The sequence below is a fragment of the Pseudomonas sp. c313 genome, assembly GCF_055407145.1.
Map to the genome: position 1 here is coordinate 445185 of NZ_JBUZRD010000004.1, position 115343 is coordinate 560527.

At 60.2% G+C, this 115343-nt stretch carries 100 protein-coding genes and 1 pseudogene (2 of these 101 cut by a window edge); 53 read left to right on the forward strand and 48 right to left on the reverse strand.

What is annotated here, in order from left to right:
- From ligB to ACZRKZ_RS15740, 4 genes are all read right to left on the reverse strand, one after another.
- Positions 1 to 1536, reverse strand: the 5' portion of a protein-coding gene (ligB, locus tag ACZRKZ_RS15725; RefSeq protein WP_463982091.1) for an NAD-dependent DNA ligase LigB. Its footprint begins 141 nt before the window's first position; 1536 of the gene's 1677 nt are visible here — the first part of the coding sequence; the start codon lies at positions 1534 to 1536; the stop codon falls past the left edge of the window.
- Positions 1537 to 1637: 101 nt separating this feature from the next.
- Positions 1638 to 1985: a hypothetical protein gene (locus tag ACZRKZ_RS15730; RefSeq protein ID WP_463967800.1), complete on the reverse strand. Its 348-nt coding sequence runs from the start codon at positions 1983 to 1985 to the stop codon at positions 1638 to 1640.
- Between the two features lie 223 nt (positions 1986 to 2208).
- The gene (gene metK, locus ACZRKZ_RS15735; RefSeq protein ID WP_133102391.1) at positions 2209 to 3399 is read right to left on the reverse strand and encodes a methionine adenosyltransferase; all 1191 of its coding nucleotides are present in this window, start codon (positions 3397 to 3399) and stop codon (positions 2209 to 2211) included.
- A gap of 19 nt (positions 3400 to 3418) precedes the next feature.
- Positions 3419 to 4414, reverse strand: coding sequence for an ArsR/SmtB family transcription factor (locus ACZRKZ_RS15740; RefSeq protein ID WP_149414441.1), 996 nt, complete (start codon positions 4412 to 4414; stop codon positions 3419 to 3421).
- Between the two features lie 263 nt (positions 4415 to 4677).
- On the opposite strand from ACZRKZ_RS15740, the gene tkt reads away from it, so the two are divergent.
- From tkt to ACZRKZ_RS15775, 7 genes are all read left to right on the forward strand, one after another.
- The gene (tkt, locus tag ACZRKZ_RS15745; protein WP_463967802.1) at positions 4678 to 6675 is read left to right on the forward strand and encodes a transketolase; all 1998 of its coding nucleotides are present in this window, start codon (positions 4678 to 4680) and stop codon (positions 6673 to 6675) included.
- A gap of 183 nt (positions 6676 to 6858) precedes the next feature.
- Positions 6859 to 7920, forward strand: coding sequence for an erythrose-4-phosphate dehydrogenase (gene epd, locus ACZRKZ_RS15750; protein ID WP_463982025.1), 1062 nt, complete (start codon positions 6859 to 6861; stop codon positions 7918 to 7920).
- A 25-nt stretch (positions 7921 to 7945) separates the two neighbouring features.
- Positions 7946 to 9109 carry a phosphoglycerate kinase gene (locus ACZRKZ_RS15755; RefSeq protein WP_463967804.1) on the forward strand — a complete coding sequence of 388 codons (1164 nt, stop codon included), beginning with the start codon at positions 7946 to 7948 and terminating at the stop codon, positions 9107 to 9109.
- A gap of 31 nt (positions 9110 to 9140) precedes the next feature.
- The gene (locus ACZRKZ_RS15760) at positions 9141 to 9362 is read left to right on the forward strand and encodes a hypothetical protein (RefSeq protein WP_463967805.1); all 222 of its coding nucleotides are present in this window, start codon (positions 9141 to 9143) and stop codon (positions 9360 to 9362) included.
- Positions 9363 to 9422: 60 nt separating this feature from the next.
- The gene (locus tag ACZRKZ_RS15765; protein WP_463982026.1) at positions 9423 to 9758 is read left to right on the forward strand and encodes an MliC family protein; all 336 of its coding nucleotides are present in this window, start codon (positions 9423 to 9425) and stop codon (positions 9756 to 9758) included.
- 125 nt (positions 9759 to 9883) lie between these two features.
- Positions 9884 to 10948 carry a class II fructose-bisphosphate aldolase gene (gene fba / locus ACZRKZ_RS15770; protein ID WP_029297347.1) on the forward strand — a complete coding sequence of 355 codons (1065 nt, stop codon included), beginning with the start codon at positions 9884 to 9886 and terminating at the stop codon, positions 10946 to 10948.
- A 236-nt stretch (positions 10949 to 11184) separates the two neighbouring features.
- Entirely contained in the window at positions 11185 to 11283 is a 99-nt protein-coding gene (locus ACZRKZ_RS15775) for a pentapeptide repeat-containing protein (RefSeq protein ID WP_463982092.1), read from the forward strand.
- A gap of 106 nt (positions 11284 to 11389) precedes the next feature.
- On the opposite strand, the gene alr is transcribed toward ACZRKZ_RS15775, so the two are convergent.
- Entirely contained in the window at positions 11390 to 12619 is a 1230-nt protein-coding gene (alr, locus tag ACZRKZ_RS15780; protein WP_463982027.1) for an alanine racemase, read from the reverse strand.
- 130 nt (positions 12620 to 12749) lie between these two features.
- A complete protein-coding gene (locus ACZRKZ_RS15785) occupies positions 12750 to 13415 on the reverse strand; it encodes a polysaccharide lyase family 7 protein (protein ID WP_463982028.1) in 666 nt (221 codons plus the stop codon).
- Between the two features lie 308 nt (positions 13416 to 13723).
- Between ACZRKZ_RS15785 and ACZRKZ_RS15790 the strand changes: the two genes are divergently transcribed.
- From ACZRKZ_RS15790 to ACZRKZ_RS15800, 3 genes are all read left to right on the forward strand, one after another.
- Positions 13724 to 15817: a putative bifunctional diguanylate cyclase/phosphodiesterase gene (locus tag ACZRKZ_RS15790; protein ID WP_463982029.1), complete on the forward strand. Its 2094-nt coding sequence runs from the start codon at positions 13724 to 13726 to the stop codon at positions 15815 to 15817.
- A gap of 73 nt (positions 15818 to 15890) precedes the next feature.
- Positions 15891 to 16391 (forward strand): M48 metallopeptidase family protein, encoded by a 501-nt coding sequence (locus ACZRKZ_RS15795; RefSeq protein ID WP_463967811.1) that lies wholly within the window; start codon positions 15891 to 15893, stop codon positions 16389 to 16391.
- Between the two features lie 20 nt (positions 16392 to 16411).
- On the forward strand, positions 16412 to 16708 hold the full coding sequence (locus ACZRKZ_RS15800; RefSeq protein ID WP_463982030.1) for a winged helix-turn-helix domain-containing protein: 297 nt from the start codon (positions 16412 to 16414) through the stop codon (positions 16706 to 16708).
- Here ACZRKZ_RS15800 and ACZRKZ_RS15805 read toward each other — a convergent pair.
- Positions 16705 to 17157 (reverse strand): GNAT family N-acetyltransferase, encoded by a 453-nt coding sequence (locus tag ACZRKZ_RS15805; protein WP_133102379.1) that lies wholly within the window; start codon positions 17155 to 17157, stop codon positions 16705 to 16707. The two genes, ACZRKZ_RS15800 and ACZRKZ_RS15805, sit on opposite strands and share 4 nt — an antisense overlap.
- A gap of 267 nt (positions 17158 to 17424) precedes the next feature.
- On the opposite strand from ACZRKZ_RS15805, the gene ACZRKZ_RS15810 reads away from it, so the two are divergent.
- Positions 17425 to 18162: a substrate-binding periplasmic protein gene (locus ACZRKZ_RS15810; RefSeq protein WP_463982031.1), complete on the forward strand. Its 738-nt coding sequence runs from the start codon at positions 17425 to 17427 to the stop codon at positions 18160 to 18162.
- A 4-nt stretch (positions 18163 to 18166) separates the two neighbouring features.
- On the opposite strand, the gene yccS is transcribed toward ACZRKZ_RS15810, so the two are convergent.
- The 11 genes from yccS to betI form a co-directional block, all read right to left on the reverse strand.
- The gene (gene yccS / locus ACZRKZ_RS15815) at positions 18167 to 20350 is read right to left on the reverse strand and encodes a YccS family putative transporter (protein ID WP_463967814.1); all 2184 of its coding nucleotides are present in this window, start codon (positions 20348 to 20350) and stop codon (positions 18167 to 18169) included.
- A gap of 151 nt (positions 20351 to 20501) precedes the next feature.
- Positions 20502 to 21680, reverse strand: a complete 1179-nt coding sequence (locus ACZRKZ_RS15820) for a BaiN/RdsA family NAD(P)/FAD-dependent oxidoreductase (RefSeq protein WP_463982093.1) — start codon at positions 21678 to 21680, stop codon at positions 20502 to 20504.
- A gap of 182 nt (positions 21681 to 21862) precedes the next feature.
- Complete coding sequence (gene dbpA, locus ACZRKZ_RS15825) at positions 21863 to 23200, reverse strand: ATP-dependent RNA helicase DbpA (RefSeq protein ID WP_256666344.1); 1338 nt, start codon at positions 23198 to 23200, stop codon at positions 21863 to 21865.
- A 155-nt stretch (positions 23201 to 23355) separates the two neighbouring features.
- Complete coding sequence (mdtD, locus tag ACZRKZ_RS15830; RefSeq protein WP_463967815.1) at positions 23356 to 24783, reverse strand: multidrug transporter subunit MdtD; 1428 nt, start codon at positions 24781 to 24783, stop codon at positions 23356 to 23358.
- Between the two features lie 35 nt (positions 24784 to 24818).
- Entirely contained in the window at positions 24819 to 25709 is an 891-nt protein-coding gene (locus tag ACZRKZ_RS15835) for an alpha/beta fold hydrolase (protein ID WP_463982032.1), read from the reverse strand.
- A gap of 345 nt (positions 25710 to 26054) precedes the next feature.
- Positions 26055 to 27371: a TldD/PmbA family protein gene (locus tag ACZRKZ_RS15840; RefSeq protein WP_463982033.1), complete on the reverse strand. Its 1317-nt coding sequence runs from the start codon at positions 27369 to 27371 to the stop codon at positions 26055 to 26057.
- Positions 27371 to 28813 (reverse strand): TldD/PmbA family protein, encoded by a 1443-nt coding sequence (locus tag ACZRKZ_RS15845; protein ID WP_463967818.1) that lies wholly within the window; start codon positions 28811 to 28813, stop codon positions 27371 to 27373. The genes ACZRKZ_RS15840 and ACZRKZ_RS15845 overlap by 1 nt, the downstream gene beginning before the upstream one ends.
- Before the next feature lie 69 nt (positions 28814 to 28882).
- On the reverse strand, positions 28883 to 29578 hold the full coding sequence (locus ACZRKZ_RS15850; protein ID WP_149414459.1) for an RraA family protein: 696 nt from the start codon (positions 29576 to 29578) through the stop codon (positions 28883 to 28885).
- Between the two features lie 200 nt (positions 29579 to 29778).
- A complete protein-coding gene (betA, locus tag ACZRKZ_RS15855) occupies positions 29779 to 31479 on the reverse strand; it encodes a choline dehydrogenase (RefSeq protein WP_463982034.1) in 1701 nt (566 codons plus the stop codon).
- Between the two features lie 128 nt (positions 31480 to 31607).
- Positions 31608 to 33080 (reverse strand): betaine-aldehyde dehydrogenase, encoded by a 1473-nt coding sequence (betB, locus tag ACZRKZ_RS15860; protein WP_463967820.1) that lies wholly within the window; start codon positions 33078 to 33080, stop codon positions 31608 to 31610.
- A gap of 111 nt (positions 33081 to 33191) precedes the next feature.
- Complete coding sequence (gene betI / locus ACZRKZ_RS15865) at positions 33192 to 33785, reverse strand: transcriptional regulator BetI (protein WP_463967821.1); 594 nt, start codon at positions 33783 to 33785, stop codon at positions 33192 to 33194.
- Between the two features lie 438 nt (positions 33786 to 34223).
- Here betI and ACZRKZ_RS15870 point away from each other — a divergent pair, with 438 nt between their 5' ends.
- Positions 34224 to 36221, forward strand: coding sequence for a BCCT family transporter (locus tag ACZRKZ_RS15870; protein ID WP_463982035.1), 1998 nt, complete (start codon positions 34224 to 34226; stop codon positions 36219 to 36221).
- Between the two features lie 85 nt (positions 36222 to 36306).
- On the opposite strand, the gene choV is transcribed toward ACZRKZ_RS15870, so the two are convergent.
- The 3 genes from choV to ACZRKZ_RS15885 form a co-directional block, all read right to left on the reverse strand.
- A complete protein-coding gene (gene choV / locus ACZRKZ_RS15875) occupies positions 36307 to 37485 on the reverse strand; it encodes a choline ABC transporter ATP-binding protein (RefSeq protein WP_463967823.1) in 1179 nt (392 codons plus the stop codon).
- The gene (gene choW, locus ACZRKZ_RS15880; RefSeq protein ID WP_463982036.1) at positions 37482 to 38327 is read right to left on the reverse strand and encodes a choline ABC transporter permease subunit; all 846 of its coding nucleotides are present in this window, start codon (positions 38325 to 38327) and stop codon (positions 37482 to 37484) included. Before choW ends, choV begins: the two co-directional genes overlap by 4 nt.
- 67 nt (positions 38328 to 38394) lie before the next feature.
- Entirely contained in the window at positions 38395 to 39342 is a 948-nt protein-coding gene (locus ACZRKZ_RS15885; protein WP_149413404.1) for a choline ABC transporter substrate-binding protein, read from the reverse strand.
- Positions 39343 to 39780: 438 nt separating this feature from the next.
- Between ACZRKZ_RS15885 and ACZRKZ_RS15890 the strand changes: the two genes are divergently transcribed.
- The 3 genes and pseudogenes from ACZRKZ_RS15890 (at position 39781) to gbdR (ending at position 42779) form a co-directional block, all read left to right on the forward strand.
- Positions 39781 to 41157 (forward strand): L-serine ammonia-lyase, encoded by a 1377-nt coding sequence (locus tag ACZRKZ_RS15890; RefSeq protein ID WP_463982037.1) that lies wholly within the window; start codon positions 39781 to 39783, stop codon positions 41155 to 41157.
- Positions 41151 to 41246, forward strand: a pseudogene (locus ACZRKZ_RS15895) (outer membrane lipoprotein carrier protein LolA); the annotation flags it as partial. The gene ACZRKZ_RS15890 and the pseudogene ACZRKZ_RS15895, both read left to right, overlap by 7 nt.
- 429 nt (positions 41247 to 41675) lie before the next feature.
- Positions 41676 to 42779 carry a choline metabolism transcriptional regulator GbdR gene (gbdR, locus tag ACZRKZ_RS15900; protein ID WP_133102362.1) on the forward strand — a complete coding sequence of 368 codons (1104 nt, stop codon included), beginning with the start codon at positions 41676 to 41678 and terminating at the stop codon, positions 42777 to 42779.
- Between the two features lie 122 nt (positions 42780 to 42901).
- Here gbdR and ACZRKZ_RS15905 read toward each other — a convergent pair whose 3' ends face one another.
- From ACZRKZ_RS15905 to choX, 6 genes are all read right to left on the reverse strand, one after another.
- Entirely contained in the window at positions 42902 to 43165 is a 264-nt protein-coding gene (locus ACZRKZ_RS15905; protein ID WP_463982038.1) for a hypothetical protein, read from the reverse strand.
- A 252-nt stretch (positions 43166 to 43417) separates the two neighbouring features.
- Positions 43418 to 44578 (reverse strand): gamma-butyrobetaine dioxygenase, encoded by a 1161-nt coding sequence (locus ACZRKZ_RS15910; protein ID WP_463982039.1) that lies wholly within the window; start codon positions 44576 to 44578, stop codon positions 43418 to 43420.
- Positions 44579 to 44587: 9 nt separating this feature from the next.
- Positions 44588 to 45064 (reverse strand): thioesterase family protein, encoded by a 477-nt coding sequence (locus tag ACZRKZ_RS15915; protein ID WP_463982040.1) that lies wholly within the window; start codon positions 45062 to 45064, stop codon positions 44588 to 44590.
- 27 nt (positions 45065 to 45091) lie between these two features.
- Positions 45092 to 46057, reverse strand: coding sequence for an L-carnitine dehydrogenase (locus tag ACZRKZ_RS15920; RefSeq protein WP_463982041.1), 966 nt, complete (start codon positions 46055 to 46057; stop codon positions 45092 to 45094).
- A 73-nt stretch (positions 46058 to 46130) separates the two neighbouring features.
- Positions 46131 to 47018: a 3-dehydrocarnitine:acetyl-CoA trimethylamine transferase CdhC gene (cdhC, locus tag ACZRKZ_RS15925; RefSeq protein WP_149413410.1), complete on the reverse strand. Its 888-nt coding sequence runs from the start codon at positions 47016 to 47018 to the stop codon at positions 46131 to 46133.
- A gap of 100 nt (positions 47019 to 47118) precedes the next feature.
- Entirely contained in the window at positions 47119 to 48063 is a 945-nt protein-coding gene (gene choX, locus ACZRKZ_RS15930) for a choline ABC transporter substrate-binding protein (protein WP_463982042.1), read from the reverse strand.
- Between the two features lie 208 nt (positions 48064 to 48271).
- Between choX and ACZRKZ_RS15935 the strand changes: the two genes are divergently transcribed.
- Positions 48272 to 49216 carry a GlxA family transcriptional regulator gene (locus tag ACZRKZ_RS15935; protein ID WP_463967829.1) on the forward strand — a complete coding sequence of 315 codons (945 nt, stop codon included), beginning with the start codon at positions 48272 to 48274 and terminating at the stop codon, positions 49214 to 49216.
- A gap of 57 nt (positions 49217 to 49273) precedes the next feature.
- Here the strand turns inward: ACZRKZ_RS15935 and ACZRKZ_RS15940 are convergent, their stop codons facing one another.
- The 3 genes from ACZRKZ_RS15940 to ACZRKZ_RS15950 are packed head-to-tail and all read right to left on the reverse strand — an operon-like array spanning position 49274 to position 51083.
- On the reverse strand, positions 49274 to 49690 hold the full coding sequence (locus tag ACZRKZ_RS15940) for a DUF3010 family protein (RefSeq protein ID WP_463982043.1): 417 nt from the start codon (positions 49688 to 49690) through the stop codon (positions 49274 to 49276).
- A gap of 58 nt (positions 49691 to 49748) precedes the next feature.
- Positions 49749 to 50660, reverse strand: a complete 912-nt coding sequence (locus ACZRKZ_RS15945; RefSeq protein ID WP_463982044.1) for an MFS transporter — start codon at positions 50658 to 50660, stop codon at positions 49749 to 49751.
- Between the two features lie 18 nt (positions 50661 to 50678).
- Positions 50679 to 51083 carry a lysozyme inhibitor LprI family protein gene (locus ACZRKZ_RS15950; RefSeq protein WP_463982045.1) on the reverse strand — a complete coding sequence of 135 codons (405 nt, stop codon included), beginning with the start codon at positions 51081 to 51083 and terminating at the stop codon, positions 50679 to 50681.
- Positions 51084 to 51304: 221 nt separating this feature from the next.
- On the opposite strand from ACZRKZ_RS15950, the gene ACZRKZ_RS15955 reads away from it, so the two are divergent.
- From ACZRKZ_RS15955 to etfB, 6 genes are all read left to right on the forward strand, one after another.
- Entirely contained in the window at positions 51305 to 52282 is a 978-nt protein-coding gene (locus ACZRKZ_RS15955) for a dipeptidase (protein ID WP_133102352.1), read from the forward strand.
- A 64-nt stretch (positions 52283 to 52346) separates the two neighbouring features.
- The gene (locus tag ACZRKZ_RS15960; RefSeq protein WP_095147211.1) at positions 52347 to 52877 is read left to right on the forward strand and encodes a DUF5943 domain-containing protein; all 531 of its coding nucleotides are present in this window, start codon (positions 52347 to 52349) and stop codon (positions 52875 to 52877) included.
- Positions 52878 to 52892: 15 nt separating this feature from the next.
- Positions 52893 to 54953: a dimethylglycine demethylation protein DgcA gene (dgcA, locus tag ACZRKZ_RS15965; protein WP_463967834.1), complete on the forward strand. Its 2061-nt coding sequence runs from the start codon at positions 52893 to 52895 to the stop codon at positions 54951 to 54953.
- 132 nt (positions 54954 to 55085) lie between these two features.
- Positions 55086 to 57029, forward strand: a complete 1944-nt coding sequence (gene dgcB / locus ACZRKZ_RS15970) for a dimethylglycine demethylation protein DgcB (protein ID WP_463982046.1) — start codon at positions 55086 to 55088, stop codon at positions 57027 to 57029.
- The gene (gene etfA / locus ACZRKZ_RS15975) at positions 57029 to 58255 is read left to right on the forward strand and encodes an electron transfer flavoprotein subunit alpha (RefSeq protein WP_463982047.1); all 1227 of its coding nucleotides are present in this window, start codon (positions 57029 to 57031) and stop codon (positions 58253 to 58255) included. Before dgcB ends, etfA begins: the two co-directional genes overlap by 1 nt.
- A gap of 15 nt (positions 58256 to 58270) precedes the next feature.
- Positions 58271 to 59041 carry an electron transfer flavoprotein subunit beta gene (gene etfB, locus ACZRKZ_RS15980; protein ID WP_463982048.1) on the forward strand — a complete coding sequence of 257 codons (771 nt, stop codon included), beginning with the start codon at positions 58271 to 58273 and terminating at the stop codon, positions 59039 to 59041.
- 856 nt (positions 59042 to 59897) lie between these two features.
- Here etfB and gbcA read toward each other — a convergent pair.
- On the reverse strand, positions 59898 to 61193 hold the full coding sequence (gbcA, locus tag ACZRKZ_RS15985; RefSeq protein ID WP_463982049.1) for a glycine-betaine demethylase subunit GbcA: 1296 nt from the start codon (positions 61191 to 61193) through the stop codon (positions 59898 to 59900).
- Between the two features lie 283 nt (positions 61194 to 61476).
- On the opposite strand from gbcA, the gene gbcB reads away from it, so the two are divergent.
- The gene (gbcB, locus tag ACZRKZ_RS15990; RefSeq protein WP_463982050.1) at positions 61477 to 62577 is read left to right on the forward strand and encodes a glycine-betaine demethylase subunit GbcB; all 1101 of its coding nucleotides are present in this window, start codon (positions 61477 to 61479) and stop codon (positions 62575 to 62577) included.
- 83 nt (positions 62578 to 62660) lie between these two features.
- On the opposite strand, the gene ACZRKZ_RS15995 is transcribed toward gbcB, so the two are convergent.
- Positions 62661 to 63701, reverse strand: a complete 1041-nt coding sequence (locus ACZRKZ_RS15995; RefSeq protein ID WP_463982051.1) for a threonine aldolase family protein — start codon at positions 63699 to 63701, stop codon at positions 62661 to 62663.
- A 90-nt stretch (positions 63702 to 63791) separates the two neighbouring features.
- On the opposite strand from ACZRKZ_RS15995, the gene ACZRKZ_RS16000 reads away from it, so the two are divergent.
- The 8 genes from ACZRKZ_RS16000 to fdhA all read left to right on the forward strand — a co-directional run bounded on the left by ACZRKZ_RS16000 (position 63792) and on the right by fdhA (position 73609).
- Positions 63792 to 64520 carry a TraX family protein gene (locus tag ACZRKZ_RS16000; protein WP_463982052.1) on the forward strand — a complete coding sequence of 243 codons (729 nt, stop codon included), beginning with the start codon at positions 63792 to 63794 and terminating at the stop codon, positions 64518 to 64520.
- Between the two features lie 267 nt (positions 64521 to 64787).
- The gene (gene glyA, locus ACZRKZ_RS16005) at positions 64788 to 66041 is read left to right on the forward strand and encodes a serine hydroxymethyltransferase (protein WP_133102345.1); all 1254 of its coding nucleotides are present in this window, start codon (positions 64788 to 64790) and stop codon (positions 66039 to 66041) included.
- Positions 66042 to 66063: 22 nt separating this feature from the next.
- Positions 66064 to 67314 (forward strand): sarcosine oxidase subunit beta, encoded by a 1251-nt coding sequence (locus ACZRKZ_RS16010; protein WP_133102516.1) that lies wholly within the window; start codon positions 66064 to 66066, stop codon positions 67312 to 67314.
- Positions 67315 to 67328: 14 nt separating this feature from the next.
- The gene (locus ACZRKZ_RS16015) at positions 67329 to 67631 is read left to right on the forward strand and encodes a sarcosine oxidase subunit delta (RefSeq protein ID WP_076017832.1); all 303 of its coding nucleotides are present in this window, start codon (positions 67329 to 67331) and stop codon (positions 67629 to 67631) included.
- Positions 67628 to 70645, forward strand: coding sequence for a sarcosine oxidase subunit alpha (locus ACZRKZ_RS16020; RefSeq protein ID WP_463967841.1), 3018 nt, complete (start codon positions 67628 to 67630; stop codon positions 70643 to 70645). The genes ACZRKZ_RS16015 and ACZRKZ_RS16020 overlap by 4 nt, the downstream gene beginning before the upstream one ends.
- Before the next feature lie 27 nt (positions 70646 to 70672).
- Entirely contained in the window at positions 70673 to 71305 is a 633-nt protein-coding gene (locus ACZRKZ_RS16025; protein WP_463982053.1) for a sarcosine oxidase subunit gamma, read from the forward strand.
- Positions 71306 to 71457: 152 nt separating this feature from the next.
- The gene (gene purU / locus ACZRKZ_RS16030) at positions 71458 to 72315 is read left to right on the forward strand and encodes a formyltetrahydrofolate deformylase (protein WP_149413425.1); all 858 of its coding nucleotides are present in this window, start codon (positions 71458 to 71460) and stop codon (positions 72313 to 72315) included.
- A gap of 94 nt (positions 72316 to 72409) precedes the next feature.
- The gene (gene fdhA, locus ACZRKZ_RS16035; protein WP_133102340.1) at positions 72410 to 73609 is read left to right on the forward strand and encodes a formaldehyde dehydrogenase, glutathione-independent; all 1200 of its coding nucleotides are present in this window, start codon (positions 72410 to 72412) and stop codon (positions 73607 to 73609) included.
- A gap of 98 nt (positions 73610 to 73707) precedes the next feature.
- On the opposite strand, the gene ACZRKZ_RS16040 is transcribed toward fdhA, so the two are convergent.
- Positions 73708 to 74166, reverse strand: coding sequence for an anti-sigma factor domain-containing protein (locus ACZRKZ_RS16040; RefSeq protein ID WP_463982054.1), 459 nt, complete (start codon positions 74164 to 74166; stop codon positions 73708 to 73710).
- A gap of 316 nt (positions 74167 to 74482) precedes the next feature.
- Between ACZRKZ_RS16040 and ACZRKZ_RS16045 the strand changes: the two genes are divergently transcribed.
- From ACZRKZ_RS16045 to creC, 4 genes are all read left to right on the forward strand, one after another.
- On the forward strand, positions 74483 to 75052 hold the full coding sequence (locus ACZRKZ_RS16045) for a DUF2780 domain-containing protein (protein WP_149413428.1): 570 nt from the start codon (positions 74483 to 74485) through the stop codon (positions 75050 to 75052).
- Positions 75053 to 75232: 180 nt separating this feature from the next.
- Positions 75233 to 75733, forward strand: coding sequence for a retropepsin-like aspartic peptidase RloA2 (gene rloA2, locus ACZRKZ_RS16050; protein ID WP_463982055.1), 501 nt, complete (start codon positions 75233 to 75235; stop codon positions 75731 to 75733).
- A 58-nt stretch (positions 75734 to 75791) separates the two neighbouring features.
- Positions 75792 to 76469: a two-component system response regulator CreB gene (gene creB, locus ACZRKZ_RS16055; RefSeq protein WP_463982056.1), complete on the forward strand. Its 678-nt coding sequence runs from the start codon at positions 75792 to 75794 to the stop codon at positions 76467 to 76469.
- Positions 76469 to 77896 (forward strand): two-component system sensor histidine kinase CreC, encoded by a 1428-nt coding sequence (gene creC / locus ACZRKZ_RS16060; RefSeq protein ID WP_463982057.1) that lies wholly within the window; start codon positions 76469 to 76471, stop codon positions 77894 to 77896. The genes creB and creC overlap by 1 nt, the downstream gene beginning before the upstream one ends.
- On the opposite strand, the gene ACZRKZ_RS16065 is transcribed toward creC, so the two are convergent.
- On the reverse strand, positions 77891 to 79288 hold the full coding sequence (locus ACZRKZ_RS16065; protein WP_463967846.1) for an aminotransferase-like domain-containing protein: 1398 nt from the start codon (positions 79286 to 79288) through the stop codon (positions 77891 to 77893). The genes creC and ACZRKZ_RS16065 overlap by 6 nt on opposite strands.
- 138 nt (positions 79289 to 79426) lie before the next feature.
- On the opposite strand from ACZRKZ_RS16065, the gene ACZRKZ_RS16070 reads away from it, so the two are divergent.
- The 6 genes from ACZRKZ_RS16070 to creD all read left to right on the forward strand — a co-directional run bounded on the left by ACZRKZ_RS16070 (position 79427) and on the right by creD (position 85167).
- A complete protein-coding gene (locus tag ACZRKZ_RS16070; RefSeq protein ID WP_463982058.1) occupies positions 79427 to 80617 on the forward strand; it encodes a KamA family radical SAM protein in 1191 nt (396 codons plus the stop codon).
- A gap of 5 nt (positions 80618 to 80622) precedes the next feature.
- The gene (locus ACZRKZ_RS16075) at positions 80623 to 81723 is read left to right on the forward strand and encodes a pyridoxal phosphate-dependent aminotransferase (protein WP_463982059.1); all 1101 of its coding nucleotides are present in this window, start codon (positions 80623 to 80625) and stop codon (positions 81721 to 81723) included.
- Positions 81720 to 82430, forward strand: coding sequence for an AzlC family ABC transporter permease (locus ACZRKZ_RS16080; RefSeq protein ID WP_149413434.1), 711 nt, complete (start codon positions 81720 to 81722; stop codon positions 82428 to 82430). The genes ACZRKZ_RS16075 and ACZRKZ_RS16080 overlap by 4 nt, the downstream gene beginning before the upstream one ends.
- Complete coding sequence (locus ACZRKZ_RS16085) at positions 82423 to 82722, forward strand: AzlD domain-containing protein (protein WP_133102330.1); 300 nt, start codon at positions 82423 to 82425, stop codon at positions 82720 to 82722. The genes ACZRKZ_RS16080 and ACZRKZ_RS16085 overlap by 8 nt, the downstream gene beginning before the upstream one ends.
- 9 nt (positions 82723 to 82731) lie before the next feature.
- Positions 82732 to 83691, forward strand: coding sequence for a C-terminal binding protein (locus ACZRKZ_RS16090; RefSeq protein ID WP_463982060.1), 960 nt, complete (start codon positions 82732 to 82734; stop codon positions 83689 to 83691).
- 99 nt (positions 83692 to 83790) lie between these two features.
- Complete coding sequence (gene creD, locus ACZRKZ_RS16095) at positions 83791 to 85167, forward strand: cell envelope integrity protein CreD (RefSeq protein ID WP_463982061.1); 1377 nt, start codon at positions 83791 to 83793, stop codon at positions 85165 to 85167.
- Between the two features lie 89 nt (positions 85168 to 85256).
- On the opposite strand, the gene ACZRKZ_RS16100 is transcribed toward creD, so the two are convergent.
- The 8 genes from ACZRKZ_RS16100 to ACZRKZ_RS16135 form a co-directional block, all read right to left on the reverse strand.
- On the reverse strand, positions 85257 to 85886 hold the full coding sequence (locus ACZRKZ_RS16100) for a glutathione S-transferase family protein (RefSeq protein WP_463967851.1): 630 nt from the start codon (positions 85884 to 85886) through the stop codon (positions 85257 to 85259).
- Positions 85887 to 85922: 36 nt separating this feature from the next.
- The gene (locus tag ACZRKZ_RS16105) at positions 85923 to 86099 is read right to left on the reverse strand and encodes a hypothetical protein (protein ID WP_463982062.1); all 177 of its coding nucleotides are present in this window, start codon (positions 86097 to 86099) and stop codon (positions 85923 to 85925) included.
- A complete protein-coding gene (locus ACZRKZ_RS16110) occupies positions 86096 to 87199 on the reverse strand; it encodes a PepSY-associated TM helix domain-containing protein (RefSeq protein WP_463982063.1) in 1104 nt (367 codons plus the stop codon). Before ACZRKZ_RS16110 ends, ACZRKZ_RS16105 begins: the two co-directional genes overlap by 4 nt.
- A 63-nt stretch (positions 87200 to 87262) precedes the next feature.
- Positions 87263 to 89671: a TonB-dependent siderophore receptor gene (locus ACZRKZ_RS16115; RefSeq protein WP_463982064.1), complete on the reverse strand. Its 2409-nt coding sequence runs from the start codon at positions 89669 to 89671 to the stop codon at positions 87263 to 87265.
- 122 nt (positions 89672 to 89793) lie between these two features.
- Positions 89794 to 90774, reverse strand: a complete 981-nt coding sequence (locus tag ACZRKZ_RS16120; RefSeq protein ID WP_463982065.1) for a FecR domain-containing protein — start codon at positions 90772 to 90774, stop codon at positions 89794 to 89796.
- Positions 90771 to 91289: an RNA polymerase sigma factor gene (locus ACZRKZ_RS16125; protein WP_133102323.1), complete on the reverse strand. Its 519-nt coding sequence runs from the start codon at positions 91287 to 91289 to the stop codon at positions 90771 to 90773. The genes ACZRKZ_RS16120 and ACZRKZ_RS16125 overlap by 4 nt, the downstream gene beginning before the upstream one ends.
- A gap of 148 nt (positions 91290 to 91437) precedes the next feature.
- Positions 91438 to 92145 carry a 3'-5' exonuclease gene (locus tag ACZRKZ_RS16130; protein WP_463982066.1) on the reverse strand — a complete coding sequence of 236 codons (708 nt, stop codon included), beginning with the start codon at positions 92143 to 92145 and terminating at the stop codon, positions 91438 to 91440.
- Positions 92142 to 94076 (reverse strand): putative nucleotidyltransferase substrate binding domain-containing protein, encoded by a 1935-nt coding sequence (locus ACZRKZ_RS16135; RefSeq protein WP_463982094.1) that lies wholly within the window; start codon positions 94074 to 94076, stop codon positions 92142 to 92144. The genes ACZRKZ_RS16130 and ACZRKZ_RS16135 overlap by 4 nt, the downstream gene beginning before the upstream one ends.
- 256 nt (positions 94077 to 94332) lie before the next feature.
- Here ACZRKZ_RS16135 and ACZRKZ_RS16140 point away from each other — a divergent pair, with 256 nt between their 5' ends.
- Positions 94333 to 94779, forward strand: a complete 447-nt coding sequence (locus ACZRKZ_RS16140) for a response regulator (RefSeq protein ID WP_463967857.1) — start codon at positions 94333 to 94335, stop codon at positions 94777 to 94779.
- A 74-nt stretch (positions 94780 to 94853) separates the two neighbouring features.
- Here the strand turns inward: ACZRKZ_RS16140 and ACZRKZ_RS16145 are convergent, their stop codons facing one another.
- A complete protein-coding gene (locus tag ACZRKZ_RS16145) occupies positions 94854 to 97031 on the reverse strand; it encodes a malate synthase G (protein WP_463982067.1) in 2178 nt (725 codons plus the stop codon).
- 440 nt (positions 97032 to 97471) lie between these two features.
- On the opposite strand from ACZRKZ_RS16145, the gene ACZRKZ_RS16150 reads away from it, so the two are divergent.
- A complete protein-coding gene (locus tag ACZRKZ_RS16150) occupies positions 97472 to 97990 on the forward strand; it encodes a glycine cleavage system transcriptional repressor (protein WP_463967859.1) in 519 nt (172 codons plus the stop codon).
- A gap of 222 nt (positions 97991 to 98212) precedes the next feature.
- Here ACZRKZ_RS16150 and rarD read toward each other — a convergent pair whose 3' ends face one another.
- From rarD to ACZRKZ_RS16175, 5 genes are all read right to left on the reverse strand, one after another.
- Positions 98213 to 99097: an EamA family transporter RarD gene (rarD, locus tag ACZRKZ_RS16155; protein WP_463967860.1), complete on the reverse strand. Its 885-nt coding sequence runs from the start codon at positions 99095 to 99097 to the stop codon at positions 98213 to 98215.
- Between the two features lie 202 nt (positions 99098 to 99299).
- Complete coding sequence (locus tag ACZRKZ_RS16160) at positions 99300 to 100274, reverse strand: serine/threonine protein kinase (RefSeq protein ID WP_133102316.1); 975 nt, start codon at positions 100272 to 100274, stop codon at positions 99300 to 99302.
- A gap of 132 nt (positions 100275 to 100406) precedes the next feature.
- Positions 100407 to 102305 carry a PhoX family protein gene (locus ACZRKZ_RS16165; protein WP_463982068.1) on the reverse strand — a complete coding sequence of 633 codons (1899 nt, stop codon included), beginning with the start codon at positions 102303 to 102305 and terminating at the stop codon, positions 100407 to 100409.
- An 80-nt stretch (positions 102306 to 102385) separates the two neighbouring features.
- Positions 102386 to 103150: a TOBE domain-containing protein gene (locus ACZRKZ_RS16170; RefSeq protein ID WP_350614325.1), complete on the reverse strand. Its 765-nt coding sequence runs from the start codon at positions 103148 to 103150 to the stop codon at positions 102386 to 102388.
- A 65-nt stretch (positions 103151 to 103215) separates the two neighbouring features.
- The gene (locus tag ACZRKZ_RS16175; protein WP_463982069.1) at positions 103216 to 103953 is read right to left on the reverse strand and encodes a double zinc ribbon domain-containing protein; all 738 of its coding nucleotides are present in this window, start codon (positions 103951 to 103953) and stop codon (positions 103216 to 103218) included.
- 92 nt (positions 103954 to 104045) lie between these two features.
- On the opposite strand from ACZRKZ_RS16175, the gene bioB reads away from it, so the two are divergent.
- The 10 genes from bioB to ACZRKZ_RS16225 form a co-directional block, all read left to right on the forward strand.
- Entirely contained in the window at positions 104046 to 105101 is a 1056-nt protein-coding gene (bioB, locus tag ACZRKZ_RS16180; protein ID WP_463982070.1) for a biotin synthase BioB, read from the forward strand.
- A gap of 66 nt (positions 105102 to 105167) precedes the next feature.
- Positions 105168 to 106346 (forward strand): 8-amino-7-oxononanoate synthase, encoded by a 1179-nt coding sequence (gene bioF, locus ACZRKZ_RS16185; protein WP_463982071.1) that lies wholly within the window; start codon positions 105168 to 105170, stop codon positions 106344 to 106346.
- A complete protein-coding gene (locus tag ACZRKZ_RS16190; protein ID WP_463982072.1) occupies positions 106339 to 107070 on the forward strand; it encodes an alpha/beta fold hydrolase in 732 nt (243 codons plus the stop codon). The genes bioF and ACZRKZ_RS16190 overlap by 8 nt, the downstream gene beginning before the upstream one ends.
- A complete protein-coding gene (bioC, locus tag ACZRKZ_RS16195) occupies positions 107063 to 107890 on the forward strand; it encodes a malonyl-ACP O-methyltransferase BioC (RefSeq protein ID WP_463982073.1) in 828 nt (275 codons plus the stop codon). The genes ACZRKZ_RS16190 and bioC overlap by 8 nt, the downstream gene beginning before the upstream one ends.
- Entirely contained in the window at positions 107887 to 108567 is a 681-nt protein-coding gene (gene bioD, locus ACZRKZ_RS16200; protein ID WP_463982074.1) for a dethiobiotin synthase, read from the forward strand. Before bioC ends, bioD begins: the two co-directional genes overlap by 4 nt.
- A gap of 106 nt (positions 108568 to 108673) precedes the next feature.
- The gene (locus tag ACZRKZ_RS16205) at positions 108674 to 108946 is read left to right on the forward strand and encodes a pyrroloquinoline quinone biosynthesis protein PqqE (RefSeq protein WP_133102307.1); all 273 of its coding nucleotides are present in this window, start codon (positions 108674 to 108676) and stop codon (positions 108944 to 108946) included.
- Between the two features lie 273 nt (positions 108947 to 109219).
- On the forward strand, positions 109220 to 111025 hold the full coding sequence (locus tag ACZRKZ_RS16210; protein ID WP_463967868.1) for a phenylacyl-CoA dehydrogenase: 1806 nt from the start codon (positions 109220 to 109222) through the stop codon (positions 111023 to 111025).
- A 206-nt stretch (positions 111026 to 111231) separates the two neighbouring features.
- Positions 111232 to 112521 carry a GGDEF domain-containing protein gene (locus ACZRKZ_RS16215; protein WP_463982075.1) on the forward strand — a complete coding sequence of 430 codons (1290 nt, stop codon included), beginning with the start codon at positions 111232 to 111234 and terminating at the stop codon, positions 112519 to 112521.
- 90 nt (positions 112522 to 112611) lie between these two features.
- The gene (locus ACZRKZ_RS16220; RefSeq protein WP_463982076.1) at positions 112612 to 114396 is read left to right on the forward strand and encodes an acyl-CoA dehydrogenase C-terminal domain-containing protein; all 1785 of its coding nucleotides are present in this window, start codon (positions 112612 to 112614) and stop codon (positions 114394 to 114396) included.
- A 127-nt stretch (positions 114397 to 114523) separates the two neighbouring features.
- Positions 114524 to 115343 carry the beginning of an acyl-CoA dehydrogenase C-terminal domain-containing protein gene (locus ACZRKZ_RS16225; protein ID WP_463982077.1) on the forward strand. It continues 959 nt past the right edge of the window, so only the first 820 of its 1779 coding nucleotides appear in the window; the start codon lies at positions 114524 to 114526; the stop codon falls past the right edge of the window.

The following is a 115343-nucleotide window of genomic DNA, read 5'->3' on the forward strand; positions in this document are numbered from 1 at the left end:
CAGGGTTTGCCAGCCACCTTCCAGGTTATTGCGGGCAGTGGGCGGAACACCCAAAGCCATCAGCCATTGTGCGAATGGTCGCTGCCGGGCACTGCGCAAACTGTCGAGCAGGCGCGCACTGCTGCGATCACCGAATCCGTCAATGTTAGCAAGCTCTGCCTCATCCAGCTTCAACCAATCGAGCAGACCGCTGATTAGACCTGCCTGGATTAGCGTATTCCAGGTTTCACGGCCGATATGTGGCAGGGCCAGGCCTTGGTTGCCACTCAGCCAGGTCAGGCGGGCAAGCAGTTGTTCCTCACAACCAGGGACCAATTGCCAGCAGCTCAAATGATGGAAGGCGCTGGCCGCTGGCACCTCGATGTGGGTTCGTGGCTGGCTGCGCAGGATGACCTGGTCGAGCCTGGGAATGACTTGGCCGGCGAGGCTGATGGCGACTTGGTCTCCGGGGCGGATATCCAGTTCTTGCCAGCGCTTCAGCGAGCCGACGCTGACGCGCCTGATCTGCCGATCATCGAGCAACACCGGGTCCAGTTCCAGAATAGGCGTGATACGCCCGGTGCGTCCGATCTTGAAATGCACCTTGCGTACCTGGGCCAGCGCTTTGATCACCGGATATTTCCAGGCCGCCGCCCAGTAGGGTGTTCTGGCCTGCCAACGGTTGGCTGGTGCGCGCTGGCTTTGGTGCAGTACCACGCCATCGCTGGCGAACGGCAGTGGGTTGTTGTACCAGAAGGTACGCCAGTGACGAGCGTCGTCGAGGTCACTGATGGGTTGGCTATAACGCTTGCTGTCGGTAAAGCCCCATCGCTCCAGCGTGTCCAGTTGCTCATTCAAGTTGGCCGGCCCCTGTGGCCACGCCCAGACAAACAGGCCGATACCGGCGGCATCGGTATCGCTCAGCTGTTGGCGGTTCATCAGCCCGGCGACTTTACTGCGGGCATTAATACCGCCCCGTTCTGATTGGAGGTGTTCGCTCAGGCGCCAATAGAGTTCACCCTGCAGCAGCAGGTCAATGGGTTCGGGCAGTTGCTGCACGATGCCAGGGATCTTGCGTGCCGAGACCGACCAGTCTTGCCCGAGAACCCCGTCACCGCGGCTGATGACCTGAATCAGGCGACCTTTTTGATAGATCAGCGTTACGGCGACTCCGTCGACCTTGGGTTGAATCCACAGGTCGTGCCGGGTAGTGATCCAGTCTTCGACGGCCCGGTCACTGATCAGTTTTTCCAGCCCAGTGTGTGGTGTCGGATGGGCCAGAGTGCCCCTGGAACTGGCCAGCGGGTTGTCGGGGAGCGGTGCGTTCTGTGCAAGGCAGGTACGCCATTGGTCAAGGCGCAGACGTGCCTGGTCGTAGAGTTCATCGCTGATCAAGGATTGGCCAAGCCGGTGGTAACTGTCGTCCCAAAGGCTGATTTGTTGTTGCAGTGCGGCCATTTCATCCCTGGCCTTGCCGGAGTGCCAGTCAGGACAGTCTTGGCTCCAGGCCGTTATGGGGAAGAGGATAAACAGCAGGCAGACCAGCAGGCGCGGCATCATCATGAGCATCCTTGCTCCGAAGGGGCGCCCAGCCTAAGGCATCGGAGCACCCACAAAAAAGCCCCGCAGGCGCGAGGCTTTTTACCGGGTGTTTCTGCTTACTTGAACAAACCACCCAAGGCTTTCACGGTGTCGTTGCCATCGGCCTTGGCCTGTTGCTTTTGTTGGGTGGAGTCCAGCTTGTCCTGGGACTCGCTGACTTTTTTGCAACCTTTGTTTACCTGGTCCAGTGCGGCCTGCATGGCCTTCACTTTCAATTCTTCGCCGCTGGCCTTGGCCGCGTCGACCTTGGCTTGCAGGTCTTTGCCTTGTTTTTCGCAGTCGCCGGAAGTGCCACCCAGTTGAGACGTCAGAGCACCGCCCAGTGCGCCGAGGTCGACGGCTTGCACTGGCAGGGCGAACAGGCTGAGCAGAAGGGCGGCAGGAGCGAGCGTGGAAATACGCATGAAAAACCTCAATGTTCGATTGCCTGCGCACAAAAGGATCCCGAGCAGGCGCAGTGCAATATCCAAGTAGGTGAAGGGCTCGGGAGGGCGCGGATTCTAGTGGGCCATTATTTGGCCTGCAAGGCCCCTGTTGAACAAATGTGAACGTCATCGCGCCAATCAGCGCGCAACAAAAAGCCCCGCCGAGTAAACCCGGCGGGGCTTTGGGTACAACGGGCAGCGATTACAGGCCTGCAGCGGTAAGCAGGTCGTTGGCGCGGTCGGTTTTTTCCCAGGTGAACGTGGTGAAGGTGTCGTCGCCGACGGTCTTCTGTTCAGGGGTGCGACCGAAGTGGCCGTAGGCCGCAGTTTCCTGGTACATCGGGTGCAGCAGGTCGAGCATGGTGGTGATCGCGTACGGACGCAGGTCGAACACTTCGCGCACCAGCTTGATGATCTTGTCATCGCTGATCTTGCCGGTGCCGAAGGTGTTCAGCGAGATCGACGTCGGCTGGGCGACACCAATGGCGTAGGACACCTGAATCTCGCAACGCTCGGCCAGGCCGGCGGCAACGATGTTCTTGGCCACGTAACGACCGGCGTAGGCGGCGGAGCGGTCAACCTTCGATGGGTCCTTGCCGGAGAATGCACCGCCACCGTGACGGGCCATGCCGCCGTAGGTGTCGACGATAATCTTGCGACCAGTCAGGCCGCAATCGCCCACCGGGCCACCGATAATGAAGTTGCCGGTGGGGTTGATGTGGAACTGGGTGTCCTTGTGCAGCAGTTCGGCAGGCAGCACATGCTTGACGATCAGCTCCATCACGCCTTCGCGCAGGTCTTTGTAGGAGACTTCCGGATTGTGCTGGGTCGACAGCACCACGGCGTCGATGCCCACCACTTTGCCGCCTTCGTAGCGGCAGGTCACCTGGGACTTGGCATCCGGACGCAGCCACGGCAGTTGGCCGGACTTGCGGGCTTCGGCCTGGCGCTTCACCAACTGGTGGGAGAAGGTGATCGGCGCAGGCATCAGCACATCGGTCTCGTTGCTGGCGTAGCCGAACATCAGGCCCTGGTCGCCGGCGCCCTGGTCTTCCGGCTTGCTGCGGTCAACGCCCTGGGCGATGTCCACCGACTGCTTGCCGATGATGTTCATCACGCCGCAGGTCGCCCCGTCGAAGCCCACGTCGGAACTGTTGTAGCCGATATCAAGGATCACCTTGCGAACGATGTCCTCCAGATCGACCCAGGCCGAGGTGGTGACTTCGCCAGCGATGATCGCCACGCCGGTTTTCACCAGAGTCTCGCACGCCACACGGGCGAACTTGTCTTCAGTAATGATGGCGTCCAGCACCGCATCAGAAATCTGGTCGGCGATTTTGTCCGGATGCCCTTCAGACACGGACTCGGAGGTGAAAAGGGAGTATTCGCTCATCTCGATGTTTTCCTGATATTTACCGATGGTGAGTGTCGCCAGATGGCCGCTGAAAATGGCGGACCTGAATCTGGAAACCATTACGTAAGCCTACATAGAGACTTTCCCCGGGAACGAGTCCCGCAGCGGTGGCCCAACGGGCCAGATCGTCCTGTTCAAAGCCCAGCCAGAGATCACCGCAGGCCTCCCTGGCCCAACTCTGGTTGTGGCTGCATAAATCTGTCACTAGCAGGCTGCCGCCGGGTTGCAGCAAACCGGCCATTTGCTTGAGGGCTTCAGCCGGGGCGGCGAAATGGTGCAAGACCATGTTCAACACCACGCAGTCGGCCCGCAGGCTTACATTATTCAAGGCATCGGCCAGTTGCAGACTGACGTTGCTCAAGTTATCGCGTTCACACACCTGGCGCGCCAGTTCGAGCATCGCCGGGCTGTTGTCCAGCGCCGTGACCTGGTGGAAGCGGCGCGCCAGTTCCGGCAGAAAGCCGCCGTCGCCAGGGCCGACTTCGAGCGCCGTGGCCTCATCACTGAAGCTCAGCTTGTCGAGAAGTGCCAGCACGCTTTCGCGGTATTGCGCCAACCCGGCGATCAAGTCCTGCTGCGCACGAAACTTCTCCGCCACCCGCGAGAAAAAATCCTGGCTGGCCGCAGCGCGTTGTCCGTGGACCTGGCCGATTCGCGACTGTACGTCAGCCGGCAGCGCCAGGTTGTCCACTTCTTCCAGGAGCGCGGCATGCAGCTTGCCACCCAAGTGGTCGGTGTGCGGCAGCGCGCGCCGGTAAAAAATCGCATTGCCTTCGCGGCGCGTGGCCACCAGGTCGGCCTGGGCCAGCACCTTCAGATGGTGGCTCATGCCGGACTGACCGATGGCGAAGATCTGTGCCAGTTCCAGCACGCCGAATGAGTCGTTGGCCAGCGCGCGCAACACATTCAGGCGTAAGGGATCACCGCCGGCCTTGCACAAGGCCGCCAGCTCATCGCAGTCGTCATGACGAAGGGAGGGCGCGCGTAAGTTCATAGGGCCAGCAGTCTAGTGACGGGGATAAATCCTCGCAAGGCCAATATCAAAAAGTTTTGATATTGGTCGATAAGTGGTGGCTATAAGCAGGCTCTGTAACCTTTAGACGAAGGGGTGAAAGGTTTCTCCAGGCCAATCCACAGGAAAAACACCCTCAAGTGACTATCTATCATTGCCCCGAAGGCCGTGGCTGAGGGAAAATGCCGGTCCTTTTTTCCGTTTCTTTTATTCACTCTCGATTCAATATCCGCAGGAGAACAGCGATGCCCAGCCGTCGTGAGCGTGCCAACGCCATTCGTGCCCTCAGCATGGATGCCGTGCAAAAAGCCAACAGCGGCCATCCCGGTGCCCCGATGGGCATGGCGGATATCGCCGAGGTACTTTGGCGTGACTACCTGAAACACAACCCGAGCAACCCGTCGTTCGCCGACCGTGACCGCTTCATCCTGTCCAACGGCCACGGCTCGATGTTGATCTACTCGTTGCTGCACCTGACCGGTTACGACCTGTCCATCGACGACCTGAAAAACTTCCGCCAGATCCACAGCCGCACCCCGGGCCATCCGGAATACGGCTACACCGCTGGCGTTGAAACCACCACCGGGCCCCTGGGCCAAGGCCTGGCTAACGCGGTCGGTTTCGCCCTCGCCGAAAAAGTCCTGGCGGCGCAGTTCAACCGTCCTGGCCACAACGTTGTCGATCACCACACCTATGTGTTCCTGGGTGATGGCTGCATGATGGAAGGCATCTCCCACGAAGTCAGCTCCCTGGCCGGTACCCTGGGCCTGGGCAAACTGATCGCCTTCTACGATGACAACGGCATCTCCATCGACGGCGAAGTCGAAGGCTGGTTCACCGACGACACGCCAAAGCGTTTCGAAGCCTATAACTGGCAGGTGATCCGCAATGTTGACGGCCACGATCCGGAAGAGATCAAGACCGCCATCGACACCGCCCGCAAGAGCGACCAGCCGACGCTGATCTGCTGCAAGACCACCATCGGTTTCGGCTCACCGAACAAACAAGGCAAGGAAGACTGCCACGGCGCCCCACTGGGTGACGCGGAAATCGCGCTGACCCGCGCTGCGCTGAAGTGGAACCACGGCCCGTTCGAAATCCCGGCTGATATCTATGCCGAGTGGGACGCCAAGGAAACCGGCCGTGCTGCCGAAGCTGAGTGGGACCAGCGTTTTGCTGCCTACTCTGCTCAATTCCCTGAGTTGGCCAGCGAACTGGTGCGTCGTCTGGCCGGTGACCTGCCAGCTGATTTCGCTGAAAAAGCGTCGGCCTACATCGCCGAAGTCGCCGCCAAGGGCGAAACCATTGCCAGCCGCAAAGCCAGCCAAAACGCCCTGAATGCCTTTGGCCCGCTGCTGCCTGAGTTCCTCGGCGGTTCGGCTGACCTGGCCGGTTCCAACCTGACCCTGTGGAAAGGTTGCAAAGGTGTCTCGGCCGAAGACGCCAGCGGTAACTACATGTACTACGGCGTTCGCGAGTTCGGCATGAGCGCCATCATGAACGGCGTTGCCCTGCACGGCGGCCTGGTGCCTTACGGCGCGACCTTCCTGATGTTCATGGAATACGCCCGCAACGCGGTACGCATGGCTTCGCTGATGAAGAAACGTGTGATCTTCGTCTACACCCACGACTCCATCGGTCTGGGCGAAGACGGCCCGACGCACCAGCCGGTCGAGCAAATGACCAGCCTGCGCACCACGCCGAACCTGGACACCTGGCGTCCATCGGATGCGGTCGAATCGGCCGTGGCCTGGAAGCACGCCATCGAACGCAAGGACGGCCCTTCGGCGCTGATCTTCTCCCGTCAGAACCTGCAGCATCAGAACCGCGATGCGGCGCAGATCGAAGGCATCAGCCGTGGTGGCTACGTGCTCAAGGACTGCATCGGCGAGCCGGAGCTGATCCTGATCTCCACCGGTTCCGAAGTGGGCCTGACGGTTCAAGCCTACGACAAACTGACCGAGCAGGGCCGCAACGTGCGCGTGGTTTCGATGCCATGCACCAGCGTCTTTGAAGCCCAGGATGCCGACTACAAGCAATCGGTACTGCCGTTGCAGGTCAGCGCCCGTATCGCCATCGAAGCGGCTCACGCTGACTACTGGTACAAGTACGTGGGCCTGGAAGGCCGCGTCATTGGCATGACTACCTACGGTGAGTCGGCGCCAGCGCCAGCGTTGTTCGAAGAGTTCGGCTTCACCCTGGAAAACATCCTGGGTCAGGCTGAAGAGCTGCTGGAAGACTAAAAGCGCGAACGCGGTGGCCGATGGTCACCGCATCCCTTGTAGGAGCGAGCTTGCTCGCGATGGTCGTTAACGATAACGCTGGCTGTCTGGATAAACGCGTTGTCCTCAAGTTCATCGCGAGCAAGCTCGCTCCTACAATGGTTTTGTGTCGCTCATAAGAAGTTGTCCGCCATCGAGAACCCCATGCCCCAACCGCGCCCCTACAAAGTTGCACTCAACGGCTACGGCCGGATTGGTCGTTGCGTCTTGCGTGCTCTGTTCGAGCGAGGGCCGGCTGCCGGGTTTGAAATTGTTGCGATCAACGATCTGGCCGACATGGCCAGCATCGAATACCTGACACGCTTTGACTCCACCCACGGCCGGTTTCCCGGCGAAGTGCGGGTCGACGGCGATTGTCTGCATATTAATGGTAACTGCGTGAAGGTCCTGCGCAGTGCCACCCCCGAGGGCATCGACTGGGCGTCGCTGGGCGTTGACCTGGTGCTGGAATGTTCCGGTGCCTACCACACTCGCGCCGATGGCCAGCGTTTCCTCGACGCCGGAGCACCGCGTGTGCTGTTTTCCCAGCCGATGGCCAGCGAGGCAGATGTCGACGCCACTATCGTCTACGGCGTCAACCAGGATTGCCTGACCGGCGCCGAGCTGCTGGTGTCCAACGCCTCCTGCACCACCAACTGCGGCGTGCCGTTGTTGCGCCTGCTGGATCAGGCCATCGGACTGGAATACGTGTCGATCACCACTATTCACTCGGCGATGAATGATCAGCCGGTGATCGATGCCTACCATCACGAAGACCTGCGCCGCACGCGTTCGGCGTTCCAGTCAGTGATTCCGGTGTCCACCGGTCTGGCAAGAGGTATCGAACGCCTGCTGCCGGAACTTGCCGGGCGAATCCAGGCCAAAGCAGTTCGGGTGCCGACAGTGAACGTGTCCTGCCTGGACATCACCATGCAAACCGTCAGCGACACCGACGCCGAGGAGGTCAACAGGATTCTGCGCGAGGCCTCTACCAGTGGCCCGCTCAAAGGGCTTTTGGCCTACACCGAGTTGCCCCACGCCAGTTGTGATTTCAACCATGATCCGCATTCGGCCATCGTTGATGCCAGCCAGACCCGCGTTTCCGGCCCAAGGCTGGTTAACATCCTGGCCTGGTTCGACAACGAATGGGGTTTTGCCAACCGAATGCTGGACGTTGCAGAGCATTACCTGCAAACAGCTTCTCCATTACCTAAACCTGCTCTCTAATTCAGTAACACAGGAACTGCGACCCATGACCGTGTTGAAGATGACCGACCTCGATCTGCAAGGTAAGCGCGTACTGATCCGCGAAGACCTCAACGTCCCAGTCAAGGACGGTGTTGTCACCAGCGATGCGCGAATCCTGGCTTCGCTGCCGACCATCAAGCTGGCCCTGGAAAAAGGCGCGGCCGTAATGGTCTGCTCCCACCTGGGTCGTCCGACCGAAGGTGAGTTCTCTGCCGAAAACAGCCTCAAACCTGTCGCCGAGTACCTGAGCAAGGCCCTGGGCCGCGACGTGCCGCTGGTGGCTGATTACCTGGGTGGCGTCGACGTCAAGGCCGGCGACATTGTGCTGTTCGAAAACGTGCGCTTTAACAAGGGCGAGAAAAAGAACAGCGACGAACTGGCCCAGCAATACGCCGCCCTGTGCGACGTGTTCGTGATGGACGCCTTTGGTACCGCTCACCGCGCCGAGGGTTCTACCCACGGCGTGGCCAAGTTCGCCAAAGTCGCTGCGGCTGGCCCGTTGCTAGCTGCTGAACTGGAAGCCTTGGGCAAAGCCCTCGGTGCGCCGGCTCAACCAATGGCCGCCATCGTTGCTGGCTCCAAGGTCTCGACCAAGCTCGACGTGCTCAACAGCCTGAGCCAGATCTGCAACCAGTTGATCGTCGGCGGCGGCATCGCCAACACCTTTCTCGCTGCTGCCGGTCACCCGGTCGGCAAATCGCTGTACGAGCCGGACCTGCTGGACACCGCCCGTGCCATCGCCGCCAAGGTCAGCGTACCGCTGCCAGTGGATGTGGTGGTGGCCAAGGAGTTCTCTGAAAGCGCCGAAGCCACCGTCAAACTGATCGCTGACGTCGCTGCTGACGACATGATCCTGGATATTGGCCCACAAACGGCTGCCAACTTCGCCGAATTGCTGAAGTCTTCCCGCACTATTCTGTGGAACGGCCCGGTAGGCGTGTTCGAGTTCGATCAATTCGGTAACGGCACCAAGGTGCTGGCCCAGGCCATCGCTGAAAGCTCGGCGTTTTCCATTGCGGGCGGTGGCGATACCTTGGCGGCCATCGATAAATATGGCGTTACTGACCAGATCTCCTACATTTCTACCGGTGGTGGTGCTTTCCTTGAGTTCGTCGAAGGCAAGGTATTACCAGCCGTCGAAGTGCTGGAAAGCCGAGCCAAGGGCTGAGGCCTGAAGGCCTGAGAAAAGGAGTATTCCCATGGTCAAGTCGATAGCGCTGGTAATTGCCGCAGGCTTGTTGGCCGGCTGTAGCAGCGCGCCGCCTGCGGCGCCCGAAACCGGGAAAGCCGTACCGGACAAAGGCTGCTACCAGGCTGACTGGCAAGCTGAAACCCTGCCGGTGATCAGCAAACGTATCGGGCCGGATGGGCTGGAGAAGTACGATTCCCCGCCCAAAGGTAAGGAACAGGGCTGCCCTTGACGGGTCTGATTCACTAACCGACAGCAGTGGCGGCCTCCGGTCGCCGTTCGAGGATTGGCAATGAAAGGCGTTTTCGCCCTGGCAGCACTGGCCTTATTGGCTGGTTGCGCCAACCTGAACATGTTCAACAAGGCAGAACCGCAACAGGAAAAATGGACCACCTGGACCTGCGACAGCCAGGCACAAGTGGTCTGGCGGTTTACCGATCAGACCCACAGCCAGGTGGATATACGCCTTGGCGGTTCGGACCAAGTCTATCGCCTCAAGCAGGATGTGGCGGCTTCGGGCGTGCTGTACAGCAATGACCAGTTGGCGTTTCACACAAAAGGTGAGGAAGGCCTGGTTTACTGGGTTGCCACCGACGACTTGATCGGCCGCGGCTGCAAAGCGCCGTAAGCCTTAGTGCAATAACGATTCAGCAAATCGGCCTTCAAACCCCCGATCTGCAATAACTTGAATAGCAGCCGCCGCTACGGCAGGCTTGCACGATTAACGACCCTCGACCGGGAGAGAGACTCACAATGGCACTTATCAGCATGCGCCAGATGTTGGACCACGCAGCCGAATTCGGCTATGGCGTTCCAGCCTTCAACGTCAACAACCTTGAGCAGATGCGCGCCATTATGGAAGCCGCTGACAAGACTGACTCCCCAGTGATCGTCCAGGCTTCGGCCGGCGCCCGCAAATATGCCGGTGCCCCGTTCCTGCGTCACCTGATCCTCGCCGCCATCGAAGAATTCCCGCACATCCCGGTGTGCATGCACCAGGACCACGGCACCAGCCCTGACGTGTGCCAGCGCTCCATTCAACTGGGCTTCAGCTCGGTGATGATGGACGGCTCCCTGGGCGAAGACGGCAAGACGCCGACTGACTACGACTACAACGTCCGTGTCACCCAACAAACCGTGGCCCTGGCTCACGCCTGCGGCGTATCGGTTGAAGGTGAGCTGGGCTGCCTGGGTTCGTTGGAAACCGGCATGGCCGGCGAAGAAGACGGCATCGGCGCTGAAGGCGTGTTGGATCACAGCCAAATGCTGACCGACCCGGAAGAAGCCGCCGACTTCGTCAAGCGCACCCAAGTCGACGCCCTGGCTATCGCCATCGGCACCAGCCACGGCGCCTACAAGTTCACCAAGCCACCTACCGGTGACGTGCTGGCCATCGACCGCATCAAGGAAATCCACAAACGCATCCCCAACACCCACCTGGTGATGCACGGTTCTTCCTCGGTACCGCAAGAGTGGCTGGCGATCATCAACCAGTACGGCGGCGACATCAAAGAAACCTACGGCGTACCGGTTGAAGAAATCGTCGAAGGCATCAAGCACGGCGTGCGTAAGGTCAACATCGACACCGACCTGCGTCTGGCGTCCACTGGTGCGATGCGTCGCCTGATGGCAACCAACCCGAGCGAGTTTGATCCGCGTAAATTCTTCGGCGCTACCGTGACCGCAATGCGTGATGTGTGTATCGCGCGTTATGAAGCGTTTGGTACTGCGGGCAATGCTTCGAAGATCAAGCCGGTCTCCCTGGAAGCGATGTACCAGCGGTATTTGAAAGGTGAGTTGAACGCTAAGGTTAACTAAGCTTCAAGCGTTTATAAAAAACCCGCAGTGATGCGGGTTTTTTTTGCCGAGTTCTTCATTGAAAGGGCGATCCATTTAACTGCTAAATAGATCCGTCCCCTTAAATAGATTTGACGTTCACTGAGACGCTGCTCAACAGTGCTTTTTTGTCCGGGCTGTCCTTTGCCCGAACCACCCTCAATACCCTGGATTTCTCCGACAGTGACCTGTCGGACGCAGATTTTCGCAAAGCCGAATTGATCGACTGCAGCCTGGCCCATACTCGTATCAACGGCGCCAATTTCGCCGGTGCCGACCTGCGGGGTGCGGATTTGAGTGGGCTCAGGCATCAGTGATGCCAAACTTTTCAAAGGCGCCGTGATTTCCAAAGCCCAGGCGTCGATGTTGTTATCCGAGTTGGGCTTGTCCGTCGCTTGAGGTAATGGGCGTCCCCTTTAAAGGTTATTTGTCGACCAGGACTTTCGGGTTGGAGTTACCCCAAACCGTATACAAGTCTGCCAACAACGCCCCGTTGATGTCCTCGACTTCCGCTTGGGCAATCTGCGCATTGCCCTGCTTGCCAAACAACACCACCTCATCGCCACTCTTTACGGTCGGCACATCGGTGACATCGACCATCAACGTATTCATCGACACCTTGCCCACCACCGGCACGCGATGGCCATTGATCAGCACGATGCCTTTGTTGGTGAACGCGCGGCGATAGCCATCGGAATAACCCACGGTAATGTTCGCCAGTTTCGAATCCCGTGCCAGGGTGTAGGTGCGGTCATAGCCAACGGTGTTGCCCTTCGGATAGCTGTTGACCGACGCCACATGGGATTTGAACTGCATCACCCGCTTGTATTCGGTAAACGCCGGTACGGTGTCGCCAAACAGCAGGCCGCCTGGGCGAACCATGTCCAGGCGCGACTCGGGCACTTCCAGTGTGGCGAAGGAGTTGGCGGCGTGCAGGGTGATTTTGCTGCGGTCCAGTTGTGCGACGTTGATCAGCCAGTTGGCCTGTTCGTTGAAGGCCTTGAGGCCGGTGCGTACGTCGGCGGCGTCTTCGACGGTGAAGTGGGTCATGATCGCCTTCACTTCAAGGTTCGGCACTTTGGTGATGGCGACGGCATCGCGGCGGCCCTGGGCGGTGGTCATTTCCACGCCGTTGCGGCTCATACCGCTGGAGTTCAGCCCCAGGTGGACCACCAGCGGGCGGCCATGGTGTTCGGCGATCAGGCTGGCGCGCACCGCGAAATCCAGATTGCCCACCAACTCTTCGACGTTATAGGGCAGTGCCGCTTCCAGCTCGCTCAAGGCGGCTGTGCGTACGCGGATCAGTTGGCCCTTGAAGCCGCTTTCGCGCACCACGCGGGCTTCTTCGTTGCTGGCGACACCGACGCAGGACACACCCAGCTTGATCACCGACGGCATCAGCAAACCAATGCCATGGCCGTAGGCATCAGCCTTGAGCACGGCGCAGATTTTCGACTTATCGGCGAGAGTGGCTTGCAGGGTGCGGATGTTGTGTTCGAAGGCGGCTTTGTTGATTTCGACCCAGGCGTTGCTGTCCTGGATATTGACCTGCGCCACCCCGTCGGTCATCGACAGTGGCGGGGCGGCGAAGGTTGGATTTTGCAGCAGAACCATGCCCAGTGAGAGGGCGAGCAATGTGCGAGTGAATGGCATTGGCGAGTCTCCATGACTTTCTTGTAGGGGGTATTGCGCGTGTGCGGCGCCATACTCGGATTGTCCTACAAAAAAGTCGAGACCCTGGGTCGCGGTTCTGTCCTAAAGCGTCGTGAGAATGATCAGAGTGTTAGTCGTGATCGATATCCAACTTGGCAAAGGTCACTTTGCCGCCTTCCTTGCTGTCGCCGCTGTTGTCCTGCACGTAGACCCCGGCCTTGAAGTACAGCGGTTTTTTCCCCCAGGCGGCACCGATGCGTTCGTTCCATTGGCCGTTGGCGGCTTCCACGTTCAACAGGCCTGTGCGGTTCAAGTGGATGACGTAGGTGAAGTTGCGCTCCAGTGGCACATTCTCGGCGACGATGATCACCCGGCCTTCGCTGTCATCCGGGCGCATGCGGACTTTGGCGACGATGTTGCCGGTCTGGGTTTTTTCCTTGTACTGGTATTCGACTTTTATCAGCGGTTTCTGGCTGTCATAGGCGTGGATCTGGCCGATGACGATCTTGCCGGAAGACGGCACCTGATTGACGGCCAGGGTGGCGCGCAGGTAATTGTCGGCGTCCGGATACATCCAGTTGCGCAGGCGACCGTCGGCGTAGGTTTCCCGCAGTTCACTGCGAGGGTAAATGGCGTTTTCGGTGCGCGTTCCGGTGACCGGGGACCAGAACTGCACACTGCTGCCTTCGGCCTGGAAGTATTGGTCCTTGAAACCGCTGAGCAGTTTGGGGGTGTCGATGGTGGTGGGCGGGGAGCCAACGGGAATGCTCAGGTTCCAGGTGGACAGATCAATCATTGAGTACGCCTTTAATAGGAGGAAGAAGGCCGTGGCCCGAGGGTTCGCGGATTCTTTATAAGCGCCTGGTAATAGATTGTTAATGATTTTATGGCGGATTATTGACGTCATTAGAATGTCAAAAAGCCATGTTCCCTATAAACCGGGGGCTGTGGGCTCTTACCGTTAGTCGGTTGTATGGCCGTTGGCGCAATGATGGCACTGTCGTCACTTCTGCTTTATTGGATCCAGAGCTAGAGTGATCCCTCAATATTTGTCCGGCTTTTCTCAAAAGTGACCGGAGTGGCTCCTCAAGGAAGAGATGTAACATGGCATGCGCTTCAATTAAGCCCGGCGACGGCACTTCAGTTCTCTTGGTGGTCGATGACTACCCTGAAAACCTGATTAGCATGCGCGCGCTTTTGCAGCGTGAGGATTGGCAGGTCGTGACTGCCGGGTCGGGTCTTGAAGCCCTTGGGTTGTTGCTGGAGCATGACGTCGACCTGGTACTGCTGGATGTACGGATGCCCGGCATGGACGGCTTTGAAGTCGCCCGACTGATGCGCGGCAGCCAACGCACCCGGATGACACCGATCATTTTCCTAAGCGCCAATGCGCAATCGCCGGCGGCGGTGCTGGAAGGCTATGCCAGCGGCGCGATCGATTACCTGTTCAAACCCTTCGACCCCCATATCCTCAAGCCCAAGGTCCAGGCCCTGCTGGAGCATCAGAGCAGCCGCCGGGCCCTGCAGCGCTTGAGTCATGACCTGGAGTCAGCTCGTGCCTTCAATGCCTCGGTGCTGGACAACGCCGCCGAGGGCATTCTGGTGGTAGGCGAAGACGGTGTGATCAGCTACGCGAACCCGGCGATTTCGCGTCTGCTCAATGCCTCGGTCGATGAATTGCAGGGCAAGGAGTTCCTCAGCTTCCTGCAAAAGCCCCACGTGCTCGGCTGGTCCGACTCCGAGCTGTACGCCGGCTATCGTCGAGGCGAGACCTGGCGCCTGCACGACGCCATCCTGCGCACCGCTCCTGGTCAGCAACTACCGGTGGCGATGTCTTGCGCGCCGTTGCCCGCCGAGCAGAAGGCCATGGTGGTCACGGTGCTGGACATGTCTGAGGTGCGCCATTTGCACCAGCAACTGGAGTTCCAGGCGGTTACTGACCCGCTAACCGGCCTGCTCAATCGGCGCGGGTTCCATCAGGCTGTGGAGAATATGCTGTTGCGCGGTGAGCGCAGCGAGCACTCCCTGGTCTTGCTGTATCTGGACCTGGACGGCTTCAAGCGGGTCAACGATTCCCTGGGGCACGACGCTGGTGACCGGGTGCTGCGCTGGGTCTCGGAGCAATTGAAGGCATGCTTGCGTTCATACGACATTCTCGGACGCATGGGCGGTGATGAGTTCACCGTGCTACTGGAACTGGAATTCCCGGAGCAGGCAGCGAAGATCGCCGAGAAGCTGATTGAGCGGGTGTCGATCTGTCAGCAGGTCGAGGGGCTGGATGTGATGCTCGGCGTCAGTATTGGCATTGCCACGTTTCCTGACTGCGGCTCCGACCTGGACGGCCTGCTGCGCGCGGCGGACATCGCCATGTACGAAGCCAAGCGCGCAGGGCGTCAGCAATACCGCTATTACGATCAGGAAATGAACGGCCGGGCGCGCTCGCGCTTGATGCTCGAAGACAGTGTGCGCACCGCCATCGACAACAAGGAGTTCACCCTGGTGTACCAGCCGCAGGTATCTCTGGGCGATGGTCATTTGCGTGGGGTCGAGGCGCTGTTGCGCTGGCAGCACCCCAGTGTTGGCGACGTGCCGCCTGGATTGTTTCTGCCGTTGCTGGAAGAGGCGCGGCTGATCAGCCAGCTCAGCAACTGGATCTACCAGCAGGTGGCGATCCAGCGAAAGGCCTGGACCGAGGCGTTCAGCGATGAGCTGGTGCTAAGCGTGAGCCTGAGCAGCAGCCAGTTCAATATGCCCAACCTCGCCGTTCAACTGCAGCAGGTGCTGGAGCAACATGGGTTGCAAGGGCGGCAGTTGGAGGTGGAAATCAGTGAAGAAAGCTTGATGCACAACGCCGAGGAGTCGGCCAAGCAACTCAGGCTGTTGAGGATGGTCGGGGTACGTATCGCCCTGGATGATTTTGGTTTGGGCGCCTGTTCCCTGGCGCACTTGCGTGATCTTGAGTTCGATACCTTGAAACTCGATCCGCAATTGATTGCCCGCCTACCGGACTCGCCACGGGATGCCGCCATGGCCCGCAGTATTATCGAGCTGTGCCGGCATTTCGATTTGTTGGTGATTGCCGAGGGAGTCGAGACCCAGGAGCAGTGCCAATGGCTCAAAGCCAATGGCTGCCAGTTTATTCAGGGATCACTGGTGGCTAAACCGCTGATGGCCGAAGAGGTTGCCGACTGGCCGTAACCTTTCGCCTTGCGCGCGGTGCCCCGCTGAATTCGCTACACTGGCTACCTTTCAAATCCCCGTTGTTGACGCCATGACTGCGCTGAAATACCTCCAGGCCTACCCGGCTTCCCTGCAAGACCAAGTACGTCAGTTGATCGCCAAGGATCAGTTGAGCGACTACCTGAGCCAGCGTTACCCCGAGCGCCACGGCGTGCAGAGCGACAAGGCCTTGTACAACTATGCGCTGGCCTTGAAGCAGGACCATCTGCGTAACGCGCCGGCCATCGACAAAGTATTGTTCGACAACCGCCTGGACCTGACCCATCGCGCACTGGGCCTGCACACCACTATTTCCCGGGTGCAGGGCGGCAACCTCAAGTCCAAGAAAGAAATCCGCATCGCTTCGTTGTTCAAGGACGCAGCGCCCGAGTTCTTGCGAATGATCGTCGTCCACGAACTGGCGCACTTCAAGGAGTCGGACCACAACAAGGCATTTTACAAACTCTGCGAACATATGCTGCCCGGCTACCATCAGGTGGAGTTTGACCTGCGGGTGTACCTGACTTGGCGCGATTTGCAGGTCAAGACCTAACTTCCAAAAGGCTACCGAGCATGGATGTCAGCAAGACCAAAAGCAGCTTCTATCGCCGCCTGTATGTGGCGTATCTGATCGACAGCAAGTTGGCCAGCAGCGTCCCGGCGCTGACCGAGGTGACGGGTATGCCCCGGCGCACGGCCCAGGATACGATTGCGGCGTTGGCGGATCTGGATATCGTCTGTGAGTTCGAACAGGAAGACGGCGCCCGCAATCATGCTGGACGCTATCGGATTCGCAGTTGGGGTGCGATTGATCGGCGGTGGATCGAGGCAAATCTGTCGCCGATCAAGCAAGTGTTGGGATACCCCTAGGCCCGGCGCATCCCGATATGGGGAATATCATCTTCAAGATATTCCTCCCCGACCACCACAAACCCGTACCGCCCGTAATACCCCTGCAAATGCGCCTGGGCTGACAGATAGATCGGCACTTCGGGCCAGTTCTTGTGCGCCTGCCTGAGCGCTTCATCCATCATCTGATGACCAAGACCGGTACCCCGTGCACTCGGTGCGACGATCACGCGGCCTATTACCAGGTCACCGCCGTGGAGGTCCGGGTCCAGCAGGCGCAGGTAGGCTACCAATTGATCGTCGTTCCAGGCCATCAGGTGATGGGTATCACCTTCCAGGTCCTGGCCGTCGAGGTCCTGATAAACGCACTGTTGCTCGACAACGAAGACCTCCGCCCGCAGGCGCAAAATGGCGTACAACTGTTCCTTGCCTAGATCATTGTGGTGTTTGCAGACCCAATCGACAGTCATTGTTATATCTCGAATAAGTACCGGTCTGGGATAGTAATCCCGTGGCTGGCAACTGTCTTTATGGGTTGTGCAAACCCCTGAAAAGCTAGCTATATTTCGAGCGGGGTCAAATTGCCATCATTGAGTGCTCCCGCCGCTGACTTCTTTGTGTAATCTGCTGTACAGCGCGAGTGATGAGCTACAGTCAGGGCCTGGGCGTGATGCGGATCACGGCTTGCCAGACGTCATCCCCCGTAAGCATTTGCCCGCTGCGCAAGGACCTCAAGCATGCCGCGATTGTCTCGTGCCGTTGCTTTGCTCGGATTGCTGTTGCTGGCTCAGACGGCCACCGCAGAACGCTTGCGCCTGGTGGCAGATGCTTGGCCGCCGTTTACCGACGCCACGCTGGTCAATGGCGGATTGGCCACCGACATCGTCAGCACCGCGCTGGCCCGTGCGGGCTATCCCAGTGATTTTGAACAGGTGCCCTGGGCTAGGGCGTTGATGGGCGTAGGTGACGGGCGTTATGACGTGCTGGTCAACGCCTGGTACGACGAAGCGCGTACGCAGCTGGGGCAGTTTTCCGGCGAGTATTTGCTTAACAGGGTGCGATTTATCAAGCGCCGAGACGACCCCATCGAGTTCCAGAACCTGCAGCAACTGCACGACTATCCCGTCGCCGTGGTGCGCGGCTATGCCTATTCGGCGGACTTCGACCGCGACCTGCAATTTCAGAAGGTCCCTGTGCACAACTTCGCCATGGCCGTGCGCATGCTGGCGGCACAACGGGTTCGGCTGACGGTTGAAGATGAATTTGTCGCCCGCTACTACCTGGCCCGTGAGTCAGCCAGGGTGCGCAATGCGGTGGAGTTTCTGCCCAAGCCGTTGAGTGAAAACAGCCTGCATATCCTGGTCAGCCTGAAAAACCCGCAGCACAAGCAAATTGTTGCCGGGTTTGATCGGGAGATTGCCAGGATGAAGGTCGATGGCAGTTATGCAAAGTTGTTGAAGCAGCACGGGATGTAGCGGTTCACGCGGCGCTGGTGTCCTTGATCAGATGCGTTGCCAACGTCCGCAACGGCCCCAGCTGTCGACAAATCAACGCCAACTGCGTCTGCACCAAGCGCTGCCCTTCGTCGATCTCATCGGGCATCTGCTCCAGCTCAACCGCCAGCGCTTCCTCGGTATCGCTTTGAATCGCGATCGGCTGTTTGTTGGCCAGCCCCGTGGCGATCTCGTCGATGCTCGCCGCCAGGGTTTTGCCGGCACCTTCGATCAAGTGCTCGCGCACCTCGGCCGGTAACTGGGTTTCGCGGTGTGCACCCAGCCCCGACAGGTAGCTGAGCAAGGTGTGGGACAGCACCAGGAAGCGAAAGCCCACGTCGGCTTCCTTACGGAAATGTCCCGGCTCCATCAGCATATTGGCCAGGGTGGTGGACAGTGCCGCATCGGCGTTGTGGGCATTGCGGCGGGCCAAGCGGTAAGCGAGGTCGTCGCTTTTGCCTGCGCCATATTGCTGCATGATTTGCCGCAGGTAGATGCTGTTGCAGGTCAGGGTGTTGGCCAGCACTTTGTTCAGGCGTCGACCCTGCCAGTCCGGCAGGAACAGGAACACCGCTAACCCGGCAATCAGGCTGCCGAGCAAGGTATCGAACAGTCGCGGCAGGAACAGCCCGTAGCCATCGCCCACCTGGTTGAAGCAGAACAGCACCATCAGGGTGATCGCCGCCGTCGCCAGGGTGTAGCGCGTGGTGCGGTTGATAAAGAACACCAGGCCGGCGGCGATGGCGAACATCGATTGCACCAGTGGGCTTGGGAACAGATCGAACAGCGCCCAGGCCACGGTCAGGCCGATGGCGGTGCCGATGATTCGCTGGCCGAGCTTGCGCCGGGTGGCGCCGTAGTTCGGCTGGCATACGAACAGGGTGGTGAGGATGATCCAGTAGCCTTGGGAAGGGTGGATCAGATGCACCATGAAGTAACCGATGCTCAGCGCCAGGGACAGGCGCAGGGCATGGCGGAACAACAAGGATGTCGGCGTCAGTTGGGTACGCAGGCGCGTCCACATTTCCTTGAGGTTGCGTGGCGAGCGGTCCAGCAGGTTGCTGTCTGTGGCATCCGCCAGGCTGTCGGGGTTGCTGGCGTCGCTGAGCAAGCGGTCGAGGGTCGCCAGGTTGGCTGACAGCGCCCGCAGCGAGCGCAGCAGGCCGCGCCAGGCCGGGTTACTCTGGATGCGCAGGTGTTCCAGGGAGGCGTGCAAGTCGCCCAGGGCTTCGGCGAAGCTTGCGTCATAGACGAAGGGCTGGCGCAATTGGATCGACTCGGCGAGAGCCTGGCAGGCCTTGCCTTGCTGGCGCAGCAGGCGCTGGCAGCGGAACAGCACGTCGCTGTGGAAGAAGGCTTCGGCCAAGGCGTTGTAGGGGTAGTGCGATGAGCTTGCGCGTTCGTGGATGTCCTGTGCCAGGAAGTACAGCTTGAGGTAGCGGCTGACCTTGGCCCCCGGTCGGCCATTACCGACTCGGTGCAGGATGATCTCCTTGGCCGCGTTCAGCGCCGCCACCACCCGGCCATTTTGCTGGGCCAGTTCCAGGCGCCGCGCTTCTACATCCAGTTGGCGGATCGGTTCGAACAGGGTCGACTTGAGCTTGAGGTAGTGCCCCAGTTCGCGGAACAACCGCGCCAGGCTCTGTTGCACCGGCTGGTTGGAAAACAGCGCCTGCCACAGCACCGAGAGCGCCCCGTACCAGGCGGCACCAGCCACCAGCAGCAAGGGTTCGTGCCAGAAATCGGTGACCGCTCCGCCGCGCTGGTCAACAGCGATCATGGTGTAGACCGACAGAATCAAGGTCGCCGAGGCGATAGCGCCGTAACGCTCCCCCAGCGCGCCGAGCATGGTCAGGGCGAAACTGGCCAGGGCCAGGGCCAGGGCGAAAATCCACGGGTAGGGGAAGAGCAATTCCACCGACAGCGCCGCAATACTGAAACACACCAGCGTCACCGCCAGCGCATTGAGGCGGCCTTGCCAACTGTCATCGGTCTCGGCCAGGGCGCTGGCGATAATCCCCAGGAACAGCGGGATCAGCAGCGTCATCTCATCCTGGTACCAGCACAGCGCCATGCTGCCGGTGAGGGCGATGAATACCCGTACGCTGTAGCTGAACTTGTCCAGCGCCCAAAGGCGCCGCATGGAATGGTTGAACGAGGTCGATGACATGAAGTCTGGGGTCTTCCGGGACGATGCCGCTAAATTGAGCCAGTAATGACGCCACGGCAAGGGTGGCAATCACATCTGAGGGCAAAATATGTTCCGGCCTTGAAATACACACCCTCGTTTCACTCGACAGCTCCTACGGTTTTAGAGGATGTCAGATGTATTGCGCAGCAGCGTAGCCGGATGCCCACGCCCACTGGAAATTGAACCCGCCCAGGTGCCCGCTTACATCCAGCACTTCACCGATGAAGTACAACCCAGGGCTTTTCAGGGACTCCATCGTCTTGGACGACACTTCCCGCGTGTCCACGCCACCCAAGGTTACTTCCGCCGTGCGATAGCCTTCGGTGCCCGCCGGGACCAATTGCCAGCTTGCCAGCTTCGCCGCGATATCCGCCAGTTCGGCGTGGGTGTACTGCTTCATCGGCTTGGAAATAAACCACTGCTCGGCCAACAGGTTGGCCATCTTCTTGGTGAAGATCTCACCCAGCAGGGTTTTCAGCTCGCTGTTTGGGCGTTCGGTCTGCTGCTGTTGCAGCCAGGCGTGGGCGTCATGATCAGGCAGCAGGTTGATTTCCACGGCGTCGCCGGATTCCCAGTACGAGGAAATCTGCAAAATCGCTGGCCCGCTCAGGCCGCGATGGGTAAACAGAATGTTCTCGCGAAAACTCTGGTCGTTGCAGCTCACCAGGCAATCCACCGAAGTGCCGGACAACTCGCCGCACAATTCCTTGAGCTGATCGGTGATGGTGAATGGCACCAGCCCGGCGCGGGTTGGAAGCAGTTCATGGCCGAACTGTTTGGCCACCTGATAACCGAAGCCGGTGGCGCCCAAGGTCGGGATCGACAGCCCGCCCGTGGCAATCACCAGGGATTCGCAGCGCAACTCGCCCAGGGTGGTTTGCAACTGATACCCGGCGTCGAGTTTTTCGATCTGCTGGATCGAGGTGTCCAGGTGCAGGCTCACGCCCACTTGCTCGCACTCATCGAGCAGCATGCCGAGGATGTCGCTGGATTTGTTATCGCAGAACAATTGGCCGAGCTTCTTCTCGTGGTATGGCACGCCGTGCTTGGCCACCATGCCAATGAAGTCCCACTGGGTGTAGCGGGCCAGGGCAGACTTGCAGAAGTGCGCGTTGTGGGAGAGGAAGTTGACAGGTTCTGTGTACAGGTTGGTGAAGTTGCAGCGGCCACCACCGGACATCAGGATTTTTTTGCCGGCCTTGTTCGCATGATCGATCAACATCACTTTGCGCCCACGCCCGGCGGCGGTCAGTGCACACATCAAACCCGCGGCGCCGGCGCCAATGATCACGACTTCGGTAGAGCGCAAAATACAGTCCTCATGCAAATTCTGGTTCACTGCAAATCCTGATATGCAATGCAATGCAATGAAATGTGGGAGCTGGCCTGCCTGCGATGGCATCAACTCAGTCTGTTAGACCGAGTCGTCTGCATCGCGGGCAAGCCCGGCTCCCACATTGATCTGGTTCCTACAGTGGTTACGCGGCGCTCTTAGAGAATGCGAACGCGCAACGAGCGGCCTTTGATCTTGCCGTCATTCAAACGCTGCAACGCCTGCTTGGCGACCCCGCGCTCCACGGCCACAAACGCCTGGAAATCAAAGATCGCGATCTTGCCCACCTGGGCGCCTGGAATCCCGGCTTCACCGGTCAGAGCGCCGAGGATGTCGCCCGGACGAACCTTGTCCTTGCGACCGGCACCAATGCACAGGGTGCTCATGACCGGCACGAGCGGCGCGCCACCCTGGGACTTGAGGTTGCTCAGTTGGTCCCAGTTCAGTGGAGCTTTTTGCAGTTGTTCGATGGCCTGGGCGCGGTGGGCTTCAGACGGTGCTACCAGGCTGATAGCAATGCCAGTCTCACCGGCGCGACCTGTACGGCCTACGCGGTGAATGTGAATTTCCGAGTCGCGGGCCAGCTCAACGTTGATCACCATGTCCAGCGCGTCAATGTCCAAGCCACGGGCGGCGACGTCAGTGGCCACCAATACCGAAGTACTGCGGTTGGCGAACATCGCCAGCACTTGGTCACGGTCACGCTGCTCCAGGTCGCCATGCAGGCCGACGGCAGAAATGCCCTTGGACGTCAGGTGGTCGACGGTTTCCTGCACTTGCTGCTTGGTAAAGCAGAAGGCCACGCAAGAGGCCGGACGGAAGTGCGCCAGGACCTTGGTCACTGCTTCCATGCGCTCTTCCGGGGAAATTTCGTAGAAGCGCTGCTCAATCTGCGAATCGGAGTGGAACGCTTCGGCTTTCACTTGCTGCGGCGCGCGCATGAATTTGGACGCCAGCTGCTTGATGCTCACCGGGTAGGTCGCGGAGAACAGCAGGGTTTGGCGACGGGCCGGGGTCTTGCTGATGATGTCTTCGATGGCATCGTAGAAGCCCATGTCGAGCATGCGGTCGGCTTCATCGAGGATCAGCGTGTTCAACCCGTCGAGTACCAGCGAACCCTTGCGCAGGTGCTGCTGAATACGGCCCGGGGTGCCGACGATGATGTGCGCGCCGTGTTCCAGCGAAGCAATCTGTGGTCCCAGGGACACGCCACCGCACAGGGTCAACACCTTGATGTTGTCTTCGGCGCGGGCCAGGCGGCGGATTTCCTTGGCAACCTGGTCGGCCAGCTCGCGAGTTGGGCACATCACCAGAGCCTGGCAGCCAAAATAGCGCGGGTTGATCGGGTTCAAAAGGCCAATGCCGAAAGCCGCGGTCTTGCCGCTGCCGGTCTTGGCTTGGGCGATCAGGTCCAGCCCCTTGAGGATCACCGGCAAGCTTTGCGCCTGGATCGGCGTCATCTCGACATAACCCAGAGAGTCGAGGTTAGCCAGCATGGCGGCGGACAGCGGCAAAGTATTAAAAGCGGTGGCGATGGTGGTCACGGGACTGGCCTGCAAAACAAAATGTCGCGCAGTGTACCAGCCTCGAAGGATTTTCCCTGCACGTTCCAGACGAGAAGTCCTGGGTGGCGCAGGTTTTTCCCACTATTTCAGTGCTCGATATCGTGTTCGCGGCTGACCACTCGTCGGCCATCCTTGGGTGAAAGCTGCAAAAAGATCGCCGCCGCCAGCATCGCCATGATGCCCACGGTGAGAAAGGTCAGTTGGAACGCACCGAGCACGGTATTGACCCCGTCGTTGCCCACTTCGGCAGTAAAGCCACCGAGTAGCGCACCGGCGCAGGCCACCCCCAGGCTCAGGGACAGTTGCGCCACCACCGACAGCAAACTGTTGCCGCTGCTGGCCTGGGCGTCGTCCAGATCAATCAGCGTCACGGTATTCATCGCGGTAAATTGCAGCGAGTTGATCGCTCCCAGTACCGCCAGCATGGCCAGCAGCAGCGGGTACGGCGTCTGTTCGCTGACCAGGCCCATGCTCGCCAGCATCATCCCCAGCAGCAGGGTGTTGCCGGTGAGCACGATGCGATAGCCCAGGCGTTCGATCAGCGGTCGCGCAATGGACTTGGCGACCATCGCCGCCGCCGCCAAAGGCAACATGCTCATCCCGGCCTGGGACGGCGAGTAACCCAGGGCAATCTGCAACAGCAGCGGCACTAGGAACGGCAGGGCACCGCTGCCCAGGCGGGCGAACAGGTTGCCGAGAATGCCCACGGCAAAGGTCCGGGTCTTGAACAACACCGGCGAGAACAACGGGTTATCGATATGCCCGGCCCGCAGCCAGTAGGCCGCCAGGCACGCCAGGCCACCGAACAGCAGCAACATCACCCGCAGGTGCGGCAGGTGCAACTCCCCCAGGCCTTCCATGGCGATGGTGATCAGCACCATCGCCGCGCCAAACAGCAGAAAGCCCACGCCATCAAAACGCGTGCGTTCGCTGCCGCGCAGGTCGGGGATAAATTTCCATACGGCGTAGCAGCCGATCATGCCCACCGGCAAGTTGATCAGGAAGATCCAGTGCCAGGTCAGGTATTGCACCATCCAGCCGCCCATGGTCGGGCCGAGCAAGGGCCCAAGCAGGCCGGGAATGGTGATGAAACCCATGATTCGCACCAGCTCCGAGCGGGGGTAGGCGCGCAGCACTACCAGTCGCCCGACCGGCAGCATCAGTGCGCCGCCCAGGCCCTGGATCACGCGGGCGCCTATCAGCATGGTCAATGTGCTGGACAGGGCGCAGAGCAACGAGCCGATGCTGAACAGCATGATCGCGCCGAAGAAGATTTTTTTGGTGCCGAAGCGGTCGGCGATCCAGCCCGAGGCAGGGATCAGCAGGGCCACGGTGAGCATGTAGGCGATCACTACCCCTTGCATGCGCAGTGGGTTTTCCGCCAGGTCCTGAGCCATGGCGGGTAATGCGGTGTTGAGAATCGTCCCATCCAGCGACTGCATGAAGAAGGCAATCGCTACCACCCAGGGTAGCCAGCGGGCGGTCTTGGCGTCGAGAGGGGCGCGATTCGGCATGAGTTCCCTTTTGTTAGCAGGCTATGTTTTGGCGATTATGCGCCATCGGCTGCCTCTTTTCCCACTGGCGGTTCGTCGATATCTGACAGCGCCATGTCCTTGCCCACCAGGAAATCAATCAGCGCCCGATGCACCGCCAGAGCAGCGTCGTGGGACTCCAGGTCGAGCAAATGGCCGGTGTATTCGGCAGTGACGAAGCTGCTACGACCGACATATTGCTTGAACAGTTGGGCGTCTTCGGCCGGCGTGTATTCGTCCAGCGTGCCATTGAGAAAGTGCACCGGGGTTTCGATCTGGCGCAGTTGCGGCAGGTAATTGCCGTCGCCCATTTGCAGCACCTGGTGGATATGAAAGCGCGCCTGGCGGTATTCGGTGGTGGCCATGTTCGACAGGTGACGGTGGTTGTTGCGCTTGAGCCGTGACGACAGGAACTTGCCGACGGTCTCGTTGAGCAGATGGCCGACGGCGGACTTGTCATCGGCCTCGATCAGCACTCGGACGCGCTCCACGTATTCGAGCATCGCCTGATTGAGGCTGGGCGCCAGGGCCATCACCACCGAGCTTTCGATGGAGGGCGGGTTGTGGGCCAGGGTCAACAGCGTGGAGATACCGCCCCAAGAGGCCGAGACAAGGTGATTGACCTCAAAGCGCTCCACCAGGGCCCGGAGGATTTGCACTTCGTCGTCCTTGGTCACCAGGTCGAGCTCGGTGTTGTGAGGGCGCGAATAACCCGAGAACGGCAAATCGAACATCAGCACATTGAAATGCTCTGCCAGGCATTTGCTGGTGCGGGCAAACGAGCGGGTGGTGGACAGCGCGCCATTGACCAACAGCACGGTTTTCTTCTCTGGGTTGTTACCAAGCTGCTCTACGTGAACGTTGTAGTGCTTGAACAGCTTTTCAATGACAAAACTTCCATGGTTCATGTCAACGCTCCAGCTTGCCCTTTCCCGGGCAAGGTCATGCATCACTTGGGGGCAAGTGGGTTGGGGGTTGCGCAGGGGTTGTTTGAGTTTTTTACCGCGCGGACGTGGCTAGATGCCACTGGCCTTTATAGCGAGGTTTTTCAAAGACGACAACAGGTCGGATGGCCAGTGTCTGAAGCGAAATTTTGCGCATGGCGCAATGCGGTCTAGGGAATAACGCGATTCAATGTGGGAGCTGGCTCGCCTGCGATGGCCTCACCGCGGTGTAATTGATACACCCAGTCGCCTGCATCGCGGGCAAGCCCGGCTCCCACATTGGATAGTTGTCGCATTGGGAATGCGTGTCTACAGGGTCAGAGTCAACCGCTTGACCAGTGCCCCCGGTAACAAGTTGGACGAGGTATTGCGCTGGCTATACGTACTGGCTGACAGCAGCAATTCCCGATCAGCGGTTAGCGCTTCCAGCTGCGAACCCAGCAGGTTGTAGACACTGTCATCAAAACGCATGGTGCTGACCGGCGCCTTGATCTCGCCGTCTTCCACCCAGAACGTGGCGAAGCGAGTCATGCCGGTCAGGCGCGCCGCCGGCTGGTCGGAGTAGTTCAGGTACCACAGGTTGCTGATGTACAGGCCGGTGCCCAACTGCTTGAGGATATCGGCCTGGGCCAGGCTACCTGCGGCCATCTGCAACGCGCTGGGGGATTCGTCGTCGCTGGCGCCGTTGGCGCTCAAGCCGTACTCGGCGGCGCTACGGGAGTGGACCAGCCGGCCTTCGGCCTTGCCCGCGCTGATCAGCTTCACGTCGCTGCGGGGATAGCCGTCACGAGAGAACGCCGAACTCAGTGAGCCGCTGACCTGTTCATCGATGCCCACCAAGGGGCTCAACGCTTGATCGCCGCTATACAGGCGCTGCAACGGGCTGCTTTTGCTGGCGATGGCCTGGGCGGAAAAACCGCCCCAGGTGAGCATGCCGATGATTTCTTCCAGCGCCGCCGGAGCGATATAGGCGCGGTATTGTCCCGGCGCCAAGGTGTGCAGCGGGCGGCCAAGAAACTCCAGTTGCTCGCGCGCCTGCTGGAAACGACGGGCGAAGTCGGCACTGTCCCAGTCGTTTCCGGCGTAGCTGGCTTTCACGGCTTCGCCGTTGGCGTGGAACAGGCTGAAATCGAAGTTGAAGCTATTGGCCTGATGCCAGCCGAAGGCGCCCGAGGAGCTGGCAAAACCGCGGCTAATGGGACCAGCGGCGTAGAAACCGACCATATCCACACCGTGTGCAGCCTGGTTGATTTCTTCCAATACCTGAGCCAGCCCCGGCAGCGGTAGAGCCTGCTGGTCCTTGTTTTGCCAGGCGTTGTGGTTGAGCAATAGATAGGGATCTTGCGGCAGCAGCGCCAAGGTCTCGCGCAGTTGTTGCAGGCCATCGGCCAGGCGCTGGCGATCCAGTTCCGGTTCGCCAGCCAAGGTAATACCCAGGTCAGCATGGCGACCGTCATTGATCAGTTTCAGGTTCAGGCTGGCCTGTTGCACCTGGCCGGCCTGACGCACCTTGGCGTGGTTGAAACGCACGAACTCGGACGATTCCGCCGCGTAACCCAGATGAAACTGTTCCTCTTCGGTGATGGCCTGCTTGAGCCAATTCACCAGGGCCTTGAAGGTCTCCATCAGGCGTCTCCCCCAAACACATCAACATTGCTGAACACACACGCCGGCGATGCATGGCCGACGCGGATTACCTGGTTGGGCTCGCCCTTGCCGCAGTTCGGCGTACCCAGGACCTTGAAGGTACTGGCGTCGCCGACGGCGCTGAGCTTGCGCCAGAACTGCGCGGAAATGGCCCGGTAGTTGGGGTTCTTTACCACACCCTTGAGTTCGCCGTTTTCAATCAACTGGCCCCATTCGCAGCCGAACTGGAACTTGTTGCGAGCGTCATCAATGGACCACGAGCGGTTGGTGGACATGAGAATGCCGTGCTCGATGCCTTCGATCAGTTGCGCCTGGGTCTGGTCGCCAGCCTCGATGTTGAGGTTGGCCATGCGGTCGATAGGCGGGCGGTTCCAGCTGCACGCGCGGCTGTTGGCCACGCCGCCCATTCCCGAGCGGTATTGCGACAGCGCGCCGCCCAACGGTTTGAGCAGCAGGCCTTCGCGGATCAGGAATTGCTTGCTGGCGGCGGTTCCGTCGTCGTCATGGCCGTAGCTGGCGAGCTGTTCGGGAATGTCCGGATCGAAGGTCACATTGAGCAGCCTGGAGCCGTATTGCAGGCTGCCAAAGTCGCTGGCCTTGACGAAGCTGGTGCCAGCGTAATTGCGCTCATCGCCGAGGATGCGGTCCAGTTCCAGCGGGTGGCCGATGGATTCGTGGATCTGCAACATCATCTGGTCAGGCATCAGCAACAGGTCGCGTGGACCTTGCGGCGTGTTAGGTGCCAACAGCAGTTGCAGGGCCTGGTCGGCGATCTGCGCAGCGGCGCCGATCAGGCCGAAGCGGCTGATCACATCGAAGCCGCCTTGCTGGCCGAAGTTGGTGCCACCCAGGGTGCGGGTCTGGCTATCGCTGCCATCGTAGGCGGTGACGCTCAGGCCCGGAAAAATAAACCGCTGGGCCTGGCGCAGTTCGGCACCAACGCTGTTGAGGTAGATCTGTTCGACGTGGGTCAGTCCCAGGTTGACTTCCCAGTTCACCAGACGCTCGTCCTTGGGCACCGCAAAGGATTCGGCGCCGAGCAGTTGGTAGCAATCGCTCAGGGAAGGGAACGCCTGGTTGAGGTCGGGCGACAGGTAGTCGGCAACGTCGCTGGACACCGGCTGGTCGCGCAGGTCGAGCAGGGCGTGGGGCTTGATCAACCGGGCCTGCTGTTCGGCGCGCTCAAGGGCGGCTTGCAGGCCTGGCAGGGAAATATCGTTGGTCGCGGCGTAGGCTTCGACACCGTTGAGGCGCACGGTGAGCATCGCGCCTTCGTCGCGGTTCAGGTGTGGAGGCTCGGCGACGTTCTTGCGCACTGACAGGTATTGGCCGGATTCGCGCACGTAGCGCAGGGAGAAAAAATCGGCGGTAGTGCGCAGGGCGGCGAAGTGCTTTTTGAGGATGGGGTGCTTGTCGAACATGGGGCCTTCCTTGTGGGCAGCGCAGGCCCTGAGGCCCTCATCGCGGGCAAGCCCGCGATGCTTTTGGCTTTAGACCGGGCAACCCTTGGCGCGCAGGATGGCGTCAAAACGATCAGAGTCCAGGGTGCCGGCTTCGATAGCCGCCAGTGTAGCCTTCTCGCGGGCCAGCAGGTCATGGCAGCGCACCAGCAGTTCCGGCAGTTCAGTGCGCGAAGCTGCGACCACGCCGTCGCCGTCGCCGATCATCAGGTCGCCAGGGGCCACCAGCATGCCGGCGCAAGAGATCGGCACGTTGATTTCGCCGCCGCCGTCGGTGCTCGGGCCACGGTGTACGCCGCCGATGGCGTAAGCCGGCAGTTCGCCGGTTTGCCATTCGTCGAGGTCGCGCAGGGCGCCGTTGATCACCACGCCGACGATGCCGGCCTTCAGGGCCATGGCGCGCATGATGCCGCCGAACACGGCGCGGGTCAGGTCGGCGCTGCCGTCGATCACCAGCACATCGCCCGGACGGGCCATCTGCATGGCTTTGAGAATCATCAGGTTGTCACCCGGACGCACGCGCACAGTCAGTGCACTGCCGAGCATCGGCGCATTACCGTGGAAGGACTTGAGTCCCAGGCCACCGACGTTACGACCCAGGCAGTCGCTGACGGCAGCGGCCGGGATCTTGCTGAATTCCTTCAGCCATTTTGGGTCCAGTGGTTCAACGTTTGGATTGATCAGGAAGCCGGTAGGCCATTTGCTCGAAGAAACGACATCAAACATGAGAAAGCCTCGTGGCCAGGCAAGTGCCGGCGTATCGGTAGGGCAGGAAGATGAAACGTTTGCGCGGCAATAGATTAGGCCTGCGCGGGGGGTGGGATCAAGGGCGGTGCGGTGTGGGGCGGGTTTACAGCCTGTGCGGCCAGGGCTGTAATCCATTGTGGCGAGGGAGCTTGCCCCTCGCCACAGGGGCGTATCAGTTATTACGCAGTACGGCTTACTTCACGCAGCGGCTTGCCACGCGCTGGCTTGTCGCCCGCCACGTAGTAATCCGCTGTGCTGCGTGCAAGCGGTTGGCGGCCACGGATCTTGTCGGCGATTTTCTCGGCGATCATGATCGTTGGCGCATTCAGGTTGCCGGTGGTGATCAGCGGCATGATCGAGGCATCGACCACACGCAGGCCCTGCATGCCATGTACGCGACCTTCGCCATCGACCACAGCCATCTCGTCGGTGCCCATCTTGCATGAGCAGGACGGGTGGAACGCGGTTTCGGCGTGCTCACGGACAAACTTGTCCAGTTGCTCGTCGGTCTGCACTTCAATGCCGGGGCTGATTTCGCGGCCACGGAAGGCGTCCAGTGCTGGTTGCTGCATGATTTCTCGGGTCAGGCGGATGCCGTCACGGAATTCCTGCCAGTCCTGTTCGCTGGACATGTAGTTGAAGAGGATGCTCGGGTATTCCCGTGGGTTCTTCGACTTCAGCTGGATGCGACCACGGCTCGGCGAACGCATGGAACCCACGTGGGCCTGGAAACCGTGCTCTTTCACACCGTTGCTGCCGTTGTAGTTAATAGCAACCGGCAGGAAGTGGTACTGGATGTTCGGCCATTCGAATTCTTCGCGCGAACGGATGAAACCGCCAGCTTCGAACTGGTTGCTGGCGCCAATACCGGTGCCGTTGAACAGCCACTCGGCACCGATGGCCGGCTGGTTGTACCAGAGCAGCGACGGGTACAGCGAGACTGGCTGGGTGCATGAATATTGCAGGTACATTTCCAGGTGATCCTGCAGGTTTTCACCGACGCCTGGCAGGTCGTGGACCACCGGGATGTCGAGGCTTTCCAGCAGTTTCGCCGGGCCAACGCCGGAGCGTTGTAGAATCTGCGGCGAAGCAATAGCGCCGCTGCACACCAGCACTTCCTTGCGGGCACGGGCTTCAACGCGCTCTTCAGCGGCGCCGATCAGGTAACGCACGCCCACGGCACGCTTGCCTTCAAACAGCACTTTGTCGGTCAGAGCATGGGTGATGATGGTCAGCGTCGAACGCTTCTTGGCCGTATCCAGGTAACCGCGGGCGGTACTGGCGCGACGGCCGTTCGGCGTCACGGTACGGTCCATCGGGCCGAAGCCTTCCTGCTGGTAACCGTTCAAGTCGTCGGTACGCGGGTAACCGGCCTGCACGCCGGCTTCAACCATGGCGGCGAACAGTGGGTTGTTGCCGGCTTTTGGCGTGGTCACGCTGACCGGGCCTTCGCCACCGTGGTAGTCGTTAGGGCCGATGTCGCGGGTTTCCGCTTTACGGAAATACGGCAGGCAGTCCAGGTAAGACCAGTCTTCCAGCCCTGGGGTTTTCGCCCAGCCGTTGTAGTCCATGGCGTTGCCACGGATGTAGCACATGCCGTTGATCAAGGAAGAGCCACCCAGGCCCTTGCCACGACCGCATTCCATCTTGCGGCCGTCCATGTATGGCTCTGGATCGGTTTCGTAGGCCCAGTTGTAGCGGCGGCCCTGCAGTGGGAAGGCCAGGGCGGCTGGCATTTGGGTGCGGAAATCCAGACGGTAGTCCGGGCCGCCGGCTTCCAGCAGCAGGACGGTGACGCCTTCGTCTTCGGTAAGACGGGTCGCTAAGGTGTTGCCCGCAGAACCTGCGCCAACAATGATGTAATCGTATTCTTGAGTCATGGGGTCTCCTTGAGAGCTACAAGCTCTAAGCTTCAAGCTGCAAGAAAGAGCAGCGAGCGGTGTATCTGGGAGGTGCGGCAAACCAAACTGCTTTTACTTGCAGCTTGAAGCTTGCCGCTTGAGGCTCCTCAGAACACTGATGCGTAGTCGCCCAGCTCAACCTGTACCGATTTGATGCGTGTGAAGTTGTTCAGCGAGGTGATGCCGTTCTCACGGCCAACACCCGACTGCTTGTAGCCACCGACCGGCATCTTGGCGTCGGACTCGCCCCAGGCGTTGATCCAGCAGATACCGGCTTCCAGCTGATGAATCACGCGGTGCGCGCGGTTCAGGTCCTTGGTTACCAGGCCAGCGGCCAGGCCGAAGTCGGTGTCGTTGGCGCGGCGGATCACTTCTTCTTCGGTGTCGTAGGTGAGGATGCTCATCACCGGGCCGAAGATTTCTTCACGGACGATGGTCATTTCGTCGGTGCAGTCAGTGAACACGGTCGGTGCAACGTAGGCACCCTTGGCGAATTCGCCGTCGGTCAGACGGTCGCCGCCGCACAGCAGGCGCGCGCCTTCTTCCTTACCTTTGGCAATGTAGCCGAGCACGCTTTCCATGTGGGCGAAGCTGACCAGCGGGCCGAAGTTGGTGTTTTCGTCTTGCGGGCTGCCAATGCGGATGCGGGCTACGCGCTCGGCAATCTTGGCTTCGAACGCGCCTTTGAGGGCGGTCGGAACGAATACGCGAGTACCGTTGGTGCAGACCTGGCCCGAGCTGTAGAAGTTGGCCATCATCGCAATGTCGGCGGCGCGATCGAGGTCGGCGTCGTCGAAAATGATCAGCGGGGATTTGCCGCCCAGTTCCATGGTCACTTCTTTGAGCGAAGAGCTGGAAGCGCTGGCCATGACCTTCTTGCCGGTGTCGGTGCCGCCAGTGAAGGAGATTTTCTCGATGCGCGGGTGTTCGGTCAGCCAAGTGCCGACTTCACGGCCGCTGCCGGTCAGGACGTTGAACACGCCGTCTGGAACGCCGGCTGCGGTGTAGATCTCGGCCAGTTTCAGGGTGGTCAGCGAAGTGACTTCGCTTGGTTTGAAGATCATCGCGTTGCCGGCGGCCAGGGCTGGCGCGGACTTCCACAGGGCGATCTGGATCGGGTAGTTCCACGCGCCGATACCGGCCACGACGCCCAGGGGCTCGCGACGGGTGTAGACGAACGAAGTGGTACGCAGCGGGATTTGCTCGCCTTCGATGGCGGGCACCAGGCCTGCGTAGTATTCCAGCACGTCGGCGCCGGTGACGATGTCGACGTATTGGGTTTCGGAGTACGGCTTGCCGGTGTCCAGGGTTTCCAGCGCGGCCAACTCATCGTTGCGCTCGCGCAGGATTTCAACGGCGCGACGCAGGATGCGCGAACGCTCCATGGCGGTCATCGCGGCCCAGATTTTCTGGCCCTTTTCGGCGCTGACCACGGCACGTTCAACGTCTTCCTTGGTGGCGCGTTGTACGTTGGCGAGAACTTCACCGTTAGCCGGGTTGATGGCTTCGAAGGTGGCATCGCTGCCAGCGTCGGAGTAGCCGCCGTCAATGTAGAGTTTTTGCAGTTCGAAACGGGCCATAAAGTCCTCGCAAGTGCATAAGTGGTTGGCGTTAACCACTAAAAGGTGGGCCATTAAGGTTCTGGCAACACCGATCAGCAGCAGTTCAGGGGTTGAGCGATTATGTGTGCTCTAACTCACCTGCTTGGCCAATTGGAAATCCATATATTCGTAAGCGATCCGTTGCGCCTGCTCAGTGTCGAAAGCGTCTCCCGACAGTGCGCCGCGCAACCACAAACCGTCGATCAGGGCCGCTAGCCCGCGGGCTGCGCTGCGTGCCTCGGGCAGTGGCATCGCACGGCGGAACTGGCAGCACAGGTTGGAATACAGGCGGTGATCGTTGATCCGCTGCAACCTGTGCAAAGACGGGTGGTGCATGCTGCTGGCCCAGAAGGCCAGCCAGGTTTTCATTGCTGGGCCGTTGACCTGGCTGGCGTCGAAGTTGCCTTCGATGATCACCTGCAGGTGCGCCCGTGGGCTGTCATCCTTCAACGCGTGCCGACGAACGTGGACATTCTCGATCAAGACGTTCATCAGGTACCGCATCGTGGCGGCGATCAGGCCATTCTTGTCCTGAAAGTAGTGACTGATGATGCCATTCGAGACGCCGGCCAGGCGGGCGATCAGCGCAATGCTGGCATCTCCCATTCCGACCTGATCGATGGCCGTCAACGTGGCCTCGATCAACTGCTGGCGGCGTATGGGTTGCATACCGACCTTGGGCATCGTGCACCTCTCCTTAGGCCTGCCGACGAGCGATAAACGTCCGTCGGCTTGTGGGCCAGTCTATTTTGTTTTGATTGAACGTTCAATCAACAAAGAATAAGATCTGCGACAAATCGTCACGCCCTGTCGGTTTTTTACCGACAAGGCGCGACACCAGACATCTGAAAAAAACCTCTGAAACGACCACGTGGCATAGCGCGAGCTGGCGAAGACGGAACGTTTGAATGGGCAAGACGCTTAAGGTCATGACGCGACGCTTTTTTTACTGAAAAGAGCTCGCCCAAGGCTTTCGCCGCCAGCCAACAATGTTGCTTTTGTGGGGTTCAGGGTTTTTCGGGGTGTCTTTATATCACCCGCCAGTCGACTGCCAAAAAATCGATGGATCGGGTAAAGCGCTGCCTTGTGTTTCTCTCTCGCACTGCCTGGAGCATCTGTGCCATGAGTTCTGCCTCTCTTATAAAGACCCCGCCAGAAAAGGTACGGGTCAACGGTTGGGTGTTCTACACCTCTACCGCGCTGATTCTGTTGTTGACGGCCATTTTGATCATCGCCCCGCAAGAGGCCGGCCGGGTGCTTGGTGTAGCCCAGGCCTGGCTGTCCAAAAGCTTTGGCTGGTACTACATGGTGGTCATCGCCGCCTACCTGGTATTTGTGGTGGGCCTGGCGTTTTCGTCCTACGGCAAGTTGAAACTGGGCAGCAAGGACGACACCCCAGACTTCAGCTATGGCGCCTGGGCCGGCATGCTGTTCTCTTCGGGGATCGGCATCTCGCTGTTGTACTTCGGTGCTTCGGAGCCGTTGGACCACTACTTCAATCCGCCTGAAGGCGCCGCTGCCACTGGCACGGCCGCACGGCAGGCGTTGCAGTTGACCTTCCTGCACTGGGGCCTGCACGGCTGGGCGATCTATGCCTTGGTCGGCCTGGCCGTGGCGTACTTTGCCTATCGTCATAACCAGCCGCTGGCCTTGCGTTCGGCGCTGTACCCGCTGGTGGGCGAGCGTTGGGTCAAAGGCGCTGCCGGTCACGCGGTGGACGGCTTTGGCATGTTCGTGACCTTGCTGGGCCTGGTGACCAACCTCGGCATTGGCTCGCTGCAAGTATCGTCGGGGCTGGAAAACCTGTTCGGCATGGAGCACAACAACACCAACCTGCTGATCGTGATCATCGTGATGAGCACCGTGGCGACCATCGCCGCCGTGTCGGGTGTGGAAAACGGTATTCGCCGCCTGTCCAACCTCAATATTGTGCTGTTCAGCGGCCTGCTGATTTTCGTGCTGTTGTTCGGGCCGACCCTGCATTTGCTTAATGGCCTGGTGCAGAACACCGGCGATTACCTGAACGGCATCGTGCTGAAAACCTTCGACTTGTATGTATACGAAGGCGATGGCGAGAAGTCCGAGCGCTGGATGGGCCTGTGGACCCTGTTCTACTGGGCCTGGTGGATTTCCTGGGCACCATTCGTGGGCATGTTTATCGCGCGTATTTCCCGTGGTCGTACCGTGCGTGAACTGGTGGCCGGCGTGTTGCTGATCCCGCTGGGCTTCACCCTGGCGTGGTTGTCGATCTTCGGCAACTCGGCGCTGGACCTGGTGCTTAACCATGGCGCGGTGGAGTTGGGCAAAACTGCCCTGGAGCAACCGTCCATGGCGATCTACCAACTGCTTGAGCATTACCCCGCGTCGAAAATTGTCATTGGTGTGTCGATTTTTGTGGGCTTCGTGCTGTTCCTGACCCCGGCGGATTCCGGCGCGGTGATGATGGCGAACCTGTCTTGCAAGGGCGGCAACGTTGACGAAGATGCGCCGCACTGGCTGCGGATTTTCTGGTCGTCGGTGATCACCCTGGTGACCATCGGTTTGCTGTTCGCCGGTAACTTTGAAGCCATGCAAACCATGGTGGTGCTGGCCGGCCTGCCGTTCTCTGTGGTGCTGATTCTGTTTATGTTCGGTCTGCACAAGGCCATGCGCCAGGACGTGGCGATCGAGCTGGAGCAAGCGCAACTGGCTGAGCGTGGTCGTCATGGTTTCAGCGAGCGCTTGACTGCCCTCGACCTGCACCCAACCCAAGCCGTGGTGCAGCGCTTTATGGATAAAAAGGTGACGCCAGCGCTGGAAGAAGCGGCGGCGGCCTTGCGTGCTCAAGGGCTGGATGTGCAGACTTTGCTCGGTAAGTCCAAGTGCTGCATGGGCGTGCGGATCGAGATGGAAGAGGGCAACCCGTTTGTCTACGAGGTCAGCCTGGATGGCTACCTGGCGGCGCCGAGTGAGTCGCTTCAGGGCGAGGAAGAGCGCACGCGCTACTACCGCGCCGAGGTGTATTTGCACAACGGCAGCCAGGAATACGACCTGATGGGCTTCACCCCGGAACAAATTACCCGGGATGTGCTCGATCAGTTTGAAAGCCATCGCCAGCTCCTTGGCCGTGTCTATAGCTGAGGGTTGAGACAGTGACCGTTCCCCCGCATGGGAACGATCAAACTGCCTAAAACAAAAAGGGATCGCTCACCGCGATCCCTTTTTTTCAGCCCAGGTTCTTGCCTAACAGCGCGTGGTACAGCTCGCTGTCACCCAAAATACCCACCACCTTGTCGTTGTCCTGCAGCACCAGCTTGTTTCCTGTCTGATAGCGAATCTGCAACGCATCGCGCATACCAATATTGGAATCCACCAGCGTCGGTACCCGACCCAACCCCTCCACCGCTTGCCCAGGCGCCCAGTTCTGCAGGTTCAGCACTGAACCATTCTGGCGTGCGCCCTTGATGGTGTTGCCTTCGGCCAGGTCCAGCCACGAGTCGCCGCTAGGATCGAGACATACCGAGCTGTTGACCCGTTTGCAGTTGTCCAGCGTGCGCATCAGGCTGCGGCCGCACAGCACGTTCAGCGGGTTGGTATGGGCGACGAAGGTGCGCACATAGTCATCCGCCGGGTTCAGCACGATCTCTTCCGGCACGCTGTACTGGATGATCCGACCGTCTTTCATGATCGCGATGCGGCTGCCCAGTTTCAGCGCCTCATCCAGGTCATGGCTAACGAATACGATGGTCTTGCTCAGCTTGCGTTGCAGCTCCAGCAGTTCATCCTGCAAACCCTGGCGGATCAGCGGGTCGAGGGCGGAGAAGGGTTCGTCCATCAGCAGGATATCGGCGTCCATCGCCAGGGCCCGGGCCAGGCCCACACGCTGCTGCATGCCGCCGGACAGCTCATCGGGTTTCTTGTTGCGCCACTGAGACAGGCCCACCAGCTCCAACTTCTCGTCCACCAACTTGCGGCGTTCTTTCTCCGGCCGGCCCTGCATCTCCAGGCCGAAGCTGATGTTTTCGCGCACCGTCAGCCACGGCATCAGGGCGAATTTCTGGAAGACCATGGCGATGCGCTTGGTGCGCATCATTTTCAGCTCGGCTGGCGTACAAGACGCAATGTCGATCTGTTTGCCTTCATGCTCAACAAACAGTTGCCCGCGGCTGACGGTATTCAAGCCGTTGATGCAACGCAGCAGGCTCGACTTGCCGGAGCCGGACAGGCCCATCAGCACGCAGATCTCGCCTTTCTCGATGTCGAGGCTGGCCTTTTCGACGCCGACAATTTGCCCGGTTTTTTTCAGGATCTGGTCGCGGGTCATGCCTTGGTCAAGCAGTTTCAGGGCTTCACGGGGGTCCTTGGAGAACACCACGTCGACCTGATCAAAGCGAATGATGCTCATGCGTCACCCCCTACTTTGGCGTCGGGTTGTTTGCAGATACGGTCGAGCATGATCGCCAGCAGCACGATCGCCAGGCCGGCTTCGAAGCCCAGGGCAATGTCGGCGGTGTTCAGTGCGTTGACCACCGGTTTGCCGAGGCCGTCGGCGCCCACCAGGGCGGCGATTACCACCATCGACAACGACAGCATGATGCATTGGGTAATGCCAGCGGCGATGCTCGGCATGGCGTGGGGCAGTTCAATACGCGAGAGCAATTGACGGCGTGAGCAGCCAAAGGCCTTGCCTGCGTCCAGCAACTCTTGCGGGACATCACGGATACCCAGGTAGGTCAGACGGATGGGCGCGGCAATCGCGAACACCACCGTGGAAATCAGGCCGGGCACCACACCCAGCCCGAAGAGGGTCAGGGTAGGGATGAGGTAGACGAAGGTCGGTACGGTCTGCATCAGATCGAGTACCGGCCGCATCAGGGTGTAGAACATCGGTTTGTGTGCGGCGACGATGCCCAGCGGCACACCGATGACCACGCAGACCAGGGTGGCGAACAACACTTGCGCCAGGGTCTCCATGGTTTCCTGCCAGTACCCCAGGTTGAGGATCAGCAGAAAGGAAAGGATGACGAAAGCCGTCAGTCCCCATTTGCGTTGAATAAAGTGAGCAAGCAGCGCAATCAGACCGATCAATGCCAGCGGATTGAACCAGGTCAGCGCAAACGTCACGCCGTGGATCATCGTTTCCAGTGTCGATGCGATTGCGTCGAAGTAGTCGGCGCCGTTTTGCGTCAACCATTCAACGAAGGCAGCGATGTACTGGCCAAGGGGGATTTTCTGTTCAGTCAGCATGGTAGTGAGTGTCCACATGCGAAGAGGGAAAACATCCCGGGCCAGCGTACCGGCCCGGGGTCAGCGGTTACTCGGCGAGCTTGGCTTTTACGGCCTCCAAACCTGGTTTGCCATCGATGGTGGTAACACCGGCGAGCCAGGTGTCGAGCACTTGCGGGTTTTTCTTCAACCACGCCTTGGCGGCGGCTTCGGGTTTCATTTTGTCGTCCAGGACATTGCCCATCAGGGTACTTTCCATGTCCAGGGTGAACGCCAGGTTTTTCAGCAACTGACCGACGTTGCTGCATTCCTGGACGTAGCCTTTGCGGGTGTTGGTGTAGATGGTCGCCTTGCCGTAGTCGGGGCCGAAGGAATCGTCACCGCCGGTGAGGTACTTCATCTTGAAACGGGTGTTCATCGGGTGCGGCTCCCAGCCCAGGAACACCACATCGGTGCCACGGCGCTGAGCGCGGTCTACCTGGGACAACATCCCGGCTTCGCTGGACTCGACCACCTTGAAACCGGCGGTCTTCAAGCCGAAGGCGTCTTTGTCGATCAGGCTCTGGATGGTGCGGTTACCGTCGTTACCCGGCTCAATGCCGTAGATCTTTCCGTCCAGTTCTTTCTTGAATTTGACGATGTCGGCGAAGTCTTTCAGGCCCTTGTTGTACAGCGCCTCGGGCACCGCCAGGGTGTACTTGGCGTTTTCCAGGTTAGCGCGCACGGTTTCCACGGTGCCGGCATCACGGTACTGCTTGATGTCGTTTTCCATGGTCGGCATCCAGTTGCCGAGGAAAATGTCCATGTTCTTGCCGTCGGCCAGGGACTTGTAGGTCACTGGAACGGAAATCATCGTGGTGCGGGTTTTGTAGCCGAGGGCTTCGAGGACCACGCTGGTGGTGGCGGTGGTGACGGTGATGTCAGTCCAGCCGACATCCGAGAAATTGACGGTACTGCATTGCGCCGGTTCTGCGGCTTGTGCCGCAAGGGGCAGACTCAGCATGGCGGCCAACAACAACGACGGGGAACCTTTCATGGGTTTGGACTCCTGGTGTTTTTCTGGCGGCGTTTGCCGCGCTTTATAAGTGTTGCGGTTGGGGCGTGCGACACAGCTCTGCCACGGTACCTTGCAAACGAGTCGTGACTTGATCATGTACCAGTGAAAATCTGACGCCTACAGGGGGCGTCGTATCCAGTACAGGGATGGTCGTATCCAGTGTCGGTGACGTCGCTTACAGAATTTTTCCAAGGCAATACTGCACTTTTTGTCGATCTGCACCGTAAAAAAACGGTCAAAACGAGTGATCGCACGGGGGCGGCGCTGGTAAGCATGGGTACGTCGGTGTGAGACGCCGAACGGGGCAACAAAAGCTTGATGATGCGCCCATCTCGGCGGAAAGCAGCTTGAGCGTAGCAGCTCCGTCACCAGGTGTTTTCTATGCCTGGCCTGTGCTCATCGAGGAGTTTCACGGTAATGGCTATTAGCGTTTTCGACCTGTTCAAGATCGGCATCGGCCCTTCCAGTTCTCACACCGTCGGCCCCATGCGCGCCGCGGCGTTATTCGTTCAAGGATTGCGTGAACGTGGTCTGTTGGAACAGGTACGGCGCGTTGAAGTTCAGCTCTACGGCTCTTTATCGGCCACGGGCATCGGTCACGGCAGCGACAATGCCGTGATCATGGGGCTGATGGGCGAGTGGCCGGATGCGATTGATCCGTCGCTAATTGGCCTGTGCATCGAGACCCTGCGCGAGACCAACACCTTGCTGCTGGACGGGCGTTTGCCGGTGCCGTTCCTGTGGTCGCGGGACATGCGCCTGATCGATGAAAACCTGCCGTTCCACCCCAATGCCATGACCCTGGTGGTGTTCGCTGATGACACTGAACTGCACCGCGACACCTACTATTCAGTGGGCGGCGGTTTTGTGGTGGATCAAGCGCAGGCCGCCAGTGGCGTGGCAGACATGGATCGCACTGAGCTGCCCTATGATTTTTCCAGCGCCGTGCAATTGCTGAGTTTGTGCAAGACCCACAACCTGCGGGTCGCCGAATTGATGTTGGCCAACGAAAAGGTCTGGCGCTCGGAGGAGGACATTCGCAGTGGCCTGATGAAGCTCTGGCGTGCAATGCAAGATTGCGTCGAACAAGGCCTCAAACACGAAGGCATCCTCCCCGGCGGCCTGAACGTGCGGCGGCGTGCGGCCAGGTTGCACCGCAGTTTGCAGGAGCTGGGCAAGCCCAACGTGATCGGCTCGACCTTGAGCGCCATGGAGTGGGTCAACCTGTTCGCCCTGGCCGTGAACGAGGAAAACGCCGCCGGCGGGCGCATGGTCACGGCACCTACCAACGGTGCGGCGGGGATCATTCCGGCGGTGTTGCACTACTTTATGAAATTCAGCGAGGTGGTCACCGAAGCCAACGTGGTGGACTACTTCCTCAGCGCGGCGGCGGTGGGGATTTTGTGTAAAAAGAATGCCTCGATCTCCGGCGCCGAAGTCGGTTGCCAGGGCGAAGTCGGCTCAGCCTGCGCCATGGCGGCGGCCGGGCTGGCGGAGATTCTCGGCGCTACGCCGGAACAGCTGTGCAATGCGGCGGAGATTGGCCTGGAGCACAATCTGGGCCTGACCTGCGACCCGGTGGGCGGCCTGGTGCAAGTGCCGTGTATCGAGCGTAATGCCATTGCGGCGGTGAAAGCGATCAATGCGGCGCAGATGGCCTTGCGTGGCGATGGTCAGCACTTTATCTCCCTGGACCGGGTGATCCGCACCATGCGTGATACCGGCGCGGATATGCATGACAAGTACAAGGAGACTTCACGGGGTGGGTTGGCGGTGAGTGCCGTTGAATGTTGACTGTAGGAGCGAGCTTGCTCGCGAAGGTCGTGAACGATAACGCGCCCATCCTGAATGAACGCGGCGCTCTCAGGTTTTTCGCGAGCAAGAACTAGGCGTCCCCCTCGCTCCTACATTGAGCACACCCTCTCGTCACGCCACCTTTTAGCGCGTCGCAAATAGATAAGTAGCTCCCGAACGAATCCGCCGCTGACCACCCGTCACCTGTGCTTGTGGTGACAGACTTTTCCCACGTCGTTTCTTCCGCTTCCCACAAGTGCTACCGATCTGCTCACACCCCTTGAGCCTGCTTCCTATCGCGTTTTTTTCGGGTCATATCCCCCACTCCGTGCGCGGGCTTATATAGACAGGTCAGCAGGTCGTTTTCAGGAGTTATTGAATGGCCATTCAACTTTAGGCATGGCATTTGCTCTATCAATTCAAAGCCTCTCTCCCAGGAAATATTCCCGAGGAAGATGAGTGCAATAACAAGAGCCTCGCCTGAGGCCATCATCCGCTTTGTGTGAGGAGATACCGCGATGACGTCGTTCAACTCCGGGGCTCAACCCCAGAACCGTGCGCCTCAATCCATCGGCTTTTTGCTGCTGGACAATTTCACGCTGATTTCCCTGGCCTCCGCAGTAGAACCGCTGCGCATGGCCAATCAATTGTCCGGCCGCGAGCTGTACCGCTGGACGACCTTGAGTGTCGATGGAAACCATGTGTGGGCCAGCGACGGTCTGCAAATCACCCCCGATGCCTCGATGCACAAAGCTCCGGCCCTGGACACCATCATTGTCTGCGGCGGCGTGGGTATCCAGCGCACCGTCACCCGTGAACATGTGTCGTGGCTGCAAAGCCAGGCGCGCCAGTCGCGCCGTCTCGGTGCGGTGTGCACCGGCAGCTGGGCTTTGGCTTGCGCAGGTCTGTTGGATGGCTTTGATTGCAGCGTGCACTGGGAATGCCTGGCGTCGATGCAGGAAGCTTTCCCACGCGTGGCCATGAGCACACGCCTGTTCACGCTGGACCGCAACCGCTTCACCAGCTCCGGCGGCACTGCGCCGCTGGACATGATGCTGCACCTGATCAGCCGCGACCACGGTCGTGAATTGTCGGCGGCGATCTCCGAGATGTTTGTTTACGAACGCATCCGCAATGAGCAGGATCACCAGCGTGTACCGCTCAAGCACATGCTCGGCACCAATCAACCGAAACTGCAGGAAATCGTTGCGCTGATGGAGGCCAATCTGGAAGAACCCATCGACCTCGATGAACTGGCGGTGTATGTCGCCGTTTCCCGGCGTCAGCTGGAGCGGTTGTTCCAGAAATACCTGCACTGTTCGCCGTCGCGCTACTACCTCAAGTTGCGCCTGATCCGTGCACGGCAGTTGCTCAAGCAAACGCCGATGTCGATCATCGAAGTGGCATCGGTGTGCGGGTTTGTCTCCACGCCGCACTTCTCCAAGTGCTACCGAGAATACTTCGGCATTCCACCACGGGATGAGCGCGTCGGTTCCAACACCACCCAGCAAGTGGCAATGATGCCGATCCCGCAGGCGTTGGTGTTGTCACCGCTGTCCGGGCCGTTGTCGGCGTTGAGCCAGGCTCGCAATGAGTCGACTTTCGCGAGTGTAAGGCTCTAACGCTCTAACTGTAGGAGCGAGCTTGCTCGCGAAGGTCGTGAACGATGACGCTGGCATCCTGGATGAACGCGTCGTCCTCAGGCTTTTCGCGAGCAAGCTCGCTCCTACAGAGACAGTGATTTTCAGGCGCCGGAGTTCTGCCGAAACTGCACCAGCGCCGGTAACAGCTGCTTATCGATAGCCTGCCTTACCGCCGGCAAAATCGTCGCGCTGCTGGTGTACATCTGCTCGACCATGCCCTTGAGCGCCTTGGCTCGCGTTTCACTCAAGCCGCGCACGGCACATTCGCAGGCCTGCTCGGCGGTGGCGCCGCTGGACACTTCGAAACCCAACGACCGCAGTTGGCCAAGCAGGTCGTCCTGGTCAATCAAATCCGCGTGCATCATGACGTTTATCCTTGTTAGGGGAGCGGGGGATTGAGGTCGATTCTGGTAGGCGATCGGGATGTCGGCAAGGACTGAATGCACGAATGGTCGTGACACCTATGAACAGGTCGTTTTCGGCTAACTCGCCAGCCCAAGGAATGGGCACACTGGATTCAAGCAAGCAGCTTGAAGGTTTGGTCACCCTCGGGATGCGCAGCTCACACAAAGCACTCTGCCCCGATCCTGTCACGGCTTGATCGGGGCTTTTTTTGCTTATCGCTGCAGCACCAGGATTCGCGACAACAACTCATCCCGATCGATATAGCAGCCCTGGAAATGCCGCGCCCCCGAAGCCGGGTCAAAGGCATTGCGCGCATGTAACGTGCGGCGATTATCGAAGCACCACAACTCACCGGGATTCAATCGTTTGACCAGGCGAAACCGATCCTCGCGCGTCATTGCGATAAACCGTCGATAGGCGCGGTACAGCAATGGCATCTGCTCCACCGACGTCTCAAACGGCCCGCGCAGAAAGTTGGCCATGCGGATCTCCGCGACCTCACCCAGGGCATCCAGCGCAATGATCGGCGCCAGGCGGCGATAGTCGCTATGGCGGTCCTTGTTGCGAAACTCCACCGGGATTTCACACAGCGCACGAAACGCTTCGGGATCTTCTTCTCGCAAGGCGCGAGCAATGGCAAAACCGTCGACAAAAATACTCTCGCCACCGTTGGCGTCATTGACCAGGCAATGCAGAAATTGCAGCCCCGGTTGCAGCTCGCGGGTGGGCAAGTCGCTGTGCAGCGGCAGGTTGAAAGCGGTGTAGGCATTGCTGTCGGCATCGGCCTTGGATTGCACGTTGAACAGCACGCCGAAATTACTCTCGCGGATGAACGAAATGCGCCTGGCGATAAGTGCCAGGGAACCCGGTTCGACAGGTACGTCGCGCACTTGGGTCAGGCCGCTGTCGCGCAGGGCCAGCAGCCATTGCAGCAGTGCCTTCGGGTCTTCCATCAAGGCTGCGTATTCAAAAATCGGTAGTTCAAAGCGGCTGTCCCACAGCTTGGATGTTGGCTTGGCGGCCCGGCGTTCGGCGCGGGATTCATCGTCATAGGCATGGGCCCGCAGCCAGCCGGGATCGAAGCGGCTGCTGTGGCCGCCGTGCCATTCCACACGCAGGAAACCCTGCTCGATGTGTGCGCTTAGGGCCGTGAGGTCCTCGTCGACATCGACAATCTCCAGCACCTGTTCGCGGGTCACGCTGTACACGCAGGCCGGACACGGGCAGTTGTCTCGCAGCCACTGATGATGGAACGGGCTGCCCCGGCCATCGGCCCACTGCACCCGCACCTGATCGGCCAACACCTGCACATCGGCGAGGGCGCTGATCAGCGGGTAAGTGCGGAAGTCGGCAACAGCGGCGGCGGTGTTCATGGTGATCCCCTATTTTTCCGGTGGCAGGCCAATGACGCGGCCGAGGAGGGCGGGTTTTGCCAGATCGGTTTGCTCGCCAGTGATGGCCGCCAGCTTGTCCAATATCGCCTCAGTGAACGGTGCCGAACGCGGCCCCGCGAGATCGACGTGGAGCAGCATTTGTTCGTTGCCGGCCAGTTCCCGCTCTTCTCCCGCCCGATGGAGGCTGTGATAGAGGTGCAGGCGCTTGCGGTCGTGGGCGATCAGTTGCGTGTGAACTTCAACCTCGGCGCCCAGCTTCACTTCGTGTAGGTAGTTGAGGTGTAGTTCCAGGGTGAACAGCGAGTTGCCGCTGGCTTCGCGGTTGTCGCTGTCCAGGCCCAGGGTGTCCATCAGCGCGTCGGTGGCGTAGCTGAAAATCAGCAGGTAGAAGGCATCGCGCAGGTGCCCGTTGTAGTCGACCCAGTCGGGGAGGATTTTTGTGGTGTAGGTGGTTAGAGTGGGCATGGCATCGGTTCCAGGGGAGATGATCGGTTACTCACTGAAGGTCATGCCGTGCTTGGCTTTGGTGGTTTTCACCGCCTCCAACACCGCCAACAGGCAATCATCACGATAGCGCTCCAGGGCCGAAATGCTGTGCTTGCCTAACTGCTCGCTGGTGCCATCGACCACATCGTCAATCAGCTTGTCGGTCAATTCCGGGGCGGGCAGATACGTCCACGGCAACTGCAACGCTGGCCCAAACTGCGCCATGAAGTGGCGCATCCCGGCATCGCCACCCGCCAGCGTGTAGGTCAGGAAAGTCCCCATGAACGACCAGCGCAAACCCGCGCCAAAGCGAATTGCATCGTCGATTTCGCCGGTAGTCGCCACACCATCGTTGACCAGGTGCAGCGCCTCGCGCCACAGCGCTTCCAGCAGGCGGTCGGCGATAAAGCCTGGAACTTCCTTGCGTACATGCAGCGGGCGCATGCCGAGGGATTCATACACCTTGATCGCGGCCTGCACCGCTTTTGGCGCGGTATTCTTGCCGCCTACCACTTCCACCAGCGGCAGCAGGTACACCGGGTTGAACGGGTGGCCGACCACACAACGCTCAGGATGGGTCGAACCTTCGTAAAACTCGCTGGGCAACAGCCCTGAAGTGCTGGAGCCGATCAACGCATTGGGCTTGGCCGCCGCGCTGATCTGGGCGTGTAATTGCAGCTTCAGTTCCAGGCGTTCCGGGGCGCTTTCCTGGATGAAGTCAGCGTCTTTGACGCACTCTTCAATGGTTGCGACAAAACGCAGGCGGTCCTGGGACGCACCGGGTGCCAGGCCTTGTTTTTCCAGGGCACCCCAGGCGTTGGCGACGCGTTTGCGCAAGGCTGCTTCGGCGCCGGGTGCCGGGTCCCAGGCCACTACATCGAGGCCGTGGGCCAAGGCGCGGGATACCCAGCCGCTGCCGATGACACCGCTGCCCAGTGCGGCGAAGGTTTTGATTTCGGTGATAAAGCGCATGGCAACTTCCTAAAGAGAGGGTAATTCCTGTAGGCGCGAGGGGGACGCCTACAGGATGAGGCTGTGATCGTGATTAGCCGCGCTTGGTCAAACCCATCTTGATCCGGCCTTCTGCCGGGGTCATGACCCGCGCGCCCAGTCGGCTGAGGATCTCGCTGGCGCGTTCCACCAACTGCCCATTGGTGGCCAGCACGCCTTTGTCCAGCCACAGATTGTCTTCCAGGCCGACCCGCACGTTGCCACCCAGCAGCACCGCTTGCGCCGCCATCGGCATCTGCATGCGGCCGATACCAAACCCGGCCCACACCGCGTCAGCCGGCAGGTTATCGACCATGGCTTTCATAGTGGTGGTATCCGCAGGAGCCCCCCACGGAATGCCCAGGCACAGCTGGAACAGCGGGTTATCGAGCAAGCCTTCCTTGATCATCTGTTTGGCAAACCACAGGTGTCCGGTGTCGAAGATTTCCAGCTCGGCCTTCACGCCCAGCTCTTGAATGCGTTTGGCGCCAGCCCGCAACTGCGCGGGGGTGGAGACGTAAATGGTGTCGCCGTCGCCGAAGTTCAGGGTGCCGCAGTCCAGGGTGCAGATTTCCGGCAGCAGCGCTTCAACGTGGGCCAGACGTGTCAGCGGCCCGACCAGATCAGTGTTGGGGCCGAACTCCATGGGGTTCTCGCCGCCACCGATTTCCAGGTCGCCGCCCATGCCGGCGGTGAGGTTGACGATAATGTCGACGTCCGCCTCGCGAATGCGCTCCATCACTTCGCGGTACAGCGCCACGTCACGGCTGAACTTGCCGGTTTGCGGATCACGCACGTGGCAGTGCACGACGGTGGCGCCGGCCTTGGCGGCTTCCACGGCCGCAGCCGCGATTTGTTTGGGTGTGACCGGCACGTGTGGACTTCTGGCGGTCGTGTCGCCAGCACCGGTGAGAGCGCAGGTGATGATGACGTCGTGGTTCATGAGACGGATTCCTTGCAGGCGTGATTTATAGGCGTGGTTTCAAGGTGTAGTGATGCCGTTCGCAGCCAAAGGCGGCTGCGAAACGGTGATTCAAAAAAGGTTATTTGCTGGTCAATTGCAGGTTGGCGGCAGCCGGTTTGCCGTCGAAGGTAGTCACCCCTTCCAGCCAGCGCTGCTGGTCTTGCGGGTGATCCTTGAGCCACTGTTTGGCCGATTCGAAAGCGTCCTTGTGATCGAGCAACGGCTGCATCATCCGGCTCTCGTCTTCGGCGGTGTACGTCAGGTTGCTCAGCAGACGGCTAACGTTGGGGCATTGTTGGGCGTAGGTGGGCGAGGTGACGGTCCACACTGTGGCCATGCCCTCGTTCGGGCCCAGGGCGTCGTCGCTGCCGGTGAGGTAAGTCATCTTGACGTTGACGTTCATCGGGTGCGGCGCCCAGCCGAAAAACACCACGGCTTCATTGCGACGCACGGCGCGATCCACTGCGGCAAGCATGCCGGCCTCGCTGGACTCCACCAGCTGGAATTTGCCCAGGCCAAATTGGTTCTTGGCGATCATCGCCTTGATCTGGGTGTTGGCACCTGAACCGGGTTCGATGCCATAGAGCTTGCCGCCCAATTCTTTTTCGAACCTGACGATATCGGCGAAGGTTTTCAGGCCCTTGTCGGCCAGGTAGGTCGGCACCGCCAGGGTGGCGCGGGCGTCCTTGAGGCTCGGCGCATCAAGGACCTTGACCTGCTTGGCGTCGACAAACGGGGTGATGGTCTGGGTCATCAGCGGGTTCCAGTAGCCGAGGAACATATCCAGGCGCTGATCGCGGATTCCGGCGAAGATGATTTGCTGGGACGCGCTGGTCTGTTTGGTCTTGTAGCCGAGGCCATCGAGCAATACTTGGGTCATGGCGCTGGTGGCGATTACGTCGGTCCAGTTCACCACGCCCATGCGCACGTTCTGGCAAGAAGCCTCATCGGCTGCCATGACGTTGGTGCTCAAGATGGCGCTGGCGCTGAGTGTAAGCACACAGCGGCTGATCAATCGGTTCATGGTGCATCCCTCGGCAGGTCGTTATTGTGGGTTCCGGCGTCTTTGTGCGCCGTGCAGCTAAGTTGTGCAGTTTTAAGCTACGCAGCTTGAGGGCAAACAAAACGCACGGCGGCGACCCGCTCTTGCACTGCAGCGACCTGTCCGCTTGAATGACCCATTGAACTGGGGTATCACAGTGCCCACGCGGCCCGTCCTACGAGAGCGCTCCATGTCCCAGGATTTCTACTTTTTGCTGATGCCGGGTTTCTCCGCCATCGGCTTTATTTCTGCCATCGAACCGTTGCGCGTGGCCAATCGCTTTCGTGGTGAGCTGTACCGTTGGCATGTGCTGAGCGCGGATGGCGGCGCGGTGCTGGCGAGCAACGGCATGTCGGTCAATGCTGACGCGGCGCTGGAACCGCTGAAGAAGGGTTCAACCCTGCTGGTGGTGGCCGGTTTCGAACCGCTGAAGTTCGCCACGCCCGCCCTGGAATATTGGCTGCGCCGTCTCGACCACGACGGCGTGAGCCTTGGCGCCATCGACACCGGCAGTTTTGTCCTGGCCGAAGCAGGTCTGCTCGACGGCCACCGCCTGACCCTGCACTGGGAAGCCATCGACGCCTTCAAGGAGTCCTATCCACAGCTGACGGTGACTCAGGAACTGTTCGAAATCGACCGCCGACGCATCACCTCGGCGGGCGGTACCGCCTCTATCGACCTGATGCTCGACCTGATCAGCCAGGCCCACGGTCCGGAGCTGGCGATCCAGGTGTCCGAGCAGTTCGTACTGGGCCGCATCCGCCCACGCAAAGACCACCAGCGCATGCAGATCGCCACGCGCTACGGCATCAACAACAAGAAACTGGTGCAGGTGATTGGTGAGATGGAACAGCACACCGAGCCGCCGCTGAGCACGTTGGCGTTGGCGGAGGCGATCAAGGTCACGCGGCGGCAGTTGGAGCGGCTGTTTCGGTTGCACCTCAACGACACGCCGAGCAACTTTTACCTGGGCCTGCGCCTGGAAAAGGCCCGGCAGTTGCTGCGCCAAACGGACATGAGCGTGCTGGAAGTGAGCATTGCCTGCGGCTTTGAGTCACCGTCGTATTTCACTCGAAGTTACCGGGCGCGATTTGCCAAGTGTCCGAGAGAGGATCGACGACGGGAGGTGGTTTGACCGCAATTTATAGTCAATTAGAGTGACGACCATAATTGACTATAAAACCGCTCAGTCTTACTTCTTCACCAGCGCCGAACACGCTGCTTTAAACGCTTCATGCTGATACTTGTTCAGCGTCGCTGGCAGGGCGAAATCGTGTTTCTTGTTTTGCGCGTTGATAGTCTGCGGCGACAGTAACGTCACCTCGCAGCCTTCCAGCAGCTGAAATATGCCTTCAATCTTGAAGGTGGTCGGGCCGCCGGCGAATTCGCCTTTCTTGCTGCGCTTCTTGATGGCGATGCGGGTGATACCGTTGTCGTGGATAAACGCGACCACTTGGGTGGCAAAGGTTTTGACGTTGGCCGCGTCATCGTCGTCTTCGAGGGCGATTTTTTTGGTGGCCAGGGCGATGTGGTTCAGTGTTTGGCTGTCCAGGGAGGCGACGGCGATGATGGCTTCGCTGCCTTTGATTTCGATGCCGCAGATGTTCATGGAGTCGCCTTGGAAAGGGTGGAGAGGCCGCGAATGGTCGCGCACCTTGGGATCAGGGTCAAAGCTTTCGACGGGCGCCTGCCATCAGGCTCAGGCACGCAGCCGCCAGGGCCAGTGCCGTCATTAGCGCACCCACCAACGGCGTCATTTCCAGGCTGCCCTTGGCAATCACCACACCACCCAGCGCGGCGCCCAGGTGCATCGCCGAGGTGTAGCCGCCGCTGATCGCGGCAATGCCGAAGAATACGTAGAGATAGCTTAGCGAGACACCGTGGATACCCATGGTTTGCTGCACGTATGGCGCCAGGTAGGCGAACAGCACGAAATGCCCGGTCAACAGCAACACCGAAACCATCTGCGCCAACAGCAACTGGGGAATCACCAGTTGCCGCCAGTAATCGCGCAGCGACGTCGGCGCACGGCTGGCAAAGGTAGGCAAGCTCAGACGCAGCAGCCCAGCGATCACCAGCGCCAGCAATGCCAGCAGCAAAAACGGTGCCCGCCAACTCAGTGACTCGCCCAAGGCGATACCGAGTGGAATCCCCAGCACCAGCGACCCACTGATACCCATGAACACAATGCCAATCGCCCTCCCGCGCAAACGCGTCTCTACCAGCGATGCCGACAAGGTCGACGCCAGCAGCACCACCAACGCACAACTGCCGGCACTGATGATCCGGCAGACCAGCAGCATCCAGTAATCCACCGCCAACCCGGAACCCAGGTTGCCCACCGCGAAGGTCAGCAAGGCGGCAATCAGCAACGTGCGCCGTTCAATACGCGATGTTAGCGACAGCAGCGGCGCGGCGCACAGGGCAAAGGTCAGGGAAAATACGGTCGTCAACTGCCCGGCTGCGCTCAGGGTGACGCCCAGTTCCCGGGACAATAACGGCAGAATCCCGCATACCAGGTTTTCATCAATGCCGGCCACGAAGGCGGCGAGGGCGAGCAGATAGATGCGTGGGTTCATTGGGGGCGCATATCCTGCTTATTCCTGCCCAATCGACTCCAAAAACTCCGACCGCTGGTCGCTCATCCGCGCCAGGCAGTCATTCTGCGCAATGGCATAAGCCTTGGTCCCAGGAACGGCCGGGAAGGTGTCCACCGCGCAATCGGCGTCCCGCAGCTTCTGCCATTTTTGCTGGGCGTCGACCAGGCGGGCGGTGATGTCGGCCAGTTTTGCCTTGTCGCTGCCATAGAGAGGACGCATGCGCTCCTCCAGCAGGCTTTGGTAGTTGTCCTTGAGCAGTTGCTCGGCGGTGGTTTTGTTGTAGGTGGCGCATTCCAGGGTTTGCTGGTCGTTTTCTATGCCGTCGCAGGGCGTGCTGTCGGGGTCTTCTGCCGCCTGCACGCTGGTTGCGATGAGTGCCAAAGCCAGGAAAATCGATTTCATTGCGCCGTCTCATATCAGGTGATGCGGGGAATTCTGGCTCAAGCGTAAGACAAAGAACAGTCGCCAGTCAGACATGTCATAGCACCCTTTGTCGTGGATTGACGCTTTCGGCAATTCCCCTGTCGTTTTTGCACCCGGCTCCGTCAGCCCCTGGGCATATGCTGGCCCCAAAGCGCCGGCAGACGATTCGGCGCATGAATCGCCAAAAAGGGGACAGTCTGATGAGCCCAGCCGAACTGCACGCCGACAGCATCGTTATCGACGGGCTGATCATTGCCAAGTGGAACCGCGACCTGTTCGAAGACATGCGCAAGGGCGGCCTGACCGCCGCCAACTGCACAGTATCGGTGTGGGAAGGCTTCCAGGCCACGATCAACAACATCGTCGCCAGCCAGACCCTGATCCGCGAGAACAGCGACCTGGTGATCCCGGTGAAAACCACCGCCGATATCCGCCGCGCCAAGGAACAGGGCAAGACCGGCATCATTTTCGGCTTCCAGAACGCCCATGCCTTTGAAGACCAACTCGGCTACGTCGAGATCTTCAAGCAGCTGGGCGTTGGCGTGGTGCAGATGTGCTACAACACCCAGAATCTGGTGGGCACCGGCTGCTACGAGCGCGACGGCGGCCTGTCGGGCTTTGGTCGCGAGATCGTCGCCGAGATGAACCGCGTCGGCATCATGTGCGACCTGTCCCACGTTGGTTCCAAGACTTCCGAAGAGGTCATCCTCGAATCGAAAAAACCGGTGTGCTACTCCCACTGCCTGCCGTCGGGCCTTAAAGAGCACCCGCGCAACAAGTCCGATGAAGAACTCAAGTTTATTGCCGACCACGGCGGCTTTGTTGGCGTGACCATGTTTGCGCCGTTCCTGGCCAAGGGCATTGATTCGACCATCGACGACTACGCCGAAGCCATCGAATACACCATGAACATCGTCGGCGAAGACGCCATCGGCATTGGCACCGACTTCACCCAGGGTCATGGCCAGGATTTCTTTGAAATGCTGACCCATGACAAGGGCTACGCCCGCCGTCTGACCAGCTTCGGCAAGATCATCAACCCGCTGGGCATCCGCACCGTGGGCGAGTTCCCCAACCTGACCGAGACATTGCTCAAGCGCGGCCATCCTGAGCGCGTGGTGCGCAAGATCATGGGCGAGAACTGGGTCAGCGTCCTCAAGGATGTCTGGGGCGAATAAGCCCACCTCTAAACAACGATCCCGTAGCACGACAACACAACGAATTTTCTGGAGTTAAGTTTCCATGGCCAAGATCGCCCCTCAATTGCCTATCGAAGTCGACAGCGAAACCGGTGTCTGGACCTCTGACGCCCTGCCGATGCTCTACGTGCCACGGCACTTTTTCGTCAACAACCACATGGGCATCGAAGAAGTTCTGGGCGCTGACGCTTACGCCGAAATCCTCTACAAGGCCGGCTACAAATCTGCCTGGCACTGGTGTGAAAAAGAAGCTGAATGCCACGGCCTGGAAGGCGTCGCGGTGTTCGAGCACTACATGAAGCGCCTGTCGCAACGCGGCTGGGGCCTGTTCAAGATCCAGGACATCGACCTCGACAAAGGCACTGCCAGCGTCAAGCTCGAGCACTCGGCATTCGTCTATGTGTACGGCAAGGTCGGGCGCAAGGTCGACTACATGTTCACTGGCTGGTTTGCCGGCGCCATGGACCAGATCCTGCAAGCGCGCGGCAGCAAGGTTCGCACCGTGGCGGAACAGGTCTACGGCGGCTCCGAAGAGGGCCACGACGACGGCCTGTTCACCGTCAAGCCGTTGTAAGTCGAGGACCCTGCCATGGCTTTCGAAGCAATGTTTGCGCCGATCCAGATCGGCAAACTGACCATCCGCAACCGCGTGCTCAGTACCGCCCACGCCGAGGTGTATGCCACCGACGGCGGCATGACCACCGACCGCTATGTGAAGTATTACGAAGAGAAAGCCAAGGGCGGGATCGGCCTGGCGATCTGCGGTGGTTCTTCCAGTGTCGCCATCGACAGCCCGCAGGGCTGGTGGAAATCGGTGAACCTGGCCGATGACCGGATCATTCCGCACTTCCAGAACCTGGCCGATGCCATGCACAAGCATGGCGCCAAGATCATGATCCAGATTACCCACATGGGCCGTCGCTCGCGCTGGGATGGCGAGCATTGGCCGACGCTGCTGTCGCCGTCAGGCATCCGTGAACCGGTGCACCGCGCTACCTGCAAAACCATCGAGCCGGAAGAAATCTGGCGAGTGATCGGCAACTACGCCAGCGCTGCGGCACGGGCCAAGGCCGGTGGCCTGGACGGCGTGGAGCTGTCGGCAGTGCACCAGCACATGATCGACCAGTTCTGGAGCCCACGGGTCAACAAGCGTACCGACGAATGGGGCGGCAGCTTTGAAAATCGCATGCGCTTCGGCCTTGAAGTATTGAAGGCTGTGCGCGCTGAAGTAGGGCCGGATTTCTGCGTCGGCATCCGTTTGTGCGGCGATGAATTCCACCCGGATGGCCTGTCCCACGAGGACATGAAACAGATCGCCAAGTACTACGACGACACCGGCATGCTCGACTTTATCGGTGTCGTCGGCTCGGGCTGCGACACCCACAACACCCTGGCCAACGTTATCCCCAACATGAGTTATCCACCGGAGCCATTCCTGCACTTGGCGGCCGGGATCAAGGAAGTGGTCAAGGCCCCAGTGCTGCACGCGCAAAACATCAAGGACCCGAACCAGGCGACCCGCATCCTGGAAGGCGGCTACGTGGACATGGTCGGCATGACCCGCGCCCACATCGCCGACCCGCATTTGATCGCCAAGATCAAGATGGGCCAGATCGACCAGATCAAGCAGTGCGTCGGTGCCAACTACTGCATCGACCGCCAATATCAGGGCCTGGACGTGTTGTGCATCCAGAACGCCGCCACTTCCCGTGAATACATGGGAGTGCCGCATATCATCGAAAAATCCACCGGAGTGAAACGCAAAGTGGTGGTAGTCGGTGCCGGTCCTGCCGGGATGGAAGCCGCCCGCGTTGCTGCTGAACGTGGCCACGATGTAACCCTGATCGAGAAGAAAGAATTTATCGGCGGGCAAATCACCACTGCCTCGAAAGCGCCGCAACGGGACCAGATTGCCGGGATCACCCGCTGGTTCCAGCTGGAACTGGCGCGGCTGAACGTCGACCTGCGCCTGGGCGTGGCGGCGGATGCGGCGACCATCCTTGACCTGCATCCGGACGTGGTAGTACTTGCTGTTGGTGGGCATCCGTTTCTGGAGCAGAACGAACATTGGGGCGCAGCCGAAGGCTTGGTAGTCAGCAGTTGGGACGTGCTCGACGGCAAGGTAGCGCCGGGCAAGAACGTGCTGGTGTACGACACCATTTGCGAGTTCACCGGTCTGTCGGTGGCGGACTTCTTGGCCGACAAGGGCAGCCAGGTGGAGATTGTCACTGACGATATCAAGCCGGGCGTGGCCGTCGGTGGTACGTCGTTCCCGACTTACTACCGCAGCATATACCCCAAGGAAGTGATCATGACCGGCGACATGATGCTGGAAAAGGTCTACCGCGAGGGCGACAAGCTGGTGGCGGTACTGGAGAACGAATACACCGGCGCCAAGGAAGAGCGGGTGGTCGATCAGGTGGTGGTCGAGAACGGCGTGCGCCCGGATGAAGAAATCTACTACGCACTCAAGCCAGGTTCGCGCAACAAGGGCCAGATGGACATCGAAGCCTTGTTCGCGATCAAGCCGCAACCGTGCCTGAGCGAGGCGGGTGAGGGGTACTTGCTGTTCCGCATTGGTGACTGTGTGGCCCAGCGTAATACCCACGCCGCCATCTACGATGCCCTGCGCCTGTGCAAGGATTTCTAGGCAACCTCCCTGTAGGAGCGAGCTTGCTCGCGAAGGTCGTGAACGATGACGCGGGAAGTCTGACTTAACGCGGCGTTCTCAGGTTTTTCGCGAGCAAGCTCGCTCCTACAAGACCCTTGCGGGAGCTTCACCATGTTGAACACCCTTCTTCCCATCCTGCTCTTTGCTGCCCTGGGCCTTGCCGTCCTTGGCGCCTTGCGCCGGGTGAACATGTGGCGACGCGGCCGTTCGTCCACGGTCGACTTGATCGGCGGCCTGCTGGCCATGCCCAAACGCTACATGGTCGACCTGCACCACGTGGTCGCCCGCGATAAGTACATCGCCAACACCCACGTCGCCACAGCTTTGGGCTTTGTGCTGTCGGCGCTGCTGGCGATCCTGGTGCATGGTTTCGGCCTGCATAACCGCATCCTCGGCTACGCCTTGTTGCTGGCCTCGGTGCTGATGTTCGTCGGCGCGAGCTTTGTCTACCTGCGCCGTCGCAACCCGCCATCGCGCCTGTCGAAAGGCCCGTGGATGCGCTTGCCGAAAAGCCTGATGGCGTTCTCGGTGAGCTTCTTCCTGGTGACCCTGCCAGTGGCCGGGATTCTGCCTGTCGATTTCGGCGGCTGGCTGCTGGCGGCGCTGCTCGGCCTGGGCGTGCTGTGGGGCGTGTCGGAAATGTTCTTCGGCATGACCTGGGGCGGGCCGATGAAACATGCCTTCGCCGGTGCCTTGCACCTGGCTTGGCACCGTCGCGCCGAACGCTTTGGCGGTGGCCGTTCCACTGGCTTGAAGCCTTTGGATCTGACCGACAAAACCGCGCCGCTGGGCGTGGAAAAACCCAAGGATTTCACCTGGAACCAGCTGCTGGGTTTCGATGCCTGCGTGCAGTGCGGCAAGTGCGAAGCCGCTTGCCCGGCGTTCGCCGCCGGCCAACCGTTGAACCCGAAAAAACTCATCCAGGACATGGTCGTCGGCCTGGCCGGCGGCACCGACGCGAAGTTCGCCGGCAGCCCGTACCCAGGCAAGCCAGTAGGTGAACACAGCGGCAACCCCCATCAACCGATCGTCAATGGCCTGGTGGACGCCGAGACCCTATGGTCCTGCACCACTTGCCGCGCCTGCGTGGAAGAGTGCCCGATGATGATCGAGCACGTGGACGCCATCGTCGACATGCGCCGCTACCTCACCCTGGAAAAGGGCGCGACGCCGAACAAGGGCGCCGAAGTTCTGGAAAACCTGATTGCCACCGACAACCCTGGCGGCTTTGCCCCTGGTGGGCGGATGAACTGGGCGGCGGATTTGAACCTACCGCTGCTCAGCGACAAGAAAACCACCGACGTGCTGTTTTGGGTCGGCGACGGTGCTTTCGATATGCGCAACCAGCGCACCTTGCGCGCCTTCGTCAAAGTGCTGAAAGCGGCCAAGGTCGACTTCGCCGTGCTGGGCCTCGAAGAGCGCGACAGCGGCGATGTGGCCCGTCGTCTGGGCGATGAAGCGACTTTCCAGCTGTTGGCCGCGCGCAATATCCAGACCCTGGCCAAATACAGCTTCAAGCGCATCGTCACCTGCGACCCCCACAGTTTCCATGTGCTGAAAAACGAATACGGCGCCTTCGATGGCAACTACCTCGTCCAGCACCACAGCACCTATATGGCCGAGCTGATCGATGCTGGCGCCCTCAATCTGGGCCAGCACAAAGGCAACAGCGTGACCTATCACGACCCGTGCTATTTGGGCCGTTACAACGGCGAATACGAGGCGCCGCGCCAAGTGCTGCGGGCGCTGGGGATCGAGGTCAAGGAAATGCAACGCTCTGGCTTCCGCTCCCGTTGCTGCGGTGGCGGTGGCGGTGCGCCGATTACTGATATTCCAGGCAAACAGCGGATTCCCGATATGCGCATGGAAGACATCCGCGAAACCGGCGCCGAGCTGGTGGCCGTGGGTTGTCCACAGTGCACGGCGATGCTTGAAGGTGTCGTCGAACCTCGCCCATTGATCAAAGACATCGCAGAGCTGGTGGCCGACGCCTTGCTGGAAGACGCTGCGCCTGCAAAATCACCGATCAAGCGCGAACCCGTGGAGGTGCATTGATGAGCGACATTATTCGCCGCGACCCACGGGCCGAATGGATCGCCCGCAACCGTCTGCACCCGCTGCATGCGGCGATGCAGCCGGTACAACACAGTTGGATGGGGCCCAACGGCGTCATCCGCAAGAACGTGCATGGCGTCGGGTTTATCGGCCCCAACGGCATAAAACGCATCGACCGCAGTGGTGCCCAGCAAGGCGGCGCGGCCAAGCGTTCGGCGGCGGCGCAAGTGCAATTGCAATTGCCGCTGCATCAGGTGGCTGCACCTGCGTTCTACATCAACGTGGTGCCGGATATGGTCGGCGGCCGCTTGAGCAGTCACGACCGTGACTTGCTGGGCCTGGCCCGGCAGTTGGCCGGCAACGACGGTGCGGTGTTGGCGGTGGTGTTTGGCGAACATAAGGAAAACGCCTTTGCCACAGCGGGTGTCGACCGACTGCTGGTGCTGGAAGGTCATGAGTTCGACGGTTATTCACCGGAGCAAAGGGTCCAGGGCCTGCGGGCTGTGGATAACCAGTTCAACCCGCGCCATTGGTTGCTGCCTGACAGCCGAACCGGTGGCGGTGAACTGGGCCGACGGTTTGCCGCGAGCCTCAAGGAACGCCCGGCAACGCGGGTGTGGCAGATCAAGGGCCAGGAGTGTATCGGCCGCGCCGGAGCCGGTCAGGAAGACCTGGTGAGACCACTGCCACGAATGATTTTGGCCGCAGTGGAGTGCGCGGAACCCGTCAGCGAAACACGTCACGAAGTATTGCCCGTGGAGTTATCCACAAGCCTGGCGCGCAGCCTGCCGCGTATCGACGATCTTGGCGCGGTGGCGGTGGACCCGGCAGCGATTCCCATGGCTGAGGCAGAATTTATTTTCTCCGGTGGCAACGGGGTCAAGGATTGGGCGCTGTTTCACCAGGCCGCAGCTGCCCTGGGCGCTACCGAAGGCGCGTCGCGGGTGGCGGTGGACGACGGCTTTATGGCCCGTGATCGCCAGGTTGGCGCCAGCGGCACTTGGGTCACTGCGCGGGTGTACGTGGCCGTGGGGATCTCCGGGGCGATCCAGCACCTGCAAGGCATCGGTACCTGCGACAAGGTGGTGGCGATCAACCTTGACCCCGGTTGCGACATGATCAAGCGTGCCGACCTGTCGGTGATCGGCGAAAGCGCCGCGATTCTGCAAGCCTTGATCGCAGCGGTCGAGGCCTACCGCAATGGCGCCAAGCGCGATGCGGCTTAAGCAAAGGATATGGCCATGACGACCAACGTAATCAGCCTGGTGTCTATCGGCGCCCACCCGACTTCAGGCCGGCCACGCCGGGCTGAACAGGATGCACGCGCCGTGGAACTGGGTTTGCAGCTGGCTGGGAATAACCTGCAAGTGCTGCATGCCGGTGATATTGCGGAACCCACCCTGCGCGCCTACCTGGGCATGGGATTGGAACAGCTGCATGTGCTGGAACAACCCGCTGGCGCTGACGCACTGCTAGTCCTCAGCGATTATCTGCGCGATGCCGGCGCCCAGGTGGTGCTGACCGGCAGCCAGGCGGAAACCGGTGAAGGTTCCGGGATGTTGCCGTTCCTGTTGGCCGAGCAACTGGGCTGGCCGCTGATTGTCGGCCTGGCCCAGGTGGAGTCCATCGACGGTGGCGTGGCCCATGTGCTGCAAGCGCTGCCCCGTGGCCAGCGGCGGCGCCTGAAGGTGCGTTTGCCGTTTCTGGCCACGGTGGATAACGCTGCGCCAAAACCACGGCAAAGTGCCTATGGCCCGGCCCAGCGCGGGTTGCTGGAAGCTCACGAGGTGCAGGTGCTGGACGATGAGTTATTCATCGCCGCCGTGCTGCAACCGGCGAAGCCTCGGCCCAAGCGCTTGAAGGTGATCAAGGCCAAGAGCGGTGCAGATCGCATGAAGGCGGCGACGGCGAAGGCCAGCGGCGGTGGCGGGCAGGTACTCAAGGGTGTCAGCCCCGAAGACGGCGCCCAAGCCATCCTAAAGCTGCTGATCGAGGAAGGCGTGGTGCGCTAAGCCCTCCTTTGTAGGAGCGAGCTTGCTCGCGAAAAACGTCAACGATAACGCAGCGTGTCTGGTCTAACGCGGCGCTCTCAAGTTCTTCGCGAGCAAGCTCGCTCCTACAGGAGATTTGTGGGGTTACCCACAATCCCTGTTGGCCCAGCTGTGGATAACCTGTTCGCGGTTGTCCACACCCCATGTAAATCAAGCCCTGTAGCCCTCTGTACGAAAAACAACCAACCTAACTGACGGTTTTTCCTTGGGTTTTTCTGTGGATAAGGAAAATGTCCGGCGCAGAGTTGCCCCCAAAGTCTGTTGGTGCTTCTGTGGATAAGATGTTTGCTATCCACTACAGCCCTTATAGATAAGGGCTTTCAGTGGGCTGATCAAAATATGATCAATGTCGCCATTTCAGCCTGAATCTCCTCTCAAAGCCTCGATTTTTCGAGGCAGTGGGCGGTTTTCCACAGATAGACCAAAGTTGCCCCCAAAGTCTGTTGGCGCTTCTGTGGATAAGGTGTTCGCGTTCCTCTGTAGAGCATATAAACCGTGGCTTTCAGGCTTTAGATCAAAAAATGATCAATATTGGATAAAATCCATAACTTTGAATAAGTCACGGATCTTCTTGAGTTTATTTCGAGAGAGCAGCGCAGTTGCCCACAATTACTGTGGGTGGCTTTGTGGATAAGTTGTTAGGGGATGGCTGGAGGGCAGGGCGGTGAAGAGCTTCAAGGCTATCGGTTGATTTTTGTACAGCGAGGGCTTCTGTAGGAGCAAGCTTGCTCGCGATGGACGCTAACGATGACGCGGGCATCCTGAGTGAACGCGGCGCTCTCAAGTCCTTCGCGAGCAAGCTCGCTCCTTGGCGGTTTTATTCGTGCACAGCAACGCCTTTCAAGTACGGCGCCGGTGCCGCCCCCAGGTTGCTCAGCATCCGCTCGCTGTACCAATCCACAAAGTTCACCACACCAAACTCATAGGTCTTGGAATACGGCCCAGGCTGGTACGCCGTGGAGTTGATTCCACGTTGGTTCTCTTCCGCCAGGCGACGGTCCTGATCGTTGGTAGCGTCCCACACCTGGCGCATGCGGTCGACGTCGTAGTCCACGCCTTCCACGGCATCCTTGTGGACGATCCACTTGGTGGTGACCATGGTTTCCTGGGCACTGATCGGCCACACGGTGAAGACGATGATGTGATCGCCCATGCAGTGGTTCCACGAGTGGGGCAGGTGCAGGATGCGCATCGAACCGAGGTCCGGGTTCTGGATGCGGCCCATCAGCTTCTTGCAGCCTTGCTTGCCGTCGAGGGTCATGGACACGGTGCCCTTGAGCAGCGGCATGCGCACGATACGGTTACGCAAGCCGAAGCTGGCGTGGGCGTAAGGGATCTTCTCGGCATCCCAGGCAGCAGCCGAGGCGGCAACGTGGTCCTTGAACGCTTGGTCGGCCCGTGGGTCGGTGACGTCGTCCCATTCCAGCAGGCTTTTCAACAGTTCCGGGTGCGAGGCGTTGCAGTGGTAGCACTCGCGGTTGTTTTCCAGCACCAGCTTCCAGTTGGCCTTTTCGAACAAGGTGGTGGTAATCGCCACCTTGGTGTTTTCCATGTCGTAGGGCTCCATGTAATGGCTCAGGGTCGACAGGAAGTCGTCGATGGCCGGTGGGTTCTGCGACAGGCTGATGAAGATATAACCGCCTGCGGTCTTCACGCTTACTGGCTTGAGGCCGTACTGCTTCATGTCGAAGTCAGCGCCCATCTCGGTGCCGGCGAACAGCAGGCGGCCGTCCAGCTCATAGGTCCACTGGTGGTAATGGCAGACCAGCTTGGCCACCTTGCCCTTGTCGCTGGTGCACAAGCGCGAACCGCGATGGCGGCAGACGTTGTGAAAGGCATGCACCACGCCGTCGGCGCCGCGAATGACGATGATCGGGTTCTTGCCCACTTGCAGGGTGATGTAGTTGCCCTTGGTGGGGATTTCGCAGGTCATGCCGGCGATCAACCACTCTTTCTGGAAGATCTCCTGCATATCGATATCGAACAGCCGCTCATCAGAGTAAAACGGCTGCGGCAGCGAAAAGGTGCGCTCGCGCTCTTGCAGCATGTGCGCGGTGGCCTTGCGTGCGGGTTCCAGCGGATCGCCCAAGCTTAAGGTTGCGGTGACGTCCATCGTGTGTGTCCTCATGGCCATTCTGTGTGGCCGGCGAAAGTGGCTACGGTTAGTGCTGCGCAAGGCGTAAAGAAAGCGTCTTTATGTGGAGCGAGTGTGGGGCCGGCGCCGCCCGCAACCTTATCCATTAGCGACATGGCCCACTCTGTTTCCGACGTGCAACCCCCGTGGTATGGGGGCTGGTCGCGATAAGTATGTGAATGTCGCAGATAGATAAATGGGTGGTTCGCGCGTTACGCAGAATCGCCACCATAAGGCCGACCATCGGCGGTGGAGTACAAGCATGTCCAACAGCTTCCTGAATCCGGTAACCACCCAGACCTGGGCCAATGGTCGGCACATCGTCCGCTGCGTCAAAGTCATCCAGGAAACCTGGGACGTGCGCACCTTCTGCTTTATGGCTGATCAGCCGATCCTGTTCTTTTTCAAGCCGGGGCAGTTTGTCACCCTGGAGCTGGAAATCGACGGCCAGCCGATCATGCGCTCCTACACCATTTCCAGCTCACCGTCGGTGCCTTATAGCTTTTCGGTAACCATCAAGCGTGTACCGGGCGGCAAGGTTTCCAACTGGCTGCACGATACCCTGCACGAAGGCCAGGAGCTGGCGGTGCACGGGCCGGTCGGGCTGTTCAACGCCATCGACTTCACCAACCCGAAAGTGCTGTATCTGAGCGGTGGCGTGGGTATCACCCCGGTGATGTCCATGGCGCGCTGGTATTACGACACCAATGCCAATGTCGACATGGTGTTTGTCCACAGTGCCCGCTCACCGAAAGACATCATTTACCACCGCGAACTGGAGCACATGGCGTCGCGGATCGATAACTTCAGCCTGCACCTGATTTGCGAAAAACATGGATTGGGCGAGCCTTGGGCCGGCTATCGCGGTTACCTGAATCAGAAAATGCTCGAACTGATGGTGTCAGACTTCCTGGAGCGGGAAGTCTTCTGCTGCGGGCCCACGCCGTACATGAACGCAGTCAAGCGCTTGCTGGAAGTCAACGGCTTCGACATGAGCCGCTACCACGAGGAATCCTTCGGTGCGACGCCACCGGAAGCCCGGGCCGACGCGGTGGAGCAAGCCGAACAAGCGGCGGATGCACCGGAAATCGCCCTGGCGGATCTGCATCAGGTGGAGTTCATTTCTTCTGGCAAGAGCATACGCGTGGCACCGGGCGAGACCGTTCACGCCGCTGCGGCCAAGCTCGGCCTGCTGATCCCCAAAGCTTGCGGCATGGGGATTTGCGGGACCTGCAAGGTGATGAAGCTGGGTGGCGAAGTCGAGATGGAGCACAACGGCGGGATCACCGAGGAGGATGAAGCTGAAGGCTACATCCTGTCGTGCTGCAGCGTGCCAAAGGGCGACGTGCGTATCGAGTTCTAAGCGCTAAGTTGTGCACAAACTCTTGTGGCGAGCGGGCAAGCTCGCTCGCCACAGAGACCGGTTTTACCCTGTGTATCAGCGTTTCAGGCGCTCATCACTTCCCGAATATCCGCCGCCAACTCCCGCACGCGATCTTCTTCGGTATCCCACGCGCACATGAATCGCGCGCCGCCCTTGCCGATAAAGGTGTAGAAACGCCAGCCCTTGGCTGTCAGCGCGGCGATGGCCGGTTCCGAGAGTTGCAGGAACACGCCGTTGGCCTGTACCGGGAACATCAACTCAACGCCAGGAATGTCCGACACCAGGCTGCTGAGCAGTTGCGCGCAGTGGTTGGCATGGCGGGCGTGTTTGAGCCAGGCGTCGTTTTCCAGCAGGCCGACCCATGGCGCGGAGAGGAAGCGCATCTTCGACGCCAGTTGCCCGGCCTGTTTGCAGCGATAGTCGAAGTCTTCGGCCAGTTTGTGGTTGAAGAACAGGATAGCCTCACCCACGGCCATGCCGTTCTTGGTACCGCCAAAGCACAGCACGTCGACGCCGGCTTTCCAGGTCAGGTCTGCAGGCGAGCAGCCGAGGAACGCGCAGGCGTTGGAGAAGCGCGCGCCGTCCATGTGCAGGTTCAGCCCCAGTTCCTTGCAGGTGACGCTGATGGCGCGGATTTCTTCCGGGGTGTAGACGCTGCCGACTTCGGTGGCTTGGGTGAGGGTCACAACGCGTGGTTTTGGATAGTGGATGTCCTGGCGCTTGAGGGCGATCTCGCGGATCGACTCAGGCGTCAGCTTGCCGTTTTCAGTGCGGGCGGTGAGCAGCTTGGAACCGTTGGAGAAAAACTCCGGCGCGCCGCATTCGTCGGTTTCGACGTGGGCGGTTTCCGAGCAAATCACGCTATGGTAGCTCTGGCACAGTGAAGACAGCGCCAGGGAGTTGGCCGCCGTGCCGTTGAAGGCGAAGAATACTTCGCAGTCGGTTTCGAATAGTTTGCGGAAACCGTCGGCGGCGCGGTGGGTCCACTCATCATCGCCATAGGCGCGCTGATGGCCCTGGTTGGCCAGTTCCATCGCGGCCCAGGCTTCAGGGCAGATGCCGGAATAGTTGTCGCTGGCGAATTGTTGGCTCTTGTCGGTCATGGCCCGTTCCTGTGGTCGATGTTGGTGCGCACTTTAACCAAGATTGTCGAGGGTGCGCACGCACTGTTAATGCAAAGTCTTTGGGGAATTATGCACGGTACTGAAACGATTCCTGTAAGCCGCGTCCGCAATGGCGCCCTCGATCTGCTCAAGTGGCTGGCGCTGCTAAGCATGGTGCTGGATCACCTGCGGTATGTCGGTTTGAACCTGGATGGGCTGTATGTGCCAGGGCGCTTGGCGTTCCCGTGGTTCTGCCTGGCGATTGCGGCGAATTTGCATCGGGTCGGGAATGCGCCGGTGACGGGGCAGTGGCGTTATCTGGGTTGGTTGTTGCTGTTCAGTGTGATCAGTGAGGTGCCGTATCGGATGTTCATCGTCGATGCGGACACTCTCAACGTGCTGCCAACTCTGGCGCTGGGGTTGCTGGTTGCCCGAGGATGGCAGCAGAAGGCGCTCATGGATCGAGGATTGGCGCTGATCGCTCTTGTTCTGGCGGCTGTTTTCTCGACGCAACTGATGTTCGGCTTCTTTGGCGTGTTGCTGCCGTTGGCGATGCTATTGGTGTTTTGCAGGCCCTGGTATTTCAGCGTGCTGCCGGGGCTGGTGTGTCTAGCGGCCAATCAATGGCAGATTCTGCTCAATAGCGGCACTGCTGCTGCGCTGCTGGGGTTAGCGACATGCCTGATTGCGCCACTGGCCGGACTTGTCCTGTTGCGACATGCCGGACACGTCTCACCGCCCGCCATGCGGCGCTGGGCGTATGCCCTCTATCCGTTGCATTTCCTCCTGTTATTACTCGTCCGTCAGATCATCGCCTGACCCCTGTAGGAGCGAGCTTGCTCGCGAAAAACGTCAACGATAACGCGGGCTGCCTGATTGAACGCGGCGCCCTCAGGTTTTTCGCGAGCAAGTTCGCTCCTACAGTTTGTCAGCCCCCCCCAATAGCATTTGCTCAACCCATGTCGTAAACGCACCTTTGCGTGGCGTCCGTAGGCATTTGGTCTGTCTGCACCAGCCCTACCATCGCATCAAAGGGCGCTGCCGCGTGCACGGGCCTCAACAAGACGAAATGCTGGGAGAGACGCGATGTTCAGCAAGCAAGACCAGATCCAGGGTTATGACGATGCACTGCTGGCGGCCATGAATGCCGAGGAGCAGCGTCAGGAAGATCATATCGAGCTGATCGCGTCAGAGAACTACACCAGCAAGCGTGTCATGCAAGCCCAGGGCAGCGGCCTGACCAATAAATACGCCGAAGGTTATCCGGGCAAGCGTTACTACGGCGGCTGCGAGCATGTGGACAAGGTCGAGGCCCTGGCCATCGAACGTGCCAAGCAGCTGTTCGGCGCCGATTACGCCAACGTCCAGCCGCACTCCGGCAGCCAGGCCAACGCCGCAGTGTTCCTCGCCCTGCTGCAAGCCGGCGACACCGTGCTGGGCATGAGCCTGGCCCATGGCGGCCACTTGACCCACGGCGCCAAGGTCAGCTTCTCCGGCAAGCTCTACAACGCCGTGCAGTACGGCATCGATACCGACACCGGGCTGATCAACTACGACGAAGTCGAACGCCTGGCGGTCGAGCACCAGCCGAAAATGATCATCGCCGGGTTTTCCGCTTATTCGAAGACCCTGGATTTCCCACGCTTTCGCCAGATCGCTGACAAGGTGGGCGCCTACCTGTTCGTCGACATGGCCCACGTTGCCGGCCTGGTCGCTGCTGGCCTGTACCCGAACCCGCTGCCTTACGCCGACGTGGTCACCACCACCACCCACAAGACCCTGCGCGGTCCTCGTGGCGGCCTGATCCTCGCCAAAGCCAACGAAGAGCTGGAAAAGAAATTCAACTCAGCCGTTTTCCCCGGCGGCCAGGGCGGCCCGCTCATGCACGTGATCGCCGGCAAGGCCGTGTGCTTCAAGGAAGCCCTGGAGCCCGGCTTCAAGACCTATCAACAGCAAGTCATCGACAACGCCCAGGCCATGGCCGGCGTGTTTATCAAACGCGGCTACGATGTAGTGTCCGGCGGTACCGATAACCACCTGTTCCTGGTCAGCCTGATCCGTCAGGGCCTTACCGGCAAAGAGGCGGACGCCGCCCTCGGTCGCGCCCACATCACCGTCAACAAGAACGCCGTGCCTAACGACCCGCAGTCGCCGTTCGTGACCTCGGGCCTGCGTATCGGCACCCCGGCGGTGACTACTCGCGGTTTCAAAGTGACCCAGTGCCTCACGCTTGCCGGCTGGATCTGCGACATCCTCGACAACCTCGGCGACGCCGATGTCGAGGCTAACGTCGCCAAGCATGTGTCCGCCCTGTGCGCTGATTTCCCGGTTTATCGCTGAGCGCGGTTTTGGAGTAATGACTATGCAACGCTACTCGGGCTTTGGCCTCTTCAAGCACTCACTCAGCCATCACGAAAACTGGCAAAAAATGTGGCGCACACCGACCCCGAAAAAGGTCTACGACGTGGTCATCGTCGGCGGTGGCGGGCATGGTCTGGCGACTGCCTATTACTTGGCGAAAGAGCACGGCATCACCAACGTGGCCGTGGTCGAGAAAGGCTGGCTGGGCGGCGGTAACACCGCGCGCAACACCACCATCGTGCGTTCCAACTATCTGTGGGACGAGTCGGCGCACCTGTACGAACACGCGATGAAACTGTGGGAAGGCCTGTCCCAGGACCTGAACTACAACGTGATGTTCTCCCAGCGCGGTGTCTACAACCTGTGCCATACCTTGCAGGACATCCGTGATTCCGAGCGCCGCGTCAGCGCCAACCGCCTCAACGGCGTCGACGGCGAATTGCTTAATGCCAAACAGGTAGAGGACGAGATCCCGTACCTTGACTGCTCAAAAAACACCCGTTATCCGGTACTGGGCGCCACCGTCCAGCGTCGCGGCGGCGTGGCCCGTCACGATGCCGTGGCCTGGGGCTTTGCCCGTGCTGCTGATGCTCTCGGCGTGGATCTGATCCAGCAAACCGAAGTGATCGGTTTTCGCAAGGAAAACGGTGTGTGCATTGGCGTCGAAACCAACAAAGGCTTTATCGGCGCCAAGCGCGTTGGCGTAGTGACTGCCGGTAACTCCGGGCACATGGCCGGCCTCGCGGGCTTTCGCCTGCCGATCGAATCCCACCCGCTGCAAGCGCTGGTGTCGGAGCCGATCAAGCCCATCATCGACAGCGTGATCATGTCCAACGCCGTGCACGGCTACATCAGCCAGTCCGACAAGGGCGACCTGGTGATCGGCGCCGGTATCGACGGCTACAACGGCTACGGCCAGCGCGGTTCGTACCCGGTGATCGAACACACCATCCAGGCCATCGTCGAGATGTTCCCGGTGTTGTCCCGCGTGCGCATGAACCGTCAGTGGGGCGGCATCGTCGACACCACGCCGGACGCCTGCCCGATCATCTCCAAGACGCCAGTGCCGAACATGTTCTTCAACTGCGGTTGGGGCACCGGTGGTTTTAAAGCGACTCCAGGCTCGGGCAACGTATTTGCCGCCAGCCTCGCCAAGGGTGAAATGCACCCGTTGGCGGCTCCATTCTCCATCGACCGTTTCCACAACGGTGCGCTGATCGACGAACACGGCGCTGCGGCCGTCGCCCACTAACAGGAGAAATTCCTATGTTGCATATCTTCTGTCCTCACTGTGGCGAACTGCGCTCCGAAGAGGAATTCCACGCCTCCGGCCAAGCGCATATTCCGCGCCCGCTGGACCCCAATACCTGCACCGACGAGCAGTGGGGCGACTACATGTTCTTTCGCGATAACCCCCGTGGCCTGCACCACGAGCTGTGGATTCACGCCGCCGGTTGCCGTCAGTATTTCAACGCGACCCGCGACACCGTCACCTACGAAATTCTTGAAACCTACAAGATTGGCAGCAAGCCGCAATTTACCGCCAAGGCTTCTGGAGAGAAGGTATGAGCCAGATCAATCGCCTGTCCAACGGTGGCCGGATCGACCGCAACAAAGTCTTGAGCTTCACCTTCAACGGCCAGAGCTACAAAGGCTTTGAAGGCGATACCCTGGCCGCTGCCCTGCTGGCCAACGGCGTCGACGTCATTGGTCGCAGCTTCAAGTATTCGCGTCCGCGCGGCATCTTCGCTGCCGGTGCGGAAGAGCCCAACGCAGTGCTGCAGATTGGCGCTACCGAAGCCACGCAAATCCCTAACGTGCGTGCCACGCAACAGGCGCTTTACCAAGGCCTGGTCGCCACCAGCACCAACGGCTGGCCGAGCGTCAACAACGACGTGATGGGCATTCTCGGCAAGGTCGGCGGCAAGCTGATGCCGCCGGGTTTTTACTACAAAACCTTCATGTACCCGCAATCGTTCTGGATGACCTACGAGAAGTACATTCGTAAGGCAGCAGGTCTTGGTCGCTCGCCGACCGAGAACGATCCGGACACCTACGACTATATGAACCGTCACTGCGACGTGCTGATTGTCGGCGCTGGCCCTGCGGGTCTGTCTGCTGCCTTGGCCGCCGCCCGTAGTGGTGCCCGTGTGATCATTGCCGATGAACAGGAAGAGTTCGGCGGCACGCTGCTGGATTCGCGCGAAAGCCTCGACGGCAAGCCGGCGGCCGAATGGGTCGCCAGTGTGATCGCCGAACTGAAATCCTTGCCGGACGTGCTGCTGCTGCCTCGCGCCACGGTCAACGGCTACCACGACCATAACTTCCTGACCATTCACGAGCGTCTTACCGATCACCTCGGCGACCGCGCACCGATTGGCCAGGTGCGCCAGCGTATCCACCGCATCCGCGCCAAGCGCGTGGTACTGGCGACGGGTGCCTGTGAGCGCCCGCTGGTCTATGGCAACAACGATGTGCCGGGCAACATGCTGGCAGGTGCAGTCTCGACTTACGTGCGCCGTTACGGCGTGGCACCGGGCAAAAAACTGGTGCTGTCCACCAACAACGATCACGCCTACCGCGTCGCGCTGGACTGGCTTGATGCCGGCCTTGCAGTGGTGGCCGTGGCCGACGCTCGTCACAACCCACGCGGCGCGTTGGTTGAAGAAGCGCGCGCCAAAGGTATTCGCATCCTCACCGGCAGCGCCGTGATCGAGGCCCGTGGCAGCAAGCACGTTACCGGCGTCCGTGTGGCGGCGATTGACGTCAAGGCCCACAAAGTTACCAGCCCCGGCGAATGGCTGGATTGCGACCTGGTGGCCAGTTCCGGCGGCTACAGCCCGGTGGTTCACCTGGCCTCGCACCTGGGCGGCAAGCCGACCTGGCGTGAAGATATCCTCGGCTTTGTACCGGGCGAAGCACCGCAAAAACGCGTGTGCGTCGGCGGCATCAACGGTGTCTACGGCCTCGGTGATTCCCTGGCGGACGGTTTTGAAGGCGGCGTGCGCGCAGCCAGCGAAGCGGGTTTCCAGCCGGTGGAAGGCGTATTGCCCAAAGCCCTGACCCGTCTGGAAGAACCGACGTTGGCGCTGTTCCAGGTGCCTCATGAGAAAGCCACTGCACGGGCACCGAAGCAATTCGTCGACCTGCAAAACGACGTGACCGCCGCCGCCATCGAACTGGCGACCCGCGAAGGTTTCGAGTCGGTAGAGCACGTAAAACGCTACACCGCACTGGGTTTCGGCACCGACCAGGGCAAGCTGGGCAACGTCAACGGCCTGGCGATTGCTGCTCGCTCGCTGAACGTGACCATCCCGCAAATGGGCACCACGATGTTCCGCCCCAACTACACACCGGTGACTTTCGGCGCGGTAGCAGGCCGTCACTGTGGGCACATCTTTGAACCGGTGCGCTACACCGCGCTGCAAGCCTGGCACGTGAAAAACGGCGCCGAGTTTGAAGACGTCGGCCAGTGGAAACGCCCGTGGTACTTCCCGCGCAACGGTGAAGACCTGCACGCAGCGGTGAAACGCGAATGCCTGGCCGTGCGCGATAGCGTCGGCCTGCTGGACGCATCGACGCTGGGCAAGATCGACATTCAAGGCCCGGATGCCCGCGAGTTCCTCAACCGCATCTACAGCAACGCCTGGACCAAGCTCGACGTGGGCAAGGCCCGCTACGGCCTGATGTGCAAGGAAGACGGCATGGTCTTCGATGACGGCGTTACTGCCTGCCTCGCCGATAACCACTTCCTGATGACCACCACCACTGGCGGCGCTGCACGCGTGCTGCAATGGCTGGAAATCTACCAACAGACCGAGTGGCCAGACCTCAAGGTGTACTTCACTTCGGTCACCGACCACTGGGCGACCATGACCCTGTCCGGGCCCAACAGCCGCAAGCTGCTGGCTGAAGTCACTGACATCGACCTGGACAAGGACGGCTTCCCGTTCATGACCTGGAAGGAAGGCCTGGTAGGCGGCGTGCCAGCGCGGGTGTTCCGTATCTCGTTTACCGGTGAACTCTCCTACGAGATCAACGTGCAGGCCGACTACGCCATGGGCGTGCTGGAGCAGATCGTCGAAGCCGGCAAGCAGTACAACCTGACCCCGTACGGCACCGAGACCATGCACGTGCTGCGGGCCGAGAAGGGTTTCATCATCGTTGGGCAAGACACCGACGGCTCGATGACCCCGGACGACCTGAACATGGGCTGGTGTGTTGGCCGCACCAAACCGTTCTCGTGGATCGGCTGGCGCGGGATGAACCGTGAAGATTGCGTGCGTGAAGAGCGTAAGCAACTGGTGGGTTTGAAGCCGATTGATCCGAACGTGTGGTTGCCGGAAGGCGCGCAGCTGGTGTTCGACACCAAGCAGGCGATCCCGATGAAGATGGTTGGCCACGTCACCTCAAGTTATGCCCACAACTCCCTCGGCTATTCGTTTGCCATGGGCGTGGTCAAGGGCGGCTTGAAGCGTATCGGCGAGCGGGTGTTTGCACCGCTGGCGGATGGCAGCGTGATCGAGGCGCAGATTGTTTCTTCGGTGTTCTTTGATCCCAAGGGTGATCGTCAGAATATCTGACGCATGAATTCAAGACAGGTGCTCCATATGACCGCAGTCAACGTATACCAACAACGCCCCATCACCGGGGCCAAGGCCGAGTCGTCGCTGCACCATGCCGACCTTGTCAGCCAGGTGGGCAAGGGTCGCAAGAACGCCGGCGTGACCATCCGCGAAAAGAAACTCCTCGGCCACCTGACCATTCGTGGCGATGGCCATGACGCCGCTTTCGCTGCTGGCGTACACAAGGCCCTGGGCATCGAATTACCTGGTGCCCTGGGCGTGATCGTCAAGGGTGAAGCTAGCCTGCAATGGCTCGGCCCGGATGAGTGGCTGCTGGTGGTGCCGAGCGGTGAAGAGTTCGCTGCCGAGAAAAGCTTGCGTGAGGCGCTGGGGGAGTTGCATATCCAGATCGTCAACGTCAGCGGCGGTCAGCAAATTCTGGAGCTTAGCGGCCCGAATGTGCGCGACGTGCTGATGAAATCCACCAGCTACGACGTGCATCCCGACAACTTTCCGGTGGGCAAGGCAATTGGCACGGTGTTCGCCAAGTCGCAATTGGTGATCCGCCATACCGCTGAAGACACGTGGGAGTTGGTGATTCGTCGCAGCTTCTCGGATTACTGGTGGCTGTGGTTGCAGGATGCGGCGGCGGAGTATGGGTTGAACGTCGAAGCCTGACCCGACCCTCCTGTAGGAGCGAGCTTGCTCGCGAAAAACGCCAACGATAACGCGTGCTTCCAGAATACACGCGTCGCCCTTGAGTTCTTCGCGAGCAAGCTTGCTCCTACAGGAGGCAGCGTTGCCTACAGATGCCTTAGGAGTCACGAACAATGAGCCGCGTACCCGATACATGGATTTTGACCGCCGATTGCCCCAGCGTGCTCGGCACGGTGGACGCGGTGACCCGCTATCTGTTCGAGCAGGGCTGCTACGTCACCGAACACCACTCCTTCGATGACCGGCTCTCGGGCCGCTTCTTCATCCGCGTGGAGTTCCGTCAGCCCGACGGTTTCGATGAACAAGGCTTTCGCGATGGCCTGGTGGAGCGCGGTGAAGCCTTCGGCATGATCTTCGAACTCACCGCGCCAAACTACCGGCCCAAAGTGGTGATCATGGTCTCCAAGGCTGATCACTGCCTTAACGACTTGCTCTACCGCCAGCGTATCGGTCAGTTGTCCATGGATGTGGTCGCCGTGGTCTCCAACCACCCCGACCTCAAGCCCCTGGCCGACTGGCACCAGATCCCCTATTACCACTTCCCCCTGGACCCCAACGACAAGCCGTCGCAGGAGCGTCAGGTATGGCAGGTGATCGAAGAGTCCGGCGCCGAGCTGGTGATCCTTGCCCGCTACATGCAAGTGCTGTCACCGGAGCTGTGCCGCAAGCTCGATGGCAAAGCCATCAACATCCATCACTCCCTGCTACCTGGTTTCAAGGGCGCCAAGCCTTATCACCAGGCCTACAACAAGGGCGTGAAACTGGTGGGCGCCACCGCGCACTACATCAACAACGACCTGGACGAAGGCCCGATCATCGCTCAGGGCGTCGAGGTGGTGGACCATAGTCACTACCCGGAAGACTTGATCGCCAAGGGCCGGGACATCGAAGGCCAGACGTTGGCCAGGGCGGTGGGGTATCACATTGAGCGGCGGGTGTTCTTGAACGCCAATCGCACCGTGGTGCTCTGACAAACAACACAAGAAACAGCATCTGTACCCGAGCATTTAACGCGCTGCCTGCCTGGGCAACGCGGTTCCATAACAACAACAGCGAGGTGAAAGCATGTCTGGTAATCGTGGTGTCGTGTATCTCGGCAACGGCAAGGTCGAAGTACAGAAAATCGACTATCCCAAAATGCAGGACCCCCGTGGCAGGAAGATTGAACATGCCGTCATCCTGCGCGTGGTCTCCACCAATATCTGCGGCTCCGACCAACACATGGTGCGCGGCCGCACCACGGCCCAGACCGGCCTGGTGCTGGGTCACGAGATCACGGGTGAAGTGATTGAAAAAGGTCGCGACGTCGAAAACCTGCAAATCGGCGATCTGGTTTCTGTACCGTTCAACGTCGCATGCGGCCGTTGCCGCTCCTGCAAGGAAATGCACACGGGTGTCTGCCTCAGCGTTAACCCGGCCCGCCCAGGCGGCGCCTATGGTTATGTCGACATGGGCGACTGGACCGGCGGCCAGGCCGAATACGCCCTGGTGCCATACGCTGACTTTAACCTGCTGAAGCTGCCGGATCGCGACCGGGCCATGGAGAAAATCCGCGACCTGACTTGCCTCTCCGACATTCTCCCCACTGGCTATCACGGTGCAGTCACCGCCGGTGTCGGCCCAGGCAGCACCGTCTACGTGGCGGGTGCCGGCCCTGTCGGCCTGGCCGCAGCCGCTTCCGCCCGCCTGTTGGGCGCGGCAGTGGTGATCATCGGCGACGTCAACCCGATCCGCCTGGCCCACGCCAAGGCCCAGGGTTTCGAAATCGCCGACCTGTCCCAGGACACCCCGCTGCACGAACAGATCGCCGCACTGCTGGGCGAGCCGGAAGTCGATTGTGCGGTGGACGCGGTGGGCTTTGAAGCTCGCGGCCACGGCCATGACGGCGTCAAGCACGAAGCCCCGGCCACCGTGCTCAACTCGTTGATGGGCGTGGTGCGTGTTGCCGGCAAAATCGGCATCCCCGGCTTGTATGTCACCGAAGATCCAGGTGCGGTGGATGCCGCCGCGAAAATGGGTAGCCTGAGCATTCGCTTCGGTCTGGGCTGGGCCAAGTCCCACAGCTTCCACACCGGGCAGACGCCTGTGATGAAGTACAACCGCCAGTTGATGCAGGCGATCATGTGGGATCGCATCAAGATTGCCGACATTGTGGGCGTGGAAGTCATCAGCCTGGATGACGCGCCACGTGGCTATGGCGAGTTCGATGCGGGCGTGCCGAAGAAGTTTGTGATTGATCCGCACAAGTTGTTTAGCGCGGCGTAAACGCAAGGCAAAGAAAAGGGCGACCCGCGGGTCGCCCTTTTTGCATCAAAGTAACTGTATGAGCGTTCCCACTCGGTGAACGACCAGTGGAAAGTGGCTCAGCGAATGGCCAACGCCCCCTGATACACCGTAGGTCCGGTAGGCTGCTTGCTCACTGACCCACCCTTGGTTTCCGAACTCACCATCAACTCCACAGGCCCGCTGATGGTTTCCTGCTGGCGCGGGTTGAGGCCAATGATGCCCTTGCCATCTTCCGGCAACAGACCAAGGGAGACGGGTGTGCCGCCAGCAGGAAGTGCCCACAGCTCCAGGCTGCGGTCCGGTTCCGGTGCCGTCGAGGCAATCGGGTGGACTTCCAGGTAGTCCTTGTGGGCCATGATTTGCGCGGCAGGTTGTTGGGTGGTGCTGACCAGGGTGGCGGCGGACTTGATGCTGTCCTGGGTGTAGATTGCGCCACCAACACCGGCAATCACCACGGCGCAGACGCCGACGAATAGACGTGAGCGAGTCCAGAAAGAGGGGTTGTGGTCAATCACGGTGGAGGAGGTCTGAGTCATTAGGCTGTTCCTGACAGTGGTTGAGTACTACGGGCGACGGCCAGTGGTGGCTCTTTGCTTTTGGGTGTTACGAATTTTTTCAGTACTGGATTGACCCTGATATGACTGAGGGGTTCCGGCCTTTGGTCCAATGAATACTGGCTCCAGTGATGTCAAATGGCCTTGCCTCGCCTGGTTCTCCGTCGAAACGCTTCAATTTCTGAACAAATCTGCAGGCGCCGGCCAACGCGGAACAATTCTTGAGCGTGCCCGGTCAAACGCCTGCTTTGGCCCCCCCGTGTGTAGGGGTGCAGTTCCTAATCCAGAGGTTGTCTCGATGAAGATTTCACACGGTGTTGCCCTGTCTTGCCTGTTGACCCTGGCTGCCAGCCCGGTGTTTGCAGCAGGCTTTAACCTTAACGACGCGGCCAACGCCATTTCCGGCATGCAGGGTGGCGATAAGGCTGCTGCCGCAGCGCCGACGTCACAAACCGCCGGTTTGCTGGGCGCCTTGACCTCGCAATTGAACGTGACACCGGAGCAGGCTGTCGGTGGTACCGGCGCCATGTTGGGTCTGGCCAAGAATCAGCTGAGCGGTACCGATTACTCACAACTGGGCAAGAGTGTGCCGGGCCTGGACAAGCTGTCGGGCAACAACGCACTGGGCAGCCTGGGCGCTCTGAGCGGCATGCTCGGCCAGAGCGGCGGCAGCAAGACCTCAGGTCTGGAAGGTGTGTTGGGTAATGTGAAAGACACCAATGACCTGAACACCGCGTTCAGCGCCCTGGGCATGGACAGTGGCATGGTTGGCCAGTTCGCCCCGGTGATCCTCAAGTACCTGGGTGACCAGGGCATCGGCGGTTCACTGTTGCAAAACCTGAGCGGTATCTGGGGCGCTGGCAGCTAACGACTGGCGCGGCGTAATGCTTGGATACGCGCATCCTTTTCCATCCAGAGCTGGTTGACCCAGTTCTGGACGGTCTGGCGAAACGCAAGGGTAGTGGCAGGGTATGCTGCGTAAAGCGAACCAATTCCCCGGCTACTGTCTAAACCCCCACTGCCTACTCTATCCAAGGAAATCTCCTACGTGAAAGCCATCCTTGCCCTGTTAGCCCTCGTAGCCCTGCCGGTCATGGCCGCCGAGCCCACCCTCTACGGGCGCTACGAGTACATCAAACTCCCGGAAATCGGTGAAACCTTCAAGGCCAAGATGGACACCGGCGCGCTAACCGCTTCGCTGTCGGCTCGGGACATCGAGAGCTTTACCCGCGACGGCGAGGATTGGGTACGTTTTCGCCTCAGCGGCAAGGACGCCAGCAACAAGGTTTACGAGCACAAGGTCGCGCGCATCAGCAAGATCAAGAGCCGTGCCGACGAGGATGAAGACAAGGATGACGCCAGCGTTGCCAAACGCCCGGTGGTCGACCTGGAAATGTGCCTGGGCAACGTCAAGCGCACCGTCGAGGTCAACCTGACCGACCGCAGCAGCTTCAACTACCCGCTGCTGATCGGCGCCAAGGCCCTGCGTGAGTTCGGTGCTGCCGTGAACCCGGCCCGACGTTATACCGCCGACAAACCCGACTGCTGATTGACGCCGGATGAGGCATCCGGCACCGTTCACCTTTGCTCCCCAGTGCTCGGACGCCATGCCTCATATCCTGATTGTCGAAGACGAAGCGGCGATAGCCGACACGCTGATTTTTGCCCTGCAAGGCGAAGGTTTCACCACTACCTGGCTGACCCTCGGCCAGGCGGCGCTGGACCATCAGCGCCAGACCCCGGCCGATTTGATCATCCTGGACATTGGCCTGCCGGATATCACCGGCTTTGAAACCTGCAAGCAATTGCGCCGCTTCAGCGAAGTGCCGGTGATGTTCCTCAGTGCCCGCGACGGCGAGATCGACCGGGTGGTGGGCCTGGAGATCGGCGCTGACGACTACGTGGTCAAACCCTTCAGCCCACGGGAAGTCGCGGCGCGGGTGAAGGCAATCCTCAAGCGCGTGACGCCTGTCGTGGCACCGGCGAACGGCGGTCGGTTCCAGGTGGATCAGGAGCGGGTGCAAATCAGCTACCGTGGCCAGGCCTTGAACCTTACCCGCCACGAATTTCGCTTGCTCAACTGCCTGCTGGAGCAACCCGAGCGGGTGTTCAGCCGCGAGCAATTGCTGGATGCCGTGGGCGTGCCGGCGGACGCCGGTTATGAGCGCAATATCGACAGCCATATCAAAAGCCTGCGCAGCAAATTGCGTAGTGTTGCCGCCGAGGCCGAGCCGATCCAGACCCATCGCGGCCTGGGCTACAGCTACAGCCCGAGCCACAGCTGATGCGCCTGGGACTGCGGATTTTCCTGGTTTATGCGTTGTTTATCGGCCTGACTGGCTACTTTGTGCTTAGCACCGTGATGAAGGAAATCCGCCCAGGCGTGCGCCAGTCCACCGAAGAAACCTTGGTGGACACCGCCAACCTGCTGGCGGAAATCCTGCGAGACGACGTCAAGCAGGGAACTCTCGGGCAGAGTCACTGGCCGACGGTGCTCAAGGCTTACGGCGACCGTCAGCCCGGAGCGACCATCTGGGGCCTGGCGAAAAATCAGGTCAATCACCGTATCTACGTCACCGACGCCAAGGGCGTCGTGTTGCTCGACTCCAGTGGCGAAGCGGTGGGCCAGGACTACTCGAAATGGAACGACGTCTACCTGACCCTGCGTGGCGAATACGGTGCCCGCTCGACCCGCAGCGATGCCGAAGACCCGGCTTCGTCGGTGATGCACGTGGGCGCGCCGATCCGCGATAACGGGCAGATCATCGGTGTGGTCACCGTGGCCAAGCCCAACAGTTCGCTGCAACCCTATGTCGACCGCACCGAGCGCCGTTTGCTGTGGTACGGCGCCGGGCTGGTGGCGCTGGGTTTGTTGCTCGGGGCGTTGTTGTCCTGGTGGCTGAGTGCGGCGCTGCGGCGGTTGACGGCCTACGCCCAGGCGGTCAGCGAAGGGCATCGCGCCGAGTTGCCGCATTACCGGGGTGGCGAGCTGGAACAACTGTCCACCGCCGTGGAACACATGCGCACCCAACTGGAAGGCAAGGCTTACGTCGAGCGCTACGTGCATACCCTGACCCATGAATTGAAAAGCCCGCTGGCGGCTATTCGCGGCGCGGCGGAGCTGTTGCAGGGGGAAATGTCCCAGGCTCAGCAGCAGCGTTTTGTCGGCAATATCGACAGCGAAAGTGCGCGCTTGCAGCAGTTGATCGAACGCTTGCTGAACCTGGCCCAGGTCGAGCAACGCCAGGGCTTGGAAGAACAAAGCGCCTTGCCGCTGGCAGTGTTGGTGGACGAAGTGCTCAAGGCGCAATGTGCGCGGATCGAAAGTGCCGGCTTGCAGGTGGAGCAGGGCATTGCGGCGGACCTCAGACTGTTCGGTGAACCCTTCCTGCTACGTCAGGCCTTGGGCAACCTGCTGGAAAACGCCCTGGATTTCACCCCGCCCGGCGGCACCTTGCGCTTCACCGCTCAACGTCGGGACAAGCAGATTGAGCTGAGCCTGTTCAACCAGGCTGAAGCGATCCCCGACTACGCTCTGCCGCGCTTGAGTGAGCGCTTTTATTCGCTGCCACGACCCGCCAGCGGGCGCAAAAGCACCGGCCTGGGTCTGAACTTTGTCGAAGAAGTGATGCAGTTGCACGGTGGGCGTTTGCAGATCGGCAATGTCGCCGGGGGAGTGTTAGTGGTGCTGTGGCTGCCGGCTGACTTATAGCTGGAACAGCCACTGAGCCTTGGCCGGGTCCAGGTGCGCCACGTTGATCCGTAGCCAGTTGCTCTTGTGGCCATCGGCGCTGAACAATTGGCCGGGGGCCAGCAGGATGCCGTGTTTGTAGGCGCGCTCCAGAAACTCGTCAATTTGGTTCAGCCTGGGGTGACGTACCCAGAGGAACAAGCCGCCATCAGGCAGATGAAAAATCTCCCAACCCCAGCGCTGGAAACTGGCCTGGGCAATCGCCTGGTGGGTCTGCAATTTGCGCTGCACCAGGTTCAGGTGCCGCTCATAAATCCCGTCCGACAGGATCGCGCTGAGAAAACGCTCGCAGAAGCTCGGCACGGCAACGCTGGTCAGCAGTTTCAAATCCGCCAGCGCGGCGATCAGGTGAGTCGGCGCCACCAGATAGCCCACCCGCAAGCTGGCGGACAGGGTTTTGGAAAAACTGCTGATATAGATCACCTTGCGCAAGCCGTCGAGGGTCGCCAGGCGCGTACCGTGTTCACCGGTCAGGTCGCCGTAGACATCGTCTTCCACCAACAGCAGGTCGTACTGATAGGACAGCTGCAAAATCTGGAAGGCGTTCTGTGGGCTCAATGACGAACCGGTGGGGTTATGAAATTGTGAGTTGATGAAGAACGCCTTGACCGGGCGACTGGCCAGAACCTTTTCCAGCGTCTCGATATCCGGGCCGTCTGGCAGGCGCGGGATACCGACCACGGTTGCACCGCGCAGGGCCAGCAACTGCACCAGGTTGCTGTTGCACGGGTCGTCCACCAGCACACAGTCGCCCGGTTCAATAAGCTTGCGGATCACCAAATCCAGGGCCTGGGTAGCGCCGAGAGTGGTGAGCACCTGATCAGGATTGACCGTCAGCGCCAACTTGTTGTGCAGGTGCTGGGCCAGGTTCTGGCGCAGCGGCAGGTGGCCGAGCGGGTCGCCGTATTCGATCAGCGAGCTGTGGGCGAAGTTGGCAGTGCGCCGCACGATCCGCGCCAGGGCCTGGGTGTCGCGCCAGGTTGGTGGTAGCCAGCCGCAACCCAGTTTCATGCTGTAGGCATCACCGTGGAAAATCCGCCAGAAGGCGTTCAGGTTGCCCCGGTCAGCGGCTTCCAGAGGCTCCAGCCGGATCGCAGCCAGTGGCTTGCCGGCCGCCTGGGCCTCGACGAAAAAACCACGGCCCTGGCTGGCGCTGATAAAGCCGTTGATTTCCAGGCGCTCGTAGGCGCTGACCACCGTGTGGTAGCTCAGGTCGTGTGTAGCGCAGAGTTTGCGAATCGACGGCAGGCGCTGCCCGGGCTTGATCTCGCCGCGTCCGATTGCGTCCTTGATGGCGCCCACCAGTTGCTCGATGACGGCAACATTGGGTGAGCGGTCTAGTATGAGTTCCATCCCTGTAACCTGTACCGCGAAGTGTTAGGACGAATTTTCTAACAGTTATCACAGCAGAGCCACTACTGTTTTTGGGTGATCGGGATTTCTGGCGTAAGCCTGGGCGGCAACGTTCAGCTTAATTCAGGAGGAATAGAGATGACTGAGGCCCTGTCACCGTCGGTATCGACACCCCAGCACACCCACCAGTTGGCCGTGACCAACCTGGACAATTGGGGCGACTGGAAATGGCAGCAACGCAATGCGGTGACCAAGCTCGACGAGTTGCTTAGTTACTTCCCGGGCCTGGAGCAGGATGGCTGGCTGCAACGCATTGGCGAACACCTGGAAAACCGCAAGCTCACCGTAACGCCCTACACCCTGGGGCTGATCAAAGTCGATGAGCACATGCGCCCCCTGGCCGATGATCCGTTCTGGCGCCAACTGATTCCGGACTGGAGCAGCAGCCCCGCTACCCAGGCGCTGGGCTATGACGGCGAGTCGGAAAACTGGGAGTTGCCCGATGAAATGGTCACCCCGATCTGCCAGCACAAATACGACAACCGCGTCATCCTGCGCCTGGCCAACGTCTGCCACGCCTACTGCCAGTTTTGCTACGAAGCGCTGCGCACCCTGGAAAAACAAACCGTCAAAAGCTCGATGCGCAAGCAGGACTGGCTCGACACCCTCGACTACATCCGCCAGAACCCACAACTCGACGAAGTGATTCTCAGCGGCGGCGAGCCGTTGATGCATTCCGACAAGCACCTGGACGGCTACCTCAGTGACCTGCGGGCCATTCGCCCGAACCTGATCATTCGCCTGCACACCCGTGCGCTTACCTTCAATCCGTACCGCATCACCCCGCAACTGGTGGAGATCCTCGGTCGCCACGACGTCACCGCCATCGGCCTGCACATCGTCCATCCCCGTGAAGTGACCGAGGATTTCCTGGTGGCGGTCAAGCGGCTGCGCTCGGTATGCCCGATCCTGTTTGCCAACATCCCGCTGCTCAGTGGCATCAATGACGATTACGAGACCATGGCCGAGTTGTGTCTCAAGCTCTATCGCCATGGCATCCAGCCCCATTACCTGTACCACTTCATGCCGTTCTCCCCAGGCTCCCAGGCCTTTCGCACCGATATCAGCGCGGCCGTCGCCCTGGTCAGCCGCATGAAACGCCGGTTGTCCAACATCGCCGTACCGGAATACGTGCTGCCCCACAAGACCGGCAAATACACGGTGCCCCTGGACTTGATCATCGGCCAGCCGACCCTTGAGCGGCGCAGTGATGGTGAGTATCTGCAGTACACCAATTGGCAGGGCCAATCCTGCACATTCCCGGAATGACCGCTATGTTCAATCGTTTTGCCAGCCACCTGGTGGACCTGGATAACCCCAACCCGTTTCCCGGCATGGTCGCCTTCCAGCAACGCACCGGCATGCAGGTCGACCTGCGCCTGGGCGGTAATGAATGCCTCGATGCGCCGCTGACTGCCCTGCGCGAGCAATATGGCGATGACTTCTGTGAGCACGCGCGGCTGTACGGCGATCCGCAAGCCTTTGCCCTGCGCCAGGCGCTGGCGACGGCCCACGGTTTTAATCCGGCGCAATTGTGCCTGGACAGCGGCGCCGATGCCGTCCTCGCCCTGTGCCTGCGGGCCTTGTGCGTGCCGGGGGATCGCGTGGTGTGCAGTGCCGGTACGTATCCGACCTTCGCTTATTTCGCCAGGGCCGCCGGGTGCGAGGTGATCGAAACCCCGTACCACCGCACCGACACCAGCCTGACAGTGAACATTCCCGGCTTGTTGCTCGAAGCGGTGCGCTCCAGGGCCAAGGTGGTTTACCTGGCCAACCCGGACAACCCCACCGGCAGTTGGTGGTCGTCCGAGGCCATCGAGGAGCTGGCGGCGTCATTGCCCGAGGACTGCACCTTGTTGCTGGACGAGGCCTACCTGGATTTTTGCCCCGACCTGCAGATGAACAGCGAGCGGACGGTGGAAGGCTGCATCCGCGTGCGCTCGCTGTCCAAGGCTTACGCCTTGGCCGGGTTGCGCCTGGGATTTGCCCTGGCCGATACGGCCATCATCGCCATGCTGAACAAGGTGCGCATTCACTACGCTGTCGGCGGCCTGGTGCAACACGCCGCCCTAGTCGTGTTGGCGGACCGGCCACACGCCGAGTCCATTCGGGTCAATAACGCCCTGTTGCGTGATGCCTTCAGCCAGCGTTTGCGCCGTGCGGGTTATCGGGTGCTGCCGTCCGGAACCAATTTCGTCAGCCTGTTGTTGCCGTCCAATGCTGCTGCGCAGCATTTGCAGGAGCACTTGCTGGATCATCGGATCGCCGTGCACCGGCCGCCGCACCCGGCGTTCGCCAATTTGATCCGGGTCACAGTGTGCGAGGCCGCCCTGGAAGATCGGGTGCTGGAATTGTTCGAGAGGGCCATGGAATGAAGCCTCAACTGCAATTTCGCGACGCCTTGCAGGATGCCTTGCCGATCGTCATCAGCGGCTTCGTCTTCGGCCTGGTGTTCGGCGTGTTGGCCAGCAAGGCCGGGCTGTCGCCCCTGGCCGCCACCTTCATGAGCCTGATGGTGTTCGCCGGGGCTTCGCAGTTTGTTGCAGTGGAGCAGTGGCAGTCCGGGCAGTTGTCGGTGGTGGCGATTGTGATGACGACGTTACTGGTCAACCTGCGACACTTGCTGATGAGCCTGTCGCTGCGACCGGCCTTTCGCAACGAGCCCAAACGCAAGTTGATCCCGGCGTTCGCCCTGTTGCTGATCGACGAAACCTGGGCGCTGGCCGAGCATCGATTCAAGCAGTCGGCACCGTCCCTGCGTTACTTCGTGCAGGCGGGCTTGCTGATCTATTTCGGCTGGGTCGGCGGCACGCTGCTGGGCACGCAATTGGGCAGCCATATCCCACGGCCGACGGACTTTGGCCTGGACTTCACCTTTGTCGCGATGTTCCTGTCGTTGATGGTGTTGCTGTGGCGGCGCTCGCTGGACTTCTTCACTTGGCTGCTCTCTGGCGTGATTGCTTTCTACGCCGCGCAATTGCCGGGTATCGGCCAGGCGTCGGTGGTGATTGCGGCGATTATCGCCAGTGCCCTGGTGGCCGCGCTCCCGCAGTCGGGGCAACTGGAGGCCGGCCATGAGTGAACTGGAACTGGCCGCGATCATCGGCATGGCCCTGGTCACCTACCTGACCCGTATCGGCGGCTTGCTGGTGACCGCCGAGCGCACGAGCCTGAACGGCTTTACCGAACGCTTCCTGAAGAACCTTCCGGCCGCGCTGCTGGCGGCGCTGATCAGCCCGAAACTGGCCACCGGCGATGTGTCGATCTGGCTGGCAGCGGCAATCACCGTGGCGGTGGTCTGGAAATTCAAAAACACCTTGCTCGGCGTCGCTGCGGGCACGCTTTCCTGCGCAGCGATTCGTTGGCTTATCTAAGGACAGACCATGAAAATTGGAATCATCGACTCGCTTCACAACAGCTACGTGACCAAGGCCGACATCGAACAAGAGGTGTTTGGCGGGCGGGCTACGGTCTCGCTGTTCCAGACCGCCAGCGCCGATGACCTGCCGCAAGCGGCGTTGCAGTGCGACGGGTTGATCAGTTGGCATCTGGTGCCTTTGCAAGCGCCGTTTATCAACCGGCTGGAGCAATGCCGGGGCATCGTGCGTGCGGCAGTGGGTTTTGACAATATCGACTTGGCGGCTGCACACCAGCGCAATATTGAAGTGGCCAACGTGCCGGACTACGGCACCGAAGAGGTCGCCGATCATGCGGTGGCCATGGCTCTGTCGCTGCTGCGTCGGTTGCCGCGCGGTCATACGGTGGTGTCCCGTGGCAGTTGGGACTGGCGTGAAGTGGGCGCCTTGCCGCGCCTGAGCCAGTTGCAGGTGGGGATCATCGGTTGCGGGCGGATCGGCATGGCGGCGGCGTTGCGCTTCAAGGCGTTCGGCTGCCAGGTGAGTTTTTTCGATCCCCATGTGTGCAGTGGCGTGGAGAAGTCCCTGGGTATCCAGCGGTGTGAAACCCTCGCCGAGCTGTTGCACAAGGTCGACCTGGTAAGCATCCACGCACCGCTCAACGAGCAAACCCATCACCTGATCGGCCCACGTGAGTTGGCGGCCCTCAGTGGCAAATATCTGATCAATACCGCGCGCGGGCCGATCATCGACGGCCAGGCCTTGCGCGACGCGGTGGTCGACGGCCTGCTGGCCGGCGTCGGGCTGGACGTTTACGAGGATGAGCGCCAGGGCATCCCGGAGCAGTTCCTCGGCCGTGATGATGTGCTGCTGTCGCCCCACGTGGCGTTCTACTCCGAGGCGGCACTTGCGGAGTTGCGGGCCAAGGCCGCGCAGGTGCTGTTGAGCATTCTGGAGAAGGGTAGCCACCGTAACGTGGTCAACTGACAGACCCCGCTGGAGAGTCTCCACAGACTCTCCACATCACCTCCACAAAGCCTCTACATACCCGCCACAAACTCTCCCCATTCAAACAGGGAGAGACCCATGAACCGCAGCCTGCTATTCAAACTGGGCGCCATCGCGCTGCTGATCCTGCTGTTGCTGATTCCGTTGCTGATGATCGACGGCATCATCAACGACCGCCAGCAGCTGCGTGACGGCGTGTTGATGGACATTGCCAGCAGCTCCAGTTACAGCCAGCGCCTGAGTGGCCCGGTGCTGGTGGTGCCTTATCGCAAGACCGTCCGCGAGTGGAAGCTCAATGAAAAGCTCAACAAGCGCTACGAGGAAACCCGTGAAGTGCGCGGTCGTCTGTATTTCCTGCCGGAGCATTTTGAGCTCGACGCCAAGGTGCAAACCGAACTGCGGGCACGGGGTATCTATCAGGCGCGGCTATTCCATGCCGACAACCGCATCAGTGGCCGCTTTGTTTTGCCGGAGCAGTTGGGCATCAAGGAAAACTTTGCCGATTACCAGTTTGACCAGGGATTTCTGGCGGTGGGCATCAGCGATATTCGCGGTATCGAAAATGCCCTGAAACTGGAGCTGGGCACTCAGCGCCTGGAGTTTTCGCCGGGCACTCAGGTCGGTTGGCTGGGGGACGGGGTGCATGTGATGTTGCCCCAGCAAGACAGCAAGAAACCGGCGCCCCTGGATTTCGCTTTCGACCTGCGCTTGCAAGGCACCGAGCAATTGCAAGTGGTGCCAGTGGGCAAGACCAGCCAGGTCAAGCTGGCGTCCAACTGGCCGCATCCGAGTTTTATCGGCAACTTCCTGCCAGCCCAGCGGGAGATCTCCGCCGAAGGTTTCACCGCCAATTGGCAGACCTCGTTTTTCTCCACCAACCTGGAAGAGGCGCTGCAAGGTTGCCTGTCGGAGCGCGGCTGTGAAGACTTCAACGGCCGCAGCTTTGGCGTGAGCTTTATCGACCCGGTGGACCAGTACCTCAAGAGCGATCGGGCGATCAAATATGCGCTGCTGTTTATCGCCCTGACCTTTGCCGGCTTCTTCCTCTTTGAAGTGCTCAAGAGCCTGGCGGTGCACCCGATCCAGTACGCGCTGGTGGGCGTGGCCCTGGCGTTTTTCTACCTGCTGCTGTTGTCACTCTCCGAGCACATCGGCTTTGCCCTGGCGTACCTGATCTCGGCCAGCGCCTGTGTGTTGTTGATTGGTTTTTATGTCTGCCATGTGTTGCGTAGTGTGGCCCATGGCTTGGGCTTTTCGGCGGGGTTGGCGGCGTTGTATGGCTTGTTGTACGGGTTATTGAGTGCCGAGGATTACGCGCTGTTGATGGGCTCGCTGCTGCTGTTCGGCCTGCTGGGCACGGTGATGGTGCTGACGCGCAAACTGGACTGGTATGGCGTGGGCAAACACAAAACGGTCGAGCCGCTGGAGTTTGACCTGGAGGCGGTTCATGAGTAGGTCATTGGGGTTGCGCGAAGATCAGCGGGTGGGTGCGCAGTTGGTGGCGAGGATTATTACGCTGTTTCCCCCGCCACCGACATTACCGGTCAAACCGGTGGCTGGGTCTCCAGCATCGACGGCCGCTGGCTGACTTCGGCATACCAGGCTGCCAGCCTTGGGTTATCCAACCGCCACTGCATATCCGGGTGGCGAAAATCCAGGTACCCCAAGGCACAGGCCACGCTGATGGCTGCTACGTCGAAATGGCTGGCTAGTTCGGCAATGGCGTCCCGTTCCAGTTCAGCGAGGGTGCGGCGGATCTTGTTGCGCTGCTCTTCCAGCCACTGGTCCCAGTGCTTGTCCGGCGGACGCAGGGCGGTTTCATAACGCATCAGCACGGCGGCATCCATAATCCCGTCGGCCATCGAGGCAAGGGTCAGACGCCGCCAGCGGGCCGAGCCTTCGCGGGGGATCAACGGGTTGCCGACGTGCTGGTGGTCGAAATAATCGAGGATTACCCGGCTGTCGTGCAACACATTGCCGTCGGCCAGGCGCAAGGCCGGGATCTTGCCCACCGGGTTGCCCTGGTTCAGTTCAGCAGCAGGATTGACCGGTGTGACCAGCACGGCCTGCAAGGCCACACGGTCCTGCTGGCCGGTCTCGTACAGCAGCACCCGGACCTTGCGAACGAAGGGTGAGGCGGGGTTGTGGAACAACGTCATGCTTGGGGCGGACATGGAAATTCCTCGGAATAGGGCAGGGCCTAGCCTATCTCAACGCTTGAACAACGCCCAAGCCCCAATCACCGCCGGTATCCCCAGCCCGATCCAACTCAAGGAATCCCAAGCGCCATCCCCCAGCAACGCCGCGAACAAACCCGCCGCGCTGAGCAAGCCAATCCCCAGTGGAACGCTGAACACCTTCCAGAAACTCGACTGCCGGGGCTTCATGGCTTGGCCGCCTTGCGCCGTACTTGCCATAAATACACGCCACTGCCCAGGACGATGATGGTCAGCACATCCAGCACCGCCCAGAGGATTTTCATCGGCATGCCGCCGTAGTCACCAAAATGCAGCGGTTGGGACATGCCCATGGCGTCCATGTACCACGGCCGTTCGGCGATGGCGGTCACTTGCAGCGTGCTGGCGTCAATCAGTACCGGTGTCAGCAAATGCGAAGTCAGGTGGGTGCTGCCTTTCATGAACACCGCGTAATGGTGCTCGCTGGAAAAACGCGTGCCTGGGAAGGCGATAAAGTCAGGCGTCATACCTGGTGCGGCGTTTTCGGCGATCTTCAGAAGGTCCGTGGCGGGTGCGCGCAAGGTCAGTGGCGGGGCATTTTTGTAGGGCTCGATCATCGCGCTGAGGCTGTCATTGCGCCAGGCAGCGATGATCAGGTCGGCGCTGGCGCTGATCACACCGGTTACGCCCACCACCAGCGCCCAGGTCAGGGTGACGACGCCAATCAGGTTGTGCAGGTCGAGCCAGCGCAGGCGGGTGGATTTGTCCTGGCGCACCGTGGCGAACTTCAGCCGGCGCATGAACGGCAGGTACAACACTGTGCCAGAGATGATCGCCAGCACGAACAGGATGCCCATGAACGCCAACAGCAATTTGCCCGGCAGGCCGGCGAACATGTCGACGTGCAGGCGCAGCAGGAACAGCGTCAGCCCGCCATTGGCTGACGGCGTTTCCACGGCATCGCCGGTGCGGGCGTCGAGCATGAAGGTGTGGGAGGAATTGGGTTCGGTGCCGGCGGTGGCAGCCATGATGGTGATCACGCCGTTTTTGTCATCCTCGTCCCAGGCCAGGTATTGCATGGCTTCGCCGGGACGATGGGCCTGCGCCGCCGTGACCAGTTGTTCCAGGTTCAGTTGCGGCGTATCGGCGGGCATCTGCTGCAACTCGGGCTCGTTGCCCAGCAGGTGGTCGATCTCGTGGTGAAAGATCAACGGCAGGCCGGTCAGTGCCAGCATCAGCAGGAATACGGTGCAGACGAGGCTGGCCCAGGTGTGGATGAAGGACCAGCGGCGGATGGTTTTGCTTTTCATGGGGCATCCAAATGCAAAAGGGCCACGGTTTGACCGTGACCCTTGGGTTGCTGCTTTAGTGGGTTACCACTTGTAGTTCACGGCAGCCACCACGTTGCGCTCGTCACCGTAGTAGCACCAGGAGCCGTCGCAGGTCGACAGGTAGTCCTTGTTGAAGATGTTCTTGGCGGTGACATCCACCGAGACACCTGCCAACGCTGAGTTGATACGGCTCAGGTCGTAATGCACGGCAGCGTCGTACACGGTGTACGAACCGACATGACCATTGGCTGTGTTGGCAGTGTTGCCGTAAGTGTCGCCAACATAACGTACGCCGGCACCGACGCCGAAACCATCCAGAACGCCCGAACGCCAGGTGTAGTCGGACCACAACGAAGCCTGGTTGCGGGGCACCAGTTTCATGCGGTTGCCCTTGTCATCACCCTTGAGGATCTCTGTGTCGGTGTAGGTGTAGGAACCCACCAGTTTGAGGTTGTCGTTGACTTCCGAAGTGGCTTCCAGCTCCAGGCCACGCACCTTGATCTCGCCAATCTGGCTGGTGATGTTGTTCTGGGCAACGGAGACGTTTTGCTGGCGCAGGTCGAACACGGCAGCGGTCAGCAGGGTTTTGCTGCCAGGTGGCTGATACTTCACACCGACTTCAGTCTGCTTGCCTTCGGTAGGCTTGAACGACTCGGTGTCACTGGCGCTGGCGCCCGCCGTCGGCTGGAACGACTCGGTATAGGAGATGTACGGGGTGATGCCCGAATCAAACACATAGCTCAGGCCGGCGTTACCGCTGAAGGCCTTGTCGCGCTGGGTATTGGTGGCGTCGTTCTTGTTGAAGAACGTGGTGCCGGTATGAATCCAGTCTTCACGACCACCGAGGGTCAGGCGCCAGTTGTCCAGGGCGATCTGGTCTTGGATGTAGACACCAGTCTGCATGGTCTTCTGGTTGTAGTCGTAGAAGGTGGAGGGAGCACCGACAGGCCGTGGCTGGTTGTAGATCGGGCGGTTGGGGTTGATGCTCGCGGCGTTGCCTTCGATCCAGTGGTAGTCGGTGTTGGTGCGCTGGTGATCCAGGCCCAGTAACAGGGTGTGGCTCAGGGCGCCGGTCTGGAAGTCCGCCTGGAAGTTGTTGTCCACTGCCAGTTGCGAGATGTCTTCGTCGACCTTGTCGTAGATGCGTTTCAACATGCCGTCCGCTTCGACAGCGGTGTCGCCGTAGCTGGAGTAGGTAGTGTTGAAGGCCAGCTCGCTCTTGGTGTAGCGCAGGTTTTGCTTGAACTGCCAGACATCGTTGATGCGATGGTCAAAGGCATAACCCAGGGCGTAGTAGGTGCGGTCGTAGTAATCCTGATCCGGCTCGCCGAGGTTGGTGTGATGGGAAATCTTGCCTGCTGGCGAAGGCAGCTTGGTGCCTTGCAACGGTAGGAACTGGCCACTGATGCCGGTATCGTCGCGGGTGAACTGCGAGAGCAGGGTCAGGTGGGTGTCGTCGTTGATGTTCCAGGTCAGGCTTGGCGCGATGTTGTAGCGCTTGTCTTCGATATGGTCGATAGGCGTGCCGCTGTCACGGACCACGCCGTCGACGCGGTAGAGGAACTGACCCTGGTCATCAATTTTGCCGGTGCTGTCAAAGCTGATCTGCTTGCGGTTGTTGCTGCCGACTTCGGCGCGTACGGCGTTGCTGGCTTCGGCCTGTGGGCGACGGCTGACCATGTCGAGCATGCCGCCAGGTGGAGTCTGGCCGTAAACCGAGGACGCCGGGCCGCGCAGAAGGGTGACACGGTCAAGGTTCCAGGTTTCCTGTTTCGGGTTGGCGTAAGAGCCCTTGGGCAGCGGCAAACCGTCGAGGAACTGGGTGGGCTCGAAGCCACGAACCCGCAACCAGTCGGCACGGGAATCACTGCCGTAGCTGCTGGCGATCACGCCCGGCATGTAGCGCACGGCGTCATCGAGGTTCTGCACACCGCGATCTTCCATCTGGGCGCGAGTTACCACTGACATGGAGCGGGGAGCTTCAACAATTGGCGTATCAGTCTTGGTACCAGCCGCAGTGCGAGTAGCAACATAACCCTCCACCGGACCCCAGGCGCTTTCGTAGTTGGCCTGACCGGTAATGCTGGTTTCTGGCAGCGACACAACGCCTTCAGGAATCGCTACCAGACTGAATGTCCCGGCGCTGCTTTGCTCCAACTGCAAACCTGTCCCGCGCAATGCCTCGCGCAACGCGCCCTGTGCATCGTACTGTCCCTTGACCGGCGTCGAGGTCTTCCCCGAAGCCAGCGACGGGTTGAGGGTCAGCGCCAGGCCGGCCTGGCTGGCGATCTGGTTCAGGGTGCTGGCCAACGGTGCGGCCGGCAGGTTGTAGGTGCGCACGCTGGACGCCTGTTCGGCAGCCATCAGCAAAGGGCTGGCCAGCGGGGTGCAGAAGGCAATGGCCACGGCTAACAGGCTGGGGCGCAACAAGGTGTCTAGCGAGCGGGACATGGGGCGGCTCCTGAATGAAAATATTTCTCAATTGCCTATGTGCCGAGCGAGATTCAAAAAGTGATAGGGCTGAATGAAAATAATTTCTATCTGGTTTTTCCCCGTAGCAGCAAGCTCGACAACTACGGGGTGTTCGCTGTTTTGGCCACTACCGTCACCCACCACGGCGTGCGTTGCTGGATCTGTACCGGCAAGGTTGGTAACAGGGCATTCAACGCCAGATCGGTATCGTGCAGTGGGAAGCTGCCGGTGATCCGCAGGTCTGCCACTTGCTTGTCCACGCCCAAATACCCGGTGCGATAGCGCCCCAGCTCTTCAACCACATCCCCCAGCCGCGCGTCTTCCACCACCAGCATGCCGCGGGTCCAGGCGTCGGTGCCGGGGGCTACGACCAGCCGCGGGCCAAGGCCATCGCTGCGCATCAGCACTTGCTGGCCTTGCTTGAAGATCTGTTCCTGATGCAATGCTTCTGGCTGGGCGGCGACGGCAGACTGCAAGACACTGAGTAGCGTGCCGTCGTCCTCGCGCTTGACGATAAACCGCGTGCCCAGGGCCCGCAGGCTGCCCTCGCGGGTTTCGACGATGAACGGGCGGGCGTCGTTGTGGCCGGTTTCGACGAGGATTTCGCCTTCCTGCAACACGATCAGTCGGCGCTTTTCATCGAAGCGCACATCAATGGCGCTATGGGTGTTGAGGTTGATCACGGTGCCATCCGCCAGCTTCAGCGTACGTTGCTCGCCGGTGGCGGTGCGCTGGTCGGCCAGCCAATAGTTGATCGGCATGTAGCGTTGCCCAGCGAACAGCGCAAGGCCCAGCACCAACATCACACTGGCCAGGCCGCTGCCGAGTTTGCGCACCTGGCGACGAATGCTTTCGCGCGACTGCAACAAGGCCGAGCGCGCCGGGCCCGAGGCCACGCTGAAACGCTGATCGAGCATGCCCAACTGGCGCCAGGCGCGGGCGTGTTCCTCATTGCTGGCCAGCCACTTGCGAAACTCTTCGTGCTCCACGGCACTGCCGTCCCCGGAGTCCAGGGACAGTTGCCAGGCGATGGCTGCGTCCAGCACCCGCGCCGATACTGGTTTGGAGCTGAACTGATTCACAGTGGCTTGCCATACAGGGCGATGTAGCACTGGCGGATGCCCTGGGCCAGGTATTGCCGCACGCGCGGCACGGAGACACCCAGGCGCTGGGCGATCTCGGCGTGGCCCATGCCATCGAGGCGGTTATAGAGGAAGGCAGCTCGGGCCTTGCTGGAGAGTTTGCCGAGCAAACGGTCGATGGCCTTGAGGTCTTCGAGGATCAGTTGCTGTTCTTCCGGGGAGGGATGCTCGCTTTCCGGGATCAGCATCAGTTCGGTGAGGTAGGCCTGCTCCAGGGCGGCGCGGCGGAAATAATCGAACAGCAGGCCTTTGGCGATGGCCACCAGGAATGCACGGGGTTCGCGGGGTTCGCGTAACTCTTCACGGCCCAGCAGGCGCATGAAAGTGTCTTGGCTCAGGTCTTCGGCACGGCTGGGGCAGGCCACATTGCGTCGCAGCCACGCCAACAGCCAGCCGCGATGGTCGCGATATAACGCGCCAACAAGCTCACTGTGGGGACTTTGGGCTGACGACAAGGCAACACCGATCGAGAAGTTTAAACTAACGAGAATTATTCGCGATTGTGTCAGAGGTGAAGGGCGGGTGCAATTGGCGTTGGTCGGGTAGGGGCGTTATGACACCCTTTGTGGCAAGCCCGCTCGCCACAGGGTTTTGTGCTCAAGATTAAAAGGACGGGGCCTGCCTGCGGCGCTTCCATTGGCTCAATCGCTGCTGCAACAGCAGCGGGCTATCGATTTGCTGCCGCCGTGCCCGGCTGAACAAAATCAACATCAGCTCCGCCGTGGCCAACGCATCGGCACTGGCGTGATGACGTTCGCCCACCTGCAGCTTGAAGTGCTCGATCCAGTCATCCAGCCCGGCCTCGCGGATGTTGGCCTGCGGGTACAAAAACGGGGCGATGTCGGCCACATCGAGAAACGTATGGGCCAGGCGATAGCCCAGGCTGTCCTTAAGCGCTCGCCCCAGCATGTGTTGATCGAACGGTGCATGAAACGCCAACAACGGGCTGTCGCCGACAAACGCCATGAAGTCCAGCAGTGCCTCGACCGGGTCGCTGCCGGCGGCGATGGCGCTGGGGCCCAGGCCGTGGATCAATACGCTGGGGCTGAGTTTGGTTTCGGCCCTTTGCAGGGTGCGTTCGAACAGCTGGGAAAAGTCGATGGCGCCGTCTTCGATCACCACGGCGCCGATGGACAGTACCTGATCGCGATTGAGGTTCAGGCCGCTGGTTTCCAGGTCCAGCACCACCCAGCGTTGCCCGCGCAATGAGCCTTCACCAAGCGCTTGCGGTGGCGGCAATTGTGCCAGACGGGCGTGTTGCCCGGCATCCAGTCCTGGCTTGGCCGCGCGCAGCCAACTGAACAGACTCACAGCTGATACCGTAGCGTCAGGCTGCTTTGCAGGCGCTGAGCCTGGCGCAGGGATTCGCGCAGGATGCGCCGGTCTAGGTGGTTGAGGCTGTCGGGGTCGACGCGATTGGAGTACGGCTGATTCTCGCGGGTTTGCAGTTGGTGCTGCTGCATGCGGGTTTGCTGGATAAAGTGGTAGGCCTCTTCGTAGGCAGCGCCGTCCAGCCGCTCGATGACTTCCTTGTCCACCAGTTGGCGCAAGCGCTCCAGGGTGTTGTTGGCTTTGATGCCATTGGCCAGGGCCAGCAGGCGTGCGCCGTCGACAAAAGGTGTGAGCCCCTGAACCTTGAGGTCGAGGGTGGCTTTGTCATTACCCTTGCGGGTCAGCACAAAATCGCGGAAACGCCCCACCGGCGGGCGTTGGCGCAACGCGTTCTCGGCCAGCATGCGCTGGAACAAGCGGTTGTCCGCCACCTGGTCAAGAATGCCCTGGCGCAGTTGATCGCAACCCGTCTCGTCGCCCCAGACCACCCGCAAGTCGAAATAGATGCTGGATTTGAGCAGGTTTTCCGGCGTTGCTTCGCGAATAAAGCCGGCAAAGCGCCGCGCCCACTCACCGCGCGACAGGCACAGTTCCGGGTTACCGGCCATGATATTGCCCTTGCATAACGTAAAGCCGCACAGCGCCAGGCTCTGGTTGATCTGTTGCGCCAGTGGCAACAGGCGGCCGCGAATCTCGGCCGCTTCGGCAGCATCCTTGGCGTCAAACAGAATGCCGTTGTCCTGGTCGGTATACAGCGTTTGCTCGCGTCGGCCTTCGCTGCCGAAACACAGCCAACTGAAGGCCACGCCGGGGTCGCCCTTGTCCGCCAGGGTCAGTTCGATGACCCGGCATACGGTGTGATCGTTGAGCAGCGTAATGATGTGGGTGATTTGGGTCGACGACGCGCCGTGGGCCAGCATGCGTTCCACCAACTGGCCGATTTCGCCACGGATCGCCACCAGGTTTTCCACCCGTGGCGCGTTGCGAATGGTGCGGGCCAGGTGCACCAGGTCGACCCGTTGCAGGGAAAACAGGTCGCGCTCGGAGACCACGCCGCACAAGCGCTGATCCTTGACCAGGCACACGTGGGCGATATGCCTTTCAGTCATGGCAATGGCCGCATCGAACGCGCTGTGGTCCGGGGTCAGGAAGAACGGCGCCTGGGTCATATGGCGCTCGATGCCCTGGGTGAAATCGCTGGTGCCGTCGGCCACCACCTGGCGCAGGTCCCGCAGGGTGAAAATCCCCAGGGGCGCCTTGTGCTCATCCACCACCACAATACTGCCGACCTGTTGCTCATGCATCAGCGTCACGGCCTCGCGCAGCGGCGTTAGTGGGCTGCACGTCACTGGGTGACGCATGGCCAGTTCGCCCAGGCGCGTGTTTAACGAGTATTGAGTGCCGAGGGTTTCCACGGCCTTTTGCTGGACTTGTTGGTTGACCTGATCCAGCAGGCTGCTCACCCCGCGCAAGGCGAAGTCGCGAAACGGGCTGGACAGTGCGAACAGCTTGATGAAGGCCGGTTTGTTTAATTGCAGGCAGAAGGTGTCTTCGGCGGCCTTGTGCTCGGTGCGGGTTGCCCGTTCCCCTAGCAGCGCTGCCAGGGGGAAGCATTCGCCGGTGGCGATTTCGAAGGTGGTTTCGGTGCCGCTCTTGGCCGAATGCGGCCGTTCGCCGATCACGCGCCCTTGCTTGACGATATAGAAGTGCTCTACCGGCCCGCCCGAGGGTTTGAGAATGCTCTCGCGGGGGCCGTAGAAGCGCAATTGGCACTGTTCCACCAGAAACGCCAGGTGGGCGTTTTCCATTTGGTTGAACGGCGGGAAGCGTTGCAGAAATTGCAGGGTGCCGTGGATGTTCTGCAACACAGCAGTTTTCCCCGCTTGTGTGAAAGCATCAGCTTTACTCATAACCATGACCGCAGTTTTTTTGTCGTTATCGTCCGTCATGGTCGACTCCTGCGCTACGAGTGCCCATTGGACGTAAGTCTAGGTAGCTATGCCAAGACATGTGACTTCCACAGCTAGGGAAAAACCTTATATGAATATCGTCCAAACCCCGTAGAACGCCCACTAGGCAAACTTTCCGACGAAGTGCACATTGAGTGCCCTTCTAGTGATGTCTGACTTCTGTGCTGGGAGATTGATCAGAACTGCCGAGAAACGTATGTCCGACCACGATATTTTGAGTGATGCCGAACGCGAGGCGCTGAGCGCCGTAATGCAGGAGCCTGATTTGCCGCCACAACGGGTCTTGATTGTGGACGACGACAAGGACTCCCGTGAACTGTTGGCGGAGATCCTTGGCCTGGATGGCATTCGCTGTATGACGGCTGAGAGTGGCGAGGCCGCGTGGAATTTATTGAAAACCAGCAGCTCCATCGGTTTGCTGATCACCGATCTGCGGATGGCACCGAGTAACGGGTTGGAATTGATTCGCCAGGTGCGGGGGTCCACCCGGGCCGCGTTGCCGATCATCATCATGTCCGGGGATGCCGAGGCCCCCGATGTGATTGATGCCATGCACTTGAGTGTGGTGGACTTTCTGCTCAAGCCGATTGATAGCGTGAAGCTGGCAAAGTTGGTGAAGCGGGAGCTGGGGATGGCGCCTTAGGTTCGAACTCAACATGCAGTACCACAAAAAAGCCCTGATCTCTCGACCAGGGCTTTGTTGTTTCTAGCGTTTACTCACAGACCGTTTTTGGCTTTGAACTCACGACGCCGACGGTGCAACACCGGCTCGGTATACCCATTTGGCTGCTTGGTCCCTTCAATCACCAGCTCAACCGCTGCTTGAAACGCAATGTTGCTGTCGAAATCCGGAGCCAGCGGACGGTACAGCGCGTCACCGGCGTTCTGCCGATCCACCACCGGCGCCATGCGCTTTAGGCTTTCCAGAACCTGGGCTTCATTGACGATGCCGTGGCGCAACCAGTTGGCGATGTGCTGGCTGGAGATGCGCAGGGTGGCGCGGTCTTCCATCAGGCCGACGTCGTTGATGTCCGGCACTTTCGAACAACCCACGCCCTGGTCGATCCAGCGCACCACGTAACCGAGGATGCCCTGGGCGTTGTTGTCCAGTTCGTTGCGGATCTCGGAGGCGGACCAATCGGTGTTGCTGGCCAATGGAATGGTCAGGATGTCGTCTATCGACGCGCGCTCGCGCTTGGCCAGTTCGGCCTGGCGGGCGAACACGTCGACCTTGTGGTAATGCAGCGCGTGCAGCGCAGCAGCCGTCGGCGACGGAACCCAGGCAGTGTTGGCGCCAGCCAGCGGGTGAGCGATTTTCTGCTCCAGCATGGCGGCCATCAGGTCAGGCATGGCCCACATGCCTTTACCGATCTGCGCACGACCTTGCAGGCCGGTGCTCAAGCCAATATCGACGTTCCAGTTCTCGTAGGCGCCGATCCATTTTTCAGTCTTCATCGCCGCCTTGCGCACCATCGCGCCGGCTTCCATGGAGGTGTGGATTTCGTCGCCTGTGCGGTCGAGGAAGCCGGTGTTAATAAACACCACACGTTCGCTGGCCGCCTTGATACACGCCTTGAGGTTGACCGTGGTACGGCGTTCCTCGTCCATGATCCCGACTTTCAGGGTGTTGCGCGGCAGCTTCAGCACGTCTTCGATGCGGCCAAACAGCTCATTGGTGAACGCGGCTTCTTCAGGGCCGTGCATCTTCGGTTTAACGATGTAGACCGAACCGGTGCGGCTGTTTTTGCGGCTGTTGTTGCCATTGAGGCTGTGGACCGCAGCCAGGCTGGTGAGCAGACCGTCGAGAATGCCTTCCGGCACTTCGTTGCCTTGGCTGTCGAGGATCGCGTCGATGGTCATCAAGTGGCCGACGTTACGCACGAACAACAGCGAACGGCCGTGCAGGCTCACTTCGTTGCCGTCGACACCGGTGTAGCGGCGGTCGGCGTTCATGGTGCGGGTGAAGGTCTTGCCGCCCTTGGCCACTTCTTCGGCCAGGTCGCCCTTCATCAGGCCGAGCCAGTTGCGGTAGATCACTACTTTGTCATCGGCATCGACGGCGGCGACGGAGTCTTCGCAGTCCATAATGGTGGTCAGGGCGGCTTCCATCAGCACGTCCTTGACGCCGGCGGCATCGGTCTGGCCGATCGGGGTGCTGGCGTCGATCTGGATTTCGAAATGCAGGCCGTTGTTTTTCAGCAGGATTGCGGTCGGTGTGGCGGCATCGCCCTGGTAGCCGATCAATTGCGCATCGCTGCGCAGGCCGCTGTTGCTGCCGCCCTTGAGGCTGACGACGAGCTTGCCGTCAACGATCTTGTAGCCGATGGCATCAACGTGGCTGCCGGCGGTCAACGGTGTGGCTTCGTCGAGGAAGGCACGGGCGAAGGCGATGACCTTGTCGCCACGGACCTTGTTGTAGCCCTGGCCTTTCTCGGCGCCGTCGGCTTCGCTGATGGCGTCGGTGCCATACAGCGCGTCGTACAGCGAACCCCAGCGCGCATTGGAGGCGTTGAGGGCGAAACGGGCGTTCATCACCGGCACAACCAACTGGGGACCGGCCATGCGGGCAATTTCGTCATCGACGTTTTGGGTCGAAGCCTGGAAATCCGCCGCTTCTGGTAGCAGGTATCCAATATCTTGCAAAAAGGCTTTGTAGGCCACTGGGTCATGGGCCTGGCTGGCGTGTGTCTGGTGCCAGGCATCGATCCGCGCTTGGAAATCGTCGCGTTTGGCGAGTAGGGCTTTGTTCTTCGGGGCCAGGTCATGGATGACCTTGTCGGCGCCCGTCCAGAACTGGTCGGCGGTGAGGCCGGTACCGGGAATGGCTTCGTTATTCACGAAGTCGAACAGGACTTTGGCGACCTGCAGGCCACCGACTTGAACGTGTTCAGTCATTGCTTGCCTCACTCTGCTCAGCTATTCGCTTTTCAGCTTTTCAATTTACCAATGAAGCCTCTGGCCATTTAAACCACAAACCCTGGGCACCAGTACATGCCATAGATGGCGGCTGGGTGGTTCCAATCAACGGCGCAAACCTTGCTGACGGGGTGTTCGGGGTTATGACGGCGCTTGGGCAGACATCGACCTAACGTTATGTAGTGCGCGCTGAGGCATACTACATGATGAGTTGCGGTTGTGAAAATTAGACTAAATACGTCGTTTAGCGACCCACTTTGGTCGTACGGTCACAGCGGGGTATGGGATGTTCTCAAAAAACTATTGGATTGTTCCAGATAAATATAAAAATGGTACACGATTTGTCTTCATTGATATCCGTGTCCACCCTGTAGAAGTGGGCTCGCTCCTACCTAATCCAACACAAGAGGGCTGACACCATGGACCATCTCGTACTGACCGTTATTGCGCCGGACAAACCCGGCCAGGTTGAACGTGTCGCCCAGTGCATCGCCGAGCATGGTGGTAATTGGCTGGAAAGTCGCATGGCGCGCATGGCCGGGCAGTTTGCCGGGATACTACGGGTCGGTGTGCCGGCTGAAGCCTACGATGAATTGGTGGGGGCGCTGCAGGGGTTGTCGGCCCACGGCATTCGGGTACTGATCGCTGAAAGCGGTATCGCGCAATCCTGCGAGTGGAAGCCGATTGCCATGGAGCTGGTGGGCAATGATCGACCGGGCATTGTGCGTGATATCACGGCGTTACTGAGCAAGCATGGTGTCAACCTGGAACGCCTGTTCACCGATGTACGCCCCGCCCCGATGAGCAGCGATCCGTTGTTTCACGCCGAAGCCTTGTTGGCGGTGCCCCTGACCCTGCCACTGGAGACATTGCAGGAGGCACTCGAAACCCTGGCCGACGATTTGATGGTGGAGTTGGCGTTGCGCAGCGAGGAGTAACTGCCCACAAGGTTATGCATGGAAATCTTGCATGGGCCTGTGGATAACCTGTAGAGACCCGGCGCCAGACCACGTCGGCCGGGGCTCTTCGGTAGCTGAGCAAAAAATGAGCAATTTCAAGGGCTTGTGCACAAACGCAGGGGACCAGGTTGTGGATAACCTTGGGGTGAAACCCTGCAAGCCACGCGCACTGTGGCTTGCAGGGGTTTGTACGTTATTTGATCAGCGTTTGCGCAGGCTGAGCCAGGCATCGACGCTGTAGACCGCAAGGCCCGCCCAGATAAACAGAAACGCCACCAGGCTGCTGGAAGTCAGGTGCTCATCGAACAACAGCACCGCCTGCAACAGCACCAGCGTTGGCGCCAGGTACTGCAGGAAACCCAGTGTGGTGTAGGGCAAATGCCGCGCGGCAGCGTTGAAACACACCAGCGGGATCAGCGTCACTGGGCCGGCGGCTACCAGCCACCAGGCTTCGGACGTGCCCCAGAACTCCATTTGTGCGCTGTGGGCGCTTGGGTTGAGCAGCAACCAGGCCACGGCAATCGGCACTAGCATCCAGGTTTCTACCACCAGCCCCGGCAATGCCTTGACCGGCGCTTGTTTGCGGATCAAACCGTAGAAGCCAAAGGTCAACGCCAGCACCAGGGACACCCACGGCAGGCTGCCGACTTGCCACACCTGTTGCACGACGCCCAATGCGGCGAGCCCGACGGCGACCCATTGCAGGCGGCGCAGGCGTTCGCCCAGGAGCAACATACCCAGCAGCACATTCACCAGTGGGTTGATGTAGTAACCCAGGCTGGCTTCCAGCATGCGGCCGCTGTTTACCGACCAGACGTAGGTCAGCCAGTTGCCCGCGATCAAGGACCCGCTCAAGGCCAGGATTGCCAGCCGCTTTGGGTTGTCCCGCAGTTCGCGCCACCAGCCAGGGTGTTTCCAGACCATCAACAGCAAGCCGCCGAACAGCGCCGACCACAGCACGCGGTGCACGATGATTTCTACGGCGGGAACGCTGGCGATTGCTTTGAAGTAGAGCGGGAACATTCCCCAGATGACGTAGGCACTCAGGCCCAATATGTACCCGCGACGGGGGTTGGCGGCTTGCATGCAGAATCCTTGCTTAGGCAGCTAACAAAGCTGTGATTGTAAGGAGATTTGTCGGGCAATGGGATTTGCTTTCTGTAGGCGCGAGCTTGCTCGCGAAGAGCGTTAACGATAACGCGATCATCCTGAATGAACGCGTTGCCCTCGGGTTTCTCGCGAGCAAGAACTAGGCGTCCCCCTCGCTCCTACAGAGGAGCGGGCCCGTCTAGAACAGTTTCAACGGCTCTTCATTGAGTGCCGACAGTTGCTCGCGCAATGCCAGCACCTGGTCGCCCCAGTACCGCTCGCTGCCGAACCACGGGAAGCTGTGGGGGAACGCCGGGTCATCCCAGCGCCGTGCCAGCCAGGCGCTGTAGTGCATCAGGCGCAGGGCGCGCAGGGGTTCGATCAGTGCCAGTTCGCGGGGATCGAAGTCGTGGAACTCCTGGTAGCCGTCCATCAATTCCGACAACTGCCCCAGGCATTCTTGACGATCACCGGCGAGCATCATCCACAAGTCCTGCACTGCCGGGCCCATGCGGCAGTCATCGAGGTCGACGATGTGGAACATCTCGTCGCGGCACATCATGTTGCCGGGGTGGCAGTCGCCGTGCATGCGGATGTTCTTGTGGGGTGTGGCCTTGTAGACCTCTTCCACGCGCTTGAGCAGGTCGCGGGCCACGGACTCGTAGGCGGGCAGCAGGCTCTTGGGAATGAAATTGCCTTCCAGCAAGGTAGTCAGGGAATCGTGACCGAAGTTCTTTACCCCCAGGGCTTCGCGGTGTTCGAAAGGGCGGGTGGCGCCGACCGCGTGTAAACGACCGAGCAACTGCCCTAGGCGGTGCAACTGATCGAGATTGCCCGGCTCTGGCGCACGGCCGCCGCGACGGGGAAACAGAGTGAAGCGAAAACCCGCGTGTTCGAACAGGCTTTCGCCGTTGTGGATCATCGGCGCGACCACCGGCACTTCGCACTCGGCCAGTTCGAAAGTGAAGCGGTGTTCTTCGAGAATCGCTTCGTTGGTCCAGCGCTGAGGGCGATAGAACTTGGCGATCAGCGGCTCGGAATCTTCGATGCCGACTTGATAGACGCGGTTTTCATAACTGTTGAGCGCGAGGATGCGGGCGTCACTGAGAAAACCGATGCTCTCTACTGCGTCGAGCACCAAGTCAGGGGTAAGTGTTGCAAACGGGTGGGCCATGCGAACTCCTGCGCGCAGCAGGGCGCCGCGTCCGGCCCGGTATGGTATCGCACACCAGCCTGGATAGGTGGGTGAGTGGACTTGTTGTGGCGAGCGGGCTTGCCCGCTCGCCACAGAAAATTGTGTTGGCTCTTATGAACCGACGATCCCACCATCCTCCCGCCGAATCGCAATCACCGACGACCGAGGCTTGCCGTTGGGCAAATACTCTGGGAACGTCGAGCCACCGGTTTCCCCTGGATGCTGAATCCCCACAAACAGGGTTTTCTGATCTGGCGAAAAGCTGATCCCTGTCACCTCGCACGCCACCGGCCCGACCATGAACCGGCGAATCTCCCCCGTTGCCGGGTCGGCGCACAACATCTGGTTATTGCCCATGCCGGCAAAGTCGCCGCTGTTGCTGTAGTCGCCATCGGTGAGAATCCACAAGCGCCCAGCCTTGTCGAAGCCCAGGCCGTCGGGGCTGTTGAACATGTTCTGCGGGTTGATATTGGACGAGCCGCCCTTGGGCTTGCCGGCATGCACGCCGGGGTTGCCCGCCACCACAAACAAGTCCCAGGTGAAGTTCGGCGCGCCGTGGTCATCGGCATTGGCCTTCCAGCGCAGTATCTGGCCGTAGACGTTTTTCTCCCGTGGGTTGGGCCCGCCCACGGGTTGGCCGTCTTCGCCGCGCTTGGCGTTGTTGGTCAGGGTGCAATAGACCTGGCCGTCGCTGGGGCTGACGACAATCCATTCAGGGCGATCCATGCGCGTGGCCTTCACGATGCTGGCGGCCAGGCGTGCGTGGATCAGCACTTCGGCCTGGCTGGCGAAACCTGAGCTGGCGTCAATGCCGTTTTTGCCGAAGGTCAGTTCGACCCATTGGCCCTGGCCCTTGGGGTGGTCTGCATTGCCATCGCCTGCATCGAAAATCGCCACGTACAAGGTGCCGTGGTCCAGCAGATCTTTATTGGCCTTGGGATTTTTGTGATTGATCTTGTCGCGGCTGATGAACTTGTAGATAAATTCGCCACGTTCGTCGTCGCCCATGTACACCACGGCATGGCCGTCGCGTGTTTCAGCGAGGGCGGCGTTCTCGTGCTTGAAGCGGCCCAGGGCGGTGCGCTTGACCGGCGTGGATTGTGGGTCGAACGGGTCGATTTCCACCACCCAGCCATGGCGGTTGAGTTCGTTGGGGTTCTTCGCCATATCAAAGCGCGGGTCGTGCTGATGCCAGTTGATGTCCTTGCTGGCGGCTACCACGCCGTAGCGTTTCTGCCCGGCGTCGAACGCTTGCTGCGGGTTGCTGCTACCGAAACAGTCGGTGAAGTTTTCTTCGCAGGTCAGGTAAGTGCCCCACGGGGTCATGCCGTTGGCGCAGTTCTGGAACGTGCCGAGGACTTTTTTGCCGCTCTTGTCAGCCTCGGTTTGCAGCCAGGCGTGCCCGGCAGCCGGACCGCCGAAGCGCAGGGGCGAGTTGCCGTGGATGCGCCGGTTGTAGCGCGAGTCCTGGACGAACTGCCAAGTGTCGCCTTTGCGCTGCACCTCGATCACCGACACCCCTTCGCTGGCCAGGGCCTTGCGCACGTCTTCGGCCGATTGCGGCATGCCACCGTGGGCGAACAGGTAGCGGTAGTTGGTGTATTCGTTGTTGATGGCCATCAGCGCCCTGCGGTCGTCACTAGGGAAGGCGAACAGGCTCATGCCGTCATTGTTGTCGCCGAACTGCAGTTCCTGGGCTTTGGCGGTACCGTTGCCGGTTGGGTCGAAGGCGGGTGCATTCTTATGCAACGGCTGGCCCCAACTGATCAGCACCGAAGAGGTGTAGCCGGGCGGCAGGGTGATGGTGTCGCTGGTGGCGGCGGCGATGCTGGCAAAACCCAGCAAGGGGCTTGAAGACGCGGCATTGACGGCCAGGGCGCTGCGGGTCAGCAGGTTGCCACCCAGGAACATCGCGGCACCGCACAGGGCGCCTGCACCGATAAAGCGGCGGCGACTAAGGCCGACCATCTGTTCAAGGTCAGTGGCTTGGTTTTCTTCTAATAGGTTCATAGCAGGCCCCTTTATGGTTTTTGCAAACACCATAGGGAACGTGTGTGACGAAACCGTTGCAGTTTTGCGACGGGCGTCAGTTACACCGCGATACCCAGCAGCACATTGCTGGGCGCGAACTGCACCTGGATGGTTTTTCCGTTGACGGCACCCAACGCCTTGAGCTGCTCGGGTTGCGCCAGTGCGCATAAAACCTGGCCATTGGGCAGGGCGATGCGCACTTCGCTGGGGCCATCGTCGGCGTCGAGAATGGCGTCGATATTACCGCTCATGCAATTGTGTTCAAGTGTTGTGGCTGCCTCGACCGCGACGACTTCGAGCCAACCAGCCTTGATCAACGCCACCACCTCGGTGCCGATTTCCAGTTCCAGGCGCAGGGTACTGTCGTGGGTAATCTGCGCATCGAGGGTGAGCCCGGCGGCCAGTTCCAGTCGGATCAGGTCGTTGCGGCCATGGCTATCGATGGCGATGACTTTGCCGTGCAACTGATTGCGGGCACTGGTGCGCAGCATCAGGCGGCCCAGCAAGTCGAGGTCGCTGGCATCTTCAGCGGCATCCAGCACTTGGGCTTGCAGCGCTTGCAGGCGTTGGTAGAGACGCAGCACCCGCTCGCCTTCTGTGGATAACCGCGCGCCACCGCCGCCCTTGCCGCCGACGCTGCGTTCCACCAGCGGCTTTTGCGCCAGGTTGTTCAGCTCATCAATGGCGTCCCAGGCGGCTTTGTAACTCAGGCCGGCACTTTTCGCCGCGCGGGTGATGGAGCCCTGTTCGGCGATGTGCTGCAGCAGGGCAATGCGCTGGGGGCGACGGACGATGTGTTGGCTCAACAGGGTCGGTAAAGTCATGACGAACGGTTACACGCTTCGATGGAATACACAGGACGTTGCGGGCAGGGCGCGTCGGCGTCAAGTCATGTGCCAGGTTTTGGCGTACGCGCCAGGCAGTACACGTCGACCTGCCGCGCGCCAGCGTCGATTAACAGCCGGGCCAGGCTGTTGGCGGTGGCGCCGGTGGTCAGTACATCGTCCACCAGGGCCAGGTGGAGGCCTTTGACCGCAGCGCCGGGTGCCAGTGCAAATGCCTTGAGCAGATTGCTTTTGCGGTTTTTTGCGTCCAGGTTTTGCTGTGCCACGGTTTCATGTGGGCGTAGTAACACCCGCTCATCGCAGGGAATGTCCAAATCCTTGCTCAACCATCGCGCGAGCATTGTCGCCTGGTTATAGCCCCTTTCCCGTAGGCGTCTGCGGGCCATGGGAACCGGGAACAGGCAGTCAGGGCGTGTCAGCTCGGCGTTTTCATAGCGATCTTGCAGGCATTGTCCCAGTAGGTGTGCCAGCAAATGGCCCAGCGGCCATCGGGCCTGGTGCTTGAAGCGGCTGATCAGCGTGTCGACCGGGAAGCTGTAGGTAAAGGGCGTAGCTACGTGTTTAAACGCGGGTGGCTGCCTTTGGCATTGGCCGCAGGTCAGGCCCGCCATGGGCAGGGGCAGGGCGCACACTTCGCAATGATCCATCAGCCACGGCAGTTCGGTTTCGCAGAAGTTACAGATCGAATGGGTCGTATCAGTGGCCTCATCGCAAATTAAACAGGTCTGGTTGTTTTTCGACCAGATGTAGACTTCGTTATTGGGTTCAGGTTGACAGTGCATGATTCTTCCTTAAATATGCCGAGCATCCGTGTCGTGCCTGTGGGTATTACCTTTCCCGCAGCGCTTGCCAAAGCATAAACAAGGAATCGCCCATGAGCGCCAGCATCACTGCCAACCTGCGTCACGATTGGTCTTTAGCCGAAGTCAAAGCGCTTTTCGTGCAGCCATTCAATGACCTGTTGTTCCAGGCGCAGACCGTGCACCGCGCGCATTTCGATGCCAATCGGGTCCAGGTTTCTACCCTGTTGTCGATCAAGACCGGCGCCTGCCCGGAAGATTGCAAATATTGTCCGCAGTCGGGCCACTACAACACTGGCCTGGAAAAAGAAAAACTGATGGAAGTGCAGAAGGTCCTCGAAGAGGCCGCCCGCGCCAAAGCCATCGGCTCGACCCGCTTCTGCATGGGCGCGGCCTGGAAACACCCGTCGGCCAAGGACATGCCCTACGTGTTGCAGATGGTCAAAGGCGTCAAGGCCATGGGCCTGGAAACCTGCATGACCCTCGGCAGCCTCGACCAGGGCCAGACTGAAGCACTGGCCCAGGCCGGTCTGGATTATTACAACCATAACCTCGACACCTCGCCGGAGTTCTATGGCTCCATCATCACCACCCGCACCTACGGTGATCGCCTGCAAACGCTGGCCTACGTGCGTGATTCAGGGATGAAGATCTGCTCCGGCGGCATCCTCGGCATGGGCGAGTCCCTCGATGATCGCGCCAACCTGCTGATCCAACTGGCCAACCTGCCGGAGCATCCGGAGTCGGTGCCGATCAACATGCTGGTCAAGGTCGCTGGCACGCCCTTGGAAAACGCCGAGGACATCGACCCGTTCGACTTTATCCGCATGCTGGCGGTGGCGCGCATTCTCATGCCGCAATCCCATGTGCGCCTGTCGGCTGGCCGGGAAGCGATGAACGAGCAAATGCAGGCCCTGGCGTTTTTTGCCGGCGCCAACTCGATTTTCTACGGCGACAAACTGCTAACCACCGCCAACCCGCAGGCGGACAAGGACATGCAGTTGTTCTCGCGCCTGGGAATCTTGCCGGAAGCCCGCGAGGAGCATGCCGATGAGGTACACCAGGCGGCCATCGAGCAGGCGCTGGTGGAACAGAAGAGCAGCGAGCAGTTTTATAACGCCGCGGTTTGATCCTGGCTTCACCCGTAGCCGCTGCGGCAGCGGCTACATTCAATTTCTGATATCCCCGAGGCCTGCATGTCTTTCGATCTCGCCGCGCGTCTCGCTGCCCGTCGTGCCGAACACCTATATCGCCAACGGCCACTGCTGGAAAGTCCCCAAGGCCCGCAAGTGGTGGTGGACGGCCAGCCTTTGCTCGCCTTTTGCAACAACGACTACCTGGGCCTGGCCAATCACCCGCAAGTGATCGAAGCCTGGCGCGCCGGGGCGTCCCGCTGGGGCGTGGGCGGTGGCGCATCCCACCTGGTGATTGGCCACAGCACGCCGCACCATGAACTGGAAGAAGCCCTGGCCGACCTCACCGGCCGCCCTCGGGCGCTGCTGTTCACCACCGGCTACATGGCCAACCTCGGTGCGGTTACTGCATTGGTCGGGCAGGGTGATACGGTTCTGGAAGACCGCCTCAACCACGCCTCCTTACTGGATGCCGGCTTGCTCAGCGGGGCGCGCTTCAATCGTTATCTGCACAACGACGCTGTCAGCCTGGCCAAGCGCCTGGAGAAAGCCACCGGCAACACATTGGTAGTCACCGACGGCGTGTTCAGCATGGACGGCGACCTTGCCGACCTGCCGGCGCTGGCCCTTGAAACCCGTGCCAAAGGCGCTTGGTTGATGGTCGATGACGCCCATGGTTTCGGCCCGCTGGGCGCCAATGGTGGCGGGATCGTCGAGCATTTCGGCCTGAGCCAGGAAGACGTGCCGGTGCTGGTCGGTACCCTGGGCAAGGCGTTCGGCACGGCTGGCGCGTTTGTCGCCGGCAGCGAGGAGTTGATCGAAAGCCTGATCCAGTTCGCCCGGCCGTACATCTACACCACCAGCCAGCCGCCAGCGCTGGCGTGCGCCACCCTGAAAAGCCTTGAGTTGCTGCGCACAGAACACTGGCGGCGCGAGCATCTGAATTCGCTGATCCGCCAGTTTCGCCAGGGCGCCCAGCAAATCGGCCTGGAGCTGATGGACAGCTTCACGCCGATCCAGCCGATCATGATTGGCGACAGTGGCCGGGCGGTGCGCTTGTCACAGATGCTGCGCGAGCGAGGGCTGATGGTCACTGCGATTCGTCCGCCCACCGTGCCCGCCGGCAGTGCCCGTTTGCGGGTGACATTGTCGGCGGCCCACAGTGAAACGCAGGTGCAGCTATTGTTAAGCGCATTGGAAGAGTGTTTCCGCTTGTTAGGCCAGGAGCCCGACCATGCGTGATCGACTGATATTGCTGCCCGGCTGGGGCCTTGGCGTGTCGCCGCTGGAACCTTTGGCCGCCGCGTTGCGAGGGTTGGACGAGCGCCTGCGGGTCGATATCGAGCCCTTGCCGGAGCTGTGCTCCAGTGACCTCGACGAGTGGCTCGACGAACTCGATGCGACGCTGCCCGATAACGCCTGGCTCGGCGGTTGGTCCCTGGGTGGCATGCTTGCTTCGGAGCTGGCAGCCCGTCGCGGTGACCGCTGTTGCGGTTTGCTGACCTTGGCCAGCAACCCATGTTTCGTCGCCCATGACGGTTGGCCGAGCGCAATGCCCGCAGAAACCTTCGACGCCTTCCTCGCCGGTTGCCATGCCGACTCCCAAGTTACCCTCAAACGCTTCGGCCTGCTCTGTGCCAAGGGCGCGCAAGATCCACGGGGCCTGGCGCGCTTGTTGGTCAGCGGTGCGCCGAATACGCCGTCCAAGGTGCTGATGACCGGCCTTGAGTTGTTGACGCAGTTGGACACTCGGGACGCCTTGCAGGCCTTTCGCGGTCCGCAACTGCATTTGTTTGCCGGACTGGATGGCCTGGTGCCCGCTGAGGCGGGCAGTGAACTGTTGAAGTTATTGCCGGATGTTGAAATCGGTCTGATTGAACAGGCCGGCCACGCCTTTCTTCTGGAGGACCCCCATGGCGTAGCCGGGGCGATCCAGGCTTTTTTGCATGAGTGCGGTGATGACTGATTTATCCCATCCTCTATTGCGCCCTTTTCCAGTGCCAGGGACCTTGCCCGACAAGCGTCAGGTTGCAGCATCCTTTTCCCGTGCGGCGGCCAGCTATGACAGCGTCGCCGAGTTGCAGCGTGCGGTCGGTGGCGAACTGCTGCGGCGTCTGCCCGAGGGGTTTTCTCCCCAGCGCTGGTTGGACCTGGGCTGCGGCACTGGTTATTTCAGTCGTGCGCTGGACGCTACATTTGCCGGCAGCCAAGGCCTGGCGCTGGATATCGCCGAAGGGATGCTCAATCACGCCCGGCCCTTGGGCGGTGCCGAGCATTTCATCGCCGGTGATGCCGAACGCCTGCCGTTGCAGGACAGCAGTTGCGGGCTGATTTTTTCCAGCCTTGCGGTGCAATGGTGCTCCGATTTCGCGGCGGTACTCGGCGAAGCCCGGCGAGTGTTGCAGCCCGGTGGCGTGCTGGCGTTTGCCAGCCTGTGCGTCGGGACGTTGGATGAGCTACGGGAAAGCTGGCGGGCGGCGGACGGCCTGGTTCACGTTAATCGCTTCCGGCCGTTCAGTACTTATCAACAGCTGTGCGACAACAGCGGGTTGCGGGTGGTGAGCCTGGAGCAACGTCCCCATGTGCTGCACTACCCGGATGTGCGCAGCCTGACCCATGAATTGAAAGCGTTGGGTGCGCACAATCTTAATCCGGGACGGCCCGGTGGCCTTACCGGCCGTGCACGGATTGTTGCACTGGTTGAGGCATACGAGCAGTTTCGCCAGGCCCAAGGGCTGCCGGCGACCTATCAAGTGGTGTATGCCGTACTGGAGAAACCTCTATGAGCACCGCCTATTTCATCACCGGTACCGATACCGACGTCGGCAAGACCACCATCGCCGCGGGCCTGTTGCATGCGGCGCGGCAAGCGGGCAAGAGCACCGCCGCTGGCAAGCCAGTGGCCTCGGGCTGTGAAGTGACGCCCAAGGGGTTGCGCAATGCTGATGCGCTAGCCTTGTTGGATGAGTGTTCGTTGCCATTGACCTATGCCGAGGTCAATCCGGTGGCATTCGAGCCGGCCATCGCGCCGCATCTGGCGGCCCGGGAAGCTGCAGTAGCGCTTACCGTGCAGTCCTTGTTAACGCCCATGCAGCAGATTCTTGCCAAACAGGCGGATTTCACTTTGATAGAGGGGGCGGGCGGTTGGCGGGTGCCGTTGGCGGATCAGGACAACCTGTCGGATCTGGCGAAGGCATTGCAGCTACCGGTGATCCTGGTGGTGGGTGTGCGTCTGGGCTGCATCAATCATGCGCTGCTGACCGCTGAAGCCATCGCCCGTGATGGCCTCCCGCTGGCGGGGTGGGTGGCCAATATCATCGACCCCAAGACCTCTCGTCTGGAAGAAAACCTCGCCACGCTGGCCGAGCGACTGCCCGCACCATGCCTGGGAAGGGTGCCGAAACTCAAGCGCCCCAGCGCTGAAGCCGTTGCTGAGTACCTGCAATTGGACCTGCTTGACTAGTTTTTCCTATAGCCAAGGCATTATGCCATTAGTGTTTTTGACGGGCATTTCCTGAGGATGTCTGCTTCAATAACTGTTCATGATTCTGTAAAGGCAGGTTTACGCCATGGAAATCTCTGGAAGCAGCGCGTTTTACTCTGGGCTGAGCAGCATTCAGTCCGGGCAGAACCGTGTCGACCAGGCCGCGGGCAAAATTGCCAGTGCCGCCACTAGCCAGCCTTCGGACGCGCAAAACGACCGTTTGCGGGCGGCAGATCCCTCGAATTCGGCGAGCAATATGGTCGAGATGGCTGAGGGGAAATTCCAAGTGGAGCTGGGCGTGAAAATCGCCAAGGCTTCCGATGAAATGCTCGGTACGTTGATCGATACCTACGCCTGAATTTAGTGCATGCAGGCTTTCCTGTGTGAGCTGGCAAGCCAGCTCACACGTTTGCCTTGCGTCCCCTTTCTGACTTTCTAAAACTTTGAAACTTTATGCGGCATTTTGCTGCAGGCCTCGCCGTGCCTGCAGTTGACCCACGTCAGGACAAACGGTATTTGCGGGACGCTTGACAAGGATAGGTCGTAAACGTATGTTTCAAACAACTGTTTGACCGCTACAACAAATCCACGCGGTTGTTCATCCTAGATTCATCAGCAGAGGTTTATCGCTATGCCTGACTACAAGGCCCCCTTGCGTGATATTCGCTTCGTTCGTGACGAACTGCTCGGCTACGAAGCGCACTATCAGAGTCTGCCGGCTTGCCAGGACGCTACCCCGGACATGGTTGACGCCATTCTCGAAGAAGGCGCCAAGTTTTGTGAGCAAGTGCTGGCTCCGTTGAACCGCGTAGGTGACATCGAAGGATGCACCTGGAGCGAGTCAGGCGTTAAAACCCCTACTGGTTTCAAAGAAGCCTACAAGCAATTCGTCGAAGGCGGCTGGCCAAGCCTGGCCCATGACGTGGCACACGGCGGCCAAGGCCTGCCGGAGTCCCTGGGCCTGGCAGTGAGCGAGATGGTCGGCGAAGCCAACTGGTCGTGGGGCATGTACCCAGGCTTGTCACATGGCGCGATGAACACCATTTCCGAGCACGGCACTGCCGAGCAGCAAGACGCTTATCTGACCAAGCTGGTGTCGGGTGAATGGACCGGCACTATGTGCCTGACCGAGCCACATTGCGGTACCGACCTGGGCATGTTGCGCACCAAGGCCGAACCTCAGGCCGACGGCTCCTACAAAGTTTCCGGTACCAAAATCTTCATCTCGGCCGGTGAACACGACATGGCCGACAACATCGTCCATATCGTGCTGGCCCGCCTGCCGGACGCACCGGCTGGCACCAAAGGCATTTCGCTGTTTATCGTTCCAAAGTTCATGCCGAACGCCGATGGTTCGCTCGGTGAGCGCAACGCTGTGTCCTGTGGCTCCCTGGAGCACAAAATGGGCATCCACGGTAACGCCACCTGCGTGATGAACTTCGACGCGGCCACCGGTTTCCTGATTGGCCCGGCGAACAAAGGCCTGAACTGCATGTTCACCTTTATGAACACCGCTCGTCTGGGCACCGCGCTGCAAGGCCTGTCCCACGCCGAAATCGGTTTCCAGGGTGGTCTGAAATACGCCCGTGATCGCCTGCAAATGCGTTCCTTGACTGGCCCGAAAGCGCCGGACAAGGCCGCCGACCCGATCATCGTCCACCCCGATGTACGCCGCATGCTGTTGACCATGAAAGCGTTCGCCGAAGGCAACCGTGCGATGGTCTACTTCACCGCCAAACAGGTTGATGTGGTCAAGTACAGCATCGACGACGAAGTCAAGAAACAGGCTGACGCACTGCTGGCCTTCATGACCCCGATTGCCAAGGCGTTCATGACCGAAGTCGGTTTTGAATCCGCCAACCACGGCGTACAAATCTACGGTGGCCACGGCTTTATCGCCGAGTGGGGCATGGAGCAGAACGTTCGCGATAGCCGTATCTCGATGCTGTACGAAGGCACCACCGGTATCCAGGCTCTGGACTTGCTCGGCCGTAAAGTGTTGATGACTCAAGGCGAAGCGCTCAAGTGTTTCACCAAGATCGTCCACAAGTTCTGCCAGGCCAACGAAGGCAACGCAGCCGTCCAGGAATTCGTGACGCCGCTGGCGGCACTGAACAAGGAATGGGGCGAGTTGACCATGAAGGTCGGCATGGCGGCCATGAAGGACCGTGAAGAAGTCGGTGCCGCGTCGGTGGACTACCTGATGTACTCCGGTTACGCCTGCCTGGCTTACTTCTGGGCCGACATGGCGCGCCTGGCTGCCGAGAAACTGGCTGCCGGCACCAGCGAAGAAGGCTTCTACACCGCCAAGCTGCAGACTGCGCGCTTCTACTTCCAGCGTATCCTGCCGCGTACCCGCACTCACGTGGCCACCATGCTGTCGGGCGCCAACAACCTGATGGACATGAAAGAAGAGAACTTCGACCTGGGCTACTAAGCCTTATCGGGTTCACTGCGAAGCCGCCACTCTTTCGGGAGCGGCGGCTTTTTTTTGAGCGATAAAAAACCGGAGTTGCGCGCTCAGGGATTATGACTTGCTGCCGTTACAGTGATGGCAATGTGATATAGGTCACATTGATTGTGCTTAACTGTGTTCAAGTAAAGGCACTGTGCCATCTTTCATTGTGGGTCGGAGCTTTACCCTTGCCGCGCGCGTCTGCTGTACGTTTCAGTCATTTCCTACCGTCGCTGCTGTTATTGCTGGCGGGGTTGTCGGCTGCGTACGTCAAGGATCTCAACGTCTTCTTCACCTCTCTGTTCAACGTCCTGCCGACGCTGGTGTTGCTGCTCGGCGGTGCGTATTGCGCGGTGTACCGTCGTCAGCGCGAGCTGTTCCTGATGATCACGGTGTACATCGCCTATTTCCTGCTGGACACCCAGACTGATTTCTACCGCGATAATGGCTGGGTCCGCGATGACGCCGCTGTGGTGTTTCATTTGTGCTGCCTGCTGTTGCCACTTTTGTTTGGCATCTATGCACTGTGGCAGGAGAGGACCCACTTGTTTCGCGACTTTGTCGCGCGCTGTGCGGTGCTGCTGGCCATTGGCAGCGTGGCGCTGGGCCTTGAGCAAAGTTATCCGCAGCCTTTATTGAACTGGCTGGCGGAGATTCGCTGGCCGGCGTTGCATGGCACATGGCTGAGTTTGATCCAGCTGTCCTACCCAATGTTTATTCTCACCTTCATCCTGTTGGGGGTGCAGTACTGGCGTCAGCCACGGCCATTGCACGCCGCGCAATTGGTAGGGTTGCTGGGGCTGTTTTGGATGTTGCCCCAGACCTTCATCCTGCCGTTTACCCTGAACATCATGTGCAGCCAGGTGATGCTGATGATCGCTGCGGGTGTCTCCCACGAGGCCTATCAAATGGCCTTCCGCGATGAGCTGACTGGCCTGCCAGGCCGCCGCGCCCTAAACGAGCGCATGCAGCGGCTGGGGCGCAGCTATGTACTGGCGATGGGCGACGTCGATCACTTCAAGCGCTTTAACGACACCCACGGCCATGACGTGGGCGACCAGGTGCTGCGGCTGGTCGCCAGCAAGCTGTCCAAGGTCAGCGGCGGCGGCCGCGCTTATCGTTATGGCGGCGAAGAGTTTGCCGTGGTGTTCGCCGGCAAGACCCTGGATGAATGCCTGCCGCATCTGGAGGAGATCCGCCAGATTATCGCCAACTACAACATCAGATTACGTAATCCCGACAGGCCTCAAGACAACCATCAAGGCCGGCAGCGTCGGGCGGGCAGCTGTGCCACCAGCGTCTCGGTGACACTGAGTATCGGTGTAGCCGAGCGCCAGGCCGAGCAACGCACCCCGGAAGAGGTGCTCAAGTCCGCCGACCAGGCGCTGTACAACGCCAAGGGCGCCGGGCGCAACTGCGTGGTGGCGGCGGGGCAGAACCTCCGGGGCGCAGTGCGCATGGGCAGCGCTGCCGGTTGAGTGATGGTGGTGTATTCAGCGGCTCTACAGTGATTGTTCGAGGCAGCGGGCGGCAGTAGCGTGAAGCCATCTGCCGCCGGAGACATCACCATGCCTGACTATAAAGCTCCCCTGCGCGACATGCGCTTTCTGATCGATCACGTCTTTGATTTTCATGGCCACTACGCCGAACTGGGCGCCACTGACGCCAGTCCGGACATGGTCAGCGCAATCCTTGAAGAAGGCGCGAAGTTCTGCGAAAACGTCCTGGCACCATTGAATCGTTCGGGTGATGAAGAAGGCTGCCATTTCGACAATGGCGTGGTGACGACGCCCAAAGGCTTCAAAGAGGCATTCGCCCAATACGTGGAAGGTGGCTGGCACGGCGTCGCATCGGACCCGGCCTACGGTGGCCAAGGCTTGCCGTTGTCCCTGGGCCTGGTGCTCAGCGAGATGATCGGCTCAAGCAACACTTCGTGGGGCATGTACCCCGGCTTGACCCACGGCGCGATGTCGGCGATCCGCGCCCACGGCACCGAGGAACAGAAAGACACGTATCTGAGCAAACTCACTGCTGGCCAGTGGACCGGCACGATGTGCCTGACCGAAGCCCATTGCGGTACCGACCTGGGGATCATCAAGACTCGCGCCGTGCCCCAGGCTGACGGCAGCTACGCGGTCACCGGCAGCAAGATATTCATTTCGGCCGGCGAGCACGACATGAGTGAAAACATCATCCACCTGGTGCTGGCTAAACTGCCAGATGCTCCCGCTGGCACCAAGGGTATTTCGCTGTTTATCGTGCCTAAATTCTTGCCCGATTCAGGTGAACGCAACGGCGTGAGCTGCGGCTCCATTGAACACAAGATGGGCATCAAGGCTTCGGCCACCTGCGTGCTGAACTTCGACGTCGCCCAGGGCTTTTTGATCGGTGAGGCGAACAAGGGCCTCAACTGCATGTTCACCATGATGAACCACGCGCGCCTGGGCACTGGCATGCAGGGCTTGTGTTTGGGCGAGGCAAGCTTCCAGGGCGCGATCAAGTACGCCAACGACCGCTTGCAGATGCGCTCGCTGACCGGCGCCAAGGCCCCGGAAAAAGCCGCCGACCCAATCATCGTCCACCCCGATGTACGGCGCATGCTGCTGACCATGAAAGCCTTCAACGAAGGCAACCGTGCGTTGACCTACTTCACCGCGCAGTTGCTCGATACCGCGCACTTGAGCCGCGATGCCACTCAGCGCCAGGAAGCCGAAGACTTGTTGGCTTTCCTTACGCCGATCTGCAAGGCGTTCATGACTGAAACCGGTCTGGAGGTCACCAATCACGGTATGCAGGTGTTTGGCGGCCACGGATTTATTCGCGAATGGGGCATGGAACAACTGGTGCGTGATTGCCGGATTGCACCGATCTATGAAGGCACCAACGGCATCCAGGCCCTGGATTTGCTGGGGCGCAAGGTATTGGGCAGCCAGGGCAAACTGCTGCGGGGCTTTACCAAAATCGTCCACAAGTTCTGCGCCGCCAACGCCGAGCATCCACAGCTCAAGGCTCATGTGGCGCAGCTCAATGAGCTGAACCAGCAATGGGGTGAGTTGACCGTCAAGGTCGGCATGGCCGCCATGAAAAACCCCGATGAAGTCGGCGCGGCGGCCCTGGATTACTTGATGTACAGCGGTTACATCATCCTTGCCTACCTGTGGCTGCGCATGGCTCTTGTGGCCCAGGCGCAACTGGACGATGGCAGCGGCGACAGCGAATACGCCCGAGGCAAACTGGCGACCTGCGAGTTCTATTTCAAGCGCCTGCTGCCGCGCACCACCGCTCATCGGGCGGCCGTGGAGGCGGGGAGTGAGTGTTTGATGAGTTTGCCGGCGGAGCTGTTTGCGTTATAGCAGTCGTGACCGAAAAATACTTAATAGTCATGAGTAGACCCTATGTGTCGCAAAAGTTGTTCGGGTACACTCGGGGTCTGTAAAAACGACCCTACCGAATCACTTTAAAGTTCTCACGAGGTTTGCCATGGCTGACTACAAAGCGCCGCTGCGCGATATGCGCTTCGTCCTCAACGAAGTTTTCGAGGTTGCCAAACTGTGGGCACAGCTGCCGGCCCTGGCAGACACCGTAGATGCAGAAACCGTTGAGGCGATTCTTGAGGAAGCCGGCAAAGTCACCGCCAAAACCATCGCGCCCCTGAGCCGTGGCGGCGACGAGGAAGGTTGCCGCTGGGACAATGGCGTGGTCAGCACGCCCGCCGGTTTCCAGGAAGCCTACAAGGCCTATGCCGAAGGCGGATGGGTTGGCGTCGGTGGCGACCCGGCCTACGGCGGCATGGGCATGCCCAAGGTGGTCTCGGCCCAGGTCGAGGAAATGATCAACTCAGCGGGGCTGGCGTTCGGCTTGTATCCGATGCTGACTTCCGGTGCGTGCGTGTCGATCAACACTCACGCCAGTGACGAACTGAAAGCTACCTATCTGCCGAACATGTACTCCGGCGCGTGGGCGGGTTCCATGTGCCTGACCGAGTCCCACGCCGGGACGGACCTGGGGATTATTCGGACCAAGGCCGAGCCTCAGGCGGACGGTTCCTACAAAATCAGTGGCACCAAGATATTTATCACCGGTGGCGAACACGACCTCACCGAAAACATCATCCACCTAGTGCTGGCCAAATTGCCGGACGCGCCAGCCGGTCCCAAGGGTATCTCACTGTTCCTTGTGCCCAAGTTCATGGTTAATACTGATGGCAGCCTCGGCGCACGCAATCCGGTGACCTGCGGTTCCATCGAGCACAAGATGGGCATCCAGGCGTCCTCCACCTGTGTAATGAACTTCGACGAAG

Bases quoted from the DNA above. Each gene is read 5' to 3' on its own strand.
- ACZRKZ_RS15730 (WP_463967800.1), bottom strand. From the start codon at position 1,985: ATGCGTATTTCCACGCTCGCTCCTGCCGCCCTTCTGCTCAGCCTGTTC.
- metK (WP_133102391.1), bottom strand. From the start codon at position 3,399: ATGAGCGAATACTCCCTTTTCACCTCCGAGTCCGTGTCTGAAGGGCAT.
- ACZRKZ_RS15740 (WP_149414441.1), bottom strand. From the start codon at position 4,414: ATGAACTTACGCGCGCCCTCCCTTCGTCATGACGACTGCGATGAGCTG.
- tkt (WP_463967802.1), top strand. From the start codon at position 4,678: ATGCCCAGCCGTCGTGAGCGTGCCAACGCCATTCGTGCCCTCAGCATG.
- epd (WP_463982025.1), top strand. From the start codon at position 6,859: ATGCCCCAACCGCGCCCCTACAAAGTTGCACTCAACGGCTACGGCCGG.
- ACZRKZ_RS15755 (WP_463967804.1), top strand. From the start codon at position 7,946: ATGACCGTGTTGAAGATGACCGACCTCGATCTGCAAGGTAAGCGCGTA.
- ACZRKZ_RS15760 (WP_463967805.1), top strand. From the start codon at position 9,141: ATGGTCAAGTCGATAGCGCTGGTAATTGCCGCAGGCTTGTTGGCCGGC.
- ACZRKZ_RS15765 (WP_463982026.1), top strand. From the start codon at position 9,423: ATGAAAGGCGTTTTCGCCCTGGCAGCACTGGCCTTATTGGCTGGTTGC.
- fba (WP_029297347.1), top strand. From the start codon at position 9,884: ATGGCACTTATCAGCATGCGCCAGATGTTGGACCACGCAGCCGAATTC.
- alr (WP_463982027.1), bottom strand. From the start codon at position 12,619: ATGCCATTCACTCGCACATTGCTCGCCCTCTCACTGGGCATGGTTCTG.
- ACZRKZ_RS15785 (WP_463982028.1), bottom strand. From the start codon at position 13,415: ATGATTGATCTGTCCACCTGGAACCTGAGCATTCCCGTTGGCTCCCCG.
- ACZRKZ_RS15790 (WP_463982029.1), top strand. From the start codon at position 13,724: ATGGCATGCGCTTCAATTAAGCCCGGCGACGGCACTTCAGTTCTCTTG.
- ACZRKZ_RS15795 (WP_463967811.1), top strand. From the start codon at position 15,891: ATGACTGCGCTGAAATACCTCCAGGCCTACCCGGCTTCCCTGCAAGAC.
- ACZRKZ_RS15800 (WP_463982030.1), top strand. From the start codon at position 16,412: ATGGATGTCAGCAAGACCAAAAGCAGCTTCTATCGCCGCCTGTATGTG.
- ACZRKZ_RS15805 (WP_133102379.1), bottom strand. From the start codon at position 17,157: ATGACTGTCGATTGGGTCTGCAAACACCACAATGATCTAGGCAAGGAA.
- ACZRKZ_RS15810 (WP_463982031.1), top strand. From the start codon at position 17,425: ATGCCGCGATTGTCTCGTGCCGTTGCTTTGCTCGGATTGCTGTTGCTG.
- yccS (WP_463967814.1), bottom strand. From the start codon at position 20,350: ATGTCATCGACCTCGTTCAACCATTCCATGCGGCGCCTTTGGGCGCTG.
- dbpA (WP_256666344.1), bottom strand. From the start codon at position 23,200: ATGCTGGCTAACCTCGACTCTCTGGGTTATGTCGAGATGACGCCGATC.
- mdtD (WP_463967815.1), bottom strand. From the start codon at position 24,783: ATGCCGAATCGCGCCCCTCTCGACGCCAAGACCGCCCGCTGGCTACCC.
- ACZRKZ_RS15835 (WP_463982032.1), bottom strand. From the start codon at position 25,709: ATGAACCATGGAAGTTTTGTCATTGAAAAGCTGTTCAAGCACTACAAC.
- ACZRKZ_RS15840 (WP_463982033.1), bottom strand. From the start codon at position 27,371: ATGGAGACCTTCAAGGCCCTGGTGAATTGGCTCAAGCAGGCCATCACC.
- ACZRKZ_RS15845 (WP_463967818.1), bottom strand. From the start codon at position 28,813: ATGTTCGACAAGCACCCCATCCTCAAAAAGCACTTCGCCGCCCTGCGC.
- ACZRKZ_RS15850 (WP_149414459.1), bottom strand. From the start codon at position 29,578: ATGTTTGATGTCGTTTCTTCGAGCAAATGGCCTACCGGCTTCCTGATC.
- betA (WP_463982034.1), bottom strand. From the start codon at position 31,479: ATGACTCAAGAATACGATTACATCATTGTTGGCGCAGGTTCTGCGGGC.
- betB (WP_463967820.1), bottom strand. From the start codon at position 33,080: ATGGCCCGTTTCGAACTGCAAAAACTCTACATTGACGGCGGCTACTCC.
- betI (WP_463967821.1), bottom strand. From the start codon at position 33,785: ATGCCCAAGGTCGGTATGCAACCCATACGCCGCCAGCAGTTGATCGAG.
- ACZRKZ_RS15870 (WP_463982035.1), top strand. From the start codon at position 34,224: ATGAGTTCTGCCTCTCTTATAAAGACCCCGCCAGAAAAGGTACGGGTC.
- choV (WP_463967823.1), bottom strand. From the start codon at position 37,485: ATGAGCATCATTCGCTTTGATCAGGTCGACGTGGTGTTCTCCAAGGAC.
- choW (WP_463982036.1), bottom strand. From the start codon at position 38,327: ATGCTGACTGAACAGAAAATCCCCCTTGGCCAGTACATCGCTGCCTTC.
- ACZRKZ_RS15885 (WP_149413404.1), bottom strand. From the start codon at position 39,342: ATGAAAGGTTCCCCGTCGTTGTTGTTGGCCGCCATGCTGAGTCTGCCC.
- ACZRKZ_RS15890 (WP_463982037.1), top strand. From the start codon at position 39,781: ATGGCTATTAGCGTTTTCGACCTGTTCAAGATCGGCATCGGCCCTTCC.
- gbdR (WP_133102362.1), top strand. From the start codon at position 41,676: ATGACGTCGTTCAACTCCGGGGCTCAACCCCAGAACCGTGCGCCTCAA.
- ACZRKZ_RS15905 (WP_463982038.1), bottom strand. From the start codon at position 43,165: ATGATGCACGCGGATTTGATTGACCAGGACGACCTGCTTGGCCAACTG.
- ACZRKZ_RS15910 (WP_463982039.1), bottom strand. From the start codon at position 44,578: ATGAACACCGCCGCCGCTGTTGCCGACTTCCGCACTTACCCGCTGATC.
- ACZRKZ_RS15915 (WP_463982040.1), bottom strand. From the start codon at position 45,064: ATGCCCACTCTAACCACCTACACCACAAAAATCCTCCCCGACTGGGTC.
- ACZRKZ_RS15920 (WP_463982041.1), bottom strand. From the start codon at position 46,057: ATGCGCTTTATCACCGAAATCAAAACCTTCGCCGCACTGGGCAGCGGT.
- cdhC (WP_149413410.1), bottom strand. From the start codon at position 47,018: ATGAACCACGACGTCATCATCACCTGCGCTCTCACCGGTGCTGGCGAC.
- choX (WP_463982042.1), bottom strand. From the start codon at position 48,063: ATGAACCGATTGATCAGCCGCTGTGTGCTTACACTCAGCGCCAGCGCC.
- ACZRKZ_RS15935 (WP_463967829.1), top strand. From the start codon at position 48,272: ATGTCCCAGGATTTCTACTTTTTGCTGATGCCGGGTTTCTCCGCCATC.
- ACZRKZ_RS15940 (WP_463982043.1), bottom strand. From the start codon at position 49,690: ATGAACATCTGCGGCATCGAAATCAAAGGCAGCGAAGCCATCATCGCC.
- ACZRKZ_RS15945 (WP_463982044.1), bottom strand. From the start codon at position 50,660: ATGAACCCACGCATCTATCTGCTCGCCCTCGCCGCCTTCGTGGCCGGC.
- ACZRKZ_RS15950 (WP_463982045.1), bottom strand. From the start codon at position 51,083: ATGAAATCGATTTTCCTGGCTTTGGCACTCATCGCAACCAGCGTGCAG.
- ACZRKZ_RS15955 (WP_133102352.1), top strand. From the start codon at position 51,305: ATGAGCCCAGCCGAACTGCACGCCGACAGCATCGTTATCGACGGGCTG.
- ACZRKZ_RS15960 (WP_095147211.1), top strand. From the start codon at position 52,347: ATGGCCAAGATCGCCCCTCAATTGCCTATCGAAGTCGACAGCGAAACC.
- dgcA (WP_463967834.1), top strand. From the start codon at position 52,893: ATGGCTTTCGAAGCAATGTTTGCGCCGATCCAGATCGGCAAACTGACC.
- dgcB (WP_463982046.1), top strand. From the start codon at position 55,086: ATGTTGAACACCCTTCTTCCCATCCTGCTCTTTGCTGCCCTGGGCCTT.
- etfA (WP_463982047.1), top strand. From the start codon at position 57,029: ATGAGCGACATTATTCGCCGCGACCCACGGGCCGAATGGATCGCCCGC.
- etfB (WP_463982048.1), top strand. From the start codon at position 58,271: ATGACGACCAACGTAATCAGCCTGGTGTCTATCGGCGCCCACCCGACT.
- gbcA (WP_463982049.1), bottom strand. From the start codon at position 61,193: ATGGACGTCACCGCAACCTTAAGCTTGGGCGATCCGCTGGAACCCGCA.
- gbcB (WP_463982050.1), top strand. From the start codon at position 61,477: ATGTCCAACAGCTTCCTGAATCCGGTAACCACCCAGACCTGGGCCAAT.
- ACZRKZ_RS15995 (WP_463982051.1), bottom strand. From the start codon at position 63,701: ATGACCGACAAGAGCCAACAATTCGCCAGCGACAACTATTCCGGCATC.
- ACZRKZ_RS16000 (WP_463982052.1), top strand. From the start codon at position 63,792: ATGCACGGTACTGAAACGATTCCTGTAAGCCGCGTCCGCAATGGCGCC.
- glyA (WP_133102345.1), top strand. From the start codon at position 64,788: ATGTTCAGCAAGCAAGACCAGATCCAGGGTTATGACGATGCACTGCTG.
- ACZRKZ_RS16010 (WP_133102516.1), top strand. From the start codon at position 66,064: ATGCAACGCTACTCGGGCTTTGGCCTCTTCAAGCACTCACTCAGCCAT.
- ACZRKZ_RS16015 (WP_076017832.1), top strand. From the start codon at position 67,329: ATGTTGCATATCTTCTGTCCTCACTGTGGCGAACTGCGCTCCGAAGAG.
- ACZRKZ_RS16020 (WP_463967841.1), top strand. From the start codon at position 67,628: ATGAGCCAGATCAATCGCCTGTCCAACGGTGGCCGGATCGACCGCAAC.
- ACZRKZ_RS16025 (WP_463982053.1), top strand. From the start codon at position 70,673: ATGACCGCAGTCAACGTATACCAACAACGCCCCATCACCGGGGCCAAG.
- purU (WP_149413425.1), top strand. From the start codon at position 71,458: ATGAGCCGCGTACCCGATACATGGATTTTGACCGCCGATTGCCCCAGC.
- fdhA (WP_133102340.1), top strand. From the start codon at position 72,410: ATGTCTGGTAATCGTGGTGTCGTGTATCTCGGCAACGGCAAGGTCGAA.
- ACZRKZ_RS16040 (WP_463982054.1), bottom strand. From the start codon at position 74,166: ATGACTCAGACCTCCTCCACCGTGATTGACCACAACCCCTCTTTCTGG.
- ACZRKZ_RS16045 (WP_149413428.1), top strand. From the start codon at position 74,483: ATGAAGATTTCACACGGTGTTGCCCTGTCTTGCCTGTTGACCCTGGCT.
- creB (WP_463982056.1), top strand. From the start codon at position 75,792: ATGCCTCATATCCTGATTGTCGAAGACGAAGCGGCGATAGCCGACACG.
- creC (WP_463982057.1), top strand. From the start codon at position 76,469: ATGCGCCTGGGACTGCGGATTTTCCTGGTTTATGCGTTGTTTATCGGC.
- ACZRKZ_RS16065 (WP_463967846.1), bottom strand. From the start codon at position 79,288: ATGGAACTCATACTAGACCGCTCACCCAATGTTGCCGTCATCGAGCAA.
- ACZRKZ_RS16070 (WP_463982058.1), top strand. From the start codon at position 79,427: ATGACTGAGGCCCTGTCACCGTCGGTATCGACACCCCAGCACACCCAC.
- ACZRKZ_RS16075 (WP_463982059.1), top strand. From the start codon at position 80,623: ATGTTCAATCGTTTTGCCAGCCACCTGGTGGACCTGGATAACCCCAAC.
- ACZRKZ_RS16080 (WP_149413434.1), top strand. From the start codon at position 81,720: ATGAAGCCTCAACTGCAATTTCGCGACGCCTTGCAGGATGCCTTGCCG.
- ACZRKZ_RS16085 (WP_133102330.1), top strand. From the start codon at position 82,423: ATGAGTGAACTGGAACTGGCCGCGATCATCGGCATGGCCCTGGTCACC.
- ACZRKZ_RS16090 (WP_463982060.1), top strand. From the start codon at position 82,732: ATGAAAATTGGAATCATCGACTCGCTTCACAACAGCTACGTGACCAAG.
- creD (WP_463982061.1), top strand. From the start codon at position 83,791: ATGAACCGCAGCCTGCTATTCAAACTGGGCGCCATCGCGCTGCTGATC.
- ACZRKZ_RS16100 (WP_463967851.1), bottom strand. From the start codon at position 85,886: ATGTCCGCCCCAAGCATGACGTTGTTCCACAACCCCGCCTCACCCTTC.
- ACZRKZ_RS16105 (WP_463982062.1), bottom strand. From the start codon at position 86,099: ATGAAGCCCCGGCAGTCGAGTTTCTGGAAGGTGTTCAGCGTTCCACTG.
- ACZRKZ_RS16110 (WP_463982063.1), bottom strand. From the start codon at position 87,199: ATGAAAAGCAAAACCATCCGCCGCTGGTCCTTCATCCACACCTGGGCC.
- ACZRKZ_RS16115 (WP_463982064.1), bottom strand. From the start codon at position 89,671: ATGTCCCGCTCGCTAGACACCTTGTTGCGCCCCAGCCTGTTAGCCGTG.
- ACZRKZ_RS16135 (WP_463982094.1), bottom strand. From the start codon at position 94,076: ATGAGTAAAGCTGATGCTTTCACACAAGCGGGGAAAACTGCTGTGTTG.
- ACZRKZ_RS16140 (WP_463967857.1), top strand. From the start codon at position 94,333: ATGTCCGACCACGATATTTTGAGTGATGCCGAACGCGAGGCGCTGAGC.
- ACZRKZ_RS16145 (WP_463982067.1), bottom strand. From the start codon at position 97,031: ATGACTGAACACGTTCAAGTCGGTGGCCTGCAGGTCGCCAAAGTCCTG.
- ACZRKZ_RS16150 (WP_463967859.1), top strand. From the start codon at position 97,472: ATGGACCATCTCGTACTGACCGTTATTGCGCCGGACAAACCCGGCCAG.
- rarD (WP_463967860.1), bottom strand. From the start codon at position 99,097: ATGCAAGCCGCCAACCCCCGTCGCGGGTACATATTGGGCCTGAGTGCC.
- ACZRKZ_RS16160 (WP_133102316.1), bottom strand. From the start codon at position 100,274: ATGGCCCACCCGTTTGCAACACTTACCCCTGACTTGGTGCTCGACGCA.
- ACZRKZ_RS16165 (WP_463982068.1), bottom strand. From the start codon at position 102,305: ATGAACCTATTAGAAGAAAACCAAGCCACTGACCTTGAACAGATGGTC.
- ACZRKZ_RS16170 (WP_350614325.1), bottom strand. From the start codon at position 103,150: ATGACTTTACCGACCCTGTTGAGCCAACACATCGTCCGTCGCCCCCAG.
- ACZRKZ_RS16175 (WP_463982069.1), bottom strand. From the start codon at position 103,953: ATGCACTGTCAACCTGAACCCAATAACGAAGTCTACATCTGGTCGAAA.
- bioB (WP_463982070.1), top strand. From the start codon at position 104,046: ATGAGCGCCAGCATCACTGCCAACCTGCGTCACGATTGGTCTTTAGCC.
- bioF (WP_463982071.1), top strand. From the start codon at position 105,168: ATGTCTTTCGATCTCGCCGCGCGTCTCGCTGCCCGTCGTGCCGAACAC.
- ACZRKZ_RS16190 (WP_463982072.1), top strand. From the start codon at position 106,339: ATGCGTGATCGACTGATATTGCTGCCCGGCTGGGGCCTTGGCGTGTCG.
- bioC (WP_463982073.1), top strand. From the start codon at position 107,063: ATGACTGATTTATCCCATCCTCTATTGCGCCCTTTTCCAGTGCCAGGG.
- bioD (WP_463982074.1), top strand. From the start codon at position 107,887: ATGAGCACCGCCTATTTCATCACCGGTACCGATACCGACGTCGGCAAG.
- ACZRKZ_RS16205 (WP_133102307.1), top strand. From the start codon at position 108,674: ATGGAAATCTCTGGAAGCAGCGCGTTTTACTCTGGGCTGAGCAGCATT.
- ACZRKZ_RS16210 (WP_463967868.1), top strand. From the start codon at position 109,220: ATGCCTGACTACAAGGCCCCCTTGCGTGATATTCGCTTCGTTCGTGAC.
- ACZRKZ_RS16220 (WP_463982076.1), top strand. From the start codon at position 112,612: ATGCCTGACTATAAAGCTCCCCTGCGCGACATGCGCTTTCTGATCGAT.